A 92,627-nucleotide genomic window follows, 5' to 3' on the forward strand; every position below is an offset into this window, starting at 1 on the left:
AGACATCAGTCATTATTTGATGCATCGCTACAACTGGATACGGCCTCATCAATTTAATGGCGGGCTAACGCCGGCTCAGGCCGAGAAAAAACTTAACGTCGTGTCCGGGATTAGTTGACCACTACAGACCCAGCTTTCCAAGACAGACGGAAGCAAGTATTCAGCTTAGTGTCTGTGAGGTGCAACCCGCAGCAGTCGGCCGCTGAGGCGCAGGCCGTCATGCATATTCAGCCCCATTAATGCGAGATTGGTGGCCCCTGCGATCAGTTCGATTACCTGTACGAAGTAAAAACGCGTATCGAAGCTTCCCGCCGACGCCCATTGGTTGAGCACAATGGCGCACGGCATCAGAACCAACAGGCCATTGGCGGCAATGAATGGCATGCGTTTCTTCTTCAAAGCGACCAGTCGTCCTTGTCGTTTTCGACTCATTAACACCCCACTTGCACCGGTCGCAATCATTGCCGGCACCAATATCCAAAGCCCGGGACTCACGATCAGGTGCTTGAGTGAGGCTATCGAGTGTCGGGATCCGATGAGCTCGACAAAAATGGTCGACAGAAAGAAGGTGGCGATGCACAGCAGTGCCAGCGTGCTGGAGACTAAATGTAATCGTCTTAGCATTTATCTAATACCGTCAGACAGTTGGTTAATACTCAGGCCGTGCAGATATTCGACACAGCTACTTTGGTGAACAGATGTGGCATGGCCAAGGCACTTGAGGGATATCGCGCCAACGCGTTGGTGAACTCTGGATGATTGAAAGCCTCGCGAAACCGCTCTACCGATTCCCATACGGCGTAATTCAAGAACATGTTGCTGCCACCGATGGCCTGATGGAGCTGTGTGGAGATGAAGCCGGCACGTTGTTTCATCCAGTTGGCATCCAGCTCCCATGCGCAAAGGAGATCAGGTACATCGTCTGTGTCGACAGTGAAGAGGTTGATCAATACCACTGGAGCTTCGCTGCACTGCAGCTGTTGAGTGATGGGGACGATCGGATCAAGGGGGCGGATAGAAAGCATGGCGACCTCTAACTTGTAATCATGATGACAGTTTGGGTTTCACGCTCCAAACCTACTGCGATTGACATCATGGTGTCAACGTGGAAGGATTCGCGCCATGAAAAAGACAAAGTACACCCCCGCAGGAAGTGCCACGAGCGATCTGGTTCTTGAGATCTTTCGAGCAAGTGCGCGTCTGCTTACTGCAGGCGATCGACTCGTCGCAGAGCTAGGTCTGACAAGCGCCCGCTGGCAACTACTGGGTACGATCGTGTACGCCGAACGAGCACAACCGGTTTCATGGATTGCTCGCGACATGGGGGCGAATCGGCAAAACGTTCAGCGGATCGTCAACGATCTGGTGAAGGATGGACTGCTGGAGTTTCAGCCGAACCCACACCACCGCAGGGCGCAGTTGGTTGTCTTGACTGAAGCTGGAAGAGAAGCATTCGATCTGGCGATGAAGCTTCAGATGCCCTGGGTTAATGAGCTGGCGGAAGGGTTGGACATCGATGCTATCCAGACTACCCATCAGGTTCTGAACCACCTGCGCAATAGGCTTGAGGAAGACCAGGCCGAATGACCCGGCCAGCGTCAGCATCATCCAGCTCGTCAAAAGCTCAGGCAACAAAAGACCGGGTCAGCTTGTAAACGGTGGTTCATGGACGTCCGCTTCTGGCCGAAAGCGGCCGCTCAAAAAAAAAGAGTGAGACCACTCTTGATCCACCCGTTTAACCGCTTCAAAAAAACCTGTTTAAAGGCGCTCGCGTTTGTTGATGTTTCGTATGAAGAGATGGGGAGGGCGTGATCGGGTTTCGAAAGGGGGCACGTGGAGCGGTGTATTTTCTGGAAATAAACTCGTCCCCATTTCTGCTCAGGAACGCGGGCTCGTCAAATAGTCACATAGACGGGAGGATGGCACTGGGCTATCGTCGGTTCGCCTATTGCGGTATTTCTTCTGCGTAGTGTCTTCCACGAGCCAGTGCGAGCTAATGATTGCAGCGACGCTCGAAGGGCACCGGAAAAATCTATCTAGGAACCGACATCGATGATTTACCAATGCAACGGATGCAATAAGACGACATTTGAAACCGCGTGCCCATGGTGCAACAGCTCACAGGTCTCTCCCTCGGCTGAATTGCGCGTTCAGCATCTTACTCCCCTTGATCCTTCTTTCTATCCCGATTTTCAGTACCAATCCAAAGGACTCATCAAGGATTTTCTGGGGAAAAAGAAAGAACAGGCGCAGTTGAACGATCTGCTCAACAACGTTTTGAGAAAGTATGCGCAACTCAAGCAGCCGTACTTTACGAACTTTATACATACCACTCGTGAGACTGCTTCTGGTAGCTCTGATGTTGGCGTGCCCGGCCCCAGGTTCGATGGGGTGTACACCGAACGCGAGCTGTTTCGTGAGGTTCTTATTCGCAAGGGGTTTGATGAGCTTGAGGGGCAACCTTCGCTTTTGGACAAATTGCTTCTGACCACTGCGTTCAACTCTGTCTATCTCGGCTTTTCCAGAGAACTCAGCCGGCACATCAAAACGGATCTGACAGAGACTCTCCGCTCCTGGATCGAGGAGGCAGGGACAACCTTTCGATCCGACCTCGCTCTGTTTTACTACTATCTCTGGGAAAACGACGTTTCGTACCCAAGCATTCAATTTACCCCTCAGGCAGGAACGACGGCCAGTGTTCCATTACTACCACTAGCCGAATTCCGTAAGGGTCTCGGTTGGTGTGAAAGCATCTACTTCCACATTCTGGTGGAGCGCCTTGGGAGTCAGCTCGAGCACTTCAATCCGAATCGATTCATCACGATGTATCTCGTGGATGCTATGGACGGCTTTCAGTTTGAGGCATTCCTGGTCGAGATTTTCCAAACTATCGGGTTTGACGTGAAGGAAACAAAAAAGACTGCTGATCAGGGCGCCGATCTTTTTGTCAGTCGGTTCGGCAAAAACATGGTAATCCAGGCCAAAAATTACACGGGCTCTGTTGGGAATGCCGCAGTGCAGCAAGCAATCTCTGCCAAAGCGTTCTATGCGTGTGACGAGGCTATGGTGGTTACCAATTCCTACTACACAAAGTCCGCGAAAGAGTTGGCCGGTACTGCTGGAGTGCGATTAGTCGATCGTGAGGGCTTGCAGAATTACCTTGATGATTACAACCAGAAGCTCATTGAGGTGTTTCAAGCAGAGGCTGAGGAAAGTTAGCTAAGGATGGGCCATTGATCTGACCTATTCCCAAGAGGGGAATAGATTTGTCCCAATTAATGGCCCATTATTGTTCCTTCCCCGTTATTGCCCTTTAATCAAAAGTTAGCCACTGCAGTCGAGACTTCGCAGATGATCAAAGAAAGCCCTCTGGGAAAACTAATTGCTAGTCTTCAGGAGAATATTTCTGAGGGGCGCTTGGACAAAGCCGCAATTGAGAAAGCAACGAAAGAACTAGCGAAGCTTGGGTATCAATACGACGAAGATGTTTTCCCCCGACTCGTAGGTACGGAAAATTTCTCGAACAATAGTTCGGATTCTCCACAAGACCTTGCAGAGGCTCTTTTGTGGAAGCTAGGGAAATGGAAGGCATACAAGAAGTTCTGTGCGAACTATGCCACAGAGCAGCCAGTATCAACAAATACCGATGTGGTGTTCTATGCCTTTGCAATGCATCTGAAAGATAAGATAAATCCGATTTATGACCAGCACGCAATCAGGTCGCTTTGGGCGATCTTCGGAAAATTAACTGCCGACGAGAGGCAGAAGTGTAAGTCGCTACTTTTCGATACGAAAAACAAATGGAAGCAGTCTGGTACAGGAAAGAGTGCAGTTGATTGCTACTCAATTTTCGTGAAACACGTTAATTACCTCGTTTTGGCTAGCGGGGGAGCAAGCAAGTCTGAGCTTGACCGCTTGCTCATGCCCCTAGGTCAGGCAATCAAGAAGTCTACGAAAACGTATATTGAATTTGAAGCTCTTTGTGGTTGGTCTCGTAGTGGGTGACAATTTGCTGCAGGCGCGACGGTCCTGAAGGGGCGCGGCCTTTTTGCAGATGTTAGTGCCCCCTTTTGAGTCTTAACCAAACTTTATGTACCAATTTAAAAATTTTGTAGAGCCAGGAGAAGAAATGTCCTTTTACATGATTACCTATGGGCATGCACAGATTGAAGAGCTTTATATTGGTGAACCCGAAGATGCTGCAGTATCAAATGCCAGAGGCTTAATCGATCAGTGGCCAGAATATGCAGCACTGACAGATGAAGAAATTATAGAGCTCGCTAAAAACGGCGATGCCGAATTTGATTTGGTTGAGATACATGCACCCTGGCCTGGCACTAGTCACAGCCAAGAGCAGTTGGTCGCCATATATGAGCAACAGCAAGGCTAGGCGTATTGTTACATAACAGTCCGCTCAAATCGTTCGCCTCGCTCACTGAGACGGGCTTTAATCCATCCCTTTTTTCACTGGGCTACTCGACTGAGCCTCGCATCAGTATGGGGAAAAAGATCGAGTCGAATATCGCGATTTCAAGCGAATAGGTTCGGAGAATGTCCGCTTTTGGCCGATTGTTGCCTGTCGCGACAGGTTCAAAACGACCGTAGTTGTCATTAAATCGAGGTAACTAAGCGGGTTTCGAGGCCTACACTTGCAGGGTATAGTGCATTAATCAATACGACGGCATCGTCGCCTTGGTTAAGGTAGATCAACGAGTCACCGGTCTCGAATGTAACTCTGAATCCCGCCAGCCAAAGCTCTTGGCCGTTGAAAGAGTCAAGCATTCCCTCAACGGCGCAAATTTTTGTATTCTCAAGGTGGGTGGCTGATAGATCTGCAAGCAAGTTTTCCCTCCTCCAGGAGCAGGTCACGTTCGGCTCTATCTCGAATGAAGCCGGTGTATCAGAAGGCAAAAAGTCCGCGCCTACTCTCTCACCATCACTCAAGAGATACATGGATAGAACTTCTCCCTCGCCAAAACGCCACTCTAGAGAACCTATGTCTCCCAGATCTTTCTCGTCGTTGAAATAGTACTGGTCGTGCAGCAGCATGCTCAGCCGCTTTCCCAGAAGCGAACGTGCGTTTTGCAGATCTAAGACTGCTCTTGTAGGGGATGGCGAGTGTCGGCTAGACATCGTGCACCTCATATAGGTGGGAAGAGACGAAAACAAGATTTTATTGTGGTAGGTTTAATTATAGATAAAAGTATAGCTCATAATGTAGCTACCTATTCTATTCGTGCGGGCACTCACCCATACGAGCTGCATTCCATGTTGTATATTTTTATCCAAATCCATTTTGTTCGTGCAAAGCTCAATCCAGCGGCTTGTACTTTGATCTTCGATCCATAGACCTGCCTCGCAACGACCAAACTTGCCCCTGGAAGGGCCGGTATATCTCAGCTCATATGAAGATTTATAACTAATAATTTTGCCAGGTAAAAGATAGGCCGCGGTGTCGTAACCATTCAGAGATAGAATAAACCCTAAGCAGAACCATCCAGTAAAATAGTTTAGAGCCTGTGTTGCTGTCTTGCGTTCAGGCCGCTTGTAGAGTGTTCGAATTGCAGCGGTAACCCCAGTAATGGAGCCGATCAGCAAGTATGTACTCCACTCGGGGATTTCAGGCATCAAAACTGTTCTTGCTGAAATTTTAGAAGCCCAGCCTACATAATAAAGCCATGCGCCAAAAAGCAAAAATACTACCACTGTTAGAATTATTTTTTTTGATTTGCTTTCTGGTGAACTAGGTTCCATAAGCAGCTCTTGGGGGGCAGTAATGGTCGGAGGAAAAAGTTTAAGTGGTGACGTCAGCGGCGGGAGGAAGAAACTCATAAGTCAACCCTGCCTCATAAAACACCGTTCGCCACTCTAGAAAGCCCGGACGGTATTCACACAGAAGACGAACGATCTGCCCATCTTCTCCGATATAGACTTCTTCCACCAAAGCGATATCTCCTGGCGCTGCCTCGCGAGAGTTAATCCAATCAGTTAAAACTATTTTTGCGTGGTCAGCGCTGATTAGTTTTATGAGATCGCCTTTAGACAGTGCCATGTCCCTTCGCCTGGATTTTTACTGATAACAAGTGCATGAGCCTATCGGCTTTTTAAGGCAAAGTCCTTTCTTTTAGTGCGAAGGCGATATCACAACGGGATCGTGGCGAACGCGATGATGCACGCTCGGGTGGGAATTATCGAGTCGCGATGAGTGGCAACTTCCGTTAAGAAGCGGACACCCGCGAGTGACCGCTTTCCCATAGCGGCCCTGCGCGAACGGCGGATAAAGAGGAAGTCTGTCGCTCTCGCTTAGCCCAACCTCACACCAGCGCATCATCCTGATGTGACAGCGGCTGCACCGCCAGGTGTGGCGTTTCGCCGAAGAACTCGATCAGCAGTTCAGTGAGCACACGAATTTTGCGCGCAGGGTGCGGACCCGACGGGCGGATGATGTAGGCACCGGCCGGAGGGGGAGGATGGTTTGTCATGATCGGCACCAATGCGCCGGATGCCACGTGTTCATGGGTGAGGCAATCGGGCAGGTAGGCGACACCCAGGCCTGCGGTCGCGGCGGCGACCAGGGCGATGCCGTTGTCGGCCTTGAAGCGGCCTTGCGGACGAACCGTGATGACTTTGTCGCCATCCATGAATTGCCAGGCTTCGGTGCCCTGCATGAGCGCCTGATGGGCAATCAGTTCATCCGGCGTCTGGGGTTCTCCATGCGCGTTGATGTAGGCGGGGCTCGCGACGAGCTTGGTGTAGACCGGGCCAATCCGTCTGGCGATCAGATTGGAGTCCTGCATATAGCCCACCCGGATGGCGCAATCGTACCCCTCGGCAATGAGGTCAACGAAGCGATCGCTGTAACAGGTCTGGATGTGCAGCTGCGGATGCCGACGCGCCATTTCTGCCAGCATCGGGGCGAAGTGACTCTGGCCGAACGACAGCGGCACGGCCACGCGCAAGCGGCCGCGGAGGGCGCCGGCGGGCAGGATCGTTTCCTTGGCGATGTCGATCTCGGTGCAAACCCTGGCGGCGTAGTCCCGGAACGTCGCACCGGCCTCGGTAAGCGCCGCCCCGCGCGTGGAGCGTGCCAGCAATTGCACACCCAATTCGGTTTCAAGCCGAGCCAGGCGGCGGCTGACGATCGATTTCGACACGCCAAGACGCAGGGCAGCCTGCGAAATGCCCCCGGCATCAGCCACTTCCACGAAGGTCTGCAGTTCTTCGATGTCCACGCTTGCGTTCCTCTTTTCGCGACACAGCACGTCGCGCAATGCTACTACTGCGTCAAACATGGGAACAGCACAATGGATTTTCCGGGCATGGCGTCATTCGCACGTGTCTCGGAATCCATCACCCGCACAGGCTCCGGCCTGATTCACAAACGTGCGTCACCCATGAAAAGGATTTGCCAATGGCAAGCGAGACTCTCCGCAACCCCCATACCGATCAGCTACTGACCCCGGAAAACTCGGTGTTGATCATCATCGATTATCAGCCGGTTCAGGTTTCTTCGATCCGCTCGATGCCGCGTGATGAACTCGTCTTCAACATAACCAGCGTCGCGAAGGCGGCGGTCAACTACAACCTTCCGATCATCCACTCGACAGTCAATGTCGCGACCGGCCGCAACAAGCCGCCGATTCAGGAGCTGCAACAGGTGCTCGGCCATCTGCCGACCTATGACCGCACATCGATCAACAGTTGGGAGGACACGCAATTCAAGCAGGCAGTCAAGGCGCTCGGGCGCAAAAAGCTGATCATGACTGCACTCTGGACCGAAGCGTGCCTGACATTCCCGGTGCTCGACGCGATCCAGGAAGGTTATGACGTTTATGTGCCGGTCGATGCGGTCGGCGGCACATCGCTCGCCGCGCACGAGGCGGCGTTGCGCAGAATGGAACAGGCGGGCGCGAAGCTCATCAGCCGGGTGCAAATGTACTGCGAACTACAGCGCGACTGGGCGCGAGAAGTGACCGTGCCGGGCTTTCTGGGCGTATTCGAGAACTTCGACGGGTTCAACGCTGAAAAAGCGCTGGAAGAGGCGAACAAGAAGGCCTGATTAGCGGGCAGGGGATGAAGGTGTCGCTCGCGAAAGCGGGCGCCACCTTTATTTTCTTACTGCTGCAAACGACTGCTTTTGTGCAGACCCTGCCGCCGATTCAGTACCTTGGATGCGTCATGACCCTGTCAGATATCAACATGTGGATACTGGACAGTCGTGTCGCTAACTCATGTCTCAGGAAGAGGCTTCACCAAAACCAATACGGCAAAAACTTCGGCGTGGGTTCGATCATGAGTTCCAGGTGGTAGGTGATCGGGTTGAAGAAAAACATATCCAGTATCAGAAATGCCGCTACGCCAAACGACAGCGTCATGAACTCGCGATAGGGATGCTCGGCGAAGTACTGGTGTTTGCCATGGTAGAAGCTCAGCAGCGCAGACAATCCCAAGACTACGCCCAGGTAGTTGGGCAGTAACGGAACATCGGCGAAGTTGTTGTAGACCAGCACCGCCACCAGCATCCCCAACCCAAGCAGAGGCAACTTCAGGCAGAAATTCATCAGGCTGTTTTTGGCGCGGACCAAGGCGGCTTCCTTGCTGACGAAAAGGTAGGCGGCCAGCAGCGAAATGGCCGGGGTGATTGCGAGGATGTAGCGCGCTTTCTTCGAGCTGGGAATAGTGAACAGCACCAGCAGCACCAACAGCCACCCGGTCAGATACAGCAGCAGGTCGATGTCTTTATCGCGGGTCGAGCGGAAGAACAGTTTGTACTTCTTGAGAATTACATTAATGGCGTAAAACACCGTGATGCCGTAGGTCAACAAGCCTGCGGAGAAGTAGAAGTAATAGCGTGGCGCGTGGTCGGAACCGAAGCGTCCGATGCCCTGCATGTTCAGCACTTCCTCAAGGAACGCTTGCCCGCCTTGCAAGTAGGCCGCCCATGCCAGCAGCGCAACGCCAAGAGTCAGAATCACGCCCGAGAGCAATGAATACAGCAGCAACATGCGCCACTGCCGACTCAGCAAGTAATAAGCGCCAATGACACTCGCGGGCCCGATCAAGCCAATTGGCCCACGAAAGGCGAAACCCAGCGCCAGGCCGAGGTACAGAAACACCAGGCGCTGTGGGGCCTTTTTCATTTCGGCCGAATAGGCAAAGTAGAAGCACATCACCGTTAACAGCGCCGGATAGATATCCAGTGCCAGTGAGTTGACGCCGTCAAGAAAAGCCCAGGTGAGCAGGCTGAAAAGAACGCCATACGCGCCCCATTTCTTGCTGTGCAACGCGCCCAGCCGATAAATGAATACCAGCATCAGCGAAGCGGCCACGCAGGACGGAAGACCCATGGAAAGAATGGACACCCGGCCGAACGGCAAGGAAACCAGATAGACCAACAGGGTATTGAGAACCGTATAGTCGGGATAAGGCTTGAGGTCGTCGGCAATCGGGAACAGTGTGATGCCGTGCAGCAACATGTACTCGGCAAAGTCGACAAAACGTGTTGTGTAGTTGAGGACAGCGGGTTTGTACTGCAACGCCATGAACACGGCCAGCGTCATGAAAAAAATGCTCAGGCATGGATTTCTTGTAATCAGTCCTTTCAACAACACTGCCCGCCAAGTGCGCTCTACAACAAGCGGGGCCTCATATCGATCCATCGGTAACCCTTTAGTGAAGATGTTCTTTTTTACCGCAGTCCTGAAAGCCCGGTAAGCCGTAAGTGAAGTTGTGTATTTCGGAAAATTGAATTTGAGCCTAGCCCACGGCATGGACTATTCAAGCATGACGTGCCTAAACACTCCCTGAACAAGACTAATCAAAGTCGACAAAAAACATTATTAACGAGGCGCGTCGAGCCGGGCTTTCTACGTATTTCGTGCTCGGCAATATTGGCGGTAGGTAGAAAAGGTTTGATGTGAGTTGATCCCTGTTTAATCTTGAAAGTAACAGCGGACTCCATCTGTGCCAGTCAGTAGGCAATGGGGTCGAAGCTCACTTTTTGATTGTTCGGGAACATAACTATTCCACCCAGACTACCGCGTCCAGGGTGAAAGCACTTTTGCGCCTGGCAAATTAGCTAGTCCATGGCTCCGCTGCGCAAGCGCCCGGCATCTCGGGCAGGAGGCAGGCCAAACATTCGCGCGTAGTCACGGCTGAATTGGGACGGACTCTCGTAGCCCACGCGGTAACCGGCACTCGCCGCATCCAGTGCTTCGGCCACCATCAGGCGCCGGGCTTCCTGCAGCCGAAGCAGACAGCGAAATTCGATCGGACTCATCGACGTCACCGCTTTGAAATGAGCATGAAAGGTGGAGCGGCTCATGCCTGCGATGTCGGCAATATCGTCAATGCGCAACGGTTCCTGATAATGGGCACGAAGCCAAGTAATCGCTTTGGCGATCTGGCCGAGGCGGCTGTCGGCCTTGGCCATTTGCCACAGCATGCCATTGCCACGGAGGGTGAGCAGGCGATAGAGCACCTCACGTACCACCAGCGGAGCCAGTTCGGCTGCGTCTTGCGGCGTGTCCAGTAAGCCAGCCAGCCTGGTCACCGCGTCGAGTAGCTCCGGCGTGCTGCCATTGAGTTCGATGCCGGTCGACACCACGGCCTTCTCGTGGCTGGTCGGAGGATTGCGCAAGGCCAGTTCGCTTAGCACCGTCATGTCCAGATCGAGCACCAGGCATAAATAGGGTTCTGCCTCGCTGGCTTCGATCACCGAACCCATCACCGGAATATCCACCGAGGCCACCAGGTAGTTGGCCGCGTCGTAAACGTAGGCCGTGCTGCCCACCAACACTTGCTTGCGGCCTTGCACGATGTAGCAGAGCGTCGGCTCATAAACCACGGGCATGGGCACTGTCGGGGTATCAGAACGCACCAGAGTAACGCCTGCCAGTGGCGTCGGGTGAAAGCCATTTGACGGTGCATGACGGCTGATGAGGTCGATCAGCTTGTGCCGCGGATTCATGGCGTTTCCCAAAACGTTCTACTACGGAACGCAAAATGGTTCGGAGGATGATGCAAGGATGCTGGACGATACTGATACGTGCAAGTCGCGATCTCCACGCAAAATCTCCCTACAGAAAAACCTGTGTTTCGTAAGGAGTTCCTATGTCTACTCGTTCAGCACTCGATCACTACCGTCTGCTCGGCCGCTCCGGCATTCGTGTTTCCCCGCTCGCATTGGGCACGATGACCTTCGGATCTGACTGGGGGTGGGGGACGGACGCCGCCGGCGCCCGGCAAATTTTCGACGCCTATGTCGAGGCGGGTGGAAACTTTATCGACACCGCGGTCAATTACACGAACGGGGCTTCCGAGCGCATTCTTGGCCAATTGATGAAGGGCCGGCGCGAGCGCCTGGTTATTTCAACCAAGTACACCATGGCCCGTAATCCCGGTGATCCCAACTCAGGCGGCAATCAGCGCCTGAACCTGATGCGTTCGGTGGAAACCAGCCTTCGTCAACTGGACACTGATCGCATTGACCTGTTGTACCTGCATGCATGGGACTTCACCACGGGTGCGGAAGAAGTGATGCGCGGCCTGGATGACCTCGTGCGCAGCGGCAAGGTGGTGTATCTGGGCATCTGTAACACGCCCGCGTGGAAGGTGGCGCAAATGCAAACGCTTGCCGAGCTGCGCGGTTGGTCGCCCCTCGTGGCACTGCAAATCGAATACAGCCTGGTGGAGCGCACGGTGGAGCACGAGCTGCTGCCAATGGCGCGAGAAATGGGGCTGGGCGTAATGCCGTGGTCTCCGCTGGGCGGCGGTGTTCTGACCGGCAAATACGGGCGTGACGACCTGAGCAACAGTAACGAAGCCGGCATAGCGGCAAATCGCAAGGGCGTGATCAGCTCATCGGGCCGCTTGACCGAGCGTTCGTTGCAAATCGCCAGTGTGGTGGTTGATATCGCTGGGGAGATCGGCGCGAAGCCGTCCCAGGTAGCGCTTGCGTGGACATTGCAAAACCCGGCCGTGGTGGCGCCCATTATCGGCGCGCGAACATTGGCGCAAGCCGAGGACAACTTGAAAGCACTGAGCATCGAGCTGGATCAATCGCATATCGCCCGCCTGGATCAGGCAAGCGCGCCGGAGCTGATTTTTCCAGGCCGGTTTGTGGCCAAGCCGATGGTTCAGCAATTGGTATTTGGCGGCATCAAGCTGCAGGGGCGAGCGGGCTAAGTGCCGCAAGCAGGAACACTATCGATAGCAGGAGCAAATACCATGGCCAGAATCCGTTTCGCCAATCTCACCTACAAGCTTGTCTTCTGTGCTTTGCTTGCCTGTTTTGCGCCGTGCGCCTCGGCCAATCTCGAGCAAGGACAGGGGGCGGTGGTCGCAAGCAACAAGGCCTTTGTTGCCGCGGCGTTCGACCGTTGGGCGGCTGGTGGGGCTGACTTCTTCAACGATGTTGTGGCCCCCAACGTCGTGTGGACCATTGAGGGATCAGGACCTCACTCCGGCACTTACCGTGGCCGCAACGACTTGATGGAGCGAGCCGTTCGCCCCCTGACCGTCCGCCTCAAGACGCCCATCCGGCCAGTGTCAAGGCAGCTTTGGGCCGATGGTGATTACGTCATCATCCACTGGAAAGGCGAAGCCGTCGCTCACGACGCAAAGCCCTATACCAACAGCTACGTCTGGATCTTCCGCATGGAGCAAGGGCGTGCGACAGAGGTGACGGCGTTCCTCGATCTGTCTGCTTATGGCGATGTGTTACGTCGAATTCCCCCGTCAGAGTAAAGCCAGGCGCCATGGTGAGCAGGTCGTTAATCTGTTCGACTGTGGGGGGCTCTGGTCGACATCATCGAGGAAGGATTTGAGAAGTTTTCCAGCGCGTTCAAGCGCTGGATCGAGTCGAAATTGTTTCAGCGCCAAGGTGGTCCATCTGAGACTTTACGGGCTCCGACTGCCGCTTGAGGCATGGCAAATCTCAGCTTGTGGCAAACGGCTGCCGCTCCTTGAACCACGTCAGCGCCTGTTGTTTGAACGCCTCGGCCGGCGGTGTCAGTGGATAACGCTGGTCGTGGGCGAGCACGATGCGTTGTACCGGCAATGGCTCGCGAATGGGGCGGCAGACCAGTGGCTGGCCGTCGTAACTGTGATCGCCGAAGGGCCGGGTATAGGTCAACGCCACGCCAAATCCGTTGGCCACCAGACTGCGCTGAAACTCGAAACTGTGGGTGTGCTGGACGCTGGCCGGGGCATAGCCATGGAAGTTGAACAAGTCCAGCACGTGCTGCCAGCTGTGGATCTGATCCGTCACCACCAGAGGGCATTCGCTTAGTGCTTGCAGGCAGACCTCGGCCGCACTGGCCAGCGGATGATCGGCCGGCAGCAGGGCGTGTGCGCGCAGCTGACAGAGCTCGACGCATGTGGTGTTGGCCGGCAAGCCCAGATCGTAGGTCAACGCCAACTCCAGCGTGCCCTCGGCCAGACGCTTGCCGAGATATTCGAACTCGCCTTCGCGCATGTCCACCGTGACCTGCGGGTGTTCCTGCTGCAAGCGTCGCAGGATCTGGGGCAGGCAATACGGCGCCAGATCCGCGTAGCAGCCGAGCACCAGTTCTCCGGAAAAATCCGTGCTGTCAGCACCGATGTCGGCGAATGCCCGAGCCTCGCTCAACACGCGCTTGGCCTGAGTCATCAGCGTGCGCCCGAACGGCGTCAGCGAGACCCCAAGGCCTCGTTGACGAACGAACAACGGCTGGCCGAAAAGCTGTTCCAGTTCGGTAATCGCGGTGGAGATCGAGGGCTGTGAAACATGCAGTTCCTCGGCCGCCAGTGTCAGGTTGCCGTGCTTGGCCGCAGCGAGTGCGTAACGCAGTTGTCGCAGGCTGAACTTCATAAGATTTTCTTCGGTGACAGATCAAGACATATTATTTTCTCTTGGCTGAGTGTCATGGAATATTTGCCCTGCGCCTACTTTTATTTCTTGCGTGAGGGAGTTTCAGGTCATGACAGCCAGCGCTTACACCGTTAATGAAAAAGACATCGAAGCCTTCCAGCGCGATGGTGCGGTTTGCCTGCGCGGAGTGTTCTCCGGGTGGATCGACACGATTGCCGCCGGCATCGAGCGCAACCTCGCTGAACCGGGCGTGTATGCGAGCCGCTACGTTGAAAAAGATGACCAGCCGGGCGGATTTTTCGACGACTACTGCAACTGGCAACGGATCCCGGAATTTCGCCACATGGTCGAACAGTCCCCGGCCGCATCGGTCGCCGCTGCGATCATGCGTTCAAACTCGGCACAGTTCTTCCATGATCATGTGCTGGTCAAGGAGCCAGGCGCGCAGAAAGCCACGCCTTGGCATCAGGACATTCCCTATTACTTCGTTGAAGGCAGCCAGAGCGTGAGTTTCTGGATTCCGGTCGACCCGGTTCGCGAGTCGACGTTGCGCCTGCTGGCCGGGTCGCATCGTTGGGAGAAAGGCATCAAACCGGTGCACTGGGCTGATCAGAGTGACTTCTACCGCGATGCCGATGGCTATCGTGAAGCGCCGGATCCGGATTCGGAGGAGGGAATGCAAGTGCTGGAGTGGGAGATGCAGCCGGGCGATGCGGTGCTGTTCGATTTTCGCACCGTGCATGGCGCCCGAGGCAACGCGTCGGCGCAGCGTCGCCGGGTGCTATCGCTGCGCTGGCTCGGCGATGACATGCGCTACTTCGAGCGGCCGGGGCGGACTTCGCCGCCGTATCCGGGGCATGCGATGCAAACCGGTCAACGACTGCGCGAAGACTGGTTTCCGACGATTCATCGGCAAGCCTGAGTTGTGAATTGCTGACAGGTGCCCGTCACGTCGTGATGAGCACCTGCACCGCCGTAATCCTGTTCACTGTGTTGGAGCGTGCGATTGTGAAAAGAACAAACAGCCTGTTGGCCCCCCTGTTTTCCATCGGCCTGTTGGCCGTCAGTGCGTCGAGCCAGGCCGCCGGTTGGTGCGAGTCGGGCAAACCGGTGAAGTTCGCCGGGCTCAATTGGGAAAGTGGCATGTTGCTCACCGAGGTGCTGCAGATCGTGCTCAAGGATGGTTACGGCTGTGCCGTCGACACGCTGCCCGGCAACTCCATCACCATGGAAAGCGCCTTGGGCAGCAACGATATCCAAGTGTTGGCGGAAGAGTGGGTCGGGCGCAGCGAGGTCTGGAACAAGGCCGCCAGCAGCGGCAAGGTCGTGGGTGTCGGTGCGCCGATCATTGGCGCCACCGAAGGCTGGTATGTGCCGCGGTATCTGGTCGAGGGCGATGCCAAACGCAACCTCAAGCCCAAAGCGCCGAACCTGAAAAACATCGCCGATCTGCCGCAGTACGCCGCGCTGTTCAAGGATCCGGAAGAACCGGGCAAGGGCCGTTTCTACAACTGCCCGGCCGGTTGGACCTGCGAACTGGAAAACAGCGAGATGCTCAAGAGCTACGGCCTGCAAGCCAGCTACACCAACTTCCGCCCCGGCACCGGCCCGGCCCTCGATGCGGCGGTGCTGTCGAGCTACAAGCGCGGCGAGCCGATCCTGTTCTACTACTGGTCGCCAACCCCGCTGATGGGTCAGGTTGATCTGATCAAACTGGGCGAGAAACCCGGCGTCGATAAACAGATCAGCATCAAGGTCGGCCTGTCCAGCGTGTTCCATGCGCAGGCACCCGAACTGGTCGGGGTACTGGAAAAGGTCAATCTGCCCATCGATCTACTGAACCAGAACCTGGCCCGCATGACCAACGAGCACATCGACTCGCCGAAACTGGCGAAGATATTCTTCAAGGAACATCCGGAAATCTGGCACACCTGGGTCAGCGATGCAGCGGCGAAAAAGATCGACGCGACGCTTTAGTTCGAATCCGGGCAGGGACGCCCGCTTGGCTAGATGACGCGACCTTTCTTCGACGGCGAATGATCGGCCGGCCCGGTTCTGGCGGTTTGCAACAACCGGGCGAACGCCGTTTTGTCTATTGGTCGACTCATGAAATAACCCTGCACCTCATTGCATTGATCCTTGCCGAGAATCTCCAGTTGCTCCTCGGTTTCCACGCCTTCGGCGGTGACGGTCAGGCCCATGGCTTTGCCCAGGCCGATGATCGCCTGAACCACGGCGCGATCGTTGGCGCCGTTGCTGATCGAGGCGATGAAGCGTTTGTCGATCTTGATCCCGTCGAACGGGTAGGCGCGCAGGTAGCCGAGGGACGAATAGCCGGTGCCGAAGTCGTCCATGTTCAGCCGCACCCCGAGTTGCTTCAGCGCATTCATCGTGGCCAGCGCACCGTCGGTGTCGACGAGCATCACGTTTTCGGTGATTTCCAGTTCCAGGCGACTGGCCGGGAAACGGGTCTGGATCAGTGCTTCGCGCACGTCTTCGACGACATCGCTGAGGGCAAACTGCGCCGGCGACAGATTGACCGAGAGCAGAATGTCTGACGGCCAGCTCAGTGCGGTTTCACAGGCTTCACGCAATACCCAGCGCCCCAGTGCGACGATCAGGTCGGTCTGTTCCGCCAGGCCGATGAACACGTCCGGCCCCAGCAGGCCCTTGGTCGGGTGTTGCCAGCGCACCAGCGCTTCGACTGAGACGATGTGCTTGCCGTCGACGGTGTAGCGCGGCTGGTAATGCAGGATAAATTCGTCGTTTTTCAGCGCACCGCGCAGATCGCTTTCCATTTGCCGGCGGGTCTGGATCTGGTCGTTCATGTGCGCTTCGAAATAGCACCAGGTGTTCTTGCCCTCGGACTTGGCCTGATACAGCGCGATGTCGGCGCAACGGATCAACTCGCTGGGCACGAAGCCCTGACGGCGGCTCAGGGCGATGCCGATACTGGCCCCGACGTGCAATGGGTGATGCTCGAAGACCATCGGTTGATGCAGGCTCTCGACCAGTCGGGTACAAAAGCGGTCGACCTCTTGCCGAGTGTCCATGCCATTGAGCACCACGACAAATTCGTCACCGCCCAGGCGCGCGACGATGTCGAGCTCACGGGTGCATTCGCGCAGGCGACTGGCGACTTCCTGCAACACCGCATCACCGGCCGGATGGCCGAGCGAGTCGTTGATCGGCTTGAAGTTGTCCAGATCGATCACCAGCAACGACAGTGGCGGGGCATGCTCTTTGAGCAGCAGCGCGTCATCCAGATAACGCGACAATTGATTGCGATTGGGCAGGCCGGTCAAGGCGTCGTGCATCGACAGGTGCTGGATCTGCGCATGGGCAGCGACCTCGTCGGTGATGTCACTGGCGGTGCCGCGATAGCCGACCACGCTTTGCTTCTCGATGATCGGCCGCGCTGATAGCCGGCAGTGGCGTTGCTGCCCGGCGTGATCGCGGTAGGTGCAGCGCAGGTCGCTGGCATTGCTGTCTTCGGTGAGTTTTTTCAGCCACAGCTCCAGCGGCGTGGTATCGCAGGACACCAGTTGCCCGATGCCTTGCCCCAGCCACTCGGTTTGCGGGTAACCGGTCACCTCGCTGAAGCGCGCTGAGAGATAGGTCAGGCGCAGCTGATTGTCGACTTCCCAGATCCAGTCCGATGCGGCTTCGGCCACGGCGCGAAAGCGTTCTTCACTGGCTTCCAGCGCGTGGTTGGCCGCCTCCAGCGCCTGATTCGAGGTCTTCAACGTGCTGAAACTCTGATCGACGTAGGTCGACGATCGCACGGCGTGACGCAGGAAATAGGCGGTCAACAGCATCAGCACGGCCAGCACGCTGCCGAGTGTTGGCAGCAATGACCACAACAATTGCTGCCCGGGGCGCTTCAGATCTGCCGTCAAGCTGAAACCGGTACTGTCCAGCGGCACGCGTGGTTGCTCCCCTGTGAGCTGTTCATCCGGCATCAGAGTCAGGTTGTTCAGGCCATAGGCCACGCCAAGCGCTTGCAGTTTGGCCGGTGTCAGCTTGTCGACGAATACCAGCACCGAGGTCTGTTGCGGATCGCCCACCGGACGCTCATCGTTGGGCAGAATGGCCGCCGCCGTGACCAGCGCCGGCCAGCCGTCGAACAGCGAGTAAGTGCTGACAGGCACAGTCAGATCAGACTGGTTTTGCACCTGATCAATCAACGACGCGGCAGGCACCGCGAGCCAGTGCGCGATGTCCGCGTCTTCCTGCTGTCCCTGCACCACGGCGTATTTGGTGCGCTGCCGATCCAGCACGAACACGCCGTCATAACCGTCAGTGGTGAACAGCGTCTTGCCGATGTTCTGCTGGGTGTAGGCCCAGTCGGTATCGACTTGGGTGTGCAGGTGCTCATAGGCGGTGGTCCAGTCAGCGTAACTGGTGATGTAGCTCTTTGAGCTGCTGATGCGGTTTTCCAGGGCGCGGGCCGTGTAGAAACGGTTCTGCTCGACATCCTCGCGATCCAGGCGAGCGGCAATGCCGAGCAGGGTGCCGATAGCGGCAATCACCCCGACGATAAACAGCGTGCCGACCGCAAACGCCAGGCGGCGGGTGATTGCGCTTTGCTGAGGCGGAACCGGCGTGGCAGGAGCGAAACTGTCCATATGCTCGTCCTTGGTAGCTTGGGTTTGCTCATCTGGAACAGCGGCCCGAGCGCAATGTTCAATCTGTTGCTTACGATTGCGCTGCGGCGGATTTCTCAAGCGTAGTGAATGCGCGGGGTTTTTGCCTTTGAGGCCACACTATTGCGCTCTGAGCAACTGCCCCAACGCCTGCAGCTCAGCTTTCTCCACATCCGACACCAGCACGAAACGCATATAACTGGCCTGCCACGACACCACATTGAAGCCGCGCAAGCTTTGGCTTTGCACGGCTTTATCAGCCTCGCTCGTAGGCAAGATGAACACGTTGATGATGTGTTTGCCATGCCCATAGCTCAGGGCAGCGGTGGTCTGGTGTTGCAGGTAATCCAGGCGCCCGCCGAGCAAGGGAAAGCCCTGCGCCGAGTAGTCGGAAACCGGGGGCGAGAAGTCGAGTTTGCCGGTGAACCAGGGCTTGACGGTGTGGCGGTCGGATGACACCACGTCGTTGAGGTGTTCGCCCATCAACGAGCGCACATGGCTGGACACGGCCTCGTCGATCAAGGGTTGCTCGCTGCCCGGAGTGGCGACATACAGCACCATCGCCAGGGCCAGCGCTGCGGCGGAAAAGCCCGGAGCCAGCCATTTTTGCCAGCGCCGGATGCCCCCCGGCGCAGGTGTGTCGGCTGCGAATACGCTGGCCGCCAATGAGGCGGGGGCGGGGTAGTACGGCGCATGGCGCTTCACGCTGACCTTGAGCAACTTCGCTTGATCATGCAGCCGCGCGCACTCGGCGCAGGCGCTCAAGTGCGCTGCCACCTGCGTAGCTGTCGCCGGATCAAGTTCCTGATCCAGATAGCCGTGCAGCTGTGTCTGGCAAACCGTGCAGTCGAGTTCATTCATGATCGTGCAACTTCAGTAGTTCGAGCTTGAGCAGGGCCCGCGCCCGGGCCAACCTGGACATCACGGTGCCGATGGGAATATCGACCACCAGAGCGATGTCCTTGTAGGGCAGGTCTTCGAGTTCCTTGAGCACAATCACCTCGCGAAACGCCGGCGGCAGGGCGCACAGCGCTTGCTGCAGCAGCGCGGCGTTTTCCGTGTGAATGGCCAGCAATTCCGGGGTCTGGCTATGGCTCAGGTGGCCGTCGTCAGTCGCCATGTCGTCATCGATGGCGACCCAATGGCGTCCGGCCGAGGCCTTGAGCCAGGTGTAGCTTTCGTTGCGCACAATGGTCAGAAACCACGCCTTGGCGTTGCCATCGGCGAAACGCTGCAAAAACCGGAAGGCGCGCAGGGCGCTTTCCTGCACGACGTCGCGCGCGGCGCTGTCGTTGCCGGTGAGCCAGCGCGCAAGGTTGTAGGCCGCGTCCAGATGGGGCGCAATCAGTTCCTCAAATCGCTTCATGGTCGGTTCCGCACCGTCACACCCCTATAACCATGCTGCGGCGGGTTTTATTCGCGCCAAAAGATTTATTTTTTGCCGTGGAATAAAGCCTCGCGCGGCCAGGTTTACCTCGTGTCAGCTACCTCACTGTAGTTCGCCCGCGAGGACATACCGATGGACATTCAAGCAAAACATCCGTTGCGTACCGACGGCCCGCTCAACCCGGACCGGCGCACCCTGCTCAAATGCTCGGCGTGGGCCGGGGCAGGAGTCCTCTGGGCCTTGAGCGGCGGGATTCCCAAAGCCTTTGCGCTGGACGAGGCGGGTGACGTCAGCGATCCCAAAGCGCTGGCCAGCAGCTTTCACTTCGTACAGATCAGCGACTCGCACATCGGCTTCAACAAGGAAGCCAATCCGGAGCCGGTGAAGACCTTGCAAGTGGCGATCGACAAGGTCATCGCACTGCCCAAACGGCCGTCACTGATCCTGCACACCGGTGACATCACCCACCTGTCCAAACCTGAGGAATTCGACACCGCCGCACAGCTGCTCAAAGGCCTGCCATCCACCGTGCATTACGTGCCCGGCGAACACGACACCCTCGACGAGGGCGGCGGCAAGCTTTATCTGGAGCGCTACGGCAAGGGCACCAAAGGCAACGGCTGGTACAGCTTCGATGATCACGGCGTGCACTTCATTGGGCTGATCAACGTCTTCAACTTCCAGGCCGGTCACGAAGCCACTCTCGGCGCCGATCAACTGGCCTGGCTGGCGGATGACTTGCGTGCGGTCAGCAGCAGCACGCCCATCGTCGTGTTCACGCACATCCCGCTGTGGACGATTTATCAGCCGTGGGGCTGGGGCACCGAGGATGGCGATCAAGCAATAGCGATGCTGCGCAAGTACGGTTCAGTGACGGTGCTCAACGGGCACATCCATCAGGTGATCCAGAAAGTCGAAGGCAATATCACCTTCCACACCGCCCGTGGCACCGCGTATCCGCAGCCGGCACCGGGTGCTGCACCGTCGCCGGGGCCGATGACGGTGGCGGCCGATCAATTGCGTAATTACCTGGGGATCACCGACGTGCGCGCGACTCAGGGCGATCATCCGCTGGCACTGATTGATTCGACACTGGTGTAACCGAGGGCGAACCGATGAAAACGCGACTGTTGGCGCTGATGGGCCTGTTGCTGGCGATGCCGCTGTGGGCCGCGGAAGTGAAGATCGACATCAAGGAATTCATGTTCGCCCCCAAGGACCTGACCGTGGCCGTCGGCACCAAGGTGACGTGGGTCAATGACGATCAGATTCCGCACACGGTGGCAGAAACCCACAAGGTGTTTCGCTCGGGAGCGCTGGACACCAATGACAGCTTTTCCTGGGTGTTCGATACGCCGGGGGAGTTTGAATATTTTTGTGTTTTGCATCCGCAGATGATTGGGAAGGTGGTGGTGACGCAGTAGACGCTCTTTATCCAGCCGACAAAATCAAACGCCGCTCAGGGGATCTTTGCATAAACAGGATGACGTCGAAGATTCGACCTGGCTCTGTACTGAGTTCAGGATAGTTGCTCTGGAGAATTGCCTCGGTCAGCAGCGCTTTATTGTCGCGCCAGCATTGGCCCAAGGAAAATGGTAGATGGCAAATGCGCTGGCCAGCGGCTCTATAGGCGTTTTTTGGTAGAAGGTACTGTGTGCCGCTGAACCCGGATATTCCTGCACGTTGCAAACCCTTTCTGACCTGGCTGTCAAACGCGGGCATGAATCCAGTGATCAGTAGTAAAGCCTTCATTGGATAAGTGACGTTGGTATTGTTGATGAAGAGCGCATGCGCCAACGCCTCGAGGATACTTAGCAATTCAGTATCAAATTGGTTGAGCGAGCTGAAGGGTGTCTCTCGGATGAAGTTTCGACCGCCCGCAGGGTCTAGATCCAAAGCATCCAGTCCGATGCGGTCGAGGCACACAAGCCTGGAATGCAGCGCCTTGCTGCTCAGCGCTGCAGCGATGTGCTGAGTTGGACGGAGTATCGGAGCCTTGCGCGTACACGCTCCCCAGTTGGCCAATGCGGCGTATAAGGCCTCAGCGAGCTCGCCAGCACGCTCTATTGAAACATCAGCGGCAAGGTACCGACTGGAAATTTTGCGTACGTGAGCAAAATCAGCATGGTAAGAGGCGTTGAACGCATTGATTGCTGATTTGATATCGGTAGTCTGGCCAATCAACTGAAGCATTGTCTTTATCCGGATTGAAGTGAGCTGCGGAGCGAACAGAGCATATCGATACAACTGATAAGGGCAAGTGCCCGGACAGCCTGATCGCCACTCAGGAAGTGCTCAGGTTGTAAACGAATCCAATTGTTCGTTCTCAGCCAGCGCCTTTACTGACGAGCACACACTTTTTCACAAAGACCTCCCGGGATCCAATCGGTGGCAGAATCTCCCTGACTTGAACGTTCAGGAGAACATCATGCTTCGTGTGTTTGAACGAAGACTCGACCCTTTCCCGCCTGACGAGGTGCCACCGCCACCCAACGGTCTGGCTAAATTTCTCTGGGCCTGCACTCGCGGCGCTCGCGGCTACATTCTGGCATTGGCGTTGCTCAGCGCTGCTGTGTCGATCTATGAAGCGTGGCTGTTTTCCTTCCTCGGCCAGGTCGTCGATTTGCTCTCCACGTGGCAGGCCGGCGGCGAAGCGGCGGTGCAGGAGAGCCGTGTGTTGTGGGGCATGGGCATCGTCATGGTCTTGAGTGTCGGGCTGGTGGCGTTGCGCACCATGGTCCAACACCAGATTCTGGCGATTAACCTGCCGCTGCGCCTGCGCTGGGATTTCCATCGGCTGATGCTGCGGCAGAGCCTTTCGTTTTTCTCCGACGAGTTCTCCGGCCGGGTCACGACCAAAGTCATGCAGTCGGCGCTTGCCGTGCGCGACGTGCTGTTCACCATGATCGAGATTCTGCCGGGGATTGGCGTGTACTTCATCGCGATCATTGCCCTGGCTGGCGGTTTTGCGCTGAAGCTGATGTTGCCGTTTCTTGCTTGGGTCGTGCTGTTCGGTCTGGCCATGTGGTACTTCGTGCCGCGCCTGGGCAAGGTCGGCCAGGAGCAGGCCAATGCGCGGTCGATGATGACCGGGCGTATCGCCGACGCGTACACCAACATCACCACCGTGAAGCTGTTTTCCCACTCCAACCGCGAAGCGCACTTTGCGCGGGCGGCGATGGAAGATTTCAAGCAGACCGGTTTTCGCCAGATGCGTCTGGTCAGTCTGTTCGAGATCGTCAATCAGGCCTTGGTGGTGGCATTGATCATGTCCGCCGGCGGCTATGCGCTGTGGCTGTGGCACCAGGGCGACGTCGGCGCCGGTGCGGTGGCGGCGATTACCGCCATGGCGTTGCGGATCAATGGCATGTCGAACTGGATCATGTGGCAAATGACCTCGCTGTTCGAAAGCATCGGCACCGTTCAGGACGGCATGGCGACGCTGACCCAAGGCACCAAAGTGCAAGACGCGCCGGATGCCGGCGTGCTGGTCACTTCTGGCGGCGCGGTGACGTTCGACAAGGTCAAGTTCAACTACGGTGGCGAGCGTCAGGTGCTCGATGGCCTGAGCCTGAGCATTCGTCCCGGTGAAAAAATCGGTCTGGTAGGGCGCTCAGGTGCGGGCAAATCGACGCTGATCAACCTGCTGCTGCGTTTCTATGACGTCGACAGCGGCGAGATTCGTATCGATGGCCAGAACATTGCGCACGTGACCCAGGACAGCCTGCGCAGCGCGATTGGTATGGTCACCCAGGACACTTCGCTGCTGCACCGTTCGATTCGCGACAACATCGCCTACGGCCGGCCCGATGCTACCGACGCACAGATCCGCCGCGCCGCTGCCAATGCGCAGGCTGATGAGTTCATCAGCCAACTCAGCGACCGCCAGGGCCATACCGGCTACGACACTCTGGTAGGTGAACGCGGGATCAAGCTGTCGGGCGGCCAGCGGCAACGGGTGGCGATCGCCCGGGTGATGCTGAAGAACGCGCCGATCCTGCTGCTGGACGAAGCCACCAGTGCACTGGACTCGGAAGTCGAAGTGGCGATTCAGGAAAGCCTCGATGACATGATGCAGGGCAAGACCGTGATCGCGATCGCACATCGACTGTCGACGATTGCAGCGATGGACCGGCTGATTGTCATGGATGACGGACGCATCATCGAGCAGGGCACCCATTCCGAATTGCTGGAGAAGAACGGCGTGTATGCGCGGCTGTGGGCGCATCAGAGTGGCGGGTTTCTGGGTGAAGACAAAGGCGTGGTTGAGGCTTTGGATCAGGCGTAAACGGGCAGGGCACATGGCCGGGGCATCTTGTGGGTTCCCGGCCGATTTGCCTCGGTTCATTCAAGCCAGATCGACACTCGCCATCATTCGAACGCTGGCAAACGTCGATTCGTTTCTCGCCTGATCGAGCGTTGTCAGTGTGTTGATCGATGATGGCGGCGTTATCCGTTTACGACTCATTGCAGAACCTGAGCGCTCGTCGCTCGGCGGCACCCCAAAGTGCTCGCGATAGCATTTTGAGAAATGCGGTGTGGAGGCAAAACCGCAGACATACGCCAGTTCCACGATCGACAGCGAGGTTTGCTTGAGCAGTTGTCGCGCGCGAATCAGCCGCAACTTCAAGTAGTAGCGTGACGGCGTGCATTGCAGGTATTTCTGAAACAGCCGCTCCAGCTGTCGGCGTGACAGATCGACGTATTCGGCAAGGTTGTCCAGCTCGATCGGTTCCTCAAGATTGGCCTCCATCAACGCAACGACTTCTTGCAGCTTGGGCTGATGCGTACCGACCACATGCTTGAGCGGTACGCGTTGATGGTCCTGCTCGTTGCGGATGCGCTCGTAAACAAACATCTCCGAGATGGCGGCTGATAACTCACGACCATGATCGCGGGCGATCAGGTGCAGCATCATGTCCAGCGGCGCTGTTCCTCCGGAACTGGTAAAGCGGTTGCGGTCGAGGGTGAAGAGGCTGGTGCTGACGTTTACGCGTGGGAAAGCTTCCTGCATGGCCGCCAGAAATTCCCAATGCACGCTGCACTCATAACCATCGAGCAATCCGGCTTTGGCGAGTGCCCAGCTACCGGTGCACACGCCGCCCAAGCGTCTGGATTGGCGCGCCAGGGCTTGCAGCCAAGTGGTGTGCTCACGGGTGATCGCGCTCTGGATGCCGACCCCGCCGCAGACAATCACCGTGTCCGCCACGCCGGGGTTGCTCCACGAGGCGTCCGGCGTGATCGGGACCCCGTCGCTGGCCCAGACCGGCGCTCCACCGGGGCTGAAGGTATGCCAGCGATACAGCGTTCGCCCCGACAATTGATTGGCCATGCGCAGTGGTTCGACGGCGGATGCCAGCGACATGAGGGTGAATTTATCCAACAGCAGAAACCCGACGGATTGGGTCTTACCGTCGGCCACGGAGGGGGTCGATGACATCGTGTCCTCACAGGAATCGGTCTGAGATGCAGGCGTCGGTCATTCCCTTGGTCTTCGCCAAGGGAATATCGGCTTCGGCGTGAACGCCTAGCCCACCGAGGTTGCGCGTGCCGCCGGGGCAGGGTGACGCGAAGTCATCAGGCCGATAAAGGAGATTGCCAGCGCCAGGCCAATGGTGGTGGTGACTTCGGTGCGGTGCTGCGGGGTGATCATCATGACCGCCAGCGCCGCGCAGATGAAGCCGATCACCAGCCACGTCAGCCACGGGAACAGCCACATGCGGAAGGTCAGCTCGACCTTGCGCTGTTGCAATATCCGCCGCATGCGCAGCTGCGACACCGCAATCGCCAGGTACACCAGAAGGGCAATCGCCCCGGAACTGGCCAGCAGGAACTCGAACAGCCCGGCGGGCATGAAGTAGCTCCACACGGTGATCGACGCACCCAGCACGGTGCTGGCGATCACGGCGGCGCGTGGCACACCGGCCGCGGAAGTCGCCTTCAGCGCTTTCGGTGCATCGCCGCGACGGCCCAGCGAGTACAGCATGCGCGAGGCAATGTAGATCGAGGAGTTCATGCAACTGGCCACGGCGATCAGCACGACAACGTCGACCATGAACTTGGCGTTTGGAATGTTCATGATTTCCAGGGCGCGCTGATACGAGCCCACCGAGGCCAGCAACGGATCATTCCAGGGCACCACGGAGATGACCACGAAGATCGACAGCAGGTAGAACACGCCGATGCGCCAGATCACCGAGCGGGTGGCCTTGGCGATGTTCTGCGCCGGGTTATTCGATTCGGCGGCCGCGATGGTCACCGCTTCAGTGCCGATGAAGCTGAACATGATCGTGATGAAAGCGCCGACCACCGCCGACAAGCCGTTGGGCGCAAACCCGCCGTGCTCGGCCATCAGGCCGCTCAACCCGCTGACTTCGCGGTCGGGCACCCAGCCCATCAACACGGCAAAACCGACCCCGATGAAGCCGATGATCGCCACAACCTTGGCCATGGCGAACCAGAACTCGAATTCACCATACTTGGACACGCTGAACAGGTTGGTCACCACCAACGCAATGATCGATCCCAACGCGAACAGCCAGGCATCGACCTGCGGAAACCATTGGTGCAGCACATGCCCGGCCGCCAGTGCTTCGATGGGAATCACCAACACCCAGAACCACCAGTACAGCCAACCGATGGTAAAACCGGCCCAGCGGCCGATGGCCTGGTCGGCGTAGGTGGAGAACGAACCGGTGTCCGGATTGGCCACCGCCATCTCGCCGAGCATGCGCATGACCAGCACGACAAGCAGACCTGAAAACAGATAGGCGAGCAGCACCGCCGGCCCTGCTGCGGCAATCGCGTGTCCTGAACCGACGAACAAACCGGCGCCGATAATCCCGGCGATGGACAACATTGTGACGTGACGAGGCTTGAAGCCCTGCGCCAATTGGCTACTCGAATCCATGGAGTTCGGGCTGATCATCGGTATTTTTATTCTCTGCTGATCGACATTTAAGCAATTGACCGGGCACACGACCGAGCACCATCGTTGCCTGCTGAAACTCCCGAAAGAAGCCCGTCCAACCGCCGCAGTTCTTATCAACCCCATGATCTGACCGGGATTGTTTTGATAGGAAGACACGGCACCTTAGCCGGCCTTGCTGCCGATTCAATAGCCTGATTGCGCCATGATCGTGTCTGATATCGACATGTGAATACCATCAGGTCGTATTGGAGACCTGTCGGTCACGCAAGGCTCTGGCAATCAAAACCCAGATTGACCAAGTCATGTTCGTTTTTGAGATGGGGCCTGAATTCGACGGTGAAGCCAAACTGGGCCCCACAAGTCAGGCTCTCTATACTGGCCTTCCAGGATGGTAAATAGAGCACAACCTATGCCCGTCGCACCCAATCAAAATTCCCCGGTCATTTTGGTCCCGGCTCAACCAAGCGACGTGGAAAATCTTGTAGCCATTCGAATTGAGGCCATGCGCGAAAGTCTGGAGCGTGTCGGGCGATTTGATCCGGTGCGTGCGCGTGAGCGGTTTCTTGGCGGTTTTGACGCTCGCAACACACGCTATATCGAGGTATCTGGAGAGAGGGTTGGTTTTGTAGTGGTCAAGCATCACCACAATGAACTCTTGCTCGACCACTTGTATGTGAGACCGAGCGCGCAAGGATCAGGTGTAGGGGCTGCTGTTCTCACTCAGATTTTCAAAGAGGCGGATGCGGCTGCGCTCCCTGTTAAAGTTGGCGCTCTCAAAGAAAGTGCTTCGAATCGCTTTTATACCCGCCATGGCTTCCAATTCACCGAAAGCAGTGAATTCGACAATTATTATGTGCGTCAGAGTGTTCCGGCGAAACAACGGTAGAAAGCGTTCTCAGGCTCGGTATATCCAGTAAACTTGGCGTCAATCTCGCGCCTTAGAGCGCCTGGGTATACAGAAGGAAACCGCCATGCTTGAACTCGAACCGCTGTGCTTCTCGTCCGACTGCCCTAGCCGGGCTTTATTCGAGCAGATCGCTGATAAATGGTCGATGATGGTATTAGCCGTGCTTGATGACGGTCCGCAACGCTTCAACGCGATCCGTCGTCGCCTGCAAGGCGTCACCCAAAAAGCGCTCACGCAATGTCTGCGCCGGCTGGAGCGCAACGGCCTGGTATCGCGCGAGGTGATTTCGCTTTCGCCAGTCGCGGTGCAGTACCAAATCACGCCGCTGGGCCGCACGCTGCAACAACCTTTTCGAGCACTGCATGAATGGACGCTCGCCAAGTTGCCGGAGGTTGATGCTGCCCGGCAGAAGTTCGACGCCGCTGCAATCGGACCAACAAGTACGTAGGGAAGGTTGCTTCACTGGATTACTTGAACGCGTTGTCGGCCGCCCATGCTGCGCTTCGGAACTTGTCATCCGATGGCTTGAAAAACACCGAAGATCTCAATCGAACCAGCGCGATCATGTAAGCATGAAACTCTGCCAACACTTTTGTTGTTGGCAGTGCGCTGGTTTTTGCCTTTCAACCGCGGGCAATCAATCTCGATACCTGCTTCAAACGAACCTTCACATCGATTGCTCAGGCCGTTCGATCATGAACGCAGAGCGTCCTGCTCTTGCGCGCGAGGCCCCTGTATACGGCTCGCCAGCCCCTACGCCGCCGACCATTTCCTGACGGTAGGTATCCTCAGACCTACCAGGTGTACGAACGGTGCCTAATTGACGCCAGGTTTATTATTGATACCTTGTCGACTGTCCTCATTTGAGGGAAGCGGTCCGAACCGGACCCTTCGTTCGCCACTCTTGCCGGCGGCTTGCAGCCAGCCAATCGAGCATCCAACAGAAGCATTTCTTTGGTCGAGCCGCACTTGAGAAATCGTTAGGCACGGGCGGACATTCAATAAAATTTATTCTGAGGAAAGTATGGGAAATTTTAAGCTTCTAACCCCCTTGAACAACGAAGAGCTCACTTTCAGAAATCGGGTGTTCATGGCGCCGATGACAAGAGGTCGATCCAAGGATCAGGTGGCCAACGAATTGACTGCGACCTATTACGCACAGCGTGCCTCGGCGGGCCTTATTTTTACCGAAGGCACCCAGATCAGCGCCCAGGCCGTCGGCTGGACGAATACCCCAGGGATCTATACGCCTGAACAGATTGCGGGCTGGAAGAAGGTAACTCAGGCAGTTCATGAAGCCGGCGGCCTCATTTTCGCCCAGCTTTGGCACACCGGTAGAGCATCTCATCCTGATTTTCATGGAGGAGAACTCCCGGTCGCGCCATCGTCAGTCCCCTTCAATAGCCAGGCGTTCACGCCAGAAGGCATCAAACCCTCGGTGACCCCACGCGAACTGACCATTGATGAAATCAAGTCCACCATTGCGGACTACGAAAAAGCTGCACAGGCCGCGAAAGATGCGGGCTTTGATGGTGTAGAGATACACGGTGCCAATGGTTATCTGCCCGCGCAGTTTCTGGAAGACGGCTCAAACAAACGCACCGACGAGTACGGCGGTACCATTGAGAAGCGGGCGAGGTTCTTGCTTGAAGCCACGGACGCTGCGATCAGAGTCTTCGGACCGGCCCGTATCTCGGTCAGGCTGTCGCCGCGCATTCCGTACAATGACATGGGCGACTCCAATCTCGAGCAGACCTACATGTACGCGGTAGAAGCGCTGGAAAAGAGAAACGTTGGAATTCTGCATTTCATGGAACCTGGGACTCTGCCGGAAGGCGCGAAACCCTTGGCGCCCGGGGCTCGCAAGCGGTTCTCAGGAATTTTCGTGTTGAATGTTGGTTATGACCGGAAGTCCGCGGAACAGGCCCTGCAAACCGGTCTGGCCGATGCAGTCACATTTGGCACGCTGTTCATCAGCAACCCTGATCTGCCGGAACGCTTCTTCCTTGATGCGCCGCTGGCTACTGCGGATGCCTCCACTTTTTACAGTGGTTCGGAAGAGGGCTATACCGACTACCCGCCGTTGGCCTAGAGATCGAAGCGCGATTTTCGTTTTGGTACCGACCAACAGTTTGATCATGGACGAGCAACTTGCCGCCTCACGACGGCAAGTTGCTTCAGGCTTTACAGAGTAAATGACAACGCAGAGAAGACCATCCCGCCACTGCCTGCCCAACCCATGCAAAACTGGTCTTTCTCGGCTTCGCCACGACTCATCGCATCGAAGATGCCGTAGGGGATGGACGCGGTAATGATGTTGCCGGTCTTATGCCCGACGTGGTGCAGCTTGTGATCAATACCGATCAGTTGCCCAATGTGCTCCCACATCTTTGGCGAACCGGTATGAATAAACACTTTATGAACATCTGCTGCAGAGATGTTTTGCAGATTGAAAACTTTTATCGCTTCATTGCGGCCATCTTCATGCAAGGCTGCCGCGTAGGAGTTGAATTGATATTGCCCGCCGGTCGGTGAAATACGCGGAATATCCTCCTCATTGCAGAACAATTTCCAGTCCGGCAGGGAAATGGTCGACAAGTCACTCAAGTCCGGCCGGTTGATGTACGAGAACTTGAAGTTGCCCGGGGCCTCATGACTGAGGATGGTGACGGTGACTGCTTCGCCAATGGTAAAACTCGGAAACTTGTAAGCCAGTTCCGCCGACGACTGCAAAGAGAAGTTCTTGGGCATCACCGGCCCGCCAGCAGACATGCCAAACTCCATATTGACGATTGCCGCATAGCGAATCTCGCCGGCCTGCATTTTGCTGTTGATGACATCCATGGCGGTCACCCAGCCGTTGCAGGCGTCCACCACATCAAAGTTTCTGCAGCTCAGGCCCAGCGCCTTGGCAATGAACGTACTGTTGGCCGGCTCGATGAACCCGCGGGTGACGTTCGGATAGATCAACAGATCCAGGTCGGCCTTGTCGATGTTGGCCTGAGCGAGCGCCGAGTTGAATGCAGTCTCCATCAATTGCATTGGCGTTTCGTCGGCGCCCAGCCAGTGGCGCGTGCCGCTGCCGCTTTTTTCAAGCAACTTGCTGATGGTCTTCAATGTTTTTGGCAAGTCTTCCTGGAAGGTATCTTTAGAGTGTTCCTCAACCAGGTTTATAACGTCCTGATTGCTGACAATGCGTGACGGGAGAATCCCGGACAACCCAACTATTTTCATATGACTTCCTTGTTGAAAGTATGCATCCGTGGGCAATGGCTGCGGATGAGCAAACCCTTACTCATCCCTGTAAGGAGCCACTGGCGGCAATACTTTTAGCACAAAGAAAACGCGGATCAAGGACGTTGCTCGTTATTTGCCTCAATCGAATTGAATCATGACCTGGGTCAATTTAACGGCTTTCAAGTTAATCGAAAAAACAGTCGGGCGGACCCTCGCGACGCGGTTGGCATCTGTGTTTGATGTCGTCGGCTATCGGCGAAAAGGACACACCTGAAGGGATAAACACCCCTCAATAGCCAATTTTCGTCACGTGGTTGCGTAAAAGCCCCAAGCTGGCCCTAAAATCCTCGAAAACCGAGGGAACTATTAACGTCCACCAACAGACTGAGCTGCTGTTGCGACCTTCATGCAAACGTCGCACGAAACGATTTCTACAATAAATGGAGCACACAATGGGCAGGGCACGCGATGAGTTTGATTTCTGGTGGGGTACTTCCGGGTCGTGGGTGGAACCGCCGAATGTGCGCCGCAGCGGCACCAGCGGTGTCCAGCTGATTGTTCAAGGTGACAAGACGTTTTTTGTAAAGCGCCAGACCGGCCATTTGTTCCGCAGTCTCCGTTACCCCACTGGCCGACCGACCGCATTGCGTGAAGGCGTTGCCCTTTCAAGACTCGAAGAGCTGGGCGTGAATGCGCCAAGACCGGTATTTTATGGCGCGAGAAAAGTCGACGGCGTATGGCAGGGTGTCTTGGTTACCAAAGACCTGGGCGGCTTCATCGATCTGGATACCTGGTATAGCCAGGGCGCTGCAAGTCTGTTGACCACAGAGCAACATCTGCGACTTCTTGAACGTTTGGCGCAAATGCTGGCGCGGATGCACTCGGGCAAATGGCAGCACGGTTGCATGCGCTCCAAACACATCTTTATCAAGGCGTCGATTACCGACACAGACTTCGATTTCGAACTGGCGCTGCTTGACCTGGAGAAGTCTCGCGGTCGTGTTACGGCAATGGGCGCGGCGCGTCACGACATTCCGCAACTCAGACGGCATTCTTTCTGGGATGAGTCGCAGTGGCAGCATTTCCTTTCGAGCTATGAGCAAGCCAGTGGTAGAACCCTGTAAGCAGGTGTGCAAAGCCATTGGTTAGAACAGGCTGTGGTGCGTGCTCAGCACATAAGTCACGCACCAGCCTCCTCTGAATAATTACCACTGACCGCTTCCGAGGCAGGCGATTATTTCCCAGCCACTGAATTCCCACCAGGAATAGCGCTCATCAGAGCAACTTCTGGCCAGGCTGGCCGTCTGGATTTCTCCGGCTTTGCTATGTGTTGCGAAAGGCGTGTTGATCGAGGCGGTCACCTGCTTGACCGTCTGTGGAGCAGTGATGGTGGTTGGATGCACGGCAGCGTTTGTGGCCGTTGCGGCGAGAGCGAGCGTCGCCGCGATGGCCAGAGTAGTCATGGACTTTTTCATGTTCGAATCCTTTCAGTTAGCTGACAGCGGGCTTATACATAGGCCCCGACCTGCCTTCTGAACAGATCGGGCATTCGCGTAATGTCACGCCAGAAAAGCCTATCACTGCGCTATCTCCAGAACAGTCGCACAACTGTGCTATTGACAACTTGTTGAACGGCCGGTCTTCGCCATGGGCGCTGGATCGAGTCAAATAATCTGAACCCCGCCCGAACGCCCACGCCTAACGATCAGCTTGTGTTCATTCGCACAGGCCCGGTGCCAATACCGGCACATTCCGAGAGGTGGTCAACGTGGCTAAAGACGAGAAGAAGAGCAAAAAAGACGATGCTTCGAAAGCCAGCAAGGACTTGAAAGACAAAAAGTCTTCGCCGGAAAAGAAATCAGCGGCAGCTTCGGCGCTTTCCAAGTCCTCCGACAAGAAAGACAAGAAGAAAGACGCCGAACCGAAAAAGTCTGCGAAAAAAGCCGATAGCAAGCCGGAAAAGGCCAAGGATGCTAAGAAGGCTGACAAGCCGGCGAAAAAGAAGAAGTAACACCTGCGACTCGCCAGGGCTTTACGCCCTGGCATCCCTCAGATCGTTCTTCAAGCCGTTTCTTCAACCCTGCGCGCATCCCCCAACGAATCACGCTGCATCGACTGCAGGTTTTTCTCGATGGTTTCGCACAGGGCTTCCATCTGGATTTGGTGCTCGCTATGGCGAAACGGGCTTTGCAGGTCAGTACCGATGCGTTCGATGGCCAGCAGCATGAAGCCCACCACCGTCGAGGCCAGCGGGGTGAACCAACCCAGCGATTCCACCAGCCCCACCGGCACAATCAGGCAGAACAGCGAGATAAACAGGCGCGGGAAATACACGTAGGGGTAGGGCAGCGGAGTATTGGCGATCCGTTCCATCCCGCCCTGGCTGTTGGACAGATCGACCATCGTCGATTCCAGCCGTGCCAGCCGAATGCTGTCCAGGCGCCCGGCCTTGTATTCCCTGGCCAGCAACGCCGCGGAACCGGTGAGGATGTCGTTGGCAAAGTTGTTGGTGGTGCCGCTGCGGGCGAATTCATCCGCCGGGATGAACGCGCGGACTTCCTCCGGGCAAGGCTGACCTTGCAGATGCGCGGCGAGGCAATTGACGTAGGCCACATGGCGGCGCAACAGCGTCGCCTTCACCGGGTTCACTTCGTTATCGGGATCATCCAGCAGCGTCAGCACCTGCCGGGCGAAGCTGCGCGAGCTGTTGATCATCATGCCCCACAGCGTCCGCGCCTCCCACCAACGGTTGTAGGCGCTGCTGTTGCGGAAACTGATCAGCACCACCAGCGCAGAACCGAGCAATGTCAACGGCATCAGCGGCAGGTTGATCTTGGCGTTGAGGAACAACATGAAGTCGACGGTGACGGCGATGTCCCAGAGCAACAACCAGAACAGCGACCAGCCCACGTAGCCCATGGTCTTGATGATCAAACGGTATTTTTTGACGATGGCTGCTTTCAAACGGAAACCTCGTGGCGAGCGGTAAGCGTTAACGCCCTAGCTCCGACGCTGGTTCGGGGGTAAAGGTTCGGTGTCGAGTGAGCTTCTTGGTTACGACAATTGTCAGGCAATAAAAAACCCGGTCATTACGCCGGGTTTTTTATTGCCTGCAGTTCTGCCAGACGTCAGAGCGAGGCTTTCACCTGCAAGCCAAACACCAATGCATTGTCGATGTCCTGCCCGGAAAACGCGCCCGGTTCGATGATGTATTGCATGTTCGGGCGCAGCGTCAGCCAAGGCGTGGCCTGGTAGCCGTAGCCGAGTTCGATCAACTGCTCGCCACTGTCCAGGTTCGGGAACTGCGTGCCATTGGCCATGGCAGCGTCCTGTTGTACGTCGCGGCTGCGCGGGTTAGGCACGGCGCGGCCGTAGCCCAGAGCGACGGTGTCACGCGGGCGACCTTCGAACGGTTTGTACAGCACCAGACCGGTGCCGTACCACTTGCTGAATGGCGAAGCCGCTTCGCTGGCCGCCGAGTATTGGCCGAACGCATGCAGGCTGCGGCCCTCGGACGTTGGCGAACTCCATACGGCCTGATCGATCAGCAGGTAGTGACCGCCACGGCCGGAGACTTCTTTGTCGCTGCCAATGCGTTTCACGTCGGAGCTGTCGTAGTAGTAACCGAGCTTGTATTCGCCAGGCAATTGGCCCGCGTGCTTGTACACCAGTTCGATCGGCACCACGGTGCCGGTGGTGTGTTTCGGGCCCAGATGCCAGGCGCGGCTGGAGTTGCCGTTGCTTTCCGGATCGACGTTGAACGCGGCCACGCGCAGTTGCCACGATGGCGACAAGTCGTATTTCACCCGCACGCCCAGGTGCGCGTTGGGGTAGTTGGTCCAGCCACTGCCGCCGGACATGTTCAGCGGATGGCCGCAGAAACCGGCGTTCATGAAGTTGCACAGAATGCCGCTGTCGAGGCCGCCGAGGTCGTTGCCCATGGCCATGTAACCCAGCTTCACGTTGAGCGCCGGGGTGAACAGACTGCGCTCATAGCTCAGTTCGGTCAGGCGGGTGTAGAGGCCGCCGTAGTTTTCCTGGATCGGCAGACGGTTGCCAACCAGATCTTCGGAGGCGCTGTTGCCGCGGCGGTCGTTGATGGTCAGCTGAACCTTGCCGGCGTTCTCTACGCCATACAGCTTGCTCAGGTCGAACTGCGCGCCGAGCTTGATGTTCTGCGAGTAACGGCCGGAGCGATGCAGGCCGCCGTCGGCGTTGTAAGCCATTTCGCCGGTGTAATCGCCGGTGAACTTGATGCCGTCTTCGTCCATCTGGTGGCGCAGGCCACCCCAGTCACCGGTCAGGGTGTTGCGGGTCAACAGGTTTGAATCGGTATCGGCGAAGGCGGGCAGGGTGGTGCAGGTCAGGCCCAACAGCACGCCGTTGACCCAGCCGTTACGAGTAAAACCAAACATGGAGATCTTCCTGCTCAAAGCTGTAGCGATATCGGAAAGCGGCGCGGCACCCTCAGGTGCCGCGCGCAAAAAGAAAGCGCCCGTGTTCAGCACGGGCGCTGCGGTTTACGGCAAGGCGTAAGCCATCACGTAGTCGCCGCGATCGGTCGACTGACGTGCACCACCGGCGGTGATGACGATGTACTGCTTGCCGGTCTTCGGCGAAACGTAGGTCATCGGGCCGCCCTGACTGCCAACCGGCAGACGCGCTTTCCACACTTCTTCGCCATTGGCGCTGTTGAAGGCGCGCAGGTAGAAGTCCTGGGTGCCGGCGATAAAGATCAGGCCACCTTGGGTCGACAGGGTGCCGCCGAGGGTTGGCAGACCGATCTTGATCGGCAGGTGCATGCGAATGCCCAAGGGACCTGTGTCTTCAACGGTGCCGACCGGAACCTGCCACGCGACTTTCTGGGTCTTCATATCAATGGCGGTCAGAGTGCCGAACGGCGGAGCCTGGCACGGAATGCCGGCCACCGACAGGAAGCGGTTTTTGTTGACCGCGTAAGGCGTGCCTTTGAGCGGTACCGCGCCCATACCGGTGTTCAACGCTTCGCCACCGGAGGAAGCTTGAGCCTTGTTCTGCGACGGGATCATCTGAATCCACAGACCCAGGCGCATGTCGTTGACGAAGATGAAACCGTGCACCGGGTCAGTGGAGATGCTGCCCCAGTTCATGCCGCCCAGCGAACCCGGGAAGCTCAGGGATTTATCGGTACCCGGCGCGGTGTACAGGCCGTCGTAACGCATCGATTTGAAATCGATCCGGCACAGCAACTGGTCGTACGGGGTGGCGCCCCACATGTCCGACTCAGTCAGATGCTGGGCACCGATCTGCGGCATGCCCACCGATTTTGGCTGGGTTGGCGAGTACGGTTCGTTCGGGATGTTCGCGGCTTTGACCGGGACTTCTTTAACCTCGGTCAACGGTTTGCCGGTGGCACGATCGAGCACGTAGATCTGCCCGGCCTTGGTGCCGATGACCAGCGCCGGAACGCTTTTGCCGTCCTTGGTGAAGTCGATCAGGCTCGGCTGCATCGGCAGGTCGAAGTCCCAGAGATCGTTGTGCACGGTCTGGAACACCCAGCGTTCATCACCGGTGGTGGCGTCCAGCGCGAGGATCGAGGCGCCGTAGGTGTGATCGAGTTTGCTGCGCTCGACACCATAGATGTCGGTGGACGAGCTGCCCATCGGCAGAAACACGGTGTTAGTCGCCGGATCGTAGGACATCGGCGCCCAGCTGTTCGGCGTGCTGCGCACATACGTGCTGCCGTCGGCCGGGGCCTTTTTGTCCTGCGGGTTGCCCGGGTCGAAGGCCCAGCGCATGGCGCCGGTGATCACGTCGAAACCACGGATCACGCCGCCCGGCATGTCGGTCTGTACGTTGTCGGCTACACGACCACCGACCACTACAGTGGTGCCGGCCATCAGCGGCGCGGAGGAGAGCTGGTAGTAGCTGTCCGGTACGTCACCGAGACCGGCCTTCAGATCAACCTGGCCGTTGTTGCCGAAACCCTGGCAGAACTCGCCGGTGTCGGCATCGACCGCGATCAGGCGGGCGTCGATGGTGTTGGTCAGCAGACGGCGCTGGCAATTGGCGGCCGGCGCCGGTTTGGCTTCGATGATGCTCGAATTGCTTGGTTGAGCGATGCTCTTGGTCGCATCGAAATAGGCCATGCCACGGCAACGCTGCCAGACTTTCGACTTAGCGTTGATCGCGTTCTTCCACAGCTCTTTGCCGGTGTCGGCATCCAGCGCGATCAGGTTGTTGTGCGGGGTGCAGATGAACACTTTGTTGCCGATCTGCAGCGGAGTGAGCTGGTCTTCGGCACCGTTGCCATCGCTCTCGGCGACGTCACCGGTGTGGTAGGTCCAGGCTACTTTCAGCTTGTCGACGTTGTTGCGGTTGATCTGGTCCAGCGCAGCAAAGCGGCTGCCGCCCTCGGTATTACCGTAGTGCGCCCAGTCTTTTTGCGCCTTGTCTGGCTCAACCGGGGTCAGGCCCGGACCAGTGCCGGTCGCGGCGACAGTCGGGTGCGCAACGAACATGTTGCCGGCAGCCACCGCCAGTCCCACGGCCAGGACAGCGGCAACGCCGTAAGCGCCACGACCCGGAACACCACCGTTGGCACGCTTGAGCAGCGGGTAGACCAGCGTCACCGCCAGACCCACGGCGCTGAACATGAACAGACGCGAGAACACCGGCCAGAACACCAGCCCGGCATCGCTCACCGCCCAGATCGCTGTCCCGACCAGAAACGCCGCGAACAGCCAGGCGCCGGCCGTCTTGTAGCGAGCGATCAGCAGACCGGAAACGGCCATCACCAGACCGCCCACGAGGAAGTACCACGACCCTCCCAGGCTGACCAGCTTCACTCCGCCAGCCGCAAGTGCCAGGCCGAGCAGGGCGATGATCACCCCCAGCCCGACCAGAATGAATTTTGATATGCCCGAGAGGCGTTGACTCTGCTTCACGTTGAATGTCCCGTTGAAATGAGGCGTGCATTATATAGATAGGTAACTACCTAGTTAAATCACTAATTCAGTAATGAACTGTTGTTCATTGCGAAATCCCCGTCCTGAGCGGGGACCTGCGCTTTCAAGGGCCTGGAAAGATATTTTGAATGCCTGGAAAACCGCATTTTTGTCAGAAAAAATGGGAGTTATGACAGCTGCCGTCATCAACCACGGTTATTGCGCAGAATCGAAAAATTCAACGCCGCCGCTACACACAGCCAGGCCAGATACGGAAACAGGATCAACCCGGTGATCAAATCCAGGCGCAACGCCATAAACACCATCACCGCGACCACCAGCCACAACAGCAGCAGAATCACCATGGCGGCGGCCACCTGATGCGCGCCGAAGAACACCGGCGTCCACAACGTGTTCAGGGCAATTTGCGCGGCCCACAGCGCCAATACCGTCTGACTGCCAGGAGTCAGGCTCAAGCGATAACCGGCCCAGGCCAGCAATAGATAGATTATTGTCCAGGCCACCGGAAACGCCCAATTGGGTGGAGTAAATCCGGGTTTATTGAGCCCTTCGTACCATGGCCCGGGTTTGAAAATCACCCCGGTAGTCGCCGCAGCGCCGCACGCGATCAGAAAAATCAGAAACGTCACCATTTTTCACTCCTTGGCCGCAGCCACTCTCTCTGGGATTACAGCGCCGCAACGGTCGCTCATTCGGATTTCATCGCCATCAGGTCGCTGACCCGCGCCACCAGGGTGTCGACGGCAAACGGCTTGGTCAGCACCTGCATGTCCGGGCCCAATTGACCGGCACCAATCACCGCGTTTTCTGCGTACCCGGTAATGAACAGGGTCTTCAGATTCTGGCGGATTTCCCGGCCGGCATCGGCCAGTTGCCGACCGTTCATGCCACCCGGCAAGCCGACGTCGGTGATCAGCAAGTCGATGTGTATGTCCGAGCGCAACATCTTCAGCCCGACCACACTGTCAGCGGCCTCTATCAAGGTGTAGCCGAGATCGCCGAGCACGTCTGTCAGCAGCGCACGCACCGTAGGCTCGTCGTCCACCACCAGAATTGTCTCGCCAGACTTGGGCAAGGCTGCCGGCGCGTTGTCCTTGTGATCCTGATTCGGCAGAGGCTCGCCATGGTAGCGCGGCAGATAAATGCACATCTCGGTGCCCTGGCCGACCTGCGAATGCACGCGCACCTGGCCACCGGACTGCTTGGCGAAACCGTAGATCATCGACAGTCCCAACCCGGTGCCCTGGCCCAGCGGTTTGGTGGTGAAGAACGGGTCGAAGGCCTTGGCGATGACATCGGCGGTCATGCCGGTGCCGGTATCGGTCACGCACAGGCACAGGTATTCGCCCTCGGGCATGTCCAGGGTGCGCGCCGTCTCGCAGTCCAGCGCACGGTTGGCCGTTTCGATGGTGATGCGCCCGCCATCGGGCATCGCATCGCGCGCGTTGATGCACAGGTTGAGCAGGGCGTTCTCCAACTGGCTGGCATCCACCAGCGTTGGCCAGAGCCCCGGCGCGGCGCGGGTTTCCAGAACGATGCTGGGGCCGACCGTACGCTGGATCAGCTCGGTCATGCCGGTCATCAGCGTGTTGACATCGGTCGGCCGCGGATCGAGGGTCTGGCGTCTGGAAAACGCCAGCAGACGGTGGGTCAGGGCGGCGGCGCGCTTGACCGCGCCCTGGGCGGTCACCATGTATTTGTCGACCTCATTCAGCCGGCCCTGGCTGATGCGCGCGCCCATCAACTCCAGCGCGCCGGAAATGCCGGCCAGCAAATTGTTGAAGTCATGCGCCAGGCCCCCGGTCAGTTGGCCGACGGCTTCCATTTTCTGCGACTGACGCAGTTTCTCTTCGGCTTGCATCAGCTCTGAAGTGCGCGATGACACGCGCTGCTCCAGCGTATCGTTGAGCGCGCGCAACGCGGCGATGGCGCGGTCGCGCTCCGCTTCGACATTGCGCCGTTCCTCGACATCGATCAGCACGCCGGGAAAGCGCAGCGGCGTTCCATCATCGGCACACTCAACACGGCCGTTGGCCTCGATCCACTGATATTTGCCGTCTGTGCGGCGCACACGGTACTGGTGGGAGTAGGCGCCACCACGGCCTATGGCTTCGTTGATCGCGGTGGTCAGTCCATCCTGGTCTTCGGGATGCACGGTCACCATGACTTGTTCGAGGCTGAGCCCTTCGCGGCCCAGCGCCGGGTTGAGATCAAACACCCGGGCGAACGCTTCGTCCACGGCGAAACGATCGGTGAGCAGGTCCCAGTGCCAGGTGCCGATGATCGCACCGGCGGCGAGCGCCAGTTGCACACGCTCGACGTTCTCCCGCGCCAGCGCTTCACTGGCACGCAAACGCTCTTCGGCGTCGCGCCGCTGGGTGACGTCGTTGAACAGGATCGCGATCTGCCGGTCGGCCGGATCGCCGACCCGTACCGCGCGCACGTCGAACCAGCGTTCGAAGGTGTTGGCGTAATTTTCGAAGTTCGCCGGCTCTCCGGTTTTGGCCACATGGCCGTAGGTTTCGAACCAGAAGCTTTCCAGATTGGGCGCGAACTCGGTGACCCATTTGCCGCGCAGGTTGACCCCGCACTGGTGTTCGAACGCCGGGTTGGCTTCGACGAAGTAGTAATCGACGGGTTTATCGTCAGCGTCGAATTTGACCTTGACGATGGCGAACGCCGATTCGATGGTTTCCAGAATGGTGATGAAGCGTGCCTCGCTACGTGCGAGCGCATCCCGACTGGCTTGCAGTTGCGCCGCCATGTCGCGATCGAGGTCAACGTCCTGCGTGTCGACCAGGGTGCTCTGAAGCGCCGCGCGCAATCGCCTTACCTCTGACTCAAGCGCTTCGCGACTAAGGTGTTCAAGGGTATCCATGTGACCTGCTTTATTGAATGTTCAGGGGCTGGCTTCATAGAGCGCGTAGGCACAACGCGAGCAGTGAACGTCGCGCTCGCAGTGGACTCGAGCGCCAATCATCCGTTGACCGGGCGCGCTGTGCTTAAGTTTCACCACCCGCGCAAGCGAGCGCTCATTTCAGATCGATTCGCCGTTATCCAGGCGCGCCAACAGGTTCTGCCCGCGTTGCCACAGCGCCTCCTGCTTGGCTGGCGGCATGCGGTCGAGGTTCTTGTACATCATCGCCATGCGCTGATTGCCGCGCAGTTGTTCACCGTGGCGCATCAGAAAATGCCAATACAACGCATTAAACGGGCAGGCATTGTCCGCGGTACTTTCGCTGACCTTGTAGGCGCAGCTTCGGCAGTAGTCGGACATGCGATTGATGTATTGGCCACTGGCGCAATAGGGTTTGGAACCGAGGTAACCGCCATCGGCATGCATGACCATGCCCAAGGTGTTGGGCAGCTCGACCCAGTCAAAGGCGTCCATATAGATCGCCAGATACCACTCACAGATCTGGCTCGGCGCGATGCCGGCGAGCAGGGCAAAATTACCGGTGACCATCAGCCGCTGGATGTGATGCGCGTAGGCGTGCTGCAGACTCTGGCCGATGGCCTGGCGCATGCAGTTCATCTGCGTCGCACCGGTCCAGTAGAACTCGGGCAGTGGCCGGTCGTTGCCGAATACATTGCCCAGTGCGTAGTCCGGCATTTTCAGCCAGTACACGCCGCGCACATATTCCCGCCAGCCGATCAGTTGCCGAATGAAGCCTTCGGCGGCATTCAGGGCAATCCTGCCGGCCCAATAGGCCGACTCGACGTCGCTGCACAACTGCCGCAAATCCAGCAGGCCAATATTGAGCGCAGCGCTGATGCGCGCGTGAAACAGAAACGGTTCGTCACTGGCCATGGCGTCCTGATAGTCGCCGAAACCTGCCAGACCATAATCCAGAAAATACTCCCACAGCGCCTGCGCGTCGGCGTGGGTGACCGGGTAGTTGAAGTCGTCGAGTGCACCGTAATGCTGACTGAAACGGGCCTTCACCAGCGCGAGCACATCGCGGGTGATCGCGTCATTATTGAAACGGATCGGGTAGGGGGCTTTCACGCCTTTGGGCAGGGACTTGCGATTCTCCGCATCGAAATTCCACGCACCACCCACCGGCGTGCCGTCGCCATTGAGCAGCAAGCGACTCTTGCGGCGCATCTCGCGATAGAAGAACTCCATGCGCAACTGCTTTTTGCCGGCGGCCCAGGCGGCGAACTCATCGCGACTGCAAAGAAAACGCGTATCGGCGTGCCAATGGAGGGGCAAGCCACAGTCCCTGATCGATTGCTCCAGACGCCAGTCCCCGCATTCGGTGACGTGCACTTCCTCGACCTGCAACCGCTGTTGCCAGCGGCGTAATTCCCCCGGCACCGAGCCGCTATTGTGCGGATCATCCAGGGTCACGTATTCGACACGAACGCCCTGGTCTCGCAGGGCCTGGGCGAAATGGCGCATGGCACTGAAGATCAGGGCAATCTTTTGCGGATGGTGCGGCACATGGCTGGCTTCTTCCATGACCTCGACCAGCAGCACGCTGTCGCGCTCGCTATCGAGCGTCTGCAATGAAGCCAGATCGAAGGACAACTGATCGCCCAGCACCAGGCACAACCGACGGTTCTGGTTCATTCACAGTATCCGTTTCATAACGGTGTGGTCAGCGAAAACGGAATCCGCAGCTCTTCGACGGGCCCGCTATCACGCCCGCACATTTCATCGTGCACGCATTGCTGCACCAGCACGCAGGGGAATGCCGGCACAGTCTGCAGCAGGTCACGCAGATGGGTGATTGAACGCAGATGCATCGGTTTGGCCGCATCGTCGAGCAAGGTGAACTGGCCGTGATCCAGGCGGATGCGGGCCAGATAAAAACCACCTTCGAGTGACAGCAGCTCCAGCTCACGTATTTCGCTGTTGGCCGCACGTTCGGTCAGGGTTTGCAGATTCATGCTTCACTCCTTGCCTACCAGGGCAGGCGTTGTCCATCGTAGGCAAAGAACTGGCCGCTGTCGGCCGCGGTCAATTGGTCAATCAGGTTGAGTAACTGGTCAGCGGCGACATCTGCCGGACGCGCGCTGGAAGCGCCGCGAAAAGGTTGCGACAAGCCCGACACGACTGTGCCTGGATGCAAACTCAGCAAGCGGCTTTGCGGGCGGGTGCGCGCCAGTTCGATCGCCGCCGTCTTGATCAGCATGTTCAGTGCTGCTTTGGAGGCGCGATAGGCGTACCAGCCGCCCAAACGGTTGTCGCCGATGCTTCCGACCTTGGCCGAGAGCATCGCCATCGCCCCTTGGGGAGCGAGCAGCGGCAGAAAATGCCGCAACACCATTGCCGGTCCCAGCGTGTTGACTTGAAACACGGCTTGCAGCGCATCCGCCTCGATCGCGCTGTAGCTCTTTTCTGGCTTGATCCGCTCACGATGCAGCAGACCCGCAGCGTGCACGATCAACTGATAGGGCGCTTCTGCGGCCAATTCGGTGGCTGCGCTGGCGATGGTTTCCGGTTGCTCCAGATCCAGCGCCGGAACGGTGTTGCGCCCCAGCTCACGAACGCCGGCACAGCGCGGATCCTGACTGAGCTGCTGGCAAAATGCGCTACCGATAGCGCCACTGGCGCCAATCACCAGTGCGCGATAACCATCGCCCAGGGAGGCCATACTGAACGGGCTGTTCATTGATTTTCTCCCGCGCCCTGGCGACGAAAGAACAAGGTCACCTGGCCGACTTCAACCCCGAGTTTGGACATGCTGGTGCGGTTGATCAGCGTGTCCTCGTCCATCTGGTACATCCAGTCGTCCATGCTCATTTCATAGGTCGAGCCATCAACTGGCAGATTCAGGCGATAACGCCAGTGCAGCGCATTGCCAGCGACCTGACCTGTGGCGACACCCACCACATCACCCGCACGCCCACTCCAGCGTCCCTGGCCCTCGGGCGTCAGGGTCCAGACGCGGCGTTGGCGCGTGCCGTCGCTGTACAGGAAGCGCTCATCGAGAATCAGGTTGTCGCCTTCACGATGGCTGACGATGTTGACCTCAAAGCGCTTGACCACTTCCCCGGAGCGCTTCTGAAACATCCCCCAGGCTTTCACGGGTTTGCTGAAAAAGCGTTGCAGATCCAGCGCCGGTTGCTGATCGGCATAGTGGCTGACATCCACGCTGCCGCAGCTTGCAACGCCGAGTACCAGAGCCAGTAAGAGCACAAGTCGGGCCATTGCCGTTCTCCCTGAGTGCACAGGTATGGGGGTGAAGTTGGGAATATCGTGCTTGTACAGTGGATTTATCGTGTACAGGTTTATCGCGCCTGTCGAAGGTCGGAAATCAACTTCGCCGCCCGATCAATTGCAGGAACTCCTGACGCGTCGTAGAGCTGTCGCGAAAAGCACCGAGCATCACCGAGGACGTCATGATCGAATTCTGCTTTTCGACGCCGCGCATCATCATGCACATGTGTCTGGCTTCAATGACCACGGCCACGCCGGCGGCATCGGTGATCTGCTGGATCGCCTCGGCGATTTGCCGGGTGAGGTTTTCCTGGATCTGCAGACGACGGGCGAACATGTCCACCACGCGCGCTACTTTCGACAATCCCAGCACCCTGCCGGTGGGGATGTACGCCACGTGTGCCTTGCCGATGAAAGGCAGTATATGGTGCTCGCACAAGGAATAGAGCTCGATGTCACTGACGATGACCATCTCATCGCTTTGCGATTCGAACAGGGCACCGTTGGTGACATCTTCCAGGCGCATCGAGTAGCCGTTGCACAGATACTGCATCGCTTTGGCCGCACGTTGGGGTGTGTCGAGCAGACCTTCGCGTTCGGGATTTTCACCGACACCGACGAGGATTTCGCGGTAATGGCTGGCTAGTAGTGGGTTCATTCAGGGTGCTCGCGGCAGTGCTGTGCGTAGGGGCCAATCCGTAGCGGAAGAGTTGTACGTAAAGAAGTGCTTTGTATAGGTTTTATTCAAGATAGGCTGAAAAAATAAACCTGACAATCAATCGGCAATCTTTTTTGTGCAGATGCGAAAACCTCGCAGCGCAGCGCGCGAGGTTGCGGGTGTAGCGGGGGAGAAGAGGAAGCGCTCCCGGTGAGTGGGAGCGCTGGGCGAATTCGCGGAATTATTCGCTGTAGGTCGGGTAATCCACATAGCCTTCGGCATTGCCGCCGTAGACCGTCGCGGGATTCAGTGGATTGAGCGGCCAGTCATTGGCAATGCGCGCCGGCAGGTCCGGGTTGGCCATGAATGGCCGGCCGAAAGCCACCAGATCCGCCAGTCCCGATTCAAGCAATTGCGCACCGGATTCTGCGTTGTAGCGCCCGGCATAAATGATCGCGCCACTGAAGGTATCGCGCACTGCACGGCGGAAGGTTTGCGGCATCGCGGGCGCGTCGTCCCAGTCGGCTTCGGCAATGGACAGGTAGGCAATGCCCACATCCTCAAGCACTTTGATCGCTTCGATGTAAGTGGTGTGCGGGTCCTCTTCGACCATGCCCAGATAGGTGCGCGCTTCATCGGTGGTGGTGAACAGCGGCGCGAAACGTACGCCGACTTTCTCCTTGCCGATGCACTCGGCGACACCCGACACCACTTCGCGCAGAAAGCGCAGGCGGTTGTGCAGCGAGCCACCGTACTGATCGGTGCGCACATTGCTGTGGGCAGAAATGAACTGGTTCACCAGATAGCCGTTGGCGCAGTGCAGTTCGATCCCGTCGAAGCCGGCGTCCATCGCATTGCGCGCCGCCTGTATATAGAGCTGAACCAGTTCCTGGACTTCATCGGTGCTCAGTGCTCGCGGCGCGGATGGCGTAACCAGCTCGCCGGCGCCCGGCGCAGTTTCGATGAACACGCTGACTCGCTCGGTGGCGATGGCGGACGCTGAAACCGGGGCCGCCCCATCGGGTTGCAGCGCGGTGTGGGACACACGGCCGACGTGCCAAAGCTGCGCGAAAATCACGCCGCCCTGTGCATGAACCGCTTCGGTGACTGTGCGCCATCCGGCAATTTGCTCAGGGGTGTGAATGCCGGGAGTCCAGGCGTAGCCCTGACCGCGAGGCTCGATCTGCGTGCCTTCGGTGACCAGCAGACCGGCGCCGGCGCGTTGCTGGTAATACTCGGCCATCAATGCGTTGGCGACATTGCCCGGTTGTGTGCTGCGCTGGCGGGTGAGGGGCGGCAGGACGATGCGGTTCTTCAGGGTGTGCAGGCCCAGTTTGACGGGGGTGAAGTAAGGGCTGTTTTTCATGTGATTCCTGTTTTGGCCTTATTAGACCAGTCGACTAGTAATGCGGTAAAAAAAACACCGTGCGGGATGCGCACGGTGTCTGGACGCTGGAGGGTTCAGGCCAACAGCTTCAGCAGTTTTTCGGCGACGGCTGCCGAGCTGGCAGGGTTTTGACCCGTCACCAGTTGGCCATCGGTCACCACGTGAACCTGCCAGTCAGCGACTTTGGAGTAGCGGCCGCCGAGACGCTGGAATTCGTCTTCGATCAGGAACGGCACGACATCGGTCAGGCCTACAGCGGCTTCTTCAGCGTTGGTGAAACCGGTGACGTCCCGGCCTTGAATCAACGGCTTGCCATCGGCAGCCACCACGTGACGCAGAACGCCCGGCGCATGGCAGACGAAACCGTGAGGTTTGTGGCTGCGGTCGAAGGCTTCGATCAAGGCGATCGAGTGCTTGTCTTCGGCCAAATCCCACAGCGGGCCGTGGCCACCCGGGTAGAACACGGCATCGAAATCCTCAGCGCGGACATCCGCCAGGCGCCCGGTATTGGCCAGCGCCTGCTGAGCAGCGGGGTCCTTGCGGAAGCGGTCGGTTTCAGCGGTTTGCGCATCGGGCTCATCGCTTTTCGGATCGAGCGGTGGCTGGCCGCCGGCCGGCGATACCAGAGTGATCTGCGCGCCGGCATCCTTGAAGGCATAGTAGGGGGCCGCGAACTCTTCGAGCCAGAACCCGGTTTTCTTGCCGGTGTTGCCAAGCTGATCGTGGGAAGTCAGAACCATCAAGATTTTCATAGAGCGCCCTGTATTGGTCTGGTGTCCTCGACGGGTTCGTCTGCGACACCTTGGAAGAAATGACGGGCACAGCATAGATTCATATTAGACCGGTCGTCTAGTAAATTTTTACGACCGTGTTTCCGCGTGATCACTGTGGCAAACTCCTGCTCATCAGAAATATACGACTGGTCTAATGTTTGGTATTTTGCGCCCCATGAAACCGACCTACGACGATACCCGCCAACACCTGCTCGACACCGGCCACCGCATGATGGCCGAAAAGGGCTTCACCAGCGTTGGCCTGAGCGAGATCCTGCAGACCGCCGGTGTGCCCAAGGGCTCGTTCTATCACTACTTCAAATCCAAGGAACTCTACGGCCAGGCGCTGCTGGAGGACTACTTTGTCGGCTACCTGGCAGATATGGAGCGACGCCTGACTCTGCCTGGGCTCAGTGCCTATGAGCGGCTGATGGATTACTGGCAGGGCTGGCAGAACCGCTGCACCCTGGAAGGCCATGGTGATGAATGCCTGGTGGTGAAGTTGAGCGCGGAAGTCGCCGACCTGTCCGAGTCGATGCGCCTCACTCTGCGCGACGGCGCCGAGCGCATCGTTGCGCGCATCACGACGTGCCTGGAAGAAGGGCAGCTGGATAAAAGTTTGCCGCAGACTGACGCTCGGCAACTGGCAGAAACCCTGTATCAACTCTGGTTGGGGGCGAGTCTGTTGAACAAACTGCAGCGCACGGGGCAGTCGCTGCAGACGTCGATGGTGATGACCAAACAGCTTTTGCAAAGCTGAGGACCCCCACAACCCTTTCTCCCGACCCGCCAAGGAAGCGTAAATGGGCCTGCGACATACTCCTTTTTTTCACATGCCAACAGGTTGCATCTTGGCATTGGCCGGCGTGCTTCTCAGCGGCTGCTCCAGCCACACGGTGCCCCGACCTGTCGAGCGCGACCCTTGCCTCGACGCAGGCCCGGTAAACAGTCTCGGGTACGATCACTGTGTGGCTGAGCGGGATCGCCAAAGGAAGGAAGCACTTGAAGCGCTGCTTGACGATGACCCGGCTCATCTGCAGCACTTGCAAATCATCGAAATGCCCGAGAGCAAGTACCAATCTTCTGATTTCCCGGATACGCCCATCCCCATGTCCTACAGGGGAGTGGATTCGATTTCGCTGGCTGAAAAGCAAGCGCTGCCGTTCAAGGCCCGGATAGTCTGGAAATATTCTTCACCGAGCCTTCAGCCGCAGCGCCGAGACGCCCTGCAGATGGAGAAAATGCAGGTGCTGATCATGGCGGCGGTGCAGGAAAACGGGCTGGCGAAGTGGGTATGCACGGCCACCGGTGGGCAACAGCGGGAGTGGATCTTCTATACGCAAAGCGATGAGGCCTTCATCACCAAGGTACGAGCCGCTCTGGCGCAGACCGGTCCATACCCCGTCGAGTTAAAGGCACAGAGGGACGCGGCGCCCAGCGTCGGGAGGCAACCAGCACAAGACATCCGTGTCACCCCCAAATTGTGTATGGAATGAAACGCGTGCCGCGGGCGCGGCGATTACCATTTTTTCAGCACCACTGACGAGCGGCAGCCATAAAAAGTGGAACTACAACTCACAGCCACCAGTCAACTTTTCTGTCGAGACTCAGAGCTTCCCACTTACACGAAGGTTTATGAATCATGAAGAGTGAACAGGTAGAAGGCGTAGCGGAAAAGTTGGCTGGCAAGGCGCAGAGCGCGGTCGGGAAACTGATGGGTGATTCGAAGATGGAAGCTGAAGGTGCCGGACATCAGGCGGCTGGACAGCTGACTAAATCCTACGGCGATGCACTGGATAACGTATCGACCTTCGTCAAAGAAAAACCGATAGCTGCAATCGCGATAGGTGCTGCGGCATTGATCCTGATAAACCGAATTTTTCGTCGCTGAGTGAGTGACCGGGTTTTTCACCAGACGTTGAAAGACAGGAAAATTGAATTAAAGGAAAGGGCCCTTAGGGGCTCTTTTTTTTTAACCGGCCTTTCATGGACGTTATGGATTCAACGACATCCCGCTCAATGCGCGGGAAATGCAGTGTTCTTCTCAGTGATAGTGGATGATGTTCTGGAAGATGAGCGCGCCGCCCAATCCATCCCGTCGCTCAGTTCGCCGCCCAATCGGCTCGATACTGCAACAGGAAGTCGACGAATGCCCGAACCCGCTGAGGAACATAGCGGCCATGGGGGTAGAGCAGGGTGTAAGGCCTGGAGCGTCCATTGTAGGGCTGGAGTACCTCGATGAGGCTGCCATCGGCCAGTTCGCGCTCGACAATGAATTTGTAAGTCTGGAACAGACCCGCACTGTGTTTGGCCAGGGTAACGCCGCCCAGCACATCATCCGAGCAGCAATAGCTGCCCTCAGTGAAGATCTCCCGATGTTTGCCCTCGACGTCGAACAGCCATGAGATGCGTCGACCGCTGCTCGGCAGTTCAAATTGAATGCACTCGTGAGCGACGAGGTCATCCAGTGTCGTTGGCGTGCCGGCCTTGCTCAGGTATTCAGGTGTTGCGACCACGACCAGTTGTGCGTCTTCGAGCAAGCGCGCAATCAGGGTCGAGTCCGGTTGAGCGCGAACCCGAATCGCCAGGTCATAGCCCTCCGCCACGAAGTCGATATTTCGGTTACCCAAGTGGATATCTACGGTGACGTCTGGATAAAGCGCGCGAAACTTCGGCAGAAGCGGCAAGATCCGGTGATGCCCATAGGTGGTCGGAAGACTGATACGCAGCCGCCCTGAAGGCTTCGATTGAGCGCCCATGACTTCTTGCTGCGCTTCCACCAATTGAGTCAGGGCCTGTCGGCATTGTTCGTAGAACACCCGCCCCGGTTCAGTCATCCGGATGCTGCGCGTGGTTCTCACGAACAGGCGTGATCCCAAACGCTCCTCAAGACGCAAAATCGATCGGCTTACTGCCGCAGGCGTCACACCGGCGACCTGCGCGGCTGCGGTAAAACTGCCGGTTTCCGAGGCGAGGCAAAACAGCTCGATGCTGCCTAACTGCAGGTCATCAAAATGGCGCTTCATATTAATCACACCGGGTATTCGCGAAGTGCCCGAAAGCATACCGATGTCGATGATGCAGTGGCGAGGACCGCGGATCGATTCATTACACCGCGTCACAAATGAAGTAACCGCAGCCGCATTTATTCATTGAAGGCAACCTCCTAGAGTTCACTCCACTTGCCGCCTCCTCATGCCGATGAGGCGCGAACTGGAGACTCTCCCGTGCCTTTCATCAGCGTTCGTATCACCCGCGACGGCGTTACCAAAGAACAGAAAGCCCAGGTCATCGCCGAGATCACCAAAACCATGCAGACGGTGCTCAACAAGGATCCGCACCTGACGCACATCGTGATCGAGGAAGTCGATACCGATAACTGGGGCTACGCAGGAATAACCACTACCGAGTACCGCCAGTCGCTGGTGGAGCCCAAGTAATGACGCCATCAGGCTCGTCTGTGTGTGAAACCCCTTTCGTAAACTATTGAGGAATTATCATGAGCCATTCAAAAAAAGTCGTTGTGGTCACTGGCGCATCCCAAGGGCTGGGCGCAGGCATCGTTGAAGGTTTTCGCAAACTCGGCTATCAAGTGGTGGCGACTTCGCGTTCCATCAAACCGTCAGCGGATCCGGACATCCTGACCGTCGCCGGTGACATTGCCGATCCGGTGACTGCCGAGAAAATCATCCGCGAAGGCGTAGCGCGTTTCGGCCGCATTGACACGTTGGTGAACAACGCCGGGATCTTCCTCGCCAAACCGTTCACAGCCTATACCCGCGAAGAGTATGTAAATACTGTGGCCACCAATATGGGCAGCTTCTTCCACATGTCGCAGCAGGCGATTGCCCAGATGGAGAAACAAGGTGAGGGTGGACACGTGGTCAGCATCACCACATCGCTGGTCGATCATGCCATCGATGGGGTGCCGTCGGTGCTGGCGTCGCTGACCAAAGGTGGCATGAACGCCGCGACCAAATCCCTGGCGATCGAGTACGCCAAGCGCGGCATCCGCGTTAACGCCGTATCGCCTGGCATCATCAAGACCCCGATGCATGGCGAGGAAAATCACGCCGCTCTGGGCAGCCTGCATCCGGTCGGACACATGGGCGAGGTGCAAGACATCGTTGCAGCGGTGCTGTACCTGGACAGCGCCAACTTCGTCACCGGCGAAATCCTGCATGTCGATGGCGGCCAAAGCGCCGGTCACTGATGAAGAAAGCGAGTCGACAAGAAGCCGCCCCAGGCGGCTTCTGCCTTACTTATCTGTAGCCATCACATCTGTTTGCCGTTACGCGCAGCGATCGCAACGGTGGTCGGCGAATCAGCCAGTGACACGAATTTGCGGGTCGCGCCATCCAGAGCATCGATGCATCCCGCTTCGATGTCGTAGACCCAGCCGTGCAGATTCATACGTCCCTGCTCAAGCGCCAGGGCCACCGATGGATGCGTCCGCAGATTCGCCAGTTGCGCGATCACGTTTTCCCGCACCAGACCATCAAGCTTGGCGCGGGGGGTGTCGAACTCATGTGCTGCGTTAATCGCTTTCGCGGCGTCCGAGTGACGTAGCCAGTTAGCAACCGCCGGAAGATGGTCCAGGCACGTGCAGCGTGAAATCGCGCCCATCGCTCCGCAGTCCGAGTGGCCGCAGATCACAATATCCTGTACCCCGAGCACGGCGACCGCATACTCGACGGTCGCCGACACGCCACCCGGTTCAGGGCCGTAAGACGGCACAATGTTGCCGGCGTTACGAATCACGAACAGTTCGCCCGGCTCGCGCTGCGTAAGGAGTTCCGGCACCACACGGCTGTCCGAGCAGGTGACGAACAACGCCTTTGGATTCTGTTCTGTCGCGAGCTGCTTGAACAGCTCGACGCGTTGCGGATAAACCTCGCGCTGAAAGCGCAGAAAGCCGTCAATAATGTCCTGCATGAAGTCCTCCAAACCCGAAAAGCAGATGTGGGCACGAGCACTCGATATGCCTTCGCGCCGCTGTGGTCGGCATTATTGCAGACGTCGCAGGTGTTGGCAGTAGTCGTGCAAGATGCACTTCGAGCCAAGTGATGTCGGCGACGAAGCTCTGGCATTGCTGGCGTCGTCGCTGCACAGCATTTCGATCCGCGCTTGGCGACTATTATTCTGCAACGGCGGTTACCTGATCACTTATAAGCTGAGCCAAAATTCGCACAGGCTCGGTGAAACTCTGTCGAGATCGATGTACCAGCCCGATATCCCGGTGAAAGGTGTGTTGTCCCAAATCGATCGCTCGTACACCTTCGGGCCATTCCTGATGGGGCTCTGTCTGTGGCACCAGCGCTATGCCTACACCTTTTTCCACCAGTTTGATGATGGCCTCCAGTTCATCCAGTTCGCAAACTTCCTGCAAGGTGAAATGCATCTGTCGCAGGAAACGATCAACCTGCCGGCCGCCAAAAGATGATCGGTCATAGCGAATGAATGGCTGGCTGGACAGCAGTTCCGACCAGTCTTCTCCCTCCAGCTCGCGTGGCACGATCAGTCGGTAGGGCTCTCGCGCCAGCGTCGTCCAGCGCAGGTCACTTTGAAGAGAGAAAGGCGGTCGAATGATGACAGCCATGTCGATTTCGCCGGCGTCTACGAGGTTCACCATTTCCATCGACAGCCCTGGAATCACACGTGTGCGGCATTGCGGACACTGCTGGTGAAACTTCGCCAGCGCATCGGGCAAATAGGAACGTTGCACGGATGCGATCGCACCGATGTTGATGAGTATGTTGGTAGGTTGGCCCAGCGCAGTGGAACCCAGATTGTCGTATAGCCTGAGTAACTCCTGCGCCTGCAGAAGTATCTGGTGACCCATTTTGTTCAGATGGGCCGAACGTCCTTTCCTGTCGAAAATCTCAAAACCGAGTTCGGTTTCCAGGCGCTGAATCTGCGCGCTGACGGCGGCCTGGGTCAGGCCGATCTTGTTCCCGGCAGCGGCGAATGTGCCTTCCCGCGCCACCGCAATGAGTGTTTTCAGTTCTTTGATCATTCACAAATATTAATTGTGTTTCTGAGAAATATATATTGATTTTTCTGTTTGTTTTTTCGTCCTAGGATGTTTTCCAACCCCCGGCACCGGCTGAACCCAGAGAGCTGATGACGGTGGAAATGTTCGCCAACCAACAAAAAATATTTGGAGTTCTGATGAGCCTCTCGCCATTTCACCTCGCGATCCCTGTTTATGACCTGGCTGCGGCGCGCACCTTCTACGGTGAGGTCTTTGGTCTTGAAGAAGGGCGCTCCAGCACGCAATGGGTCGATTTCGATTTTTATGGTCACCAACTGGTGATCCACGAACATCCGAAAACAGCCTCACAAGAGAGCGTTCACAGCAACCCGGTCGACGGACACGATGTCCCGGTTCCGCACTTCGGCATCATTTTGGGTTGGGAACAATGGGAAGCGCTGGCCGAACGTCTGAAGTCGTTTGGTACCGAGTTTGTGATCGAACCGTACATTCGGTTTAAAGGCCAGGTAGGCGAGCAAGCCACCATGTTTCTCTTTGACCCGTGCGGCAACGCTCTTGAATTCAAGGCGTTCAAGGATATGAGCCAGCTCTTCGCTAAATAGGAACACGCATGGCACAACCCGTTTGTGCCATTCGATCTCAAGTGAGCTGGAAGCTCATGACTCTAGCAACTGCGAATAGACGCAGACCTTTCATTCCAACAAGAAGGCTAGACATGAAACGTATTCCCTTGGTGTGGCAAATCGTTGCCGGGCTATTGCTTGGCGTGCTTGCAGGTTGGTACTTCAATACGCATCCGCACTATCAGACATGGGTGAGTGCGGAGATCCTCAAACCGCTCGGTGACATCTTTATCAAGATGATGAAGATGGTGGTTGTTCCGATCGTGTTCTGTTGCATGATTTTGGGGATCGCGGGCGGCGGTGACAGCAAATCGTTCGGGCGTATGGGTGTGAAGTCGCTCGGCTACTTCTTTGCGATTACCGCGCTGGCCATCGTCATAGGCCTGTGTTTTGCCAACCTCTTCGAACCAGGACGAGGAACCGATATTTCAGGCCTTTCGCATGGCGCTGCATCGATCACGCTTGAGCCGTCCAAAGGGGCGTTGGTGATTTTGCAGAACATCGTTCCAGACAACGTGATAGTGGCAATGTCAGAAGCGAAGTTGCTGTCGGTACTGTTCTTCGCTGTGCTGTTGGGGCTGGCGTTGAATGCTTTGCCCAAAGACAAAAGCGCGCCATTTATTGCGGTTGTTCAGAGCCTTTCCGATGCGATGTTCAAGGTGGTCTCCATTGTGATGGCCTACGCGCCGATAGGGGTGTTTGGCATGATCGGCGCGACCGTCGCGACGTTTGGTTTTGCCTCGCTGCTGCCGCTGCTCAAGTTGATTGGGGTGGTGTATCTGGCGCTGATGGTGTTCGCTTTGGTGGTACTGGGTGGCATTTGTTATTTGATTGGCGAAAACATCTTCAAGTTGATCCGCTACTTCCGTAATGAATTGATTCTGGCGTTTTCCAGTGCCGCCTCAGCCGCCGTCATGCCGCAACTGATGACCAAACTGGAAAGCTACGGTGTACCGCGTCGGATCGTGAGTTTTGTGGTGCCGGTGGGGTATGCGTTCAATCTCGACGGCGCATCGATTTTTCTCGGTGTGGCGACCATTTTTGTGGCGCAACTCTATGGGATCGACCTGTCTCTGTCACAGCAGATTCTGTTGGTCGTGACGATGGTACTGACCTCGAAGGGCGCCGCAGGTGTGCCTGGGTTTGCAATCGTGATCTTGTCAGCCACCTTGGCCTCTGCCGGTCTTCCGTTGGAAGGTGTGGCATTGATCGCCGGCATTTTCAGGATTATCGACAGCGGCACCACCACGCTCAATGTACTGGGCAATGCGATTGCGCCGCTGGTTATCAGCAAGTGGGAGAAAGTCGCGCTAGAGCCCTCACGAACGGGTCATACAGACGACCACCTGTGTGACCAGGTGCAACGCTGCCGGTAACAGTCGTGAACACGATGGCAGCTTTTGAAACAGCATTATCACCAGCAAACGCCTGCTGACAGAGGGGCGTATTTTTTTAACCTTCCACTAGACGACCGGTCTATTCAGTCGAGGATTTTATGACGGCTAACACGTTTGATACCGATCTTTTTTCGCCCATGCAAATGGGCGCACTCCAATTGGCTAACCGAATTGTCATGGCACCTGTGACACGCAGCCGAATGGCCGAAGACGGCGTACCGAATGAAATGCACGCGACTTACTACGCCCAGCGCGCCAGTGCAGGCTTGATCATCGCCGAAGCGACCAATATTTCTCCCCAGGGGCGGGGTTACGCCATGACCCCGGGTATCTGGTCGGAGGCACAGGTAGCTGGCTGGAAAAAAGTCACTGACGCGGTGCACGCGGCGGGCGGAAAAATCGTCAGTCAGTTGTGGCACGTGGGGCGCTTTTCGAGTGTCGAGCTACAACCCAACGGAGAAGCGCCAGTAGCGCCTTCGGCGATCAAGGCCGAAGGCAGCACTTACACCGAGAAAGGCTTTGTCGAGGTGTCGATGCCTCGCGCATTGGAAACCTCGGAGATTCCAGGAATCATCGAGCAGTACAAACTGGCCGCAGAGAATGCCCGGCGAGCCGGTTTCGATGGTGTGGAAGTGCATTCCGCCAACAGCTATCTGCTTGACCAGTTCCTGCGCGACTCCACCAATCAACGCACTGACCCATATGGCGGCTCCATCGAGAACCGGGCTCGACTGACGCTGGAAGTCACCGCAGCCGTGATTTCGATCTGGGGTAGCGATCGGGTCGGTATTCGCCTCTCGCCAGTCACACCCGATGCCGGAAATACACCTCCCGACAGCAATGTCATGGCGACTTACGGTTACCTGATTCAGCAGCTCAATCAATTCAATCTGGCTTATCTGCATTTTGTCGAAGGCGCCACGGCGACCTCCCGCACGGTCCCGGAAGGCGTGGATCTGGACGCACTGAGTGCGCAGTTCGAAGGGCCATTCATCGGCAATAACAACTACGACCTGCCGATGGCGCTAGAGCGTCGTGCGCAGGGGCGGATCGATGCGGTGGCGTTTGGTCGTTTGTTCATTGCCAATCCCGACCTCGTGGAGCGCTTGCGTCGCGGGATCGAGCTCACCATCGCGCCACGCGAGAGTTACTACGGCGGCGGTGCCAAGGGTTACATCGACTGGCCAACCGCGAACGCCTGAACGACGGCATTTATCGATAAGAGGTAATGAGCATGAATTATCTGCAAAACAAGGTAGCCATCGTCACCGGCGCGTCTTCCGGCATCGGCGCCGCCACCACCCGCGCGCTTGTCGCCCAAGGCGTGCGCGTAGTGGCCGCCGCACTGGATGAACAGGGTCTGGAAAGCTTTGTCGCCGAGTTGCGGGCGGGCGGTAACGAAGTGGTCGCTTTTACCACCGACGTGACTCAGGCGCATCAAACCCAAGCGCTCGCGCAATTTGCGCATGAGACCTACGGCACCGTAGACATTCTGGTGAACAACGCCGGGCTGATGCTTTTTTCCAACTGGGTCGACCTGGCGGTACAGGACTGGGAAAAGATGATCGACGTGAATATCAAAGGCTACCTCAACACTACGGCGGCGGTGCTGCCTTTCATGCTGGAGCGCAAGTCCGGGCAGATTCTCAATATGGACTCTGTTGCAGGTCATCAGGTCGGACCGGCGGCCGGTGTTTACAGCGCAACAAAATTTTTCGTTCAGGCCATGACCGAGTCCATGCGCAAGGAGCTCGGTGTGCAGCACGGCATCCGCGTCAACACGGTCAGCCCGGGTGTCATCAATACCGGCTGGGCCGACAAGGTCAGTGATCCTGAAGGGCGCAAGGCTGCCCAAGCGCTCAACCGAATTGCCATCGCCCCCGACGACATCGCGGGAGCCGTGATTTACGCGCTCAACCAACCGGAAAACGTCACCGTCAACGACTTGATCATCTCGCCGACGCGCCAGGATTGGTGACTGTTTACCGAGCCTCGTCCGTAAACCTTCCTTGCTTTCTTCAGCCATTTACTAACTCAGGAATACCTCATGTCCACTTCAACTTATGTTCAGGAATACAACGCAATCGTCGACGTGCTCAGCCAGTACAACGAAGGTGGTGCCAAAGCTGACAGCGCCTTGATGAAGCCCGCATTCAACCAGCAGGCCACCATGTTCGGGGTCAACGAAGGCAAGCTCGTCGGCGGTGCGATCCAGAACCTGTACGACGTCATCGATAACGCGTTCCGCCCGTCTCCGGAAGCGCAAGCAGCGATCGTTCGCATCGACATCGTAGGCACGGCAGCCAGCGCCCGGGTCGATACCGACAATGTTTCAAGATTTCGTTTCACCGATTTTTTCAACCTGCTGAAGGTTGAAGGTCAGTGGACGATTGTCAGCAAGATCTACCACACCCACCCAAGCGCCTAAGCCGTTGAATGCAATTGGCGAGGTGCGTCGCGCCTCGTCCTTACTGGAAGGACAGACCCATGTCGAAAAACATCAAGGCAGTACCCACCGCTGAGTACAACGCTGTCATCGCCATTGCCTATCAGTATGTTGAAGGGCTGCGCGTGGGCAGTGCACAGAGCGTTGCGCAGGCGTTCCATAAAGACGCTGTGATGTACGGATTCACCAATGGTGAAAACAGTCTCCAGTCATTTCTCCAGCAACAAGCTGAGGAGGGCGGTGAAGTAGGGTGAGGGCAGGGCCATGCCATTGGAAATGACAATTCAGCCACTGGAATGCCGGGAATGCGGTTAGAGTGACCCTCCATAAATCCATCGTTATGTGAACAATGAATCGTCCGCTGTTTGTTTCTCTGGATGGCCCCAAAGGCACCGGCAAAACCACGCTGTTGGAGGCCGTTACGAAGGTACTGAGGGCCGGCAACAAGAAAGTCATCCGGCTTTGCGAGAGAAAAAGCGATCCTTTCCGGGGTGAAACCATGGCCCTGATCAACACGCTAGCCAGAAATCCTTCCCGGGATCTGGAATGGGCTGTGTGCCAGCGCCTGGCTGATAGTCGGCGCTGGATTTCCCGACACGTACTGACGCAGCAGCCGCTGGACAGCATTATCCTGATCGATCGCTGGTATCCGTCTGATGCAGCGTTTCGCCGATCTATCCCGTTTGCCGAGATTCTCCAGTTGAACCTGGATCGAGACGTGCGCGTGCCGGATCTGCATGTTGGCGTCGTCACCGATCCGGATATTTCATGGGCAAGGGCTGCGACAAGATCGCGAGGATTGGGCGGCACTGTGATTCAGAAGCACGCAGAGCATTTGTCGTGTACGGAGATGTTCGAGCAAGCGGTCAAGGAGCACGGTTGGGTTTTGTGCCGTAATGAGAGAACAATCGAAGACGCTACGATGCAGGTGGTTTCTGAGATTTATAGGGTGCTGGGGTGATTGTTGGAGTGGAGACAGATGTTGGTGCAGGAAGGCGCGTAGCGTAATACGTGGTTTAACATAATATACATTACACGTAACAAGATGTTTCAGGATTAGCCCGGTTGCACGCCAGATTTCAATCCAGAGTTTTACCCTGAGTCCTCTTTTCAAAACCTCGGCCTTGCCTGCAATTGGCGACCTTCAATCAGCATCCCGCGTCAGTTTTTCAATCAGCATCCGGTGCTGTGGAAATCGCGCAATCAGTTTGCGTCGATCACCCATCTCCATATCCGCAAAATCAAATCCCGGCGACACGGCCTCGCTGATCAAGCCAAATCCATGTTCTCCCTCGAGCAGTCGCGAAGCTTTCCAGATTCCGCCAGGCACGTGCATTTGCAGATGCTGTCCCACCAGAATGTCGTTGCCCATTACCAGCGTTTCCAGCGAGCCGTCAGCATGGATCATGCTGTACTCGATGGGATCGCCCAGATGGAAAAAATGCACAATGTCGGAATGATTGAAATGAAACTGGCCCACTGGTGATTGCTCGGTCAACAGGTAGTAAATCGATGTCATCAGGTACCGTGGGCCACCGACGGTATCGAGCATCTCTCTATGATCGGCCTGATAGGTTCTGCGAAAATAACCGCCTTCCACGTGAGATTGCAGATCCAGCGCCTGAATCAAGGCCTGTGCGTTTACTGTGCGTTGAGACATGGTCTGCTCCGGTGGATGGCGGCTTATTTTACGATAGCTCTACTAAACGGCTATTTAGTGTAGTTAACAGTAGATCGCTGAATTTAGAAGATTTTACCCTCCTTTTAAGTGACCCTTTTATTCAAGAAAGCAATTCAGAAATCCACCGTTGCCGATAGCAGATAAGTCCGTGGCGTCGAAAGCGTCAAACCGGGTTCACTGTCATCTGATGCGCCCGCCGAACTCCAATAGCGTTTATCCAATACGTTCTCGACATTGGCGCGTACGGTGATGGTCTTGTCGTCCAGTTTAAAGGCGTAACGCGTCCCCACGTCGAATCGCTCCCATGAGTCGATTTCCTTCTGGTTGGACTGATCCAGATACTGCGAACTCGAATAGATTCCACGGCCTGTCAGCGTCAGCCCCTGCATATTGGGTACATCCCACTCTGCGCCGAGATTGACGTTGTATTTGGGTGTCGCGGGCGCGCGGTTACCGTCAAAGGTTCCATTGGTGGTCTGGGTCAGTTCGCTGTCGATGTACATCACGCCGCCGAGCAATCGAAACCCTTTGAACGGCTCGCCGAACACACTCAATTCCACACCATCGTTCTGTCGTTTGCCGTTCGGGCCGAAGACTCGTGTCGAGGCGTTGGTTTCATAAGCAGGCTGTTTGATCCGGAACACAGACGCTGTAAGCGCATACGAACCCGCGTCATATTTGGCCCCGACTTCGACTTGTCGGCTGATAAAAGGCGGGAAGATTTCATCCTCGTTGATCGACGTCGATGGCGCAATTTTCCCTTGGCTGAGGCCTTCCATGTAGTTGGCGTAGAGCGAGAGCTTGTCCGTCGCCTTGAACAGAATGCCGCCCGATGGCGAGAGTTTTTCTTCGTCATAGGCTGTGTCGCCCTTCACATCATCGCTCCAGTCGTCGACTTGAACCCTTTGCCAGCGAGCACCAAGGGTCAGCAACAGGCGATCATCGAAGAACCCCAGCGTATCGGACAGTGCGACGCCGCTGAAGCGGTTTTCCGTGTAGACCCTGGCGTCGTAGCGTGTTGGCGTGCGCGGCTTTGCGGTTTCCACCGGGTCATACAGATTGCTGCGCCCTGCCGCATACCGCGCGCCACCATTTTCGAAATCCATGTAGAAGTAGCTGGCCGCCAGATTGACCTCGTGGCTGACTGAACCGGTATGGAACCAGTTGCGCACACCTGCCGTGGCGGTCCGGACATTTTCGTCACGGGTGAAATTCCGCGGTTGAACACTGAAGTCGCCGGCGTCGTTGGTCACCGACACCGCATGCCGAAGGAAATCGTGGTTACTTTTACGGGCGCCGACGCCGCCATACAACATGACCGAATCGCTGACGTCGAACTCGCCATTGAGCGTGCCAAACGTATCTTTGGTTCGCGCCTGGCTCCAGGGTTGCGCGTAGTTGTCGCGCACATCATCAGCATCCGGAACTTTCGCGTTTGCACCGACCTGCACACGTTCTTGCGGTGTATCGGTATCGCGCTCGGTGTGACCGATATCGGTGGAAAGCCGCAGGCGCTCACCGCGAAAATCCAGGCCCAGCACTGCCATGTCGCGATCGACGCTCTGGTGATCCCATTCAGTGTCACCCGCTTGTTTGACGCCGTTGAAACGCAGGCCGAACTGGTTGTCCTCACCAAAGCGACGGCCGATGTCGACGGCGCCGCCGAGTTGATTGTTCGAGGCGTAACTGGCCGTCAGCGATGTATTCGGCTGATCGCCGGCGCGCTTGGGCACCACGTTGATCCCCCCTCCTACACTGCCCCGCGGCGAAATCCCGTTGATCAGTTGGCTCGGGCCCTTGAGGATGTCGACGCGCTCGGCCATTTCCATGTCGATCGTGTAAGTCGGCAAGACACCGTAGAGGCCGTTATAGGCCACGTCGCTGTTGAACAGACTGAAACCGCGGATGGTGAATTGCTCATAACGGCCGCCTGCCGGGTTGGTCGCACGCACCGAGGGATCGCTGGCGATCAAATCGCCCAGAGTGCGGGCCTGCTGGTTTTTCACCGTTTCGCTGGTGTAGGTGGTCATGCTGAACGGGGTCTCCATGAAATCCCTGGAACCCAGCAGTCCTTGCGAACCACGGCGCGCCACCTGGCCACCGGCAAAAACCTCGGTATCCGTGCCACCCGTCGATCCAAGAATCGAAGTGGGTGCCAGTTCCAGACTGCCACCGTCCGGCGCAGGAATAACTGTGTAAGCGCGGTCGCCCGCCGGTTGCAGCTGTAGACCGGACCCCAGCAACAACCGGGTAAAGCCCTCCTCCACGCCAAACTCACCCGACAAACCATTGCTGTTGCGCCCGCTGACCAAGGCCGGATCTACCGACAGATTGACCCCGGCCAGTCCGGCAAAACGGGTCAGCGCAGCACCCAGGCTGCCGGCAGGCACCTGATAAGCGCGGCGGTCGGCGCTTTCCGCCCAACTGCAGGGGATCAACAGGGGGCTGGCACTCAGGCTCAACAAAAGGCTCAACTGCAACAACGGACGCAAACGACCTGGAAATACTGCAGGCATAGGAAAAAGCTCTCGATTTGGTTCACTTGCCTGGAATGACCAGCGAGGCGAAAAAAAGGGACAGGTCTCAGACTGTTTTTTTGGACTGGGACAATTTTCGCGGAACGAGAGAGACCCAGAAACGCGTGCGTTTCTGCACGTCGATCGGCAGGCTGGCCGCCAATAGCGAGAGCACTTGATCGGTGTTATCAAGACGAAAACTGCCGGTGATGCGCAGCGCCTCCAGCTCCGGGTCCCAGCGCAGCACGCCTGGGCGATAACGGCTCAATTCGCGCAGAAAATCCCCCAGCGGCTGGTTTTGCGCCATCAATACACCGTCGCGCCAGCTCGGCATCGATGCGTCAAACGCTCGGACAGCACCCGCGCCAGAAGCCTGCAGCCTGATCTGCTGGCCCTGATTGAGGACCAGCGCCGGCCCGCTTGACGGTTGCAACTGCACCGAGCCACGGACCACCGACACATTGCAGTCACGCTCATTGAGACGCACGCAAATCTCACTGTGACTGACGATGATTCGCCCGTACGGCACATTGATGATCAGGGCTGAGTTGCCTGGTACATCAAGGGCCATCTCTCCTCGCACCAGCGTCAGCTGACCGGCAGCAAGATCCACATTGACGGCACTGTCGGTATTGAGCTGCAACGAACTGCCATCGGCGAGTGGCAATGTCTTGTGTTCACCCGTGCCCGTCTGCAAATCCGCGCGCCAGACATCCAGCGGCAGTTGCCGACTGATCAGCCAGGCAGCCGGCACCAGTGCCGCGATACCAAGCGCGCGTTTCAGCACGGCCCGACGCGTTGCGTCCGGACGATCCAGCGTAGCCATGGCCAGCGCAGAAGGCAGAGCGGAAAACCGTTCGCGCAAGCGCTGGATTTTCTGCCACGCGTGTTCATGCCGGCTATCGCTGTTGCGCCAGACCTGCAATTGCGCATGATCGTCAGCGCCCGCTTCGCCGGACTCAATCAACGCCAGCCAGTGCGCGGCGGCGCGGGCGACTTCGCGGGCTTCATCACTGGGGGCTACGCGCATCAAAGCTCCACCAGCAGACAATGCTCGTAGGCCTGCGCCATGTAACGTTTGACGGTGCGCTCGGACACTTGCAGGCGCTCGGCGATTTCGCGGTAACCGAGGCCCTCAAGCTGACTCCACAAAAACGCCCGACGCACTGCTCGCGGCAAACCATCGAGCAACTCATCCAGCGCTTGCAGGGTTTCCAGCAGCAGCCAACGCTGCTCGGGCGATGGCACGCACTCTTCCGGCAGTTGCGCGAGGGCTTCGAGGTAGGCTTTTTCCAGACTGCGGCGGCTGTAGAAGTTGCTCAGTAGACGCTTGCCCACGGTCAGCAGATAGGCGCGGGGCTCACGCATGTCGGCAATCGGTTGCGCACTGCACAGCACGCGCATGAAGGTGTCCTGGCTCAGATCCGCCGCATCCCACGCGTTACCCATGCGTCGACGCAGCCAAGTTTCCAGCCAGCCTCGGTGATCGCGGTACAGCGCGTGCAGGCTCTGCTCAGATGGCGTGGCGGCTTCAATCATCTCAAGAGACCCTGCGCGAAGTTAGATTCAAATGAGACTGATTCTATTTAACTTCGCTTGGGACACAAAGATCTTTTTGCCCGTTACTGCAATCTCTAGCGTTTCAGCGTCTCGCTCGGCAGCTCTTTGAACAGCGCACGATAACTACTGGAAAACCGCCCCAGATGCCAGAACGACCAGTGCATCGCCACCTCGGCCACAGTAGTTTCGGTAGGCCGGCGCTTGAGCAATTCGCGGTGTGCGCTGTTCAGCCGGCGCAGGCGTAGCCAGTGACTCGGGGTCATCCCGGTGTAGGCCTTGAATGCCTGCTGCAATTGTCGCAACGGCACCCCTGCGACCTTCGACAGTTCGAGCAGATTGACGGTGTCTTCCGGCGAATCTGCCGCCCACTCCCCTACTCGCTTCATGATCATCCGTTCTTCGCTACGCCGCTGTAATCCGCCGCGATCAAGACGGGTGTGTGCGTTGTCGAGGATGAACAGGCAGTCTTCGAGTAACTGCTGAGTCAGTGAGTCTTTATCAAACGGATCAACAGCTTGCGACAACTTCGTGAGAGTTGAGCTTAACCAGCGACTGAACAAGGCGTTCTGCCCGCAGTTAAGCGGCGCCATGAACAATCCTTCGAGTCTCGCCACATCCAGACCGTGCTGACGGACGAATTCCGGGCCGAACACCACGGCAATTTCCTGGTAGTTCTCCGGGGTGATCCAGATGTTGCGGCTGTCTTCGTTGAGCAGATACAGCGCGTTGTCGCTGCGATCGAAACAGAAGGCCAAGGCCCCCGATGGCGCGCTGAACGTCTGCTCGACGCGAGTGTTCATCTGTTCTTCGTAGACCTGCACACCCTCCAGGTCCAGATAGCGGATCTGCCCGGCGAAATGCCCGGGAGACATCTGCTGGTAATGCTGGACCCAACCCGGCGTGGCGCGGATTTGCTCGGTGACATCAGCGGTATTGAAAGCCTGAACCTGTAGCGGATTACACGTTGTCATGGGAGACCTTGCGCACTCTTTTGGTGCGCTTTGGTGCTGCTTAAAGTGGATAGATGGAACGGCAAGGCACGCCCAAGATAGTCGCCAACGCGCCACAGGGGAAGGGGCGGAAGATGAAACCCGCCCTCCCCGGCGTCTATAAAACCAATAATGAGGTCTTTATGAATGCCCCTTTCGATCAGCTGTTCACGTGGCTGAAAGATCACAAGATTACCGAAGTTGAATGTGTGGTCAGCGACCTGACCGGCATCGCCCGCGGCAAGATCGCACCGACCAACAAGTTCCTGCATGAGCGAGGCATGCGCCTGCCGGAAAGTGTGCTGCTGCAAACGGTAACCGGGGATTTTGTCGACGACGATATCTACTACGACCTGCTCGACCCGGCCGACATCGACATGGTCTGCAAACCGGTGAGCGACGCCGTGTATGTGATTCCATGGGCGATCGAGCCGACCGCCATCGTCATCCACGACACCTTCGACAAGTTCGGCAACCCGATCGAACTGTCGCCGCGCAACGTGCTGAAAAAAGTCCTGCAGCTGTACACCGACAAGGGCTGGAAGCCGATCGTGGCGCCGGAAATGGAGTTCTACCTGACCCAGCGCTGCGAAGACCCGGACCTGCCACTCAAGGCACCACTGGGGCGCTCGGGCAGGGCTGAAAGCGGGCGGCAATCGTTCTCGATCGATGCCGCCAACGAATTCGATCCGCTGTTCGAAGACGTCTACGACTGGTGCGAGCTGCAAGGTCTGGATCTGGACACGCTGATCCATGAAGACGGCCCGGCGCAGATGGAAATCAACTTCCGGCACGGCGACGCACTGGATCTGGCCGACCAGATCACCGTGTTCAAACGCACCCTGCGCGAAGCGGCGCTCAAGCACAACGTCACCGCCACGTTCATGGCCAAGCCGATTGGCGACGAACCCGGCAGCGCCATGCACTTGCACCAGAGCGTGGTGGAAATCGCCACCGGCAAGCCGATCTTCGCTGATGCCGACGGCACGATGAGTGAGCTGTTCCGCCATCACATCGGCGGCCTGCAGAAGTACATCCCGAAAGTCCTGCCGATGTTCGCGCCGAACGTGAACTCGTTCCGCCGCTTCCTGCCGGACACTTCGGCACCGGTCAACGTCGAGTGGGGCGAAGAAAACCGCACCGTCGGCCTGCGTGTGCCGACCTCCGGGCCGGAAGCCATGCGCGTGGAAAACCGCCTGCCGGGCGCCGATGCCAACCCGTATCTGGCGATCGCCGCGAGCCTGCTGTGTGGCTACATCGGCATGGTCGAAGGCATCGAACCGAGTGCCGCCGTCGAAGGCCGCGCCTACGAACGCCGTAACCTGCGCTTGCCGATCACCATCGAAGACGCGCTGACGCAAATGGAAGAATGCGACACCGTTGCGCGTTACCTGGGCAACAAATTCGTGCGCGGCTACGTCGCGGTCAAACGCGCCGAGCATGAAAACTTCAAGCGCGTGATCAGTTCGTGGGAGCGCGAGTTCCTGCTGCTGAGCGTCTGACTCCAGCACAAATCCCCTTCCTCCATGGCATGACTTTTTGTGGGAGGGGGCTTGCTCCCGAAAGCGGTGTATCAGCCAGCTGTAATGTTGGAGGTACCGGCCTCTTCGGGAGCAAGCCCCCTCCCACAAAGAGCAGGGGAACAATGATCCATCTGAAAATCCAGAACCACCCGAAAAACTCCAATAATTCCAAGAGGTGTCGATATGCGTCTATTGAAATCCATGGTTCCCGCCGCACTGGCGCTGTTGTGCAGCACCGCAGCCCTGGCCCAGCCACAGGTCAGCGTCTACAACTGGACCGACTACATCGGTGAAACCACCCTCGCCGACTTCCAGGCCAAGACCGGGATCAAGGTGATCTATGACGTGTTCGACTCCAACGAGACCCTGGAAGGCAAGCTGCTCGCCGGCCGTACCGGCTACGACGTGGTGGTGCCATCCAACCACTTTCTCGCGCGTCAGGTGAAGGCCGGGGCGTTCCTCAAACTCGATCGCGAGCAGTTGCCGAACTGGAAAAATCTCGATCCCAAGCTGCTTGAACTGCTCGAAAAGAACGACCCGGGCAATCAGCACTCGGTCCCATACCTGTGGGGCACCAACGGCATCGGCTACAACGTCGACAAGGTCAAGGCTGTGCTCGGCATCGATCACATCGATTCCTGGGCCGTGCTGTTCGAGCCGGAAAACCTGAAGAAACTCACCCAGTGCGGCGTGTCAATGATGGACTCGGCGGACGAAGTGTTTCCGGCGATCCTCAACTACATGGACATGGACCCACGCAGCGAAAACCCGGAAGACTATAAAAAGGCTGAAGCGAAACTGCTGAGCATTCGCCCGTACATCACCTATTTCCACTCCTCGAAATACGTTTCCGATCTGGCCAATGGCGATATCTGCGTAGCCTTCGGTTACTCCGGCGATGTGTTCCAGGCGGCCAACCGCGCCAAGGAAGCCAAGAACGGGGTGAACATCGCTTATGCGATTCCGAAGGAAGGCGCCAACCTGTGGTTCGACCTGCTGGCGATCCCGGCCGACGCCAGCAACACCAAGGAAGCCCACGCCTTCATCAATTACCTGCTCGATCCGCAAGTGATCGCCAAGGTCAGCGCTTCGGTCGGTTACGCCAACCCGAACCCGGCCGCCAAGCAGTACATGGATCAGGCGCTGGTGAACAATCCCGAGGTCTACCCGTCGCAGGCGGTGCTGGACAAGCTCTACATCTCCTCTACCCCGCCCCAGTCGATCATGCGTCTGATGACCCGGTCCTGGAGCAAAGTGAAGTCGAACAAATGAACCAGTACAGCAAAGAACACGCCCGCTCCTATTACGCAGCTTCGGCCCGGGCCAGTACGCCCTGGCCGGCACTCGACGGTGACCTCACCGCCGATGTCTGCGTGATCGGCGGCGGCTTCACCGGGGTCAACACCGCGATTGAACTGGCGCAGCGCGGGCTGTCGGTGGTGTTGATTGAAGCCCGACGCATTGGCTGGGGCGCCAGCGGGCGCAACGGCGGTCAGTTGATTCGCGGTATCGGTCATGAGGTCGAAGGCTTTGCCCGTTACGTCGGCAATGACGGCGTGCGTTACTTGCAGCGCGCCGGGATCGACTCGGTGGAACTGGTGCGCCAGCGCATCACCGAGAACGCCATCGAGTGCGACCTGCGTTGGGGCTTCTGCGAGCTGGCCAACACTCCGGCGCAATTCGCAGCGTTCAAGGACGAACAGGTCAGCCTCGACAAACTCGGTTATCAACACCAGACCCGTCTGGTCGGCCCGGAGCTGATCCGTCAGCAAGTGGTCAACGCCGACATCTACGCGGGTGGTCTGATCGACATGGGGTCCGGTCATCTGCACCCGCTGGATCTGGTGCAAGGCGAAGCGCGTCTGGCGGCGTCCCTCGGTGTGCGAATCTTCGAGCAAAGCCCGGTGCTGCAGATCATTCATGGCGAAACCGTTGAAGTGCGCTGCGCCACCGGCAGCGTTCGCGCCGGCAGTCTGGTGCTCGGTTGCAACGCGCATCTGGATGAACTCGAACAGCAACTCAGCGGCAAGGTACTGCCGGCCGGCAGTTACATCATCGCCACCGAGCCGCTGTCCGAGGAACGTGCCGCGCAATTGATCCCGCACAACCTCGCGTTGTGCGACCAGAAAGTCGGCCTCGATTACTACCGGCTTTCAGCGGATCGACGCCTGCTGTTCGGCGGCGCCTGTCATTATTCCGGCCGCGACCCGGCGGACATCGCCGCCTACATGCGCCCGAAGATGCTCAAGGTCTTCCCGCAACTGGCGGACGTGCGCATCGACTATCAATGGGGCGGCAAGATCGGCATCACGGCCAACCGTTTCCCGCAGGTCGGCCGGCTCAAGCAGCAGCCGAACGTGTTCTACGCTCAGGGTTACTCCGGGCACGGCCTCAACGTCTCCCATTGGTGCGCCAAGCTGCTGGGCGAGGCCATTCACGCCGGCCACAGTCAGGGCATGGACGTGTTCAGCGCCGTGCCGCACATGACCTTCCCCGGCGGCCCGGCCCTGCGTTCGCCGCTGCTGGCACTGGGCATGTTCTGGTATCGCCTGCGTGAAATCCTCGGCTGAGGCATCCACCACGTAACCATCTCCTCGCTTATTTGCTCTATCGCCAAGCACTTCTATATTGATGAAGTGCTTTTGCGTTCCTGACGCTCAGCATCCACAAAACCGAGGAGGACATGGATGAAGTCGTCAGCCGCCGATGAGCCACGAGCACCGGGCCAAGCGCCGATCAAGACGCGTCGCTTCAGTATTTCACTGGTGTGGATCGTGCCGATCGTCGCGGTGCTGGTCGGTATTTCGCTGGTGGTGCACAACCTGATGCAGGAAGGCCCGACCATCGTCGTCAACTTCAAGACCGGCAGTGGCCTGACCGCCAACAAGACCGAGGTCAAATACCGCAATGTGGTGATCGGTCAGGTGACTGACGTCGAGTTGAGCGGCGATCAGAAGAGCGTCGACGCCACGATCAAACTGGCCAAGCAGGCCGAAACCTTTACCCGCGAAGACTCGCACTTCTGGGTCGTGCGCCCGCGCATCGGCGCAGGTGGTGTGTCGGGCATCGACACCCTGCTCTCCGGCGACTACATCGGCGCCGACATCGGCCAGTCCGACAGCCGCGCCAAACACTTCAAGGGCCTGGAGAACCCGCCCCCGATCACTTACGGCGAACCGGGCAAGCGCTTCATGCTGCATGCGCCGGATCTCGGCTCGCTGGACATTGGTTCGCCGGTTTACTACCGCAAGATTCCGGTCGGTCAGGTGGTGACCTACACGCTCAACCCCGAGGGCAAGGGCGTGGACATCGAGGTGTTCATCCATTCGCCGAACGACGCGTTCGTCACCGAAAACACCCGGTTCTGGAACGCCAGCGGCATCGACATCAATGTCGGCGCCAACGGCTTTGCAGTGAAGACCGAATCGCTGTCGACCATGCTGGTCGGCGGCATTGCCTTCCGTGCGCCGGATTACAGCCCCAACGATGTGGCAGCCGCCGACGACAAGGATTTCGAACTGTTCGCCGATCAGCAGACCGCCCTCGCCCCGCCCAACGGCAAGGCGCAATACATGGTGCTGCGCTTCGAACAGTCCTTGCGCGGGCTCAAGGTCGATGCACCGGTAGAGTTTCTCGGCATGGAGATCGGCCGGGTCGTCGGGATCAACCTGGACTTCGACGCGAAAAAACGCAGCTTCCCGCTTAACGTCGGCATCGTCATTTACCCCCAGCGCCTGGGGCAGGCCTACAAAAAGATGCTGACCGAATTCAAGCACGATCCCGACGACGAAGCCGCCGGCATTCGTTTGCTCGGCACCTTCGTCGACAACGGTCTGCGCGCCCAGGCCCGCAGCGGCAACCTGCTGACCGGGCAACTGTACATTGCGCTGGATTTCTTCCCGAAAGCCGAGAAAGTTGCGTTCGACGCGACGGCTCGGCCGGTGGTCTTGCCAACCGTGCCCGGCAGCCTCGAACAGTTGCAGGAAAAACTCGAAGCCGTGGTCGACAAGCTCAACAAACTGCCGGTCGAACGGATTGCCGGCAACCTCGACAGCAACCTCGTCGAGCTGCGCAAAGGCCTGACCCAGTTCAACGCGAAAACCCTGCCAAGCGTGCAGACCACCCTGGCCGACGTCAGCAAGACCTTGCAGTCCGCCAGCTCGACCCTGGCCGAAGATTCGCCACAGCGCGAGAAACTCACCGAGACCCTCGACGAACTCGGGCGCATGTCGCGTTCGCTGCGTGAGCTGTCGGATTATCTCGGTCGCCATCCGGAATCGCTGATTCGCGGTCGTCCCGACAACGCGGCGCCGCTTGATCTGAAAGGACCGCCGCGCAATTGAGCACAGGAGCTCCCCCATGGCTTTACCGCTGAAGATCACCGTGCTCGCTGCGTTCATGCTGCTGGGCGCCTGCCGCAGCGAGCCGATCAACTTTCACACCCTGACCCCGGTGCAACTGCCGCCGTCCCGCTCGGGCGCGCAGATTCCGATCGAGGGGATCAGCGTGCCGCCGCAGGTCGACCGCCCGCAAATCGTCATCCGTCAGGGCAACAATGGCCTGGCGATTCTGGAAACCCAGTGGTGGGGGGCGAGTCTGGCGGATGAGCTGCGCAGTGCCTTGAACGATCAACTGAGCAATACCGGCAGTCGCGGCAACGTCTCGGTGCGCATCGATGTGCAGCGTTTCGACTCGATCCCCGGCCAGTACGGGCTGATCGACGTCAAATGGCGCCTGCGTCCCAGCGGTGCGGCGGACAATGCTCTGCTGACCTGCCATTCAACCTTGCAAACTCCGTCCGGCCCGAGCATCGACGAACTGGTGGCCGCGCAACAGAACAACGTCAAGCGCCTGGCTGCTCTGATCAATCAGGCGGCGGGCAATTCTCGCGTCTGCCCTTCGGCCTCCTGAGCCGCCGACAGCGTGACGGTGAAACGGCAGCCGTTGGGTTCGCGAGTCACCAACTGAACCTGCCAGCGCTGATGGCTGCAAATCCGCTGCACCAGCGACAATCCCAGCCCAAGGCCTTCACCGCGCTGTTCGTCACCGCGCACGAATGGCTGGAACATCGCGTGACGTTTCTCCTCCGGAATACCGATGCCGCTGTCCTCGACCACGAAGCTGCCCTTGAGCAGGGTCAACCTTACAAAGCCCTGATCGGTGTAGTGCCAGGCATTGCGCAACAGATTGCCCATGACCGACTGCAAGAACGTCAGGTCATAACGCGTGGTGCCCGCCAGTTGCGGCTCGTAGATGAATTCCAGGCCCTTTTCACGAATGAGTCGCCCCCAGATTTCCACCTGGGCGTCGGCGATCGATTTGAGTGTGCAAGTGGATTCGGTGCCAAGCTCTTCCGGCTTGCGCGCCAGCATCAAGAAGGTTTCGACCAGTTGGCGCATTTCAGCGCTGGCCCGGGCAATGCGTGTGACCTGCTGAGTGGAACGCTGATCCAGCGAGGGGTTGGCCAGCAACAGCTCGCAGGAGCTGGCCAGAATCATCAACGGTGTGCGCAGTTCATGACTGACATCACTGGTGAAGAGTTTTTCGCGGTTCAGGGTTTCGCGTAACCGGCCGAGTGTCTGGTCGAAAGACAGGGCCAGCTCCCCTACTTCATCATCGGCGTAATCCGGATGCAGGGCCGGCGCCAACGCGATCAACTGATCACGATGCCGCACCTGCCCTGCCAGGCGAATCACCGGCGCCATGACCTGCCGCGCCAGCAGCCTGCCGAGCGCGACGGCCAGCATGACGCTGAGGATGAACCCGACAATCACCACCACGAACAGCAGGTGTTCACGCTGTTCGAAGCTTTCCTGATTGCGCAACAGCACATATTTGCGGCCACCGACCGCCTCGACCATCGCATAGAAGTCGTCGCCGTTGAACGTGATCTCTTGAAACCCCACGGGCAGTTCCGCCAGTTGCGGCGTCAGCGCCATGGGCCCCGGGCCGTTCTCGAAAAAAAACAGTTCGCTCTTTTCCGGCTCGTGGCGCCACTGGTTGATGTCGTCCATCGCCAACAACCGGCGCAGCCCACCGCTGAGGGCGGTCATGGTCAACTTGTGCTCCACGACATGCACGGTAGCCACAATGCCCATCGCGAAGACACCGGCCACCACCGCGCTCATCAAGGCGAACACAATCACGATCCGATTGGCGAGGCTTTGCTTGAGGTCCATCCGGTTCAATGACTCCAGTGCTGATGTCGGGGGCTGAAAGCAGCTGCGCCACGACGTTATCCAAAGTCGCAGCTTCGCCTCCACTGGCGCCATTGTTAAGTGGCCAAAACAAACAAAACGACTATTTGAGTTTAGTTATCAAATAGACTTTTCCGCTAATACCTGCGCTTCTCTCGCAAATTTTTCACATGTTCTTCACTGCCCCGCCACGACTCTGAACGTAGTGTTCAGCAGCCATTCAAGCAGATCCCCGTAAAGTAACTAATCTCCTGGAGCTTACGTTGCACTTTGCGTGTTGACTGAATGGAACTCGGGAATGACAAGGGGCAACGTTGTGGTTGAATTAGTACAAGTACAATCAGCGTCCAAGCGATGGGACCTGTCTCGTCCGCGCACTTGGGCAATCATTGCCGTCGGTTTGCTGCTGATCGCACTGATTTGCGGCTTCGTCTGGATGCAACGTTCGCCCCCCAACCTGCGCTATGCGAGTGCGTCGGCTACCCAGGAATGGGTGAAGGCCTGGCAGGCCGGTGAGGTCGTCGCACTGGTGCGACATACCGAACGTTGCGACCGCTCGACCAATCCCTGTCTGGGGCCGGCAGACGGTATCACCCAGGCTGGCAGCATTGCTGCAGCCGACGTCGGCCGTGGCTTTACGCAACTGGGTCTGGAAAAGACCCAGTTCTTCAGCAGCCCGTTGACGCGCACCATGCAGACTGCGCATTACATGCTCGGCCACGATGCAGTGGCGGCGGAATGGCTGGAAACCTGTGGCCCGACGATGCGCAATGAATTGGTGGCGCACAAGACCCCGGGACAGAACATGATTCTGGTAACCCACAGCGGCTGCATCGCCGACTTTGAACGGCAGACCGGTTACCCGCGCGCGGTCGCCGCCGAATATGGCAGCACTGTTTTGGCCCGGATAGATGCACAAGGAAAACTTGATGTAATCGGCATCATGAACCCCGAAGGCTGGCAGCGATTGACCAAGTAACCAGCAAACTTAATCAAGCACTAAACAGCTCGGCCAATGCTCTGGCGCAGGGTATTGGCGCGCATGAAGTTGTAATAAGAAATGTTTTTCAGACTGAAAAACTGGAAATATTTCATTTTAAAGCTTGTCTTCCCGAGGAGAACTTAAAGCTGGAAGCAGACCCGTTCTCTGAATGCAGGACACGCCCCTCGGCCATGCTCGCCTCTGCATTCATTCAACCCAGTGCCGCGCCTGCTACGGAAATCGCCGGGCCGTCACTGAAACGCACACTTTGTACTGCACCAAGGTCCAGTCATGACGTCTGAGAACAAACCGCTGCACCATGCAGCGCTGAATTTGCCGCGCCTCCACCAGAGCTCCCTGATCGAACGCTTTGCGATACCCGGTCTGGTGCTGGCATTCGTGGTGTTTTATCTGCTGCCGCTGATGACTCACGGTCTGTGGATTCCCGATGAAACCCGTTATGGGCAGATCAGCCAGGAAATGCTGCAGAGCGGCAACTGGGTGGCGCCGCACTTCATGGGCATTCGCTACTTCGAAAAACCGATCGCCGGCTACTGGATGATCGCCATCGGCCAGGCGATTTTCGGTGAAAACCTGTTCGGCGTGCGCATCGCCTCGGCACTCAGCTCCGGGGTTAGCGTGTGGCTGGCCTACCTGTTGGCCCGGCGCCTGTGGAACAACCCGCGAATCAGCGCCGCGTGCGCCCTCCTTTATATGAGCTTCGGCCTGATCGCAGGACAAGCCGGCTATGCCAACCTCGATCCGCAGTTCACCTTGTGGGTCAACCTGAGTCTGGTGGCGATCTGGTTTGCCATCGACAGCAACACCCCGCGCGCGCGCCTGGGCGGCTGGGCTTTGTTGGGATTTGCCTGCGGCATGGGCCTGATGACCAAAGGTTTCCTCGCCCTGATGCTGCCGGTGCTGATCGCCCTGCCCTACATGATCTGGCAACGGCGCTTCGGTGAACTGGTGCGTTATGGACTGGTTGCCGTGGCGGTGGCCGCGCTGGTCAGCGTGCCATGGGCACTGGCCGTGCATGCCCGTGAACCGGATTTCTGGCGGTTCTTCTTCTGGCACGAACACATCCGCCGCTTCGCCGCCGGTGAAGACGCACAGCACGCACGACCATGGTGGTTCTACCTGCCGCTGCTGTTTGCGTCCACCTTGCCGTGGGCACTGCTGTTGCCTTCGACGCTGCTGCGTACCTGGCGCGAAAAGCGTGATCCGAAAATCGCCTTCCTCGCCTTGTGGTTCCTGCTGCCGCTGGCTTTTTTCAGTGCGAGCAGCGGCAAACTGCCGACTTACATCATGCCGTGCCTGCTGCCATTGGCTCTGTTGATGGGCTACACCGTGATGAACTGGATAGCTGACCAGAACGGCCGCGTCTTACGCATCAACGGTGTGGTCAACGTAGTGCTGGCCATCGCCGCACTGATCGCGCTGATTTATCTGCAAGCGACCCGTGAAATTTACGAACACACCGAAATGTTCAGCCTGTCGCTGGGCTATATCGTGCTGCTCGGCTGGCTGATTGCCGGATCGCTGCAAGCCTTGCGCCCTCTGGCGCTGTGGGCGATGCCGGCGTTGGGCATCGGCCTGCTCGTCGCATTGCTGCCAGCGGCGATGCCGGCGACCATCGTCAACAGCAAGATGCCGGATCAGTTCATTGCCGAACATCAGCAGGAACTGAGCGAAACCAGCTCGTTGCTGAGTAACGACCTGGGAGCCGCTTCCGCATTGTCATGGCGTTTACGCCGCCCGCAAGTCGACCTGTTCAACACCGTTGGCGAGCTCAAGTACGGCCTCGATGACCCGGCCATGGCCTCACGCAAGGTCAGCCTCGACGGCGTAGGCGAATGGATGACCGAAGCGCGCAAAAAAGGCTCGGTGGGCGTGGTGATGCGCGTCAACAGCACCTCTGACGAGCAGCAACTGGAGCTGTTGCCGATAGACGGCAAGCACTACCGCCGTGGCCAGATCGAAATCCTCATCTTCAGCCAGAGCCAGCCATGACCCGGACCAGGACTGAACGGAGGCAATTGCTGCTTCTGCTGACGGCGACTGCCCTGCTGTTATTGCTCGGCCTGGGCAGTCGCGAGCTGTGGGGGCCGGAAACCCGCTGGGCCAACATCGCCTTGCAGATGCTGCAAAGCGGCGATTATTTCGACCCCTATCTCAAGGGCAGTCCTTATTACGACAAACCGCTGCTGTCGTACTGGCTGATCACCGCCACCTCCTGGTTCACTGGCGGACTGGGACATTGGTCGTTACGCCTGTCTTCGGTGATTTCCGCGTGGCTTAGCGTGTGGCTGGTGTACCTGCTCGGCGAGCAACTGTTTCGCAAAGGCACCGGGCTGATCGCCGGCTGGATGCTGGCGACCACCTTCTATTTCGTGTTCTGGGCGCGAGTCGCCACCGCCGACATTCTCACCGTCTGCGGCGTGCTGGCGGCCGTCTGGTGGTATTGGCGCGGCCCGGATGACACCCGCTTCTGGCGCTACGTGGTGTTCTTCGGCCTGCTGTCGCTGACCTCGCTGTTCAAAGGCCTGATCGGTTTCATCCTGCCGGGGCTGGTGCTGCTGCCGCACCTGCTCAGCGAACACCGCTGGAAACGTCACCTGAACCTGCGACTGTTCGGCGCGCTCTTGATCGCCGGGGCGTTTTACATGGCGCCGTTCCTGTTGTCTCACCTCTACGGTGCGCCCAACTACGAACAAAGCGGCCTCGGCCTGGTGCTGCGTGAAAACGTCGTGCGGTTTTTCCAGCCGTTCGATCAGTTCGGGCCGATTTACACCTACTTGATCTACCTGCCGGTCTACACCCTGCCATGGGCGCCGTGCTGGTTGATCGCCTTGTGGGTGGCCGCGCGCCACTGGAAGCACATCGAACCGGATACCCGCTGGCTGATTCAAGGGCTCGCGCTGCTGATGCTGTTCTTCACCGCCAGTGGCAGTCGCCGCAGCTACTACGTCTTGCCGCTGGTGCCCTTCGCGCAATTGCTGGGTGCCTGGTGGGTGACCCGGCGCATGGCCGCCCGCAACAGCGAAGGCCGTGGGCTGAAGATCGGCTTCGCTGTCACTACTATGTTGCTCGCTGCGGTACTGGGTGTGCTTTACCCATGGACCAACAGCGGCGGCGGTGTCATCCGCTTCGGCGAGCAGGTTCGCGAACAGGCCAGTCAGCAGGCACCATTGAATCAATGGCGCATGGTCATGATCGAGGTCGACAACAAAGTACCGATGTATCTGCAAACCGGTGGTGCACCGTTCTACTACGTGCCGGAAACGATCGAGGACTTCCCGCACAATGGCGACACAGCGACGCTGATCGCCTGGCTGGAAAGGACCAGCGGGGAACATTGGGATCCGCAACGCACGATCTTCGTCGCGCAATATCGTTCCGGTGACGCCGTGCCACTGGATGCGCTGAAGGCTGATCACCAGGTCATCACCACCACCCCGACCCGTGGCGAGCAGCTATTCCACGGGCGTGAAGACCAGAGCGTGGCTTACATCCCCCACTCCTGAGCAATGACGTTAAGACAAAAGTGGAGAGTCGCGGTAAATTTGAATGGCAATGACAAGTATTAACGGCTTCTTTGACGTTTTTTTCTCATTTGCCACCCTACATTGCCGCGACTCGACACTTGCAAATCGTTCGCATTGTTTCCTGCGAGGGTTTGCTCATAACGTCTGAAAACAGGAGCTGCCCGAATGAATCCACGCTTTCCATCCTTCTTCAAGCGCGCATTGCTGGCCACTGCGTTGCTCGGCACCGGGCAGGCTTTTGCCGCCGATTCGGTGGGTCTGGTGGTCTACAACGCGCAGCATGAAACGCTGACCAAGGCCTGGGTGGCCGGCTTCACCGAGGAAACCGGCATTCCGGTGACCATTCGCAACGGCGATGACACCGAGATGGGCAACCAGCTCGTGCAGGAAGGCGCCGCCTCGCCGGCAGACGTATTCCTCACCGAAAACTCGCCGGCGATGGTGCTGGTGGACAACGCCAAACTGTTCGCCCCTCTGGCGCCCGCTACCCTTGAGCAAGTCGATTCCGCCTACCGTCCGGCCCACGGCAATTGGGTCGGCATCGCCGCCCGTTCCACCGTGTTCGTCTACAACCCAAGCAAACTGACTGAAAAAGACCTGCCCAAATCCCTGCTCGACCTCGCCACCCCGGCCTGGAAAGGCCGTTGGGCCGCCTCCCCGGCTGGCGCGGACTTCCAGGCGATCGTCGCCGCTGTCCTGCAACAGAAAGGTGAAGCTGCCACGCTGGAATGGCTCAAGGGCATGAAGACCAACGCCACGATCTATCGCGGCAACAGTGCGGTGCTCAAAGCGGTGAACGCCGGGCAGATCGACAGCGGTGTGATCTACCACTATTACAGCTTCGTCGATCAGTCCAAGACCGGCGAAAACAGCAAAAACACCAAGCTGTACTACTTCAAACATCAGGATCCGGGCGCGTTCGTCAGTACCTCCGGCGCCGGCGTGCTGGCCTCGAGCAAGCATCAGGATGAAGCGCAGAAGTTCGTCAAATACATCACCAGCAAGGAAGGTCAGGTAGTTCTCGAAACCGGCACCTCCTTCGAATACGCCGTGGGTAAAGACGCGCCGTCCAATCCGAAGCTCACTCCGCTGAAAACCCTCGACGCGCCGAAAGTCGATGCGTCGACCCTCGACAGCAAAAAAGCCGTCGAGCTGATGACCCAGGCCGGATTGCTCTAAGTGATGCCCGAAACCTTGCCTGCACCGGCCGTTGCGACGGCCGCCGCCAGCCTCCTTCACCCGCCCCGTACGCTGGCCGGGCGTGGCAGTTCGTGGGTGGTGAGCTCGGCGGTGCTGGTGTCATTGCTGTCACTGCTGCCGATTGCGTTCGTCATCGGCGTGGCGTGGTACACCGGTTGGGCAACCATCGAAGCCCTGATATTTCGCCCGCGGGTCGGCGAATTGCTGATCAACACCGTTCTGCTGGTGCTGATCACCCTGCCGCTGTGCATCCTGCTCGGAACCACCCTGGCCTGGCTGACCGAGCGCAGCAATCTTCCCGGCCGACGCTTGTGGTCAGTGCTGGCGGTCGCACCGCTGGCGGTGCCGGCGTTCGTCCACAGTTATGCGTGGGTCAGCCTGATTCCGTCGATCCACGGTCTGCCGGCCGGTGTGCTGGTGTCGGTGATCGCCTATTTCCCGTTTCTGTATTTGCCGATTGCCGCGACCTTGCGCCGTCTCGATCCGGCGATTGAAGACGTCGCGCAATCCTTGGGACTCAAGCCGTGGGCGGTGTTCTTTCGGGTGGTGTTGCCGCAATTGCGCCTGGCAATCTGCGGTGGCGCGTTGTTGGTCGGTCTGCATTTGCTGGCCGAGTACGGCTTGTACGCGATGATCCGTTTCGACACCTTCACCACGGCGATCTTCGATCAGTTCAAATCGACGTTTAACGGCCCGGCGGCCAACATGCTCGCTGGCGTTCTGGCGCTGTGCTGTCTGGCGATGCTCACCGCCGAATCTGCCGCCCGTGGCAACGCCCGCTATGCGCGAGTCGGTTCCGGCAGCGCCCGGGATCAGCGCAGCGTGCAACTGGGCCGAGGCGTGACAACCCTGGCTTTATTGCTGCAAACCTTGACCTGCCTGCTGGCACTCGGTGTGCCGTTGCTCACGCTGGGCCGCTGGCTGCTGGCCGGTGGCGTGCAGGTCTGGGAAGGTGACGAGTTGCTGCCGGCGCTGCTGCAGACCTTGTCTTACGGAGTGGCCGGCGCATTGCTGACCAGTGTCGCGGCGATTCCCATCGCGTGGCTGTCGATCCGCTCGCCGGGCAAACTGCAGCGCTTGCTGGAAGGCTGCAACTACATCACCAGCTCCCTGCCCGGCATTGTCGTCGCGCTGGCGTTGGTCACTGTGACCATCCATTTCGCCCGGCCGATCTACCAGACCACCATCACCGTGCTGCTGGCTTACCTGCTGATGTTCTTGCCGCGAGCACTGGTCAGCATGCGTGCCGGTTTCGCGCAGGCCCCGGTCGAGCTGGAAAACATCGCACAAAGCCTTGGCCGCTCGCCGATACGCGCATTGTGGCTGATCACCGTGCGCCTGGCGGCCCCCGGCGCGGCGGCAGGTGCAGCGCTGGTGTTTCTGGCAATCACCAATGAGCTGACCGCAACCCTGCTGCTGGCGCCCAACGGCACGCGGACCCTCGCCACCGGATTCTGGGCGATGACCAGCGAAATCGATTACGCCGCCGCCGCGCCCTACGCGTTCTTGATGATCCTGCTTTCACTGCCGCTGACGGCCATTCTCTATCACCAATCCAGGCGTACCGCTGGCCGATGAACGCTCTCGAACTGCTCAACCTCAGTAAAACCTTCGGCGCGCAAAAGGCGCTCGACGACGTCAGCCTCAACGTGCCGACCGGCAGCCGCACAGTGATCGTCGGCCCCTCCGGTTCCGGCAAGACCACGCTGTTGCGAATGATCGCCGGCTTCGAGTTTCCCGACAGCGGCAGCCTCACCCTCAACGGCCAGACGCTGGTCGACCGCAGTCACGCAGTGCCGGCCTATCAACGGCAGATCGGCTACGTACCGCAAGACGGCGCGTTGTTCCCGCACATGACGGTGGCGGCGAACATCGGTTTCGGCCTGGCCCTGACCGGTGCGGCCCGCACCCAGCGCATCCTTGAATTGATGGACAGCGTCGCCCTCGACGCCAACATGGCCAACCGTTGGCCCCACGAATTGTCCGGAGGCCAGCAACAGCGGGTCTCGCTGGCCCGTGCACTGGCGCAGCAACCACGGCTGATGCTGCTCGACGAGCCGTTCTCCGCCCTCGACACCGGTTTGCGCAGTGCCATGCGCAAAATGGTCGCGCGCCTGCTCGAAGACGCCGGCGTCACCACCATTCTGGTGACCCACGACCAGAGCGAAGCGTTGTCGTTTGCCGATCAATTGGCGGTTATGCGCAGCGGCCGGCTGGTGCAGTCCGGGCATCCGATGGATCTCTACCGCTATCCGCAGGATGAACAGACCGCGCACTTTCTCGGCGAAGCGGTGGTCCTGCCCGCGCGAATCGAGGCGGGTTGGGCGCATTGCGATCTGGGTCAGGTGGCGGTGAACAGCAACGGCTTCAGCGGCGCCGCGCAGATCATGCTGCGCCCCGAGCAATTGCAAATCGCCGAGGTGGCGTCTGACGGTCAAAGCTGCCCTGCGCTGGTCACCGACCGCGATTTTGCCGGCAACACCTGCACCCTGACCGTTGAACTGAGCTCATCCGCGACTCAGGATCCGGCCCGTTCGATTCTGGTGCGCAGCTCCGGCATGCACGCGCCGCCCGCCGGCAGCGCGGTGCAGCTGTCGGTACTCGGTGCGGCGCATGTGTTTGGCCTGAGCTGATCAGAGATCGAAGCGATCCACCGCCCGCCGCCGCTCGTTGTCATCGCGCACATCGTAGTTGGCGGTGGTCTGGATGTTGCTGTGATGCGCCAGTTTCTGCGCGATCGACAGGTCGTGCTCCTCGATCACCCGAGTGATGAACGAGCGACGGAAATCGTGGGGCATGATCTTCACCCCGACCTGCGTGCCGCGCTGGCGGGCGATGTAGTAGATCGCATGCTTGGTGATCCGCTCGCGGGTGATGTGGCTGCCACGGCGAATACGGTTGAACAGGAAGGCATCGTCGCTCTCGCCTTCCTTGAGCTGCGAGCGGCGCAGTTCGAGCCATGCATCGAGCTTGCTGAAAGCCCATGCCGGCGCGTACTTGATCAACTGCTTGTTGCCCTTGGCGGTGACGCACAGGCTGCGCTCGCTGAAGTCGACCTGATTCAGGTCCAGATCCACCGATTCCGACTTGCGCATACCGGTACCGTACAGCAGCGCGATGATTGCTGCATCACGCAAGCCCTGCGGGCGTGGGTCGGCGGCGCAGACTTCCATCAATTCGTGAATCAGCGTGCGCTTGAGATTGCGCCCCTGAGACAGCCGCGTGCCGGCAATGCCCTTGACCGAGCGCATCTTCAACAGATGTTCCTGGCTGATCAGACTCATGCGCCAGGCCTCATTCATCACCCCGCGCACCGCATTCACATACAACGAAGAAGTGTTCGGTGCGTAGTTGTCTGCGCGCAATGCAGCGACCAGTGCAACAACATCTTCCGGCTGCAAGGCATGCCAGGGAATCTCTTCGACATTCATGTCTTCAAAGCCCAGGCGATCGGCCGCATCTTGCAGCACGTAACGCATGGTCAGTTGGCTGGAGGGCGCCAAACGCGCGAGGTACAGGCTCATCGGGTTGGTTTTTGGAGCGTCGGGGGTTGCAGCAACTAAATCAATCAAACGTTAAACCTTGAGTAAAAAACGTACAGCACTACAACAACTAACAAATGCAATGTACTTGAAGTAAAGAAGGTACTTGAGCGGCACTGTCCGACAAAAAACTGCGATGGACGGCAGAAGCCTGAACAGCGGCTGTATAAGTGACAGATAAACGATTCGCCAACCGGTTTTTCATGTTCCTTTCACAAAAACCGGCATAACCTTAATTCCCATAGGTTCGGTAGTGGCTATGCCCCAACCTGCCGGGCAAATCGTGAAAAGTCAATCAATCCCCGACGTCATGCTTTTTTTGCCAAGTTATTGATGCAGGAGCGCTTTTCTGTGTCTACGCTGTGGTTGGATCCAACAGTTACGTGAGTCCATCCTTTTATTTTTTGCAATGAGGTGCCCATGAGTCAGGCGTTTCTCCCCTTCTCCCGCCCAAGTATTGGCGATGAGGAAATTGCCGCTGTCGAGCAGGTGTTGCGCTCGGGCTGGATCACCACGGGGCCGAAAAACCAGGCACTCGAAGAGCAGTTTGCGCAGTACGTGGGTTGCAAGCACGCGGTGGCCTTGTCTTCGGCCACCGGCGGCATGCACATCACGCTGCTGGCCCTGGGCATCGGCCCGGGCGACGAAGTCATCACCCCGTCGCAGACCTGGGTCTCGACCGCCAACATGATCTCCCTGCTGGGCGCCAAACCGGTGTTTGTCGATGTCGACCGCGACACGCTGATGACCGACGCTGCGCGCATCGAAGCGGCCATCACCCCGCGAACCAAGGCAATCATTCCAGTGCACTACGCCGGTGCTGCATTCGATCTCGATCCGCTGTATGCCCTGGCCGACAAGCACGGCATCCCGGTCATCGAAGACGCCGCCCACGCCGCCGGCACCCGCTACAAGGGGCGCCACGTCGGTTCGCAAGGCACGGCGATCTTCTCGTTCCATGCGATCAAGAACATGACCTGTGCCGAAGGCGCGATGTTCGTCACCGACGACGAAGCGCTCGCCAGCCGCGTGCGCATGCTCAAATTCCACGGCCTGGGCGTTGACGCCTATGACCGTCTGACCGGTGGCCGCAAGCCGCAGGCGCAAGTGATGGAACCGGGCTTCAAGTACAACCTGGCCGACATCAACGCCGCGATTGCCCTGGTGCAGCTGCAACGTCTGGACGAAATCAACGCCCGGCGCACCGAACTGGCCACCAGCTACCTGCAAAAATTCGAAGGCCTGCCGGTGCAACCGCTGGCCCTGCCCGCCTATGCCCAGCAACACGCCTGGCACCTGTTCATCCTGCGCATCGACAGCGAGCGTTGCGGCATGGATCGCGAAGCCTTCATGAAGGCGTTGCAGGATCAGGGCATCGGCACCGGTATCCATTTCATCGCCACCCACCTGCACACCTGGTATCGCCAGCGTGACCCCGACCTGTACCTGCCCAACACCGAATGGAACTCGGCGCGGCTGTGCTCGATTCCGCTGTTCCCCGACATGACCGGTCAAGACCTTGACCGGGTGGTCGGTGCCATCGCACACATCATGGAAAAACGCCTGTGAAACCTTATCCAATCCGTAGCGTGTCGATCGTCATCCCGGTCTACAACGAACAGGAAAGCCTGCCCGAGCTGCTGCGTCGTACCGAGGCGGCCTGCCGCCAACTGAATCACGATTTCGAAATCGTGCTGGTCGACGACGGCAGCCGCGACGAATCGGCGAACATGCTCGAAGAAGCCGCCGGGCGTGAAAACAGCCCGTTCGTGGCGGTCATTCTCAACCGCAACTATGGTCAGCACGCCGCGATCATGGCCGGTTTCGAACAGTGCAAGGGCGACGTGGTGATCACCCTCGATGCCGACCTGCAGAACCCGCCGGAGGAAATCCCCCGGCTGGTGGCCGAAGCCGAAAAAGGTTACGACGTGGTCGGCACCGTGCGCGGCAATCGTCAGGACTCGGCGCTGCGCCGTTATCCTTCGAAGCTGATCAACCTCGCCGTGCAACGCTCCACCGGCGTCGCCATGAGCGACTACGGCTGCATGCTGCGCGCCTACCGCCGCACCATCATCGACGCGATGCTCGCCTGCCGCGAACGCAGCACGTTCATCCCGATCCTGGCCAACAGCTTCGCCCGTCACACCACCGAAATCGTCGTGGCCCACGCCGAGCGTGAACACGGTGACTCGAAATACAGCCCGATGCGCCTGATCAACCTGATGTTCGATCTGGTCACCTGCATGACCACCACCCCGCTGCGTCTGTTGAGCATCGTCGGCTTCGCCATGGCCGGATTGGGCGTGCTGTTCGCGATTGCGTTGATTGTCTTGCGTCTGGCCTTCGGTGCCGGTTGGGCCGGTGACGGTACCTTCGTGCTGTTCGCCGTACTGTTCGTGTTCACCGGTGGTCAGTTCATCGGCATGGGGCTGCTGGGTGAATACCTCGGCCGCATGTACAGCGATGTGCGCGCCCGTCCACGTTTCTTCATCGAAAAGGTGTTGCGCAGCCAGCCGGCCGATCCGGCCCCTGCCGTCACCGTTGATGGTCTTTCTTCTACCGCTACTTCTTCCACTTCCGATCAGGTTCTCTCATGAGTGCAAAAACTGTTGTCTTCGCCTACCACGATATTGGCTGCGCCGGCATTGAAGCCCTGCTCAACAGCGGCTTTGACATTGCAGCAGTGTTCACTCACGCCGACGATCCGAAAGAAAACGCGTTCTATGCGTCGGTTGCCCAGCTGTGCGCCAACAAAGGCATCCCGGTCCACGCCCCGGAAGACGCCAACCACCCACTGTGGATCGAGCGCATCGCCAAGCTGGACCCGGAGTACATTTTCTCCTTCTACTACCGCAACCTGCTGAGCGAACCACTGCTGGCCCTGGCCAAAAAAGGCGCGTTCAACCTGCACGGTTCGCTGCTGCCACGCTATCGCGGCCGCGCTCCGGCGAACTGGGTGCTGGTCAACGGCGAAACCGAAACCGGCGTTACCCTGCACCGCATGGTCAAGCGCGCTGATGCCGGCGCCATCGTTGCCCAGCAGCGCGTTGCCATCGAGCGCAGTGATACCGGCCTGACCCTGCACGCCAAACTGCGCACCGCCGCCAGCGACCTGCTGCGCGACACCCTGCCGAACATGCTGCAAGGCAAGATCACTGAAACTCCGCAAGACGAATCGAAAGCCACCGTGTTCGGTCGTCGCACGCCGGCGGACGGCAAACTGGTCTGGGCCAAACCGGCAGAAGAACTGTTCAACCTGGTGCGCGCCGTCACCCGTCCTTACCCGGGCGCGTTCTGCGCCGTGGGCGAACACAAGCTGATCGTCTGGAGCGCTGAAGTCGTCAAGGGCAACGAAGGTCAGGCGCCAGGCCGCGTGATCAGCGTCGATCCGCTGCGCATTGCCTGCGGTCAGGACTCGCTGGTGATCAACGCCGGTCAGCGCAACGACAACGGCCTGTACCTCAGCGGCCCGCAACTGGCCAACGAACTGGGTCTGGTCGATGGCTCGCTGCTGCGCGGTGCCGAATCCGGTCGTGCGCCACGTCGTACTCGCGTACTGATCCTGGGCGTCAACGGTTTCATCGGTAACCACCTGTCCGAGCGTCTGCTGCGTGACGACCGCTACGAAGTCTACGGTCTGGACATCGGCTCCGACGCCATCGAGCGTCTGCGCAGCCACCCGAACTTCCACTTCGTCGAAGGCGACATCAGCATTCACTCCGAGTGGATCGAGTACCACATCAAGAAGTGCGACGTGGTCCTGCCGCTGGTGGCCATCGCCACCCCGATCGAATACACCCGCAACCCACTGCGCGTATTCGAGCTGGACTTCGAAGAAAACCTGAAACTGGTTCGCTACTGCGTCAAGTACAACAAGCGCGTGATTTTCCCGTCGACTTCGGAAGTCTATGGCATGTGCCAGGACAAGAACTTCGACGAAGACAGCTCGAACCTGATCGTTGGCCCGATCAACAAGCAGCGCTGGATCTACTCGGTTTCCAAGCAACTGCTGGACCGCGTGATCTGGGCTTACGGCGCCAAGGGCCTGAACTTCACCCTGTTCCGTCCGTTCAACTGGATGGGCCCGCGTCTGGACCGTCTGGATTCGGCGCGTATCGGCAGCTCCCGCGCCATCACCCAGTTGATCCTCAACCTGGTGGAAGGTACGCCGATCCGTCTGTTCGACGGTGGCGAGCAGAAGCGTTGCTTCACTGACATCGCTGACGGCGTTGAAGCCCTGGCGCGGATCATCGACAACGACAACGATGTCTGCAACGGCCAGATCATCAACATCGGCAACCCGGACAACGAGGCCAGCATCCGTCAACTGGGCGAAGAGCTGCTGCGTCAGTTCGAAGCGCACCCGCTGCGTCACAACTTCCCTCCGTTCGCCGGTTTCCGCGACGTGGAAAGCAAGGCGTTCTACGGTGCCGGTTACCAGGACGTGGAACACCGCAAGCCAAGCATCGCCAACGCCAAGCGCCTGCTGAACTGGGAGCCGACCGTGGAAATGCGCGAGACCATCGGCAACACCCTGGACTTCTTCCTGTGTGAAGCCATGCTCGAAATCGCGGACAAGAAGTAATGCAGGCAGGTCTTCGTATCGATGTCGACACCTACCGTGGCACCCGTGAAGGTGTGCCGCGACTGTTGGAGATGCTCGACGAGGCGCAGGTCAAGGCAACGTTTTTCTTCAGTGTCGGCCCGGACAACATGGGTCGACATCTGTGGCGCCTGATCCGCCCGCAGTTCCTCTGGAAAATGCTGCGCTCCAACGCTGCCGGCCTCTACGGCTGGGACATTTTGCTGGCCGGCACTGCCTGGCCCGGCAAACCGATTGGCCGTGATCTCGGGCACCTGATGCGTCAGGCCCGGGACGCCGGTCACGAAGTCGGCCTGCACGCCTGGGATCACCATGGCTGGCAGGCCAACGCCGGGCGCTGGAGCGACGCGCAACTGATCGAACAGATCCGGCGCGGCGTCGACACCTTGAGCGACATCCTCGGCGAAAAGATCCAGTGTTCGGCCGCCGCCGGTTGGCGTGCGGACGAGCGCGTGATCGAGGCCAAGCAGACCTTCGGCTTTCGCTATAACAGCGATTGCCGCGGGCAGAGCCTGTTCCGTCCGCTGCTGGCGGACGGTTCGCTGGGCACTCCGCAGATTCCGGTGGACCTGCCGACCTTCGACGAAGTCGTCGGCCCGCACGTGGCGGCGAAGGACTTCAACGCCTTCATCCTCGACCGGTTCCAGGCGCAAGCACTCAACGTCTACACCATTCATGCCGAAGTAGAAGGGATTCTGATGGCTCAGGACTTTCGTCAATTGCTGGCCGATGCACGCCAGCGCAATATTGACTTCAAACCCTTGGGCGACTTGTTGCCCGAGTTTTTCAACACCCTGCCCGTGGGCCGCGTGCAACGCGGTGTGCTCGAAGGCCGTGAAGGCTGGCTGGGAGTGCAAGGCGCATGACCAGACGCTGGGCACTGCCGCTGTTGGTCGGCCTTTGTCTGCTGGCCTATCTGTTGCCGTTGAGCACCCATGGCCTGTGGATCCCCGACGAAACCCGCTACGCACAGATCAGCCAGGACATGCTGCTCAGTGGCAACTGGGTGTCGCCGCATTTCATGGGGCTGCGGTATTTCGAGAAACCGATTGCCGGCTACTGGATGATCGCCATCGGCCAGGAATTGTTCGGACAGAACCTGTTCGGCGTGCGCTTCGCCTCGGCACTCAGCACGGCGTTGAGTGTGCTGCTGGCCTACCTGGTCGCGCGCAGGTTATGGAACGATCCGCGCAAGAGCTTCGTCTGCGCCCTGCTCTACATGAGCTTTACAGTCGTCGCCGGTCAGGCCGGGTACGCCAACCTCGATCCGCAATTCACCTTCTGGGTCAACCTGAGCCTGGTGGCGCTGTGGTTTGCGCTTGACAGCAAAAGCACCGGGCACCGTCTGGGCGCCTGGGCGCTGCTGGGGCTGGCCTGCGGCATGGGTTTCATGACCAAGGGCTTTCTCGCCTGGTTGCTCCCGGTACTGATCGCGTTGCCGTGGATGCTCTGGCAGAAACGCTGGCGTGAACTACTGGTGTTCGGTCCGGTGGCGATTGCCATCGCGATCATCGTCAGCTTGCCGTGGGCACTGGCGGTGCACGCGCAGGAGCCGGATTACTGGCGGTTTTTCTTCTGGCACGAACACATTCGCCGCTTTGCCGGTGACGATGCGCAGCACGATGCACCGTGGTGGTTTTACCTGCCGCTGCTGGTGGCGTTCAGCCTGCCGTGGGTTGGCCTGTTGCCGACCGCGTTCAAGCAAGCCTGGCAAACCCGGGCCCAGCCGAACATGGTCTTTCTGTTGTTGTGGTTGTGGCTGCCGCTGGGCTTTTTCAGCCTGAGCAACGGCAAGCTGCCGACCTACATTCTGCCGTGCCTGTTGCCATTGGCACTGCTGCTGGGTAATGCGCTGGCTGATCGCTTGCGTCTGGAACAAGGTCGGGCGCTGGGGATCAACGGTCTGCTGAACCTGCTGCTGGGTGTGGTCACCCTGATCGCACTGGTTTACCTGCAACTGAACAAACCGGTGTACGACCACGAACTGCACAGCCTGGTGCTGGTGTTCATCGCCCTGATCGGCTGGATCATCGCCAACCTGGCGCAAGCGTTCCTGCCGTTGCAGTGCTGGGCGGCGCCGGCGCTGGGCAGTCTGTTACTGGCCGGGATCCTGCCGGCGGCGTTGCCCAAGTCGGTGGTGGCCAACAAAACCCCGGATCAGTTCATCCGGCACCATGTCACCGAACTGTCCGGCACCACGCACCTGCTGAGCAATGATCTGGGTGCGGCGGCAGCGCTGGCCTGGCGCATGAAACAACCAGAGGTCGCGCTGTACAACACGGTCGGCGAACTCAAATACGGTCTGTCCTACCCGGAAGGCGCTGAACGCCGACTCACCAAGGACAACGTTCAACAATGGGTACGCGAAGCGCGCCGCAGCGGATCGGTCGGTGTGCTGATGCGCGTCAAGGGCCAGGACGAGCTCGAAGAGCTGGATCTGCTGCCCAAGGACGGTACCCGTTACGAATCGGGCAATCTGGTGATCATGGTGCTGCCCAAGGATCCGTCATGAGTTGGTTGCTGTTACTGACGGCGTGTCTGCTGACGTGCCTGGGGCAAGTCGCGCAGAAATTCGCCGTGGAGAGCTGGCGCGGCGTTGATTCGTCCTGGGCCGACAAACTGCGTTCGCCGTGGTTGTGGCTGGCGCTGTTTTCGCTGGGTAGCGGGCTACTGGTCTGGCTGCTGGTGTTGCAACGTCTTGAAGTGGGCATCGCTTACCCGATGCTCAGCCTCAACTTCGTGCTGATCACCCTGATTGCCCGCTTCGTCTTTCGCGAGCCCATCGACCGCCAGCATTGGCTGGGCGTGGCGCTGGTGATCGGCGGCGTGGTTTTGCTGGGGCAACAGTCATGAACCAGGCTCGTGGAATCGGTTTTGCTCTGGGCAGCGTAATGCTGGTCAGTGGCGCCCAACTGGGCATGCGCTGGAGCATGACGCGCCTGCCGCAACCGGAACAATGGCTGACGGCGCTGAGCGCCGGCAGTGTCGATCTGTCGGCACTGGCCGTGGTGGTGGCGGCGATTTTCGCCTACGCCCTGTCGATGCTCTGCTGGCTCGCGGCATTGCGCGATCTGCCGCTGGGCCGGGCTTATTCACTATTGAGCATCAGCTACGCGCTGGTGTACCTGCTGGCGGCCAGTCTGCCGCTGTTCAACGAATCGTTCAGTTTCACTAAATCGCTGGGCGTGGCACTGGTCATGCTCGGGGTCATCACTATTAACACTCGTCCGTCTCGTGCGCCCGAATTCAGGAGTGCTCCATGAAAATCACAGTATTTGGTAGCGGTTATGTCGGTCTGGTGCAGGCCGCCGTGTTGGCCGAAGTCGGTCACGACGTCGTGTGTATGGACATCGATCAGAAGAAAGTCGAACTGCTGCGTCAGGGTCACGTCAGCATCTTCGAACCGGGCCTGTCGAGCCTGGTGCGCGAAGGCCTGGACTCCAGCCGCCTGCATTTCACCTCCGATGAAAAACTTGCCGTACAGCACGGTCGTGTTGCGTTCATCGCCGTCGGTACACCGTCCAGCGAAGACGGCTCGGCCGATCTGAAATACGTGCTGTCGGTGGGTGACGCCGTGGCGCGCCACCGTGAGCAGCCGCTGATCCTGGTGGAGAAATCCACCGTACCGGTCGGCACCGGCGACACCCTGCGTGCACACATTCAAGCCGCACTGGACAAGGCCGGTCGTGAGCTGCAGTTCGATATCGTCTCCAACCCGGAATTCCTCAAGGAAGGTTCGGCGGTGTCCGACTGCCGTCGTCCGGACCGCATCGTCATCGGCTGCGAAGGTGACGAAGTGCGCGATGTGATGCGCGACCTGTACTCGCCATTCAACCGCAACCATGACCGCATCATGTTCATGGACCTGCGCAGCGCCGAGCTGACCAAATACGCCGCCAACTGCATGCTGGCGACCAAGATCAGCTTCATCAACCAGATCGCCGAACTGGCCGAACACCTGGGCGCCGACATCGAGTCGGTGCGTCAGGGCATCGGTGCCGACACGCGCATCGGTTACCACTTCATCTACCCCGGCTGCGGTTATGGCGGTTCGTGCTTCCCCAAAGACATGCGCGCGCTGATCCACAGTGCCGAACAGGCGCATTGCTCCAGCGACCTGCTGCAAGCGGTCGAGGCGATCAACGAGCGGCAGAAGCACAAGCTGTTCGACCGCATCAACGCCTTCTACAAGGGTGATCTGCGCGGTAAGACCTTCGCCCTGTGGGGCCTGGCGTTCAAGCCAAACACCGACGACATGCGCGACGCGCCGAGCCGTGTACTGCTCGATTCGTTGTTCGCTGCTGGCGCCAGCGTTCGCGCGTTCGACCCGGAAGCGATGCAGGAAACCCAGCATCTGTATCCGAACGAAGAAAAACTGATGCTGATGGGCACTCCGGAATCGGTGCTGGCGGGTTCCGATGCGCTGATCATCTGCACCGAATGGCAGCAGTTCAAGGCGCCGGACTTCGACCTGATCGAGCAACGCCTGAAAGCCCCGGTGATCTTCGACGGCCGCAACCTGTACGACGCCGAGCGTCTGGCACGCAACGGCTTCAAGTACTTCCCGATCGGCCGTGGCGATTCGCGCAAACTGCCGATCCCGCTGCAACAGTGGCCTAACAAAGCGGACGTCGCTTGATCACGTTGTCGCCTGTCATCCGCCGGCAGTCCCTGATCGCAGGGCTGCTGGCGCTGTTGCTGTTCATAGCCGGGGTTTACGGACAGGCTCCCATTGGCTTCGATTCACGGTTCGTACTGTTTGCCCAGGAAATGCTGAGACACGGGCCGACCGTATTCCCGACCACATACGGTCAACCTTACGCCGACTATTCAGCGCTCTCGACGCTGTTCATCTGGCTGTTGTCGTTGCCCTTCGGCGCGATCAACACCCTGACGGCATGGCTGCCGAGCGCGATTGCCGGCGGCGTGATCGTGACGTTGATGTATCGGTTGCTGGCGGTGCATTCGCAACGCTGGGCCCTGATCAGCATCGCGCTGTTGATGCTCACCAGTACCTTCGTCACCGAAGTGCGCGCGGTGTCGCAAGACCTGATGCTCGCCGCCGTGGCGCTGTCGGTGTTTTACCTCGGCTACGCACACGACCACTTCGGCTCGCGCCGGCGCTGGCCGCTGATCTTTGTCCTGCTGTTGCTGGGCTTCGGGATTCGCGGGCCTATCGGCCTGGTGGTACCGACCGGCATGCTCTGCAGTTACTACCTGCTCAACCGTGAGTGGAAACGCCTCTTCGTGTTCGGCGTGATCGCTTCTGTGTTACTCGCAGCGTGTGTCAGCCTGCTGTTGTGGCTGGCGAAACTCAGCGGTGGCGAAGCCTTCCTGCAGGACGTGATCCGCATGCAGTTCATGGGGCGCATGGACGGCAGTGAGGGCGTCAGTGGTTCGCTGTATTACTTCACCAGCTCCATCGGCAACTACGCACTGGCGTATCCGCTGGCGATTCTGGCGTTGGCCGCGACCTGGCTGAGCAAGCCGCATCAGCGCGGGCCGGCCTTGCGTCTGGTGCAATACTGTGCGGCCGCCGGGCTGATCGTCATGGTCGGTCTGTCGATTCCACAGGCGAAGAAGGCGCGTTACCTGCTGCCGATGTTGCCGATGGCGGCGATCATCGCGGCGTACCCGTTTCAGGTGCTGCACGGACGAGTGTTCCGCGTATTGCGTGGGGTAATTCAAGGCATTTGGCTGGTGACACCGGGGCTGTTGATGGTGGCCCTGCTGGTTGCCAAGCGCCGTTTTCCCGAGCAGCTGGACGGCATCACCCTGGTGCTGGTCGTGCTCGGCGTTCTGCAATTGCTCGCGTTGTCGCGCCTGATGGTCCCGCGCTGGCGGGCCGAAGTGTTGGCGCTGTGCTCGGTATTGGCGTTGTGGACGGTGTATGCCGCGGTGTTCGAACCGGTAGAGCGACGTCTGTACGACACGCAGGCCTTCAGTCGTGCTGCCTTCGCGCAGGTGCAGCAGAACCCGGCCCCGCTGGTGCTGCACGGCATGGGCAAAGACGCCAAGGCGATCAAGTTCATGGTCAACGTCGAGCAGGATCTGCAACCGCAGTTCACCGAAACAGTCCAGCAACTCGAAGCCCTCAAAGCCCCGGCCTGGCTGATGATGGACAGCAAGGACCTGCAATCGCTGCAAGGCACCTCGCTGGCCAGCCTGCAACCGGTGCTGACGGGGCGTTTCGACAAGAACGATTACGTGCTGTTGTATCTGAAGCCCTTGTAGGAACTGATTGAGGCTGCGATCTTTTGCGCTTTCAGGAAAAAGATCGCAGCCTGCGGCAGCTCCTACAGGGATTTTTACCATGAGTTTTGTTGTACGCCGGGCGCGGCAGAATGATGCCGCCGCCCTCCCCGCCATCGAACGCTCGGCCGCCGAGCTGTTTCGCACAGATCCGACCCTCGCCTGGCTTGCCGACACCGACGTGGCCAGCGCCGCGCAACACCGCCAAGCCATCGACAATGCCTACGTCTGGGTCGCCGAAACCACCTCGGCGCAACTGGCAGGGTTTATCCGCGCGCTGGATGTTGGCAACCAACTGCACATTGAGGAACTGTCCGTCGGCCTGGTGTTTCAGGGTCAGAGCGTGGGCCGTCAACTGCTGCTGGCCGCGATTGAACATGCCCGCCGTGAGCAGATGCACGCCGTGACCCTGACCACGTTTCGCGACGTGCCGTGGAATGCGCCGTTTTATCAGCGGAAGGGGTTTGTGGAAGTCGCACCCGGTGAGCACGAAGCGCATTTGCTCGATGCTCTGCAGAAAGAAATCGAGCATGGCTTTGCCGCCGAGCGACGCTGCGCCATGCTCCTGCCCCTCGATTGATAACACCGCCAATCCCCTCTGTGGGAGCGGGCTTGCTCGCGAAGGCGGTGTGCCCGCTGATAACGATGCTGGATGTGCCGGCCCCTTCGCGAGCAAGCC

General features: G+C 58.5%; 88 protein-coding genes and 2 pseudogenes. 51 read left to right on the top strand and 39 right to left on the bottom strand.

Annotation, left to right across the window (positions count from 1 at the left end; all coding sequences use genetic code 11):
* Positions 1-165: 165 nt before the first annotated feature.
* Together QMX91_RS01540 and QMX91_RS01545 are read right to left on the bottom strand one after the other, a co-directional pair.
* A complete protein-coding gene (locus QMX91_RS01540; protein WP_282412142.1) occupies positions 166-624 on the bottom strand; it encodes a hypothetical protein in 459 nt (152 codons plus the stop codon).
* Positions 625-656: 32 nt separating this feature from the next.
* Positions 657-1,025: an antibiotic biosynthesis monooxygenase family protein gene (locus tag QMX91_RS01545; protein WP_282412143.1), complete on the bottom strand. Its 369-nt coding sequence runs from the start codon at positions 1,023-1,025 to the stop codon at positions 657-659.
* Positions 1,026-1,122: 97 nt separating this feature from the next.
* Here QMX91_RS01545 and QMX91_RS01550 point away from each other — a divergent pair, with 97 nt between their 5' ends.
* The 4 genes from QMX91_RS01550 (at position 1,123) to QMX91_RS01565 (ending at position 4,390) form a co-directional block, all read left to right on the top strand.
* A complete protein-coding gene (locus QMX91_RS01550) occupies positions 1,123-1,587 on the top strand; it encodes a MarR family winged helix-turn-helix transcriptional regulator (RefSeq protein ID WP_282412144.1) in 465 nt (154 codons plus the stop codon).
* Between the two features lie 465 nt (positions 1,588-2,052).
* Positions 2,053-3,219 carry a restriction endonuclease gene (locus tag QMX91_RS01555; RefSeq protein WP_092305927.1) on the top strand — a complete coding sequence of 389 codons (1,167 nt, stop codon included), beginning with the start codon at positions 2,053-2,055 and terminating at the stop codon, positions 3,217-3,219.
* A gap of 132 nt (positions 3,220-3,351) precedes the next feature.
* Positions 3,352-4,005, top strand: a complete 654-nt coding sequence (locus QMX91_RS01560) for a hypothetical protein (RefSeq protein WP_282412145.1) — start codon at positions 3,352-3,354, stop codon at positions 4,003-4,005.
* Positions 4,006-4,129: 124 nt separating this feature from the next.
* Positions 4,130-4,390, top strand: a complete 261-nt coding sequence (locus tag QMX91_RS01565; RefSeq protein WP_282412146.1) for a hypothetical protein — start codon at positions 4,130-4,132, stop codon at positions 4,388-4,390.
* Between the two features lie 221 nt (positions 4,391-4,611).
* Here the strand turns inward: QMX91_RS01565 and QMX91_RS01570 are convergent, their stop codons facing one another.
* The 4 genes from QMX91_RS01570 to QMX91_RS01585 all read right to left on the bottom strand — a co-directional run bounded on the left by QMX91_RS01570 (position 4,612) and on the right by QMX91_RS01585 (position 7,232).
* The gene (locus QMX91_RS01570) at positions 4,612-5,049 is read right to left on the bottom strand and encodes a hypothetical protein (protein WP_282412147.1); all 438 of its coding nucleotides are present in this window, start codon (positions 5,047-5,049) and stop codon (positions 4,612-4,614) included.
* Positions 5,050-5,187: 138 nt separating this feature from the next.
* Positions 5,188-5,832, bottom strand: a complete 645-nt coding sequence (locus tag QMX91_RS01575; RefSeq protein ID WP_282412148.1) for a hypothetical protein — start codon at positions 5,830-5,832, stop codon at positions 5,188-5,190.
* Positions 5,795-6,052, bottom strand: a complete 258-nt coding sequence (locus tag QMX91_RS01580; protein WP_282412149.1) for a hypothetical protein — start codon at positions 6,050-6,052, stop codon at positions 5,795-5,797. Before QMX91_RS01580 ends, QMX91_RS01575 begins: the two co-directional genes overlap by 38 nt.
* Positions 6,053-6,314: 262 nt before the next feature.
* The gene (locus tag QMX91_RS01585; RefSeq protein ID WP_282412150.1) at positions 6,315-7,232 is read right to left on the bottom strand and encodes a LysR family transcriptional regulator; all 918 of its coding nucleotides are present in this window, start codon (positions 7,230-7,232) and stop codon (positions 6,315-6,317) included.
* 179 nt (positions 7,233-7,411) lie between these two features.
* Between QMX91_RS01585 and QMX91_RS01590 the strand changes: the two genes are divergently transcribed.
* Complete coding sequence (locus QMX91_RS01590) at positions 7,412-8,059, top strand: hydrolase (RefSeq protein WP_098964047.1); 648 nt, start codon at positions 7,412-7,414, stop codon at positions 8,057-8,059.
* 190 nt (positions 8,060-8,249) lie between these two features.
* Here the strand turns inward: QMX91_RS01590 and QMX91_RS01595 are convergent, their stop codons facing one another.
* Both QMX91_RS01595 and QMX91_RS01600 read right to left on the bottom strand, forming a co-directional pair.
* On the bottom strand, positions 8,250-9,560 hold the full coding sequence (locus QMX91_RS01595; RefSeq protein ID WP_282412151.1) for a glycosyltransferase family 39 protein: 1,311 nt from the start codon (positions 9,558-9,560) through the stop codon (positions 8,250-8,252).
* A gap of 518 nt (positions 9,561-10,078) precedes the next feature.
* Positions 10,079-10,969: an AraC family transcriptional regulator gene (locus QMX91_RS01600; protein ID WP_282412152.1), complete on the bottom strand. Its 891-nt coding sequence runs from the start codon at positions 10,967-10,969 to the stop codon at positions 10,079-10,081.
* 143 nt (positions 10,970-11,112) lie between these two features.
* Between QMX91_RS01600 and QMX91_RS01605 the strand changes: the two genes are divergently transcribed.
* Both QMX91_RS01605 and QMX91_RS01610 read left to right on the top strand, forming a co-directional pair.
* Positions 11,113-12,186 carry an aldo/keto reductase gene (locus QMX91_RS01605; RefSeq protein ID WP_282412153.1) on the top strand — a complete coding sequence of 358 codons (1,074 nt, stop codon included), beginning with the start codon at positions 11,113-11,115 and terminating at the stop codon, positions 12,184-12,186.
* Positions 12,187-12,228: 42 nt separating this feature from the next.
* Positions 12,229-12,747, top strand: a complete 519-nt coding sequence (locus QMX91_RS01610; RefSeq protein WP_282412154.1) for a nuclear transport factor 2 family protein — start codon at positions 12,229-12,231, stop codon at positions 12,745-12,747.
* Positions 12,748-12,937: 190 nt separating this feature from the next.
* On the opposite strand, the gene QMX91_RS01615 is transcribed toward QMX91_RS01610, so the two are convergent.
* Positions 12,938-13,852 carry a LysR family transcriptional regulator gene (locus QMX91_RS01615; protein ID WP_134786416.1) on the bottom strand — a complete coding sequence of 305 codons (915 nt, stop codon included), beginning with the start codon at positions 13,850-13,852 and terminating at the stop codon, positions 12,938-12,940.
* A 109-nt stretch (positions 13,853-13,961) separates the two neighbouring features.
* Between QMX91_RS01615 and QMX91_RS01620 the strand changes: the two genes are divergently transcribed.
* Together QMX91_RS01620 and QMX91_RS01625 are read left to right on the top strand one after the other, a co-directional pair.
* Entirely contained in the window at positions 13,962-14,774 is an 813-nt protein-coding gene (locus QMX91_RS01620; RefSeq protein ID WP_134786415.1) for a phytanoyl-CoA dioxygenase family protein, read from the top strand.
* Positions 14,775-14,860: 86 nt separating this feature from the next.
* A complete protein-coding gene (locus QMX91_RS01625; RefSeq protein ID WP_086791533.1) occupies positions 14,861-15,829 on the top strand; it encodes an ABC transporter substrate-binding protein in 969 nt (322 codons plus the stop codon).
* Between the two features lie 29 nt (positions 15,830-15,858).
* Here QMX91_RS01625 and QMX91_RS01630 read toward each other — a convergent pair whose 3' ends face one another.
* From QMX91_RS01630 to QMX91_RS01640, 3 genes are all read right to left on the bottom strand, one after another.
* Positions 15,859-18,480 (bottom strand): EAL domain-containing protein, encoded by a 2,622-nt coding sequence (locus QMX91_RS01630; RefSeq protein ID WP_282412155.1) that lies wholly within the window; start codon positions 18,478-18,480, stop codon positions 15,859-15,861.
* 138 nt (positions 18,481-18,618) lie between these two features.
* Positions 18,619-19,359 (bottom strand): anti-sigma factor, encoded by a 741-nt coding sequence (locus tag QMX91_RS01635; protein WP_134786413.1) that lies wholly within the window; start codon positions 19,357-19,359, stop codon positions 18,619-18,621.
* The gene (locus tag QMX91_RS01640) at positions 19,352-19,864 is read right to left on the bottom strand and encodes a sigma-70 family RNA polymerase sigma factor (RefSeq protein ID WP_134786412.1); all 513 of its coding nucleotides are present in this window, start codon (positions 19,862-19,864) and stop codon (positions 19,352-19,354) included. Before QMX91_RS01640 ends, QMX91_RS01635 begins: the two co-directional genes overlap by 8 nt.
* A 153-nt stretch (positions 19,865-20,017) precedes the next feature.
* Here QMX91_RS01640 and QMX91_RS01645 point away from each other — a divergent pair, with 153 nt between their 5' ends.
* Both QMX91_RS01645 and QMX91_RS01650 read left to right on the top strand, forming a co-directional pair.
* On the top strand, positions 20,018-20,986 hold the full coding sequence (locus tag QMX91_RS01645; RefSeq protein ID WP_134786411.1) for a metallophosphoesterase: 969 nt from the start codon (positions 20,018-20,020) through the stop codon (positions 20,984-20,986).
* A gap of 14 nt (positions 20,987-21,000) precedes the next feature.
* Positions 21,001-21,309, top strand: a complete 309-nt coding sequence (locus QMX91_RS01650; RefSeq protein ID WP_098964039.1) for a plastocyanin/azurin family copper-binding protein — start codon at positions 21,001-21,003, stop codon at positions 21,307-21,309.
* A gap of 7 nt (positions 21,310-21,316) precedes the next feature.
* On the opposite strand, the gene QMX91_RS01655 is transcribed toward QMX91_RS01650, so the two are convergent.
* A complete protein-coding gene (locus QMX91_RS01655) occupies positions 21,317-22,078 on the bottom strand; it encodes a hypothetical protein (RefSeq protein ID WP_134786410.1) in 762 nt (253 codons plus the stop codon).
* A 235-nt stretch (positions 22,079-22,313) separates the two neighbouring features.
* On the opposite strand from QMX91_RS01655, the gene QMX91_RS01660 reads away from it, so the two are divergent.
* Complete coding sequence (locus QMX91_RS01660) at positions 22,314-24,173, top strand: ABC transporter ATP-binding protein (protein WP_134786409.1); 1,860 nt, start codon at positions 22,314-22,316, stop codon at positions 24,171-24,173.
* A gap of 60 nt (positions 24,174-24,233) precedes the next feature.
* On the opposite strand, the gene QMX91_RS01665 is transcribed toward QMX91_RS01660, so the two are convergent.
* Positions 24,234-25,325 carry a GlxA family transcriptional regulator gene (locus QMX91_RS01665; protein WP_134786408.1) on the bottom strand — a complete coding sequence of 364 codons (1,092 nt, stop codon included), beginning with the start codon at positions 25,323-25,325 and terminating at the stop codon, positions 24,234-24,236.
* An 87-nt stretch (positions 25,326-25,412) separates the two neighbouring features.
* Positions 25,413-26,813: a GABA permease gene (gene gabP, locus QMX91_RS01670; protein ID WP_047597273.1), complete on the bottom strand. Its 1,401-nt coding sequence runs from the start codon at positions 26,811-26,813 to the stop codon at positions 25,413-25,415.
* Positions 26,814-27,225: 412 nt separating this feature from the next.
* On the opposite strand from gabP, the gene QMX91_RS01675 reads away from it, so the two are divergent.
* The 3 genes from QMX91_RS01675 to QMX91_RS01685 all read left to right on the top strand — a co-directional run bounded on the left by QMX91_RS01675 (position 27,226) and on the right by QMX91_RS01685 (position 29,815).
* Entirely contained in the window at positions 27,226-27,702 is a 477-nt protein-coding gene (locus QMX91_RS01675; RefSeq protein ID WP_134786407.1) for a GNAT family N-acetyltransferase, read from the top strand.
* Between the two features lie 85 nt (positions 27,703-27,787).
* Positions 27,788-28,171, top strand: coding sequence for a helix-turn-helix domain-containing protein (locus QMX91_RS01680; RefSeq protein WP_027611764.1), 384 nt, complete (start codon positions 27,788-27,790; stop codon positions 28,169-28,171).
* A gap of 576 nt (positions 28,172-28,747) precedes the next feature.
* On the top strand, positions 28,748-29,815 hold the full coding sequence (locus tag QMX91_RS01685) for an alkene reductase (protein WP_134786406.1): 1,068 nt from the start codon (positions 28,748-28,750) through the stop codon (positions 29,813-29,815).
* A gap of 92 nt (positions 29,816-29,907) precedes the next feature.
* On the opposite strand, the gene QMX91_RS01690 is transcribed toward QMX91_RS01685, so the two are convergent.
* Entirely contained in the window at positions 29,908-30,957 is a 1,050-nt protein-coding gene (locus QMX91_RS01690; protein WP_282412156.1) for a 3-oxoacyl-[acyl-carrier-protein] synthase III C-terminal domain-containing protein, read from the bottom strand.
* Between the two features lie 455 nt (positions 30,958-31,412).
* Between QMX91_RS01690 and QMX91_RS01695 the strand changes: the two genes are divergently transcribed.
* On the top strand, positions 31,413-32,084 hold the full coding sequence (locus QMX91_RS01695; RefSeq protein ID WP_202368202.1) for a lipopolysaccharide kinase InaA family protein: 672 nt from the start codon (positions 31,413-31,415) through the stop codon (positions 32,082-32,084).
* Positions 32,085-32,165: 81 nt separating this feature from the next.
* Here QMX91_RS01695 and QMX91_RS01700 read toward each other — a convergent pair whose 3' ends face one another.
* Positions 32,166-32,435 carry a hypothetical protein gene (locus tag QMX91_RS01700; protein WP_098964028.1) on the bottom strand — a complete coding sequence of 90 codons (270 nt, stop codon included), beginning with the start codon at positions 32,433-32,435 and terminating at the stop codon, positions 32,166-32,168.
* A gap of 293 nt (positions 32,436-32,728) precedes the next feature.
* On the opposite strand from QMX91_RS01700, the gene QMX91_RS01705 reads away from it, so the two are divergent.
* Positions 32,729-32,971, top strand: a complete 243-nt coding sequence (locus QMX91_RS01705) for a hypothetical protein (RefSeq protein ID WP_103367089.1) — start codon at positions 32,729-32,731, stop codon at positions 32,969-32,971.
* 50 nt (positions 32,972-33,021) lie between these two features.
* Here the strand turns inward: QMX91_RS01705 and QMX91_RS01710 are convergent, their stop codons facing one another.
* Together QMX91_RS01710 and QMX91_RS01715 are read right to left on the bottom strand one after the other, a co-directional pair.
* Positions 33,022-33,924, bottom strand: coding sequence for a bestrophin family ion channel (locus QMX91_RS01710; RefSeq protein ID WP_007967141.1), 903 nt, complete (start codon positions 33,922-33,924; stop codon positions 33,022-33,024).
* A 164-nt stretch (positions 33,925-34,088) separates the two neighbouring features.
* On the bottom strand, positions 34,089-35,375 hold the full coding sequence (locus QMX91_RS01715; protein ID WP_027611780.1) for a carbohydrate porin: 1,287 nt from the start codon (positions 35,373-35,375) through the stop codon (positions 34,089-34,091).
* On the opposite strand from QMX91_RS01715, the gene QMX91_RS01720 reads away from it, so the two are divergent.
* The gene (locus tag QMX91_RS01720) at positions 35,374-35,496 is read left to right on the top strand and encodes a hypothetical protein (protein ID WP_282412157.1); all 123 of its coding nucleotides are present in this window, start codon (positions 35,374-35,376) and stop codon (positions 35,494-35,496) included. The genes QMX91_RS01715 and QMX91_RS01720 overlap by 2 nt on opposite strands.
* Here the strand turns inward: QMX91_RS01720 and QMX91_RS01725 are convergent.
* The 10 genes from QMX91_RS01725 to QMX91_RS01770 all read right to left on the bottom strand — a co-directional run bounded on the left by QMX91_RS01725 (position 35,481) and on the right by QMX91_RS01770 (position 46,873).
* Positions 35,481-37,886, bottom strand: a complete 2,406-nt coding sequence (locus QMX91_RS01725) for a glucose/quinate/shikimate family membrane-bound PQQ-dependent dehydrogenase (protein ID WP_282412158.1) — start codon at positions 37,884-37,886, stop codon at positions 35,481-35,483. The two genes, QMX91_RS01720 and QMX91_RS01725, sit on opposite strands and share 16 nt — an antisense overlap.
* A 206-nt stretch (positions 37,887-38,092) precedes the next feature.
* Positions 38,093-38,536: a TspO/MBR family protein gene (locus QMX91_RS01730; RefSeq protein ID WP_282412175.1), complete on the bottom strand. Its 444-nt coding sequence runs from the start codon at positions 38,534-38,536 to the stop codon at positions 38,093-38,095.
* Positions 38,537-38,595: 59 nt separating this feature from the next.
* A complete protein-coding gene (locus QMX91_RS01735; protein ID WP_282412159.1) occupies positions 38,596-40,785 on the bottom strand; it encodes an ATP-binding protein in 2,190 nt (729 codons plus the stop codon).
* Between the two features lie 159 nt (positions 40,786-40,944).
* On the bottom strand, positions 40,945-42,483 hold the full coding sequence (locus tag QMX91_RS01740) for a cryptochrome/photolyase family protein (RefSeq protein WP_282412160.1): 1,539 nt from the start codon (positions 42,481-42,483) through the stop codon (positions 40,945-40,947).
* Between the two features lie 14 nt (positions 42,484-42,497).
* Positions 42,498-42,803, bottom strand: a complete 306-nt coding sequence (locus tag QMX91_RS01745) for a DUF6482 family protein (protein ID WP_047597295.1) — start codon at positions 42,801-42,803, stop codon at positions 42,498-42,500.
* A 14-nt stretch (positions 42,804-42,817) separates the two neighbouring features.
* Positions 42,818-43,528, bottom strand: a complete 711-nt coding sequence (locus QMX91_RS01750) for an SDR family NAD(P)-dependent oxidoreductase (RefSeq protein ID WP_135295807.1) — start codon at positions 43,526-43,528, stop codon at positions 42,818-42,820.
* A complete protein-coding gene (locus QMX91_RS01755) occupies positions 43,525-44,067 on the bottom strand; it encodes a DUF3833 domain-containing protein (RefSeq protein ID WP_202368197.1) in 543 nt (180 codons plus the stop codon). Before QMX91_RS01755 ends, QMX91_RS01750 begins: the two co-directional genes overlap by 4 nt.
* 106 nt (positions 44,068-44,173) lie before the next feature.
* Positions 44,174-44,734: a GTP cyclohydrolase I FolE gene (gene folE / locus QMX91_RS01760; RefSeq protein ID WP_282412161.1), complete on the bottom strand. Its 561-nt coding sequence runs from the start codon at positions 44,732-44,734 to the stop codon at positions 44,174-44,176.
* Between the two features lie 241 nt (positions 44,735-44,975).
* Positions 44,976-46,100 carry an alkene reductase gene (locus QMX91_RS01765; RefSeq protein WP_282412162.1) on the bottom strand — a complete coding sequence of 375 codons (1,125 nt, stop codon included), beginning with the start codon at positions 46,098-46,100 and terminating at the stop codon, positions 44,976-44,978.
* A 95-nt stretch (positions 46,101-46,195) separates the two neighbouring features.
* Positions 46,196-46,873 (bottom strand): type 1 glutamine amidotransferase domain-containing protein, encoded by a 678-nt coding sequence (locus QMX91_RS01770; RefSeq protein WP_282412163.1) that lies wholly within the window; start codon positions 46,871-46,873, stop codon positions 46,196-46,198.
* A gap of 196 nt (positions 46,874-47,069) precedes the next feature.
* Here QMX91_RS01770 and QMX91_RS01775 point away from each other — a divergent pair, with 196 nt between their 5' ends.
* The 3 genes from QMX91_RS01775 to QMX91_RS01785 all read left to right on the top strand — a co-directional run bounded on the left by QMX91_RS01775 (position 47,070) and on the right by QMX91_RS01785 (position 48,785).
* Positions 47,070-47,654, top strand: a complete 585-nt coding sequence (locus QMX91_RS01775) for a TetR/AcrR family transcriptional regulator (RefSeq protein WP_007967154.1) — start codon at positions 47,070-47,072, stop codon at positions 47,652-47,654.
* 43 nt (positions 47,655-47,697) lie between these two features.
* Positions 47,698-48,390 (top strand): DUF695 domain-containing protein, encoded by a 693-nt coding sequence (locus QMX91_RS01780; RefSeq protein ID WP_282412164.1) that lies wholly within the window; start codon positions 47,698-47,700, stop codon positions 48,388-48,390.
* Positions 48,391-48,536: 146 nt separating this feature from the next.
* Positions 48,537-48,785 (top strand): CsbD family protein, encoded by a 249-nt coding sequence (locus tag QMX91_RS01785; RefSeq protein WP_098964018.1) that lies wholly within the window; start codon positions 48,537-48,539, stop codon positions 48,783-48,785.
* Between the two features lie 211 nt (positions 48,786-48,996).
* Here QMX91_RS01785 and QMX91_RS01790 read toward each other — a convergent pair whose 3' ends face one another.
* Entirely contained in the window at positions 48,997-49,920 is a 924-nt protein-coding gene (locus QMX91_RS01790) for a LysR family transcriptional regulator (protein ID WP_282412165.1), read from the bottom strand.
* Positions 49,921-50,121: 201 nt separating this feature from the next.
* Between QMX91_RS01790 and QMX91_RS01795 the strand changes: the two genes are divergently transcribed.
* Positions 50,122-50,334, top strand: a complete 213-nt coding sequence (locus QMX91_RS01795) for a 4-oxalocrotonate tautomerase family protein (RefSeq protein ID WP_095135811.1) — start codon at positions 50,122-50,124, stop codon at positions 50,332-50,334.
* A 59-nt stretch (positions 50,335-50,393) separates the two neighbouring features.
* Entirely contained in the window at positions 50,394-51,107 is a 714-nt protein-coding gene (locus QMX91_RS01800) for an SDR family oxidoreductase (RefSeq protein WP_098964016.1), read from the top strand.
* 62 nt (positions 51,108-51,169) lie between these two features.
* Here the strand turns inward: QMX91_RS01800 and QMX91_RS01805 are convergent, their stop codons facing one another.
* The gene (locus QMX91_RS01805; RefSeq protein WP_095135815.1) at positions 51,170-51,829 is read right to left on the bottom strand and encodes a carbonic anhydrase; all 660 of its coding nucleotides are present in this window, start codon (positions 51,827-51,829) and stop codon (positions 51,170-51,172) included.
* Between the two features lie 202 nt (positions 51,830-52,031).
* A complete protein-coding gene (locus QMX91_RS01810) occupies positions 52,032-52,910 on the bottom strand; it encodes a LysR substrate-binding domain-containing protein (protein WP_103367110.1) in 879 nt (292 codons plus the stop codon).
* 155 nt (positions 52,911-53,065) lie between these two features.
* On the opposite strand from QMX91_RS01810, the gene QMX91_RS01815 reads away from it, so the two are divergent.
* The 7 genes and pseudogenes from QMX91_RS01815 to QMX91_RS01845 all read left to right on the top strand — a co-directional run bounded on the left by QMX91_RS01815 (position 53,066) and on the right by QMX91_RS01845 (position 58,316).
* Positions 53,066-53,491 carry a VOC family protein gene (locus QMX91_RS01815; protein WP_039762906.1) on the top strand — a complete coding sequence of 142 codons (426 nt, stop codon included), beginning with the start codon at positions 53,066-53,068 and terminating at the stop codon, positions 53,489-53,491.
* A 113-nt stretch (positions 53,492-53,604) separates the two neighbouring features.
* Positions 53,605-54,888, top strand: coding sequence for a cation:dicarboxylase symporter family transporter (locus QMX91_RS01820; protein WP_098964014.1), 1,284 nt, complete (start codon positions 53,605-53,607; stop codon positions 54,886-54,888).
* A gap of 119 nt (positions 54,889-55,007) precedes the next feature.
* Complete coding sequence (locus tag QMX91_RS01825; protein WP_027611807.1) at positions 55,008-56,111, top strand: alkene reductase; 1,104 nt, start codon at positions 55,008-55,010, stop codon at positions 56,109-56,111.
* 32 nt (positions 56,112-56,143) lie between these two features.
* Positions 56,144-56,887: an SDR family oxidoreductase gene (locus QMX91_RS01830; RefSeq protein WP_282412166.1), complete on the top strand. Its 744-nt coding sequence runs from the start codon at positions 56,144-56,146 to the stop codon at positions 56,885-56,887.
* 69 nt (positions 56,888-56,956) lie between these two features.
* Positions 56,957-57,337 carry a nuclear transport factor 2 family protein gene (locus QMX91_RS01835; RefSeq protein WP_282412167.1) on the top strand — a complete coding sequence of 127 codons (381 nt, stop codon included), beginning with the start codon at positions 56,957-56,959 and terminating at the stop codon, positions 57,335-57,337.
* A gap of 59 nt (positions 57,338-57,396) precedes the next feature.
* Positions 57,397-57,576 (top strand): annotated as a pseudogene (locus QMX91_RS01840) (nuclear transport factor 2 family protein); the annotation flags it as partial.
* 128 nt (positions 57,577-57,704) lie between these two features.
* Complete coding sequence (locus tag QMX91_RS01845; protein WP_282412168.1) at positions 57,705-58,316, top strand: dTMP kinase; 612 nt, start codon at positions 57,705-57,707, stop codon at positions 58,314-58,316.
* Between the two features lie 183 nt (positions 58,317-58,499).
* Here the strand turns inward: QMX91_RS01845 and QMX91_RS01850 are convergent, their stop codons facing one another.
* The 5 genes from QMX91_RS01850 to QMX91_RS01870 all read right to left on the bottom strand — a co-directional run bounded on the left by QMX91_RS01850 (position 58,500) and on the right by QMX91_RS01870 (position 64,083).
* Entirely contained in the window at positions 58,500-59,015 is a 516-nt protein-coding gene (locus tag QMX91_RS01850) for a cupin domain-containing protein (RefSeq protein ID WP_098964011.1), read from the bottom strand.
* A gap of 134 nt (positions 59,016-59,149) precedes the next feature.
* A complete protein-coding gene (locus QMX91_RS01855; protein ID WP_282412169.1) occupies positions 59,150-61,552 on the bottom strand; it encodes a TonB-dependent receptor in 2,403 nt (800 codons plus the stop codon).
* Positions 61,553-61,619: 67 nt separating this feature from the next.
* On the bottom strand, positions 61,620-62,582 hold the full coding sequence (locus QMX91_RS01860) for a FecR family protein (protein ID WP_282412170.1): 963 nt from the start codon (positions 62,580-62,582) through the stop codon (positions 61,620-61,622).
* Positions 62,582-63,091, bottom strand: coding sequence for a sigma-70 family RNA polymerase sigma factor (locus QMX91_RS01865; protein WP_098964008.1), 510 nt, complete (start codon positions 63,089-63,091; stop codon positions 62,582-62,584). Before QMX91_RS01865 ends, QMX91_RS01860 begins: the two co-directional genes overlap by 1 nt.
* Positions 63,092-63,186: 95 nt before the next feature.
* Positions 63,187-64,083, bottom strand: coding sequence for a helix-turn-helix domain-containing protein (locus QMX91_RS01870; protein WP_282412171.1), 897 nt, complete (start codon positions 64,081-64,083; stop codon positions 63,187-63,189).
* 161 nt (positions 64,084-64,244) lie between these two features.
* Here QMX91_RS01870 and QMX91_RS01875 point away from each other — a divergent pair, with 161 nt between their 5' ends.
* The 5 genes from QMX91_RS01875 (at position 64,245) to QMX91_RS01895 (ending at position 70,535) form a co-directional block, all read left to right on the top strand.
* Positions 64,245-65,603: a glutamine synthetase family protein gene (locus QMX91_RS01875; RefSeq protein ID WP_247267595.1), complete on the top strand. Its 1,359-nt coding sequence runs from the start codon at positions 64,245-64,247 to the stop codon at positions 65,601-65,603.
* A gap of 204 nt (positions 65,604-65,807) precedes the next feature.
* Complete coding sequence (locus tag QMX91_RS01880; RefSeq protein ID WP_282412172.1) at positions 65,808-66,896, top strand: polyamine ABC transporter substrate-binding protein; 1,089 nt, start codon at positions 65,808-65,810, stop codon at positions 66,894-66,896.
* Positions 66,893-68,194 carry an FAD-binding oxidoreductase gene (locus tag QMX91_RS01885; protein WP_282412173.1) on the top strand — a complete coding sequence of 434 codons (1,302 nt, stop codon included), beginning with the start codon at positions 66,893-66,895 and terminating at the stop codon, positions 68,192-68,194. Before QMX91_RS01880 ends, QMX91_RS01885 begins: the two co-directional genes overlap by 4 nt.
* A 117-nt stretch (positions 68,195-68,311) precedes the next feature.
* Positions 68,312-69,967: an MlaD family protein gene (locus QMX91_RS01890; RefSeq protein WP_115989804.1), complete on the top strand. Its 1,656-nt coding sequence runs from the start codon at positions 68,312-68,314 to the stop codon at positions 69,965-69,967.
* Between the two features lie 16 nt (positions 69,968-69,983).
* Positions 69,984-70,535 (top strand): PqiC family protein, encoded by a 552-nt coding sequence (locus QMX91_RS01895; RefSeq protein ID WP_223007460.1) that lies wholly within the window; start codon positions 69,984-69,986, stop codon positions 70,533-70,535.
* On the opposite strand, the gene QMX91_RS01900 is transcribed toward QMX91_RS01895, so the two are convergent.
* A complete protein-coding gene (locus QMX91_RS01900) occupies positions 70,493-71,803 on the bottom strand; it encodes a HAMP domain-containing sensor histidine kinase (RefSeq protein WP_223007461.1) in 1,311 nt (436 codons plus the stop codon). The two genes, QMX91_RS01895 and QMX91_RS01900, sit on opposite strands and share 43 nt — an antisense overlap.
* A 454-nt stretch (positions 71,804-72,257) precedes the next feature.
* On the opposite strand from QMX91_RS01900, the gene QMX91_RS01905 reads away from it, so the two are divergent.
* The 6 genes from QMX91_RS01905 (at position 72,258) to QMX91_RS01930 (ending at position 80,184) form a co-directional block, all read left to right on the top strand.
* Positions 72,258-72,800, top strand: coding sequence for a histidine phosphatase family protein (locus tag QMX91_RS01905; RefSeq protein WP_262415545.1), 543 nt, complete (start codon positions 72,258-72,260; stop codon positions 72,798-72,800).
* A 294-nt stretch (positions 72,801-73,094) separates the two neighbouring features.
* A complete protein-coding gene (arnT, locus tag QMX91_RS01910) occupies positions 73,095-74,816 on the top strand; it encodes a lipid IV(A) 4-amino-4-deoxy-L-arabinosyltransferase (protein ID WP_202368132.1) in 1,722 nt (573 codons plus the stop codon).
* A complete protein-coding gene (locus QMX91_RS01915; RefSeq protein WP_223007463.1) occupies positions 74,813-76,330 on the top strand; it encodes a glycosyltransferase family 39 protein in 1,518 nt (505 codons plus the stop codon). Before arnT (QMX91_RS01910) ends, QMX91_RS01915 begins: the two co-directional genes overlap by 4 nt.
* Positions 76,331-76,516: 186 nt before the next feature.
* On the top strand, positions 76,517-77,530 hold the full coding sequence (locus tag QMX91_RS01920; protein ID WP_223007464.1) for an iron ABC transporter substrate-binding protein: 1,014 nt from the start codon (positions 76,517-76,519) through the stop codon (positions 77,528-77,530).
* A gap of 3 nt (positions 77,531-77,533) precedes the next feature.
* Complete coding sequence (locus QMX91_RS01925; protein ID WP_223007465.1) at positions 77,534-79,129, top strand: iron ABC transporter permease; 1,596 nt, start codon at positions 77,534-77,536, stop codon at positions 79,127-79,129.
* Entirely contained in the window at positions 79,126-80,184 is a 1,059-nt protein-coding gene (locus QMX91_RS01930) for an ABC transporter ATP-binding protein (RefSeq protein ID WP_223007466.1), read from the top strand. The genes QMX91_RS01925 and QMX91_RS01930 overlap by 4 nt, the downstream gene beginning before the upstream one ends.
* Here QMX91_RS01930 and QMX91_RS01935 read toward each other — a convergent pair whose 3' ends face one another.
* On the bottom strand, positions 80,185-81,075 hold the full coding sequence (locus QMX91_RS01935; RefSeq protein WP_027611947.1) for a tyrosine-type recombinase/integrase: 891 nt from the start codon (positions 81,073-81,075) through the stop codon (positions 80,185-80,187). It lies immediately after the preceding gene.
* Between the two features lie 438 nt (positions 81,076-81,513).
* Between QMX91_RS01935 and arnB the strand changes: the two genes are divergently transcribed.
* From arnB to QMX91_RS01985, 10 genes and pseudogenes are all read left to right on the top strand, one after another.
* A complete protein-coding gene (gene arnB / locus QMX91_RS01940; protein ID WP_027611948.1) occupies positions 81,514-82,662 on the top strand; it encodes a UDP-4-amino-4-deoxy-L-arabinose aminotransferase in 1,149 nt (382 codons plus the stop codon).
* Complete coding sequence (gene arnC / locus QMX91_RS01945) at positions 82,659-83,690, top strand: undecaprenyl-phosphate 4-deoxy-4-formamido-L-arabinose transferase (RefSeq protein WP_134786352.1); 1,032 nt, start codon at positions 82,659-82,661, stop codon at positions 83,688-83,690. Before arnB ends, arnC begins: the two co-directional genes overlap by 4 nt.
* Positions 83,687-85,678 (top strand): bifunctional UDP-4-amino-4-deoxy-L-arabinose formyltransferase/UDP-glucuronic acid oxidase ArnA, encoded by a 1,992-nt coding sequence (gene arnA, locus QMX91_RS01950; RefSeq protein WP_282412174.1) that lies wholly within the window; start codon positions 83,687-83,689, stop codon positions 85,676-85,678. The genes arnC and arnA overlap by 4 nt, the downstream gene beginning before the upstream one ends.
* Entirely contained in the window at positions 85,678-86,562 is an 885-nt protein-coding gene (arnD, locus tag QMX91_RS01955) for a 4-deoxy-4-formamido-L-arabinose-phosphoundecaprenol deformylase (RefSeq protein WP_098963996.1), read from the top strand. The genes arnA and arnD overlap by 1 nt, the downstream gene beginning before the upstream one ends.
* Positions 86,559-88,208, top strand: coding sequence for a lipid IV(A) 4-amino-4-deoxy-L-arabinosyltransferase (arnT, locus tag QMX91_RS01960; RefSeq protein WP_223007467.1), 1,650 nt, complete (start codon positions 86,559-86,561; stop codon positions 88,206-88,208). The genes arnD and arnT (QMX91_RS01960) overlap by 4 nt, the downstream gene beginning before the upstream one ends.
* Positions 88,205-88,549 carry a 4-amino-4-deoxy-L-arabinose-phosphoundecaprenol flippase subunit ArnE gene (arnE, locus tag QMX91_RS01965; RefSeq protein WP_097089729.1) on the top strand — a complete coding sequence of 115 codons (345 nt, stop codon included), beginning with the start codon at positions 88,205-88,207 and terminating at the stop codon, positions 88,547-88,549. Before arnT (QMX91_RS01960) ends, arnE begins: the two co-directional genes overlap by 4 nt.
* Positions 88,546-88,959, top strand: a complete 414-nt coding sequence (gene arnF / locus QMX91_RS01970) for a 4-amino-4-deoxy-L-arabinose-phosphoundecaprenol flippase subunit ArnF (RefSeq protein ID WP_223007468.1) — start codon at positions 88,546-88,548, stop codon at positions 88,957-88,959. The genes arnE and arnF overlap by 4 nt, the downstream gene beginning before the upstream one ends.
* A pseudogene (locus tag QMX91_RS01975) lies at positions 88,956-90,316 on the top strand (UDP-glucose/GDP-mannose dehydrogenase family protein). Before arnF ends, QMX91_RS01975 begins: the two are co-directional and overlap by 4 nt.
* A 15-nt stretch (positions 90,317-90,331) precedes the next feature.
* Entirely contained in the window at positions 90,332-91,930 is a 1,599-nt protein-coding gene (locus QMX91_RS01980; protein WP_223007469.1) for a glycosyltransferase family 39 protein, read from the top strand.
* Positions 91,931-92,009: 79 nt separating this feature from the next.
* A complete protein-coding gene (locus QMX91_RS01985; RefSeq protein WP_223007470.1) occupies positions 92,010-92,528 on the top strand; it encodes a GNAT family N-acetyltransferase in 519 nt (172 codons plus the stop codon).
* Positions 92,529-92,627 lie beyond the last annotated feature (99 nt).

Source organism: Pseudomonas sp. PS01299 (assembly GCF_029960145.1).
GTDB lineage: Bacteria > Pseudomonadota > Gammaproteobacteria > Pseudomonadales > Pseudomonadaceae > Aquipseudomonas > Aquipseudomonas putida_A.

Bases quoted from the DNA above. Each gene is read 5' to 3' on its own strand.
- QMX91_RS01905 (WP_262415545.1), top strand. From the start codon at position 72,258: ATGCAACGTTCGCCCCCCAACCTGCGCTATGCGAGTGCGTCGGCTACC.
- QMX91_RS01695 (WP_202368202.1), top strand. From the start codon at position 31,413: ATGGGCAGGGCACGCGATGAGTTTGATTTCTGGTGGGGTACTTCCGGG.
- QMX91_RS01605 (WP_282412153.1), top strand. From the start codon at position 11,113: ATGTCTACTCGTTCAGCACTCGATCACTACCGTCTGCTCGGCCGCTCC.
- arnA (WP_282412174.1), top strand. From the start codon at position 83,687: ATGAGTGCAAAAACTGTTGTCTTCGCCTACCACGATATTGGCTGCGCC.
- QMX91_RS01580 (WP_282412149.1), bottom strand. From the start codon at position 6,052: ATGGCACTGTCTAAAGGCGATCTCATAAAACTAATCAGCGCTGACCAC.
- QMX91_RS01655 (WP_134786410.1), bottom strand. From the start codon at position 22,078: ATGCTTCAGTTGATTGGCCAGACTACCGATATCAAATCAGCAATCAAT.
- QMX91_RS01715 (WP_027611780.1), bottom strand. From the start codon at position 35,375: ATGTTTGGTTTTACTCGTAACGGCTGGGTCAACGGCGTGCTGTTGGGC.
- QMX91_RS01850 (WP_098964011.1), bottom strand. From the start codon at position 59,015: ATGTCTCAACGCACAGTAAACGCACAGGCCTTGATTCAGGCGCTGGAT.
- arnD (WP_098963996.1), top strand. From the start codon at position 85,678: ATGCAGGCAGGTCTTCGTATCGATGTCGACACCTACCGTGGCACCCGT.
- arnB (WP_027611948.1), top strand. From the start codon at position 81,514: ATGAGTCAGGCGTTTCTCCCCTTCTCCCGCCCAAGTATTGGCGATGAG.
- arnF (WP_223007468.1), top strand. From the start codon at position 88,546: ATGAACCAGGCTCGTGGAATCGGTTTTGCTCTGGGCAGCGTAATGCTG.
- QMX91_RS01665 (WP_134786408.1), bottom strand. From the start codon at position 25,325: ATGTCATCGACCCCCTCCGTGGCCGACGGTAAGACCCAATCCGTCGGG.
- QMX91_RS01845 (WP_282412168.1), top strand. From the start codon at position 57,705: ATGAATCGTCCGCTGTTTGTTTCTCTGGATGGCCCCAAAGGCACCGGC.
- QMX91_RS01745 (WP_047597295.1), bottom strand. From the start codon at position 42,803: ATGAATCTGCAAACCCTGACCGAACGTGCGGCCAACAGCGAAATACGT.
- QMX91_RS01680 (WP_027611764.1), top strand. From the start codon at position 27,788: ATGCTTGAACTCGAACCGCTGTGCTTCTCGTCCGACTGCCCTAGCCGG.
- QMX91_RS01925 (WP_223007465.1), top strand. From the start codon at position 77,534: ATGCCCGAAACCTTGCCTGCACCGGCCGTTGCGACGGCCGCCGCCAGC.
- QMX91_RS01630 (WP_282412155.1), bottom strand. From the start codon at position 18,480: ATGGACAGTTTCGCTCCTGCCACGCCGGTTCCGCCTCAGCAAAGCGCA.
- QMX91_RS01615 (WP_134786416.1), bottom strand. From the start codon at position 13,852: ATGAAGTTCAGCCTGCGACAACTGCGTTACGCACTCGCTGCGGCCAAG.
- QMX91_RS01815 (WP_039762906.1), top strand. From the start codon at position 53,066: ATGAGCCTCTCGCCATTTCACCTCGCGATCCCTGTTTATGACCTGGCT.
- arnT (WP_223007467.1), top strand. From the start codon at position 86,559: ATGACCAGACGCTGGGCACTGCCGCTGTTGGTCGGCCTTTGTCTGCTG.
- QMX91_RS01985 (WP_223007470.1), top strand. From the start codon at position 92,010: ATGAGTTTTGTTGTACGCCGGGCGCGGCAGAATGATGCCGCCGCCCTC.
- QMX91_RS01865 (WP_098964008.1), bottom strand. From the start codon at position 63,091: ATGATTGAAGCCGCCACGCCATCTGAGCAGAGCCTGCACGCGCTGTAC.
- QMX91_RS01875 (WP_247267595.1), top strand. From the start codon at position 64,245: ATGAATGCCCCTTTCGATCAGCTGTTCACGTGGCTGAAAGATCACAAG.
- arnE (WP_097089729.1), top strand. From the start codon at position 88,205: ATGAGTTGGTTGCTGTTACTGACGGCGTGTCTGCTGACGTGCCTGGGG.
- QMX91_RS01575 (WP_282412148.1), bottom strand. From the start codon at position 5,832: ATGAGTTTCTTCCTCCCGCCGCTGACGTCACCACTTAAACTTTTTCCT.
- QMX91_RS01660 (WP_134786409.1), top strand. From the start codon at position 22,314: ATGCTTCGTGTGTTTGAACGAAGACTCGACCCTTTCCCGCCTGACGAG.
- QMX91_RS01675 (WP_134786407.1), top strand. From the start codon at position 27,226: ATGCCCGTCGCACCCAATCAAAATTCCCCGGTCATTTTGGTCCCGGCT.
- QMX91_RS01825 (WP_027611807.1), top strand. From the start codon at position 55,008: ATGACGGCTAACACGTTTGATACCGATCTTTTTTCGCCCATGCAAATG.
- QMX91_RS01700 (WP_098964028.1), bottom strand. From the start codon at position 32,435: ATGAAAAAGTCCATGACTACTCTGGCCATCGCGGCGACGCTCGCTCTC.
- QMX91_RS01635 (WP_134786413.1), bottom strand. From the start codon at position 19,359: ATGAATGAACTCGACTGCACGGTTTGCCAGACACAGCTGCACGGCTAT.
- QMX91_RS01920 (WP_223007464.1), top strand. From the start codon at position 76,517: ATGAATCCACGCTTTCCATCCTTCTTCAAGCGCGCATTGCTGGCCACT.
- QMX91_RS01600 (WP_282412152.1), bottom strand. From the start codon at position 10,969: ATGAATCCGCGGCACAAGCTGATCGACCTCATCAGCCGTCATGCACCG.
- QMX91_RS01770 (WP_282412163.1), bottom strand. From the start codon at position 46,873: ATGAAAATCTTGATGGTTCTGACTTCCCACGATCAGCTTGGCAACACC.
- QMX91_RS01785 (WP_098964018.1), top strand. From the start codon at position 48,537: ATGAAGAGTGAACAGGTAGAAGGCGTAGCGGAAAAGTTGGCTGGCAAG.
- QMX91_RS01735 (WP_282412159.1), bottom strand. From the start codon at position 40,785: ATGGATACCCTTGAACACCTTAGTCGCGAAGCGCTTGAGTCAGAGGTA.
- QMX91_RS01860 (WP_282412170.1), bottom strand. From the start codon at position 62,582: ATGCGCGTAGCCCCCAGTGATGAAGCCCGCGAAGTCGCCCGCGCCGCC.
- QMX91_RS01590 (WP_098964047.1), top strand. From the start codon at position 7,412: ATGGCAAGCGAGACTCTCCGCAACCCCCATACCGATCAGCTACTGACC.
- QMX91_RS01890 (WP_115989804.1), top strand. From the start codon at position 68,312: ATGAAGTCGTCAGCCGCCGATGAGCCACGAGCACCGGGCCAAGCGCCG.
- QMX91_RS01780 (WP_282412164.1), top strand. From the start codon at position 47,698: ATGGGCCTGCGACATACTCCTTTTTTTCACATGCCAACAGGTTGCATC.
- QMX91_RS01690 (WP_282412156.1), bottom strand. From the start codon at position 30,957: ATGAAAATAGTTGGGTTGTCCGGGATTCTCCCGTCACGCATTGTCAGC.
- QMX91_RS01650 (WP_098964039.1), top strand. From the start codon at position 21,001: ATGAAAACGCGACTGTTGGCGCTGATGGGCCTGTTGCTGGCGATGCCG.
- QMX91_RS01935 (WP_027611947.1), bottom strand. From the start codon at position 81,075: ATGAGCCTGTACCTCGCGCGTTTGGCGCCCTCCAGCCAACTGACCATG.
- QMX91_RS01620 (WP_134786415.1), top strand. From the start codon at position 13,962: ATGACAGCCAGCGCTTACACCGTTAATGAAAAAGACATCGAAGCCTTC.
- QMX91_RS01685 (WP_134786406.1), top strand. From the start codon at position 28,748: ATGGGAAATTTTAAGCTTCTAACCCCCTTGAACAACGAAGAGCTCACT.
- QMX91_RS01810 (WP_103367110.1), bottom strand. From the start codon at position 52,910: ATGATCAAAGAACTGAAAACACTCATTGCGGTGGCGCGGGAAGGCACA.
- QMX91_RS01915 (WP_223007463.1), top strand. From the start codon at position 74,813: ATGACCCGGACCAGGACTGAACGGAGGCAATTGCTGCTTCTGCTGACG.
- QMX91_RS01790 (WP_282412165.1), bottom strand. From the start codon at position 49,920: ATGAAGCGCCATTTTGATGACCTGCAGTTAGGCAGCATCGAGCTGTTT.
- QMX91_RS01895 (WP_223007460.1), top strand. From the start codon at position 69,984: ATGGCTTTACCGCTGAAGATCACCGTGCTCGCTGCGTTCATGCTGCTG.
- QMX91_RS01870 (WP_282412171.1), bottom strand. From the start codon at position 64,083: ATGACAACGTGTAATCCGCTACAGGTTCAGGCTTTCAATACCGCTGAT.
- arnT (WP_202368132.1), top strand. From the start codon at position 73,095: ATGACGTCTGAGAACAAACCGCTGCACCATGCAGCGCTGAATTTGCCG.
- QMX91_RS01640 (WP_134786412.1), bottom strand. From the start codon at position 19,864: ATGAAGCGATTTGAGGAACTGATTGCGCCCCATCTGGACGCGGCCTAC.
- QMX91_RS01540 (WP_282412142.1), bottom strand. From the start codon at position 624: ATGCTAAGACGATTACATTTAGTCTCCAGCACGCTGGCACTGCTGTGC.
- QMX91_RS01560 (WP_282412145.1), top strand. From the start codon at position 3,352: ATGATCAAAGAAAGCCCTCTGGGAAAACTAATTGCTAGTCTTCAGGAG.
- QMX91_RS01740 (WP_282412160.1), bottom strand. From the start codon at position 42,483: ATGAACCAGAACCGTCGGTTGTGCCTGGTGCTGGGCGATCAGTTGTCC.
- QMX91_RS01550 (WP_282412144.1), top strand. From the start codon at position 1,123: ATGAAAAAGACAAAGTACACCCCCGCAGGAAGTGCCACGAGCGATCTG.
- QMX91_RS01880 (WP_282412172.1), top strand. From the start codon at position 65,808: ATGCGTCTATTGAAATCCATGGTTCCCGCCGCACTGGCGCTGTTGTGC.
- QMX91_RS01610 (WP_282412154.1), top strand. From the start codon at position 12,229: ATGGCCAGAATCCGTTTCGCCAATCTCACCTACAAGCTTGTCTTCTGT.
- QMX91_RS01645 (WP_134786411.1), top strand. From the start codon at position 20,018: ATGGACATTCAAGCAAAACATCCGTTGCGTACCGACGGCCCGCTCAAC.
- QMX91_RS01900 (WP_223007461.1), bottom strand. From the start codon at position 71,803: ATGGACCTCAAGCAAAGCCTCGCCAATCGGATCGTGATTGTGTTCGCC.
- QMX91_RS01565 (WP_282412146.1), top strand. From the start codon at position 4,130: ATGTCCTTTTACATGATTACCTATGGGCATGCACAGATTGAAGAGCTT.
- QMX91_RS01765 (WP_282412162.1), bottom strand. From the start codon at position 46,100: ATGAAAAACAGCCCTTACTTCACCCCCGTCAAACTGGGCCTGCACACC.
- QMX91_RS01835 (WP_282412167.1), top strand. From the start codon at position 56,957: ATGTCCACTTCAACTTATGTTCAGGAATACAACGCAATCGTCGACGTG.
- QMX91_RS01820 (WP_098964014.1), top strand. From the start codon at position 53,605: ATGAAACGTATTCCCTTGGTGTGGCAAATCGTTGCCGGGCTATTGCTT.
- folE (WP_282412161.1), bottom strand. From the start codon at position 44,734: ATGAACCCACTACTAGCCAGCCATTACCGCGAAATCCTCGTCGGTGTC.
- QMX91_RS01885 (WP_282412173.1), top strand. From the start codon at position 66,893: ATGAACCAGTACAGCAAAGAACACGCCCGCTCCTATTACGCAGCTTCG.
- QMX91_RS01855 (WP_282412169.1), bottom strand. From the start codon at position 61,552: ATGCCTGCAGTATTTCCAGGTCGTTTGCGTCCGTTGTTGCAGTTGAGC.
- QMX91_RS01805 (WP_095135815.1), bottom strand. From the start codon at position 51,829: ATGCAGGACATTATTGACGGCTTTCTGCGCTTTCAGCGCGAGGTTTAT.
- QMX91_RS01545 (WP_282412143.1), bottom strand. From the start codon at position 1,025: ATGCTTTCTATCCGCCCCCTTGATCCGATCGTCCCCATCACTCAACAG.
- QMX91_RS01750 (WP_135295807.1), bottom strand. From the start codon at position 43,528: ATGAACAGCCCGTTCAGTATGGCCTCCCTGGGCGATGGTTATCGCGCA.
- QMX91_RS01755 (WP_202368197.1), bottom strand. From the start codon at position 44,067: ATGGCCCGACTTGTGCTCTTACTGGCTCTGGTACTCGGCGTTGCAAGC.
- QMX91_RS01570 (WP_282412147.1), bottom strand. From the start codon at position 5,049: ATGCTGCTGCACGACCAGTACTATTTCAACGACGAGAAAGATCTGGGA.
- gabP (WP_047597273.1), bottom strand. From the start codon at position 26,813: ATGATCAGCCCGAACTCCATGGATTCGAGTAGCCAATTGGCGCAGGGC.
- QMX91_RS01775 (WP_007967154.1), top strand. From the start codon at position 47,070: ATGAAACCGACCTACGACGATACCCGCCAACACCTGCTCGACACCGGC.
- QMX91_RS01595 (WP_282412151.1), bottom strand. From the start codon at position 9,560: ATGACGCTGGCCGTGTTCATGGCGTTGCAGTACAAACCCGCTGTCCTC.
- QMX91_RS01830 (WP_282412166.1), top strand. From the start codon at position 56,144: ATGAATTATCTGCAAAACAAGGTAGCCATCGTCACCGGCGCGTCTTCC.
- QMX91_RS01930 (WP_223007466.1), top strand. From the start codon at position 79,126: ATGAACGCTCTCGAACTGCTCAACCTCAGTAAAACCTTCGGCGCGCAA.
- QMX91_RS01720 (WP_282412157.1), top strand. From the start codon at position 35,374: ATGGAGATCTTCCTGCTCAAAGCTGTAGCGATATCGGAAAGCGGCGCG.
- QMX91_RS01555 (WP_092305927.1), top strand. From the start codon at position 2,053: ATGATTTACCAATGCAACGGATGCAATAAGACGACATTTGAAACCGCG.
- QMX91_RS01800 (WP_098964016.1), top strand. From the start codon at position 50,394: ATGAGCCATTCAAAAAAAGTCGTTGTGGTCACTGGCGCATCCCAAGGG.